Source organism: Duganella aceris (assembly GCF_011090165.1).
Taxonomy (GTDB): domain Bacteria; phylum Pseudomonadota; class Gammaproteobacteria; order Burkholderiales; family Burkholderiaceae_D; genus Rugamonas; species Rugamonas aceris.
This window is the reverse complement of sequence record NZ_JAADJT010000012.1, coordinates 1-113,172: the sequence shown is the minus strand read 5'-3', so window position 1 is coordinate 113,172 and position 113,172 is coordinate 1. Positions and strand designations below refer to the sequence as shown.

Genomic DNA, 113,172 nt, shown 5'->3' with positions numbered 1-113,172 from the left:
GCCAGGCCACGTACAGGACGTTGGGCTCGCGCGGATCGACGGTCTGCTTCTCGACCAGATCGCCACGCTGCAATAAGGTGGCCACCCGCTTGCGCGGCACCCAGCCCACGCCCAGTCCCAGACACTGCGCATGGATCTTGGCGCGCATGCCCGGCACCGCCAGCGTGCGCTGGCCATTCAGCATGCCGTATCCCCGCCCCTGCGTCTCGCGCGACGAATCGGCCACCACCACCGCGCGGTGCGCCTGGATCGCATCGCGCGCCAGCGGCCCCTGCACCCGCGCCAGCGCATGGCTGGGCGCGACCGCGAACACCCAGTCCATCCGCCCCAGCTCGAACCAGCGCAGGTCGGACATGCCGGGCGGCTCGTTGGTCGCGCCGATGATGACGCTGGCGCGGCCGTCGCGCAAGGCTTCCCAGTTCCCGCCCAGCACCTCGGTGGTGAAGCGCAGGTCGACGCCCGATTGCAGGCGGTCGAAATCGGCGATCAGCGGCGACAGCAGCTCGAAGTCGAAGATCTCGTCGCTGACGATCCACAAGCGCTCTTCCCAGCCGCTGGCGATCTGCTTGACCCGCTGCGTGATGCGGCACGCCTCCTGCCGCACCCGCGCCCCCTCGTCGGCCAGCAGGCAGCCGGCCGGCGTCAGCTCCAGCCGATAGCGGCGGCGGTCGAACAACAGCGCGTCGAAGCGCTCCTCCAGCTGGCGCGCGGCGTAGGAAATCGTCGACGGCGCCTTGCCCAGCTTGGCGGCGGCGCGCGACAGGCTGCCGCATTTGCGGATGGCGTCTATCAGTGCGAGCTCTTCTTCGGACAGCATGGCGGACCTTTCGACTAGGGCGACGGCTCATTGTAGCAAGCCGGCGCGGCGGCGACGGCCTTGAACAGACGCTCCAGCGACGCCTCGGTCTCGCGCCGCAGCTTGGCCTGGTCGACGCCGCGCAGCTTGCCGCCGCGCTTGCGCACCCGGCCGGCCACGATCACGGTATCGACGTCGCCGCGTTCGGCCGCGTGCAGCACCGCGCCAGCCGCGCTGTGCGCCCCCATCAGGTGCAGCCGTCCGGCGTTCAGCAGAATCAGGTCGGCCTGCTTGCCCGGCGTCAGGCTGCCGGTGCGCTGCGCCAGGCCGGCGCAACGGGCCCCGTCCAGCGTCGCCGAGCGCAGGACCTGGCGCACGTCCACCGGCGCCGGCGCATGCGATGCGCCCTGATGCCGCGCCGCCTGCGCCATCGCCCGCTGCACGAAGAAGGTGACCCGCATTTCGGTGAACATGTCGCCGCCGTACGCGGCCTCGGTGCCGGTGCCGAGGCCCGGCCTGAAGCCGTGCTCCAGCGCCGCCTGGTAGGCCGACACGCCGCCCTCCAGCGCGTACTGCGCATCCGCGCGCGACGCCGCCGTCACCCGCACGCCGGCCGCGCCCAGCATGCGCCATCCCGCTTCCGGAATGCTGGTGCAGTGGTTCATGATGTTGTCCGGCCCCAGCGGACAGGTCGCCTCCCAGCGCCGCATCATCGGCGCCATCACGCCCAGCAATTCGCTCAGGATCGGCAAGCCCAGCCGACGCGCCAGCGCCCAATTGGCCTGGTCGGGCTGCGAGTACATGCCCAGCGTCAGCAGCTGCCGCTCGCTGGCGAAGCGCACCGCCTTCAGGCGTTCCAGGTCGCGCGGCCATTGCTGCTGCCACGGCCCGGCCAGCGGCCGCCCCGGCATGAACAGCACGCGCAGGCCGGCAGCCTGATAGGCGTCGACGGCGGCGTCGGTGTGGGCCGCGCTGCGCGCGTTGTCGCACGGGTCGATGATGGTGGTGATGCCGGCGTCGAGACAGCTGACGGCGGTCAGATAGCAGCCCGCGTAGATGTCCTCCGGACGGCAGTGCGGCGCCAGCGAAAAGTGCACCGTGTTCAGGTACTCGTCCAGCGTCGCCACGTCCGGCATCAGCATCCGCAGCCCGCCTTGCCAGCCGGGCCGGTGCGCGTCCACCAGGCCCGGCATGGCGAGCATGCCGGTGGCGTCGATCCGCACCGCGTCCGCCACCTCCATGCCGGCGCCGACCGCGACGATCACTTCGCCGTCGATCAGGATGTCGCCGGCGTTCAGGTCGCCGATCGCCGGATCCTGGCTCAATACGGTCGCGCCCTTGATCAGGAGACGCCGGCGTGACGGTTGCAACGGCATGCCCACTCCTTTTCGCGCTGTGACTGGATGTCACTCACAGTAAGCAACTGGCCGGCGACGGGCGAGTGAATAAGTGTGAATTCCTGCGAATCGCGCGTTATACGCCGAGGATGCCGCGGTTGATCGCGATCATCACCGCGTGGGTGCGGTCGTTGGCCGAGAGCTTCGACAGGATGCTTTTCATGTGGCCCTTGATCGTATCCTCGGTCACGCCGAGCAGCAAGGCCGCGCGCCGGTTCGAGTTGCCGTTGGCGATCAGTCCCAGCACCTCGATCTCGCGCGCGCTGAGCGCGTCGCCCGGATGGTGGTGCGCCGCCAGTTGCAGCGCCACTTCCACCGCCATGTGGCGGCCGCCGCCGTGCACCGTGGCCAGGCAGTTGAACAATTCCGCGCGCGCGGTATTTTTCAGCAGGTAGGACACCGCGCCCAGCCGCAGCGCGCGCGCCACGTGCGCATCGCCGCCGTAGGTGGTCAGGGCGACGATGCGCGCCTGCCGATGAAACTCCAGGATGGCGGTGATGGCCTCGGTGCCGCTCATCACCGGCATCTGCAGGTCCATCAAGACGACGTCGGGCCGGTGCTGCTTGTAGAGCTCGACCGCCTCGCGGCCGTTCGCCGCCTCGGCGACCAGCGCCAGCCCCGGGTTGCAGGCGAATACGGCGGCCAGTCCCTCCCGCATCAACGGGTGGTCGTCGGCGATCAGCACGCGTATGGGCGACGCCAGGCATTCGGCCATCTCAGCTCCTCAATCGTTTGGTCCTAGGCGCGCTACTCTTTCGAGTATAGGCGTTCGCGCGGTGAAGAATTAGCCTTTGTACATGGAATCTCCGAATATATCCGCAACCAATCTCCCTCCGCAAGAGGCGCCGCTGGCGTTCGGCCCGTTTCAACTGTATGCGGCGCGCAAGCTGTTGTTAAACCAGGGTGAGCCGGTGCGCCTGGGCGGCCGCGCCATCGATCTGCTGCTGGCACTGGTCCGCCGGCCGGGACAACTGCTGAGCCAGCGCGAACTGGTGGCGCAGGTCTGGCCCAACACCATCGTCGAGGACAGCAGCCTGCGGGTGCATGTCGCCGCGCTGCGGCGCGCCCTGCGCGATGGCGCCGAAGGGCGCTGCTACATCAACAATGTGCCGGGACGCGGCTACAGTTTCGCGGCCTGCGTCGAGACGCGCGACCGGCCAGCGCCGCAGCCGGCAGCGGCGGGACGCCGGGTCCGGCTCAGCAGCGTCTTCGGCCAAGCGCACGATCTGGAATGCATCGCCGAGCGCCTGCGCGCGCAGCGCCTGGTCAGCATCGTCGGCCCCGGCGGCGTGGGCAAGACCACGCTCGCGGCGGCGGCGGCGACGCAGGCGCATGAGCATTTTGCGGGCGGCGTTTTCCATCTCGACCTCGGCGCCATCGCGCACGGCCAGCCGCTGGCGCAGGAGATCGCGCGCGTGATGCCGGACGGCGGCGTGACGCGCCCGGCCCTGCTCGTGCTCGACAATTGCGAACATTTGATCGCGCCCGCCGCCGCCGCCGCCGAGCGGCTGCTGTCCGCCATGCCCGGCCTGAGCATCCTGGCGACCAGCCGCGAGCCGTTGCTGGTCGACGGCGAATACGTGCGCCGCATCGCGCCGCTGGCGACGCCTCCCGCGCATGGCGCCGCGCCGTCGAATCCCAATGCGTTTCCGGCGCTGCAGCTGTTCCTCGACCGCGCCGGCAAAGCCGGCGACGCCTTCGAGCTTGACGGCCCCAACCTGCAACTGGCCGCCGACATCTGCCGCCGTCTGGACGGGCTGCCGCTGGCGTTGGAGATCGCGGCGGCCAGCGTCCCCGCGCTGGGCCTGAAAGGATTGTCGGACCAGCTCGGCCGCCAGCAGCTGTCGCTGGTCGCGGCGCGGCGCCACGGGCCCGCCAACCAGGCGACGCTGTTCGCCTGCCACGACTGGAGCTACGCGCTGCTGCCGGCCGACGAGCAACTGCTGTTCCGGCGTCTGGCCGCGTTCGCGCCCGGCTTTTCGCTGGACGCCGCGTGCGCGATCGCCAACGACATCGGCATGACCGCCGCGCAATTGACCCGAGCGTTGATGGCCCTGGTGTCGAAGTCGATGCTGATGGCGGACTTCCATGCCGCCGGCACCGTCTACCGGCTGTTGAACACGGCGCGCGCCTACGCGGTCGAACATCTTCACCACCACACAGCAAGACCATTATCTTTAGGAGAAACCCATGTCTTCCATGTATAACGCTTTCCGCCGCTTCGGCCTGCCCTGGGCCGCCGCCTCCCTGCTGACGCTGGCCGGCGCCGCGCAGGCCGCCGCGCCGATCGATGTCAAAGTCGACGGCTTCACCGACAAATACGCCCAGGTCAACGGCGTGCGGCTGCACTACAAGGTCGGCGGCAAAGGCACGCCGGTGGTGCTGCTGCACGGCTACGGCCAGACCGGCCACATGTGGATTCCGGCGATGCGCGAACTGGTCAAGAACCATACCGTGATCGTGCCGGACCTGCGCGGCGCCGGCGGTTCCGAGAAGGCCGCCAGCGGCTACGACAAGAAGACGCTGGCGGTCGATATCCACGAGCTGGTCAAGACCATCAGCAGCGAGCCGGCCGCCGTGGTCGGTCACGACATCGGCATGATGGTGGCCTACGGCTACGCCGCGCAGTTCCCGGCCGACACCAGCAAGCTGGTGGTGATGGACGCCTTCGTGCCCGGCGTCGGCGACTGGCGCAACGCCTTCCCGCGCGCCGCCGTGTGGCACTTCTACTTCTACGGCGAGACCCCGCTGGCATTGGTGAAGGGACGCGAGCGCATCTACTTCGAACACTTCTGGAATGACTTCTCCGCCGACCAGGGCAAGTCGATCAAGGAGGCCGACCGCAAGCTGTACACCGCGGCCTATGCGCAACCGGGCGGCATGCGCGCCGGCTTCGCCTACTTCAGCGATTTCGAGCGCGACGCCGCCGACTTCGGCCCGATGAGCCAGACCAAGCTGACCATGCCGGTGCTCAGCATCGCCGGCGAAAAATCCGCCGGCGCCTTCCTCGGCACCCAGGCGCAGATGTACGCCAGCAATGTGCAGAGCGTCATCATCAAGGGCTCGGGCCATTGGCTGATCGACGAAGCGCCGGAACAGGTGGTGCCAGCGCTGGTTGCCTTCATCAACTAGTCACAGCGCTGGATAAAGTCTGGCTTATACCTTTGTATAGCTATACGCGGCGGGCAAGGTTGACGAGAATGACTCATCACATCAACCGGGAGCCCGCTCATGAACACCGCCTCTGTCGTCATCGCCGACATTCATCCGCTGATCCGGGCCGGCATGGCCGCCCTGATCGAGGCCGACGACGGCTTCACCCTGCTCGGCCAGGCCAGCGACAGCGCGCAAACGCTGGAGCTGTGCCGCCGCCTGCGACCCGACCTGGTGCTGATGGACCTGAACCTGCCCGGCTGCGACGGCATCGAGGCGATCAACCGCATCCGCGCCCAGCAGCCGTCGGCCAAGGTGGTCATCCTCAGCGGCCACGACGGCGAGGACGAGGTCGACCGCAGCATGCGCGCCGGCGCCGACGCCTACATGCTCAAGAGCGCACCGCTCGATACGCTGATGGCCGGCCTGCATACTGTGATGTCGGGGAAGAAGTACATGATGCCGGAGCTGGCGGTCAAGCTCGCCACCCGCATCCAGGGCAACCAGCTGACGCCGCGCGAGCGCGACATCCTCGGCCACCTGGCCACCGGCATGAGCAACAAGGTGATCGCGCGCGCCGCCGGCATCGGCGTCGGCACGGTCAAGTTCCACGTCAAGAGCATCATGTCCAAGCTTAACGTCTGCACCCGCACCGAGGCGGCGATGGTGGCGGCGCGGCGCGGCCTGGTTCAAATGGCTTGAACAATCCGATCGATTATTTGATGACGGCCTTGGCCGCCTCGTCGGCGGACAGGTACTTGGCCAGGATGCGTTTCAAGCTGCCGTCGGCCTTCATGCCCTGCACCACCTCGGCCCAGCCCCTGACTTGCGCCGGCGTGAAGTTCTTGCGCGACATCGCCAGGCAGCGCGTCGGCGGCGGATCGTTGGGGAACCAGTCGACCAGGCGCACCTGGTCGCGCATGCCGAGATCGGCCAGTTCCTTTTCGTACTGCGCGGGCGCCGCGAACATCGCCGCGAAACGCTTCGACTTCAGCATGCGGAACAAGGTCGGCAAGGTGGCGCCCAGCTCCAGCCGGCGCTCGCTTTCCATCTTCGCGAACCACTCGTCGCGGCCGCCGCCGTAGGTGACGCCGCGCACCACGCCGAAGCGCAGGCCGGTATCGCCGCTGAACGCCGCCAGGTTCACCTTGTCGAGCGGCACATCGCGATGCATCACGGTCACGAAGCGTTGCTGCATGTACGGCACGAACACCGCGTACTGCTCGCGCTTCGGATTGTTCAGCGCCGCCATCACGATATCGGTCTCGCCCGACTCCAGCCACACATAGGCGCGCGCCCTCGGCGGCGCGCTGGTCTCGATGGCGCAGCCGGTGCGGCGCTGCAACTCGTCGGCCACCTCGCGGTCGATGCCCTTGCCGTCGAAGTAAAACAAGCCCGCCTCATAGAACGAAATCCGCACCGGCTGCGGCGGACACAAGCCCGCCGCGCGCGCCTGCGGCGCCGCCAGCGCCAGCAGCAATATGGACCACGCTATCCGCATCGCACACCTCCCTATCTTTAGACCCGTGCAAGGGGCAAATGCTTGCTCTACCATCCATGCACCACCGACGGCCACCAAGGATATACCATGAATTTACTTAAAAAACTACTACTGGTAGGTGTACTGGCGGCATCATCCGCGCATGCCGCCGCACCGTTCGCGCGTAGCCAGGCGCCCGGCTATTACCGCATGATGCTGGGCGACTTCGAGATCTCCGCGCTGTCGGACGGCACCCACGCCTTCCCCATCGATACCGTGATGACCAACGTCACGCCGGCGCAGATCGGCAAGGACCTGGCCGAAGCCGACCTGCAAGCGCCGGTGCAAGGCTCGATCAACGCCTTCCTGGTCAACACCGGCGCCAAGCTGATCCTGATCGACACCGGCGCCGGCGCGCTGTACGGCGATTGCTGCGGCAAGCTGGTGGCCAATCTGCGCGCCGCCGGCTACCAGCCGGAACAGGTGGACGAGATCCTCATCACCCATCTGCACAAGGACCACGCCGGCGGCGTCGGCGCTTTCCCCAACGCGGTGCTGCGGCTGTCGCAGGCCGAGGCCGACTACTGGCTGACGCCCGCCAACAAAGCCAAGGCGCCCGATTTCCTGGCCAGCTTCTTCGACGCCGCCCAGGCCGCCGTCGCGCCCTACCAGGCCGCCGGCCGCTTCCAGCCCTACAAGGTCTATGGCGCGCTGGAGCCGGGCATCGAGGCCACGCGCGCGCCCGGCCACACGCCCGGCCACGCCAACTACCTGGTGCAAAGCCGTGGCCAGAAGTTGCTGGTGTGGGGCGACATCGTCCACGTCGCCGCGATCCAGCTGCCGCACCCGGCCGCCACCGTCAAGTACGACAGCAGCGAAGCCGACGCCCAGGCCAGCCGCGCCGCGCTGCTGAAGCTGGCGGCGGACCAGCAGCTGACCATCGCCGCCGCGCATATCGCCTTCCCCGGCCTCGGCCACATCCGCCGCGCGCGCGGGCAATACGAATGGCTGCCGCTTAACTACGATGGGGCACCCGCGCCTAAGCCCTAAGTCAAGACTAGCCTTTTGGCCGGGGTATTCCTGGCGTGCGCTGCTTACACTGGACGTTCCCACATCAAGGAGCATTTCATGGCAAACAACAACCTCACGGTCGACAGCGTCACCACCGAAGACGGCACGCGCATCCATTTCAAGGATTGGGGCAGCGGCCCGGCCGTGGTCTTCAGCCACGGCTGGCCTTTGCAGGGCGATGCCTGGGAAGACCAGATGATTTTCCTGGCCAGCAACGGCTACCGCGTGATCGCCCACGACCGGCGCGGTCACGGCCTGTCGAGCCAGCCCTGGGGCGGCAACGACATGGACACCTACGCCGACGACCTGGCCACGCTGCTGAACGCGCTTGACATCAAGGACGCCACGCTGGTCGGCCATTCGACCGGCGGCGGCGAAGTGGCGCGCTACATCGGCCGCCACGGTACGCAGCGCGTCGCCAAGGCGGTGCTGGTCGGCGCCGTGCCGCCGCAGATGGTGGTTTCGGCCAGCAATCCGAACGGCCTGCCGATGTCGGTGTTCGACGGCATCCGCAGCGCGGTGCTGGCCGACCGCTCGCAATTCTTCAAGGACTTGACCTTGCCCTTCTACGGCTACAACCGCGAGGGCGCCAAGATCTCCGAAGGCGTGCGCGATACCTTCTGGGCGCAAGGCATGCAGTGCGGCATCAAGAACGCCTATGACTGCATCAAGCAATTCTCGGAAGTGGACTTCACCGAAGACCTGAAGAAAATCGATGTGCCGACGCTGTTCGTGCACGGCTCGGACGACCAGATCGTGCCGATCGACGCCGCCGCCAAGGCCGCCGTCAAGCTGGTGCCGAACGCCACGCTGAAGATCTATGAAGGCGCGCCGCACGGCCTGCCGACCACGCACAAGGACAAGCTCAACGCCGACCTGCTGGAATTCCTGAAGTCCTGACCCGCACTACGTGAGAGGGGTCGGACCCAAAGGGGTCCGACCCCGCGGCGGATCGCCGTGCGGGGTACTAACCCTATTTGGTTAGCCGCCTCCTACACTTCCCTGTCTACCGCCAAACCGGCACATGGTCCACCATACGGGCATGCTGAGCATAACCCCGTTAGGAACCACCACCATGGACGCCATCACCATCCTGATCGCCGACGATCACCCACTGATCGTGGCGGGACTGCACTCCCTCATCGACGCCACCCCGGACTTCGCGCTGGCCGGCCACGCCGCCACCGGCCCGGAGGCGATCGAACTGTACCAACGCCTGCGTCCCAGCGTCGTCATCATCGACCTGGGCGGCATCGACGCCATCGAACGCATGCGACGCTTCGATCCCGACGCCGCCATCGTCATCCTCACCAACCACACCAGCGAAGAAGACATCTGCCGTGGCCTGCAAGCCGGCGCCAAAGGCTATCTGCCGAAGGACTGCCGCTTCGAGCAGCTGACCGCCTGCATCCGCGCGGTGGCGCAAGGCAGGCAGTACCTGCCGCCCGAAGTGGCGCGCAAGTTCGCCGAACGCCAGCAGGCCGCCCGCCTGTCCAAGCGCGAGATGGAAATCCTGGTCCACCTCGCCACCGGCAAGAGCAACAAGCTGATCGCGCGCAGCGCCGACATCGAAGTCGGCACCGTCAAATTCCACGTCAATAACATCCTGTCCAAGCTCAACGTGGCAAGCCGCACCGAAGCCGCCACGGTGGCGGCCCGGCGCGGCTTGCTCGGCGCGTTTTAAGCGGCAGGCTTGGCCGAGGTCTTGGCGGGCACCGGCGCCAGCGTGTTGTGGCTGCTGGTGGTGCGCGGCGGCGCCTTGTGCACCATGGTATAGGCGTAATCCACGCCCATGCCGTAGGCGCCCGAATGCTCGCGCACCACGTTCATGACCGCGTCGTAGCTGTCGCGGCGCGCCCAGTCGCGCTGCCATTCCAGCAGCACTTGCTGCCAGGTCACCGGGATCACGCCGGCCTGGATCATGCGCTGCATCGCGTAGTCGTGGGCTTCCTTCGAGGTGCCGCCGGAGGCGTCGGCCACCATGTAGATTTCGTAGTCGCCTTCCAGCATCGCGCACAAGGCGAAGGTGGTGTTGCACACTTCGGTCCACAGGCCGGAGACGATGACTTTTTTCTTGCCGTTGGCGGCCAGCGCGTCGCGCACCTTCTGGTCGTCCCACGAATTCATCGAGGTGCGTTCCAGGATGTCCTTGCCCGGGAACACGTCCAGCAGTTCCGGATAGGTGTGGCCCGAGAACGACTGGGTCTCGACGGTGGTGATGATGGTCGGGATGTTGAACACCTTGGCGGCCTTGGCCAGACCGACGGTGTTGTTCTTCAGCACCTGGCGGTCCATCGACTGCACGCCGAAGGCCATTTGCGGCTGCTGGTCGATGAAGATCAGCTGGCAGTTATCGGGGGTCAGGACTTCTAATTTGGTATTGATCATGATGATGTCCAATGTGGGTAAGGGAACCCCCATCTTAGAGATGCGCGGCGGCCAGCACCACTATCTAAATGTAGGCTTCGCGCTAACCCTATCTCTGCTAAGCTGCGCTTATCCCGAGACCAATATGGAACCAGCATGACCACTCAAGACGACACCGCGCAACGCGCGCAACTGACCTCGCTGACGCGCGCGCTGCGCGACCTGCACAAGCAACTGATCCACGTCGAAACACAATATTTCGGCGGCCCGGTCGGCAGCCCGCTGGAGCATCTGCAACTGGTGACCAACCACCCGCATTTCGCCTGGCTGCAAAAGCTGTCCGGCCTGATGGTGCAGATCGACGAACGCCTCGACGAACCGGAACCGATCCAGGCCGCCGAGGCGCTGGCCTTCCGCCGCGCCATCGAGACGCTGATCGGCCCGTCCGAGGAAGCCGACGAAGCCTTCCGCGCCAAGTACAACGCGCTGCTGCACGATGCGCCGGAAATCGTCATGGCGCACGGCGCGGTGCGCAAGCAGCTGTCCGAGATCGGCGCGAAGTAAGCGGCAAAGCGTCGGCCGCCGGCGTCGCCGGCGCCTAACGCGGCCGACGCGGCCGACGCGGCCGGCGCAGCCAGCGCGGCATGTAGCGCTTCCAGCGCGCTTGCCCTGCATAGGCGCAGGCCGCCGGCACGCTCAGCAACACGCGCGCGCCGCCCCGCTCGCCGTTGCCGATATCCACCCGCCCGCCGATGCGGCCGGCGCGCTCGGCCAGCCCGCGCAAACCCCAGCGTCCGCCGCCGGTGCCGCCGTTGAGCAGCTCCGGCGCGATGCCCTTGCCGTCATCGGTCACCAGCAAGCTGAACTGCTCGACGCCATAATCCAGCTCGACCTGGATCGACGCCGCCTCGGCATGCCGAAACGCGTTCATCAACGCCTCCCGCCCGATGCTGTAGATCTCGCAGCCGGCCTGCTCGTCCAGCGCGCATGGCGTGCCGGCGATGCGCAGACTGAACACGCTGCCCAGGCTTTCCTGCAACACCTCGCCGACCAGCGCCAGCGAATTGGCCAGGTCGCCGTCGCGCATGGTGCCGGAGCGCAAATCCTGCACCTCGTTGCGTCCCTCCTCCATCACCTTGTCCGCCATCAGCAGCACCCGCTCCAGCTTTTGCCGTTCCGCCGAATCCTTGGGCAAGGCGCCCATCGCCGACTGGAAACTCAGCACCAGTCCGTGCACGCTCTGCAGGAAACTGTCGTGCAGCGCGCGGGCGATGCGCTCGCGCTCCGCCATGCGGGTGTTGATGCGCAAGGTCGCCTGCCGCAGCCACAGCAGGTACAGCAGATACAGCACGCCCGCCGCCGCGACCGCGCACAGCGCGTAGAACAGCGGCGTCTGGGTGAAGGTCGGCAGGATGCGCAGCGCCACCACCGCCTCGGGCGTGCTCCACTGTCCCAGGTCATTGACGGCGGCGACGCGGAAGCGGTACGCGCCCGGTCCCAGATTGGTGTACGACACCGCGCGGCGCGTGCCGGCCTCTTGCCAGCCGTCGTCGACGCCTTCCAGCTGATAACGGAATTGCAGCGACTCCGGCATCGCGTAGCTGAGCGCGGTGTATTCGATGCGGAACGAGGTCGTGCCCGGCGCCAGCTGCGGCGGCGTGCCGAAGTCCAGATAGCGCTTGCCCTGCGACACCAGCGTCTCGACCTTGGCCTGCGGCGGATGCGCCGCCGACCGCCGCTTGTTGCTGTCGAATTGGACGATGCCGCTGACGCCGGCGAACCACACGTGGCCGTCGATGTCCGCCATGGCGCTCGGCAAGCGGATCGCCGTCGATGCAAAGCCGGGGTAGCCGTCCAGCACGCCGTACAACACATATTTCAGCGGTGCTTGCGGCGCGGCCAGCGCGGCCTTCCAGTCGGCGGCGGTGACGTAGACCACACCCTTGGCGCCGTTGAACCAGCGGTCGCCGTTGGCCGCCAGCACCATGCCCGAGATCGACGACAACACTTCCGGATCGGCCGCGTGCAGGCGCCGGAAGCGGCCGTCCAGCAACACCGCCAATCCGGCGTTGCCGCCGGCCAGCACCTGCTCGCCGCCCTGCAGGAAGGACACCGCGCCGACTTCGTCGCCATCCTGCGGCGCATATTTGGTGACGCGGCCGTTATCGAACAGCAGCACCGCGCCGTCGGTATAGCCGAACCACATCGCGCCCGCGCGGCCGGGCGCCGCGAACACCAGCCCGGCCGGAATCTCGAGTTCGGCCTGCGGCGTCCACTTGCCCTCGTGCCAGCGGAAGCTGCCGCGCCGGGCGATGGTCACCCACAGCGCGCGGCCGTCGTCCATGACGCGCGTCACCCGCACCTCGCCGCGCTTGCCGTCCGGCTCGGCCGGATAATCGATGAACTCGACCTTGCCCGCGTGGCGCCGTTCGATCCGCTCATTGCCCGCCACCAGCAGCGCGCCATCGGCGCCGTTGCCGATCACGCCGAACAGGCCGGGCCGATAGCGCTGCAGCACCGACACCGCGCCGTCGCGCAACTGCCACAACTCGCCGGTCGGCCGCGCCATCGCCAGCACGTGGCCGGATTCATCGCGCGCGAAGCTGAACACGCGCTCGCCGCCGCTCAGCTTGACGGCGCCAAGCCGGTTGTCGCGGAAGCGCTCGACGCCCGCCTGCGTGCCGACCCAGATATTGCCGTCGCGGTCCTCGAACAGAATATTGCCGGTCAGGTTGCTGACCTGCCACGGCTGGTCCAGCCTGCTGCTGGGCGAGGCGTTCGGCGTCATCGTCGCGCTGGGCAGCGCGCCCAGGCCATCGCTGCGGCACACGCCGACCGGACAGGCCAGCGTCCAGTAATTGCCGTCGCGGTCGAACAAACCATTTTCCTGGCCGCGCGCCTGCGCCAGCCAGGCCGGACGCGGCTGCACCGGCCCTTGATGCTGCGGCGGCACCGGGATCAGCCGTTCATGCGTATCCAGCCACAGCCGGCCATCCGGCGAGGCGCCCAGATTGACGGTACGCACGCCGTCGAGCACCGGGCGGAAACGCTGGCCGCCTCGCTCCAGCATCATCAGGCGCTCGCCGGCGGCCAGCCACATCTGCGCGTACTGGTCGACGATCAGGTTGGAAACGCCGCCGGCCGGCAAGCCCATCTCGGCGCCGATCTTGTGCCAGGCGCCGTCCCGCATGCGCAGCAGCCCGCCGGAGGTGGCGGCCCACAGCACGCCGTCGTCGTCGGTCAGCGCGCTCAGCACCGGACCCACCACGCCTTTGCCTACATTGGCCGGCAACTGGCTGATATGGCCGTCGTGCACCAGACTCAGCCCGCCGTAGATATAGCCGATCAGCAAATCGCCGTTGCGCAGCGCCGTCAACGAGGTGATCGGGCGCTTCGGCGCCAGTTCGCCGGACAAGGCTTCGAAGCGGCGGAAGCGCACGCCGTCGAACCGGTACAGCCCGTTGCTGCCGCCGATCCACAACCAGCCGTCGGCGGTCTGCGCCATGCACGCCACCTCGCCCGGCGCGCCATCCTTGCCGGTCCAGATGTCGTGGTGATACTCGGCCAACGGCACTTTGCCCTCCAGCGCCAGCGCGGACGGCGCGCTGAAGGCCAGCGCCAGCAGTAACAAAATAAAGTTCATCGGCATTTCCCGTGGCGAGCGTTGTCCAAGACATAACCCGCCATGATAGGGGAATTGCCCATCACTGAACAGTGCAGCCGAACTTATCAAATGACCCTGTCGGAACTAATTGGCCGCCGGCAACGATGCCACCCATACTCGGGCCATCTCAAACCGCTGCCCAAGGATGGATATGAAAGCCCTGTCGTTTTCTCAGAAATTATGGATACCCTCGGTGCTGGCCCTGCTCTGCATGGCCGGCCTGTCCGGCTACGACGCCTGGCAGCAGCGCGACCTGCGCGTGGCCGAGCGCCGCGCCGACCTGAGCAATATCGTCGACGCCGCCCTGAGCATTGTCCAGGACTACAACGACCTGGCTGGCAAGGGGCAGCTGACGCAGGAACAAGCCCGCGCCCAAGCCTTGCAGCGGCTGAAGAACTTCCGGTATGGCAAGGACGGCTACCTGACCGTGACCGATTCGCGCGCGGTGGTGGTGATGCATCCCTTCCTGCAAGAGATGACCGGCAAGAGCATGGCCGACTACAAGGACGGCAACGGCGTCCACGTGTTCCAGCAGGTGGCCGACATCGGCAGCCGGGGCGGCGAAGGCTACGTCAGCTATTCCTACCCGCGTCCCGGCAGCAGCGCCGAGGAGCCCAAGCTGATGCGGGTGCGCCACTTCGGCCCATGGGACTGGAACGTCAGCACCGGGGTCTACGTCGACGACATCGAGCACGCCTTCCACCGCTCGCTGCTGCATGCGCTCGGCCTGCTGGCGGCGGTGTGCGCCGCGCTGGCGACGCTGGTGGTGGTCATCAATCGCGGCCTGTTGAAGGAACTCGGCGGCGAACCGGCCTACGCCGCCGCGATCGCCAACCGCATCGCCGCCGGCGACCTGGGCGTGGCGGTGCTGACCCGCGCCGGCGACAAGGACAGCATGCTGTACGCCATGCAGCGCATGCAGACCATGCTGGCCGACACGGTCGGCGTCATCCGCAGCGGATCCGACACCATCGCCAGCGCCACCGGCGAAATCGCCAGCGGCAACCTGGACCTGTCGGCCCGCACCGAGGAACAGGCCAGCTCGCTGGAACAGACCGCCGCCTCGATGGAACAGCTGACCGCGACCGTGCGCCAGACCAGCGACAACGCCGGCCAGGCCAACGACTACGCGGCCGCCGCCGCCGAGGTCGCCCGCAAGGGCGGCGAGGTGGTGGGCCGGGTGATCGACACCATGGACGCGATCGACGCCTCGGCGGCGCGCATCGCCGACATCATCGGCGTCATCGACGGCATCGCTTTCCAGACCAACATCCTGGCCTTGAACGCGGCGGTCGAGGCGGCCCGCGCCGGCGACCAGGGGCGCGGCTTCGCGGTGGTCGCGACCGAGGTGCGCAACCTGGCGCACCGCTCGGCGGCGGCGGCCAAACAGGTCAAGGACTTGATCGGCGCGTCCAGCGTCCAGGTCCGCACCGGCTCGGCGCTGGTGCGCGACGCCGGCGCCACCATGGACGAGATCGTCGCCAGCATCGCCAGCGTGCGCCGCAAGATGCAGGAAATCGCCGACGCCAGCGCCGAGCAAAGCATCGGCATCGAACAGGTCAACCAGGCGGTCGGGCAGATGGACCAGGTGACGCAGCAAAACGCCGCGCTGGTCGAGGAAGCGGCCGCGGCGGCGGCCTCGTTGCAGGAGCAGGCGGCGCAGCTGACGGCGGCGGTGGCGGTGTTCCGCCTCGACGCCGGCGGGGAAACGCCCTCGCGCCCGCCGCGCCGCCCTGCCGCGCCACACCCTCGCCCTACCTTTCGGCTGGGTGCGGCGACCACGCATTGATTTTTATTAGCGCATGTGCAACTATCCGCTCGATGAAGCCGCCACTCCGGCGGCCCGCCCCGACGAGGATGCGATGCGAGGTATCGAGTTACGCCAGCTGCGCTATTTCTCCATCCTGGCGCAGGAACTGCATTTCCGCAAAGCCGCCGACCTGGCCTTCATCACGCAGCCGGCGCTGAGCCAGCAAATCAGCAAGCTGGAGGAGACGGTCGGCGTCGCGCTGTTCCTGCGCGACGGCCGCAAGGTCGAGCTGACCGCCGCCGGCGTCATGCTGCAACAGGAACTCGACAAGATGTTCGATCAATTGCAACGGGCGCTGCGGCTGACGCGCGAGGCGGCCAGCGAGCGCGAATTCCGGCTCTCGATCGGCATGGTCGAATACACCAACCTGCCGTTCATCCCGCCGGCGCTGATGCGGATGCAGGCGGCCTACCCCGGCCTCAAGGTGCAGCGCCACGAAATGCACGCCGGCCTGCAGGCCGAAGCGCTGGGCAAGGACGTGATCGACGTCGGCATCGGCGTGCCGGTCGTCATGCCCGCCGGCGGCATCGGCGTCGACGCCCGCCCCATCCTGTCCGGGCCGTGGGTGGCGGTGCTGCGCGACGATCACCGGCTGGCGTCGCGCGAGCAGATCCAGGTCGAAGACCTGATGGGCGAACGGCTGATCTTCTTCGAGCGCCAGGTGGTGCCGCACTTGTACGACACGCTGGTCGGCGCCTGCCGGCGCGCCGGCTTCACGCCGAATTTCGTCTACGAGACGCAGCAGGCGCAAGTCGGGGTGGCGATGGTCGGCGAAGGCGTCGGCGTGATGCTCGGCGCGGCCTATATCTTCACCGCGCCGCCGTCGGGGGTGACCACCCGGCCGATCGCCGGCATGGAGCCGCTGCTGGTGCACATGTTCACCCGCAGCGGCGAGAGCGACGCGCTGGTGCAGGAGTTCATGGAGATGGTGGCCGAGGAGGCGCGCCGCACCCAGGTCGCGCTCGACGCCCGCTACTAGACAAACGCTATCAATCGAATAGATACAATATATTTTACCAATCGAGCGCCATCCCGTACTCTGGCAACAGTCCTTCAGCTTTCAGAGAGTATCGCCATGAACCTGCCATCCCGAATCCGCTCGCTCCCCCTGCCGCTCAGCGCCATCGCCATGTTGCTGGCGATCGCCTTGGGCACATTCGACTACAATAACGCTGGATGGCTGCTGTTCGGCCTGGGCGTGTTGGCGTGGATCAAGCTCGACGCCAAACAACTGCTGAGCTCGGATCGCTACGGTGTGCCGCCGGCGCTGGCCCTGCTGGCCTATCCGGCGCTGGCCGGCGCCCGGGCCGACACTTCGGTGACCTTCGGCCTGGCGCTTCATGCGCTGGTGGTGTTGCTGATCCTGCTGAGCCAGCATCTTGCGGAGGGCACTGTCGATGCTTTTTCTCACCAAAAAGGGGTAAGCCGCAGTATTTAAAGCGGTTTTTCCAGATATCCACATCAACTGTGGATAAGGTTGTGAATAAGTGCCACTTGACAGCGGAGAACGCCTTTACTGGCGCGGGTTTCAACAAAATGCCTAATCCACAGGCAGAATTTTTACCCAATAAAATCAATGAGTTACATGGTGGATAAAATCACCGGCAGAGATTTTTCCTGCCGCTTGAAAAATATATTTTTGTGCATAAGTATCAAGGGAAGGAATCCTTTGACAAAAGTGCTGGTGAGGAATAGTGTCACCATGAAGTTCGGCTTCTTTTACCTGGTGCGAGATTGATGCATGAATCAGAACGACGACGACACTGATTGGATGATAGAAGATGATGCGCCGGCGGCCAGCCAGACGCAGCCCGGCGGCGCCAGCGCCACGCCGGCGCCGCCGCCATGGCGCGTGCTGATCGTCGACGACGATGTGGACGTCCACGTGGTCACCAAGTTCTCGCTCAGCAATGCCTGCTTCCAGGGCCGCCGGCTCAGCTTCCTGCACGCCTACAGCGGCGAGGAAGCGCTCAACACCCTGCGCAACACGCCCGATATCGCGCTGGTGCTGCTGGATGTGATCATGGAGACCAGCGACGCCGGCCTGCATGTGGCGCGCCAGATCCGCGACAGCCTGCACAACAAGCTGGTGCGCATCGTGCTGCGCACCGGCCAGCCGGGACAGGCGCTGGAACACAGCATCATCCTCGACTACGACATCAATGATTTCTGGTGCAAGACCGACCTGACCACGCGCAAGCTGTTCACCACGGTGATCTCGTCGCTGCGCGCCTATGCCGGACTGGAGGAAGCGCACCGCCACACGGCCGCGCTGCAGAGCGAGCTGGACCAGGCGCGCGGGCTGTTGGCGGCGGTCGACCAGCACGCCGTCATGGCGACGCTGGACGACCACGCCCGCTTCACCTATGTGAACGACAAGTTCTGCCAGGTGTTCCAGTACAGCCGGGAGGAACTGCTGGGCGCCGATCCGCGTCTGCTGCATGCCGCGCCGTATCCGCGCGACCAGCTGGTCGACGCCTTGCAAGCGCTGAAGGACGGCGAAGCCTGGACCGACGTCGTCAGCGCATGGCGCCGCGACGGTCAGGAAGTCCGCCTGCGTGTCACCGCCACCGCCGACGCCACGCAGACCATCGTGGTCGGCAGCGTCCTGCAGGCGCTGAAAAAACCGTTGTAACTTGCGGATTGATAAGCGTTTTTACGGATATCCACAACTCTTGTGGATATCTATGTGGATAATCCCCCATTGACAAGGCATAGGCCCTGTAACGGCGCGGGTTGCTATAAACTGCCCATCCAAAAGGCAAAAACAAAACCCTTGCAAATCAACGACTTACATTATCACAAATTGTCACGGGAAACTTTTTCTAAAAATTTCTTGCCAACATGATTTGTGCATAACTAAACGCGTTAACCGCGCTTAGTGCTGGTCCTTGCGGCGCTGTTCCGGGTGCAGCAGCACCCGTTCTATAACCTGCGGATCGACGTTGTGCGACTTCATGTACTCGATCGCGCAAACGGTGTTGAAGCTGGTCTGAACCAGAATGCCCCGGTTGACCACCGAGCTGCATTCTTCATTGCGACGTTGCTGCATAACCGGAGCGTTCATCATTATCCCTGAGAAAGATTAAGGGCGGTGGCCCTATCGGTGAGGTGCACAAGGAGTATGGCCGACGTCTGATTAAAGTCAATGTCAGCTTCGTATCAGAGCAAAATTAAAATATTGCCCCAGTGAACTCGACGGGGAGATAATGACGGCATGATGACCGAGACGCCCCGCGCCAGCCCCTCCTCCCCGCTCGACCTGTTCTGGTCCTTCACCTTTCTGGCGCTGCAAGGCTTCGGCGGGGTGCTGGCCGTGGTGCAGCGCGAGATGGTCGAACGCAAGCGCTGGCTGACGCAGGAGGAGTTCGTCGAAGACTTCGCGGTCGCGCAGATCATGCCGGGCCCCAACGTGGTCAACCTGTCGCTGATGATCGGCGACCGCTACTTCGGCCTGCGCGGCGCGCTGGCGGCGCTGGCCGGGATGTTGAGCCTGCCGTTGCTGCTGGTGCTGGTGCTGGCCGTGCTGCACTCGCATTACTCGCACCATCCGGGCGTGGCCGGCGCGCTGCGCGGCATGGCGGCGGTGTCGGCCGGCATGCTGGCCGCCACCGGCATCAAGCTGGCGACCGCGCTGGTCAAGCATCCGCTGCCACTGTGGATGAGCGTGCCGCTGACCGTGCTGTGCGTGGTGTTCGTGGTGGTGCTGAAGCTGCCGCTGGCGTACACCTTGCTGATTTTGGGCAGCGCCGGCGTCGCGCTGACCTACCGTCAGCTGAAACGGATGCGGCCATGAACGATGCCCCGCTGCACATCGTGCTCGGCTTCGCCGACTGGCTCAGCCTGTTCGGCCACTATATGCTGTTGTCGCTGCTGTCGATCGGCGGTGCGATCTCGACCTCGTCCGAGATGCACCGCTACCTGGTGGAAGAGCATCACTGGCTGACACAATCGCAATTCAACGACGCCATCGCCATCGCCCAGGCCGCGCCAGGGCCGAACGTGCTGTTCGTCGCGCTGATGGGCTGGAACGTCGGGCTCAACGCCGGCAGCTATCTGGCGGCGATGGCCGGCGTCGCGGTGACCATGCTGGGCATCATGATCCCCAGCACCACGCTGACTTACCTGGCGGCGCGCTGGGGCCACCGCAACCGCGAACTGCTGGGCGTGCGCGCCTTCAAGCAAGGCATGGCGCCGATCGTCGTCGGGCTGATGGTCTCGGTCGGCCTGATCCTCGGCAGCGCCAACCACACCTGGGCTACCGACTGGCCCTTGTGGCTGATCTCGGTGGTCGCCGGCCTGCTGATCTGGCGCACACGCATCCACCTGCTGTGGCTGCTCGCCGCCGGCGCGTTGCTCGGCTGGTTCTTGCCAACGTAATTTTTGCCAAGAACGTAAAATCCTATCTTCCAGTTAGTCAATTAATCTTAGTGTCGTAATAAGTTACTCCTTACGCGCTACGTAGTTGATCTATGTCGGATGCGGAATTACATGATCGTGCTATATCTGATGTTTCAAAATGACGGTTTTTAAAAAAAATGAACTCAACAGATATTCCATTTTATGGCTGGAAAAAAAATCCTACTTCAGAAGAGTCCAGGAATCGTAGGTTAGTTCGTTTAGATGTAAGAATCCGAAATCAGTTCGATTTGATTAGCTCCCGAACCGGGTGGTTATTGACGTCGCACGCATTTTTGCTTACAGCGCTAGCCGCCACACTTAACGTTCCGGGAGGACATCCAACCGTGTCCCAGACATCGATGCGGGCCATGCTGCTTCTGCTTCTCCCTTGCCTCGGCGCGACTACGAGCTTCGTTGTCTGGAAGGCGGTTTGGGCCGCCTACTGCATCATTGCAGAACTAAAACAATCGCGTGACGCACTTTTGAAAATCATGTCCCAGGAGCACGAATACGAAATCACAACGTATAACCAAAAGCACGTAGCATGGGGCGATCGCCCTCCCAAAATACTGCCCTTAACTATGCTTGTTGTTTGGACGATATTACTTATACTAGCTGTCGCGGTCGTCATTCGATCGCCCGACTTTCAACTATGTTTATCTATGTTTTTCTAAGCAATACCTTTCAATGAAATTGCGAGTGTCTGCAACGGGGCACGGATCCAATTGGAGGTCGCAACACTCTAATCCGAGTAGTGTAGAATACATCGGATAATTTTTATTTACGTTGCAGCTCAATGTACAACTTGGGCGAGCCGGCTCCGACGGTGCCGGCTCGCCCGAGGGCCGTTATTTGTTCTGGTAGCCGCCGTAGTATTTGACGGGGCTCCAGTCCGGCTGCACTTCCGGCAGGGCCGGGGCGAATTGCTTGAACTCCGGCGCGGCGTACACCACCTTGCCGTTGACGATGGTCAGGCTGGCTTCCAGGTTCTTGATCTTCTCGACGTCCATCGCGAAGTAGTCCTGCGGCAGGATGACCACGTCGGCGTACTGCCCGACCGCCAAGGTGCCTTTCAGCTTTTCCTCGCCGCTCATCCAGGCGCTGCCCTGCGTCATCAGCTTCAAGGCTTGATAGCGGCTCAGCACGTCCTTCGGCTGCCACACGCTCAGGCCGCCCGCGGTCTTGCCGGTCACCGCCCAGTAGATCGACGGCCACGGGCCGTAGCTGCTGACCCGCGTGCCGTCCGTGCCCAGGCCGACCGGGATCTTCATCTCCAGCATCTTCTTAATCGGCGGCATCTGGCGCGTCTGCGCGCCGTACTGCTTCCAGTACAGCTCGCCCTGGAAGTACATGCGGTTCTGCACCGCGATACCGCCACCCAGCGCCTTGACCCGCGCCAGCTGCTTGTCGCTGATGGTCTCGGCGTGGTCGAAGAACCAGCGCAAGCCGTTCAGCGGCGTGTCCTTGTTGACCTTTTCGATCACCGCCAGGTCGCGGTCGATGCTCTCGTCATACGTCGCGTGGATGCGGAACGGCCAGCGGTTCTTGATCAGCAGACGCAGCACCGGCTCCAGCTCGCTCTCCATCTGCGCCGGCATCTCCGGACGCGGTTCCAGGAAGTTCTCGAAGTCGGCCGCGCTCCACACCAGGTTCTCGCCGCCGCCCTCGGTGTTGTAGCCGTTGGCGTAGAACAGGTGGTCGTTCTTGTCCGGCTTGGTCAGCGTCAGCCAGCGCTGGTAATCCTCCAGCTCCTTGCCCGGCTTCTGCGCGAACAGGTAGTAGGACGTGCGCACCGTCAGCTTGCCGCTCTTGGCCAGCTCCAGGCTGACCGCGTAATCGTCCGGATACGCCTGCCCGCCGCCGCCGGCGTCGATGGCGCTGGTCAGGCCGAGGCGATTGAGTTCGGTGTAATACTGCTGCGTCGAGTTGACCTGCTGCTCGCGCGGCAGCACGTTGGTCTTGGCCAGCGTGGTGTACAGGATCATCGCGTTCGGCTTGGCGATCAGCTTGCCGGTCGGCTTGCCGTCCGCGCCCAACTCGACCACGCCGTCCTTGAATTTGGTGTCGGCGTTGTAGCCCAGCGTGTCGATGCCTTTTTTATTTAGGAAGCCCAGGCCGTACAGGTACAGCAGGAACACCGGCTTGTCCGGCACCGCCTCGTTGATTTCCTCCAGCGTCGGCAGGCGCTTCTCTTCGAACTGGAATTCGTTCCAGCCGCCGACCACCTTGACCCAGGCGTCGTCCGGCGTGCGCGCGGCCTGCTCCTTGAGCATCTGCAGCGCCTTCTTCAGCGACGTCACGCCGTCCCAGCGCAGCTCGGCGTTGTAGTTCAAGCCTTCGCGGATGATGTGCAGGTGGGAGTCGTTGAGGCCGGGGATGACGGTCTTGCCGCCGGCGTCGATCACTTGGGTGTCGGCCGACTTGAGCTTGAGGATCTGGGCATTGCTGCCGACCGCCGCGATCTTGCCGTCCTTGATCGATAGCGCCTGGACGAAGGCGCCCTCCTTGGTCATCGTGGCGATCTTGCCGTTGGTGATGATCAGGTCCGATGCGGCGCGGGCCTGCCCTTGGGCGGCACAGGCCAGCGCCACGACTGCGGCGAGCTGTTTCAATTTCATTTCACTGCTCCTCAAAAAATAAAAAGCCGGCGCGGAAAATATTCCCGCGCCGGCCCACATCAGAGGCTAACGGAATTGAGACGGGCTCAATCCGCGATTAGTCCTTGATCGATTCGATAGCGAAGGTCAGAGTGACGTCGTCGCCTACGTATGGTGCATATTTACCGGCGTTGAATTCGGTGCGCTTGATGCTGGCGGTGGCGTTCGCGCCGCAAGCCAGTTTCTTCATCATCGGGTGGTCGGCGCAGTGGAACTGGGTCACGACCAGCTTGACTGGCTTGGTGACGCCTTTCAGGGTCAGGTTGCCGTCGATCGATGCCAGCTTGTCGCCGTCGAAGTTGAACTTGGTCGACTTGTAGGTGGCGGTGCCGAACTTGGCGGTGTCCAGGAAGTCTTCGCCCTGGATGTGCTGGTCGAACAGCTTCGAACCGGTATCGACCGATTTGGTGTCGATGGTGGCTTCAACCGAACCGGTCTTGGCGGCGCGGTCGATGGAGATCTTGGCCTTGGTGCTGTTGAAGCGGCTGGTCTGGTTCGAGTAGCCGAAGTGGCTGTAGCTGAAGCTGGAGAACGTATGGTTGTCGTCAGACGTGAAGTTTTCCGGTGCGGCGAAGGCGGACATCGAGATACCAGCGGCGATCAGCAGGGCAAAGATTTTTTTCATTTAGAACTCCAGGAGTTGGGAACAATGTGTTCGAGTGGGACCGATTATGCTCGCGACACTTAAAGTTGTAAAACGAAAAATTTACCGCCTTACTATCGATAAAATCGATCATAAAGCCAAGCACGCATCAACGCGATGTCGCAATGGTAGCGGAGTGGCAAGAAATGGGGGATCTGGCTAAAGACGGGTGGCCGACCTACCCGGCAGGGTGTGTCGGCCCGCAACGCGAGGGATTATGCGGCGGCGGCGATGGCCGGTGCCGGCGGATGATTCAGGATATGCCCCAACAGGCGCTGTTCCAGCGACGCGAACGCCACGCTGCCGCGCGCGCGGGGACGCGGCAGATCGACCTTCAGGTCCAGCGTGATGCGGCCGTCCTCGATCAGCACCACGCGGTCGGCCAGCGCGATGGCCTCCTGCACATCGTGCGTCACCAGCACGGCGGTGAAGCCGCGCGCCTGCCACAGCGATTCGATCAACTGCTGCATCTCGATCCGGGTCAGCGCATCAAGAGCGCCGAGCGGCTCGTCCAGCAGCAGCAGTTCCGGCTCGTGCAGCAAGGCGCGCGCCAATGCCACGCGCTGCCGCTGGCCGCCGGACAGTTCGGCCGGCCAGTCGTCGGCGCGATCGGCCAGGCCGACCGTCGCCAGCGTCGCCGCCGCCGCGTTCAACGAGCGCGGCATGCCGATCGCCACGTTGTCCAGCACCGATTTCCACGGCAGCAGGCGCGCCTCCTGGAACATGATGCGGACGCTGGCCGCGATCTTGCCCACGCCGCCGCCGATGGCGATGCTGCCCTGCTCCGCCGTCTCCAGCCCGGCGATGGCGCGCAGCAGCGTGCTCTTGCCGCATCCGCTGCGTCCGACCACGGCGACGAACTCGCCGGCGTTCAACTCCAGCTTCACGTCGTGCAGCACGGTGCGCGCGCCGAAGGATTTGGTCAGGCCTTCCAACGCCACGGAGACGCCCTGGCGCTTTGCCGGCGCCGTTCCTTTGGTCCAGGTGCCGCCCTCGCGCGGCAAGGCGCCGGCATCAAATAAAGTCGTCGATATATGCATCAGAGCTCCTTAACGGTAAGCGGGATTCCAGCGCAGGAAATGCTTCTCCATCCCGCGCGACAGCAGGTCGGCCAGTTTTCCCAGCAAGGCGTAGAGCAGGATCCCGACCAGCACCACGTCGGTCTGCAGGAACTCGCGCGCGTTCATCGTCATGTAACCAATGCCCGCCTGCGCCGAGATGGTCTCGGCCACGATCAGCAGCACCCATACCAGGCCGAGCGAAAAGCGCACACCGACCAGGATCGACGGCAACGCCGCCGGCAGGATCACGTCGCGGTACAGCGGCCAGCCGGACAGGCCGTAGCTGCGCGCCATCTCGATCAGGCCCTGGTCAGCGGAGCGGATGCCGTGGAAGGTGTTCAGGTAGACCGGGAAGAACACGCCCACCGCCAGCAGGAACAGTTTCGCCGTCTCGTCGATGCCGAACCACAGGATCACCAACGGTATCAGCGCCAGCGCCGGGATGTTGCGCACCATCTGCAAGGTGGTGTCGAGCAGCGTCTCGGCGCGGCGGAAGCTGCCGGTCAACAGGCCAAGCAGCAGGCCAAGGCCGGCGCCGATGGCGAAGCCGCTGATCGCGCGCCAAAGGCTGGTGCGCAGATGCACCCACAGCTCGCCCGACACGGCCAGCGTCCAGAAGGCCCTGGCCACGGCCCACGGCTCCGGCAGGATGCGGCTCGACAGCAAGCCCAGTTGCGAAGCCGCCTGCCAGCCGGCGATCAGCAGCACCGGCAGAATCCACGGCGTCCAGGCGCTGGGGCGCGCGTTGGCTTTGCTGCTCATGTCAGGCCGCCTTCTTCGGCAGGATGTCGCTGGCCATGATCTCGCCGAACGGACCGCTCAGCGACTGCTCGCCGTGATCCTTGCCCTTGCCCAGCAGCGGGAACACCAGCTCGGCGAAGCGATAAGATTCCTCCAGGTGCGGATAGCCGGAGAAGATGAAGGTCTCGATGCCCAGGTCCGCGTATTCCTTGATGCGTGCATACACCGTTTCCGCATCGCCGACCAGCGCCGTGCCCGCGCCGCCGCGCACCAGGCCCACGCCGGCCCACAGGTTGGGCGACACTTCCAGCTTGTCGCGATTACCGCCGTGCAGGGCGGCCATGCGCTGCTGGCCCACCGAATCCATCTTGGCGAAGGCCTTCTGCGCCTTGGCGATCACCTCGTCGTCCAGGTGCGAGATCAGTTCATCGGCGGCGCGCCATGCGGCTTCGTTGGTCTCGCGGACGATCACGTGCAGGCGGATGCCGAACTTCACCGTGCGGCCAAGCTTGGCGGCACGCGCGCGAATGTCGGCGATCTTTTCGGCGACGGCGGCCGGCGGCTCGCCCCAGGTCAGGTAGACGTCCATCTGCTCGGCCGCCAGCGAGTGCGCCGGCTCCGACGAGCCGCCGAAGTACAGCGGCGGATACGGCTTCTGCACCGGCGGGTACAGGGTCTTGGAGCCTTTGACCTGGATATGCTTGCCCTCGAAATCGAAACCGGCGTCGCCGCCCTCGCCCGCCAGCGACGCGCGCCAGATGCGGATGAATTCATCCGAAATCTCGTAGCGCTTGGCGTGGTCGGCGAACAGGCCGTCCGCCTCCAGCTCGCCCTGGTCGCCGCCGGTGACGACGTTGATCAGCAGGCGCCCGTTCGACAACCGGTCGAAGGTCGACGCCATGCGCACCGCCAGTCCAGGCGTGGTCAGGCCAGGGCGGATCGCCACCAGGAACTTCAGCTTCTGCGTCACGCTGATCAGCGACGAGGCCACCACCCACGCATCCTCGCAGGAGCGGCCGGTCGGCAGCAGCACGCCGTCGTAGCCCAGCGTGTCGGCTGCCACCGCGACCTGTTTCAGGTAGTCGGCATCGACCGGGCGTGCGCCCTTGGAGGTGCCGAGGTAACGGCTGTCGCCGTGGGTGGGAATAAACCAGAAAATATTCAACGACATGATGCTTCCTTTATTGCGCGGTCTTGACCACGATATTTTTCGGGATCAGTTTCAAACTGGAGAAGGCGTCCGCCACTTTCTGCTGCTGGTCCAGCACCTGCGCGGTGATCGGCTTGACGCCGTAGGAGTAGCGCGAAGCGGCCAGGGCCACCACGTCCACCTCAAGACCGGTTTGCGCCGACAAGATGCCGGCGACCTCTTTCGGATTCTTCTCGCCCCATTCATCGACCTTGGCGATTTCCTCCAGGACGATGTTGACGATCTCCCGGTTCTTCTCGGCGTAGGGACGCGCAGCCAGGTAGAACTGGTGGTTCGCCACCAGCCCTTTGCCGTCGGCCAGCACGCGCGCGCCCAGTTGCCTCTCGGCGGCGGCCAGGAAAGGATCCCAGATCGCCCACGCGTCGACGCTGCCGCGCTCGAAAGCGGCGCGGGCGTCGGCCGGCGGCAGGAAGATGGGCTGGATGTCAGCGTAGCTGATGCCCGCCTTCTCCAGCGCCTTGAGCAGCAGGTAGTGGACGTTGGAGCCTTTGTTCAGCGCCACGCGCTTGCCCTTCAGCTCCGCCAGGGTGCGGATGGCGGAGCTCTTCGGCACCACGATCGCCTCACTGGCCGGCGACGGCGGCTCGTTGCCGACGTAGACCAGGTTGGCGCCGGCGGCTTGCGCGAAGATCGGCGGCGCTTCGCCGACGGTGCCGAAGTCGATGCTGCCGACGTTCAGGCCTTCCAGCAGCTGCGGGCCGGCCGGGAATTCGGTCCATTTGACGCTGATGTTCCTGGCGGCCAGGCGCTGCTCCAGCGTGCCGCGTCCCTTCAGCAAAGTCAGCGTGCCGTATTTCTGATAGCCGATGCGCACCTCCTGCTTGACCTGCGCCGTAACCGGGGCGGACGCGGTGGCCGCCATCACGCCGGCGGCGAACAGGAATCCCAGGGTGTAACGGCGTGCCGCGCGTTTCTGATCGATGCTCATTTGTGTTCCCTTATCGAGCAAGGCGGACCGGCTGTGCCGGCGCAACGTAGGTCGCATCGTCGATGCGGTGGTTCAAGGCGTTCAGGCAGGTCGACAAGTCCTCGACGCCGGCCTGGACGCGCCAGCCGATGGCCGGGTCCAGGGTCAAGCCGGTGACGTCGTTCCAGATCAGCTGCTGCGAAGTGGCGTAGATACTGGTCAGCACCTGGCGCGCGTCGAGCGCGTGCAGCACCGGGCGCAGCGCATAGTCCAGCGCCAGCATGTGCGACTGGCTGCCGCCGGTGGCCAGCGGCAGCACCAGCTTGCCCGCCAGGCCGTCTTGCGGCAGCAGGTCGAGGAAGGCTTTCAGGATGCCGGTGTAGGAAGCCTTGTAGATGGGGGTGGCGATGACGATGGCTTCCGCTTCGGCCACGGCGCCCAGCGCGCGCTTGACCGCCAGGTCGGAGCAATCCCCGTGAAGCAGCGCCGTCGCAGGCAGGTCGCGCACTTGCAGCTTCCGGTGGTGGTGGCCAAGCGCCGACAGCTTGTCGCCGACATGGTCCAGCAAGCGTCCGGTGCTCGAAGTTGCTGCGGGACTGCCGCCTAGCAGAAGTATGGTCATGGTCGATCCCCTGTTTTATTGGTGGCGACCAGAATAAATCCGCACGGTTGAAATCAGAACGAATTGTTTTACGCTTTGATATGCGGATTCCTTAGCATGTGGTTTTCATATATGAATACGCGGATTTCTTCGTGTACGACGTTTGGGGCTGGATGCAATACTAAAAACACCGAACCTTATAACGGACATACCATGTCTACAGCTTTGCTTAAAACGGCGCGCAACAGCGCGCCCGATCCTCTTGTCGTCGCCGCCGAACTGGCGCGGCGGCTCGCCGCCACCGCCAATGAGCGCGACCAGGCCGGCGGCCACGCGGCGCGGGAACGCGAGTGGATCCGCGAATCCGGACTGCTCGCCTTGTCGATCCCCGAAGAATTCGGCGGCCAGGGCGCCGATTGGCCGACCGTGTATCAGGTCATCCGCACCTTAGCCCGCGCCGACAGCGCGCTGGCGCACGTCTTCGGCTTCCATCATTTGCAACTGGCGGGCATCCAGCTGTACGGCAGCCCGCAACAGCAGCGGCGCTTCCTGACGCAGACCGTCGAGCAGAATCTGTTCTGGGGCAACGCGCTCAATCCGCTGGACAAGCGCACCACCGCCACCGACGCCGACGATGGTTTCCAGCTCGACGGCGTCAAGAGTTTTTCATCCGGTTCGGTGGGCTCGGACTGGCTGACCATCTCGGCGTGGCATGCCGAAACGCAGAGCGCCTTGATCGGCGTGCTGCCGACGCGCCAGCACGGCGTGACGGTGCAGGCGGATTGGGACGCCTTCGGTCAGCGCCAGACCGACAGTGGCAATGTGCATTTCGACCAGGTCGCGCTGCCGTCGACGCAGGTGCTGCAAGCGCCAGGACACACGCCGACGGCGCAAGCGACGCTGCGCTCGCAGGTGGCGCAGCTGATCATGGCCAATCTCTACCTCGGCATCGGCGAAGGCGCGTTCGAGGCGGCGCGCGACTACATCGCCAATGAAGCGCGGCCGTGGTTCGCGTCCGGCGTGGCGTCGGCCGGAGCGGATCCGCTGGTGCAGCATCGCTTCGGCAAGCTGTGGCTCAAGCTGCGGCCGGCCGTGGTGCTGGCGGATCATGCGGCGCAGCAGCTGGAGCGCCTGTTCCGATTGGGCGCGGACGTCAGCGCGCGCCAACGCGGCGAGCTTGCCGTCGCCGTGGCCGAGGCCAAGGTGCTCGCGCACACGGCCGGCGTCGACATCAGCAATGAGATGTTCGAGTTGACCGGCGCGCGTTCGACCTCCGCAAAATTCGGCTACGACCGTTTCTGGCGCAACGTCCGCGTGCACACCTTGCACGATCCGGTGGACTACAAGATCCGCGACCTGGGGCGCTATGCGCTCGATGGCGCTTTGCCTGAACCTACGGCTTATTCCTGATGACGAACCCTTTGATCCAAATCGACCGCGCCAGCAAATCCTGGGGCGATTTCCACGCCGTGCGCGAGGTTTCGCTGCAAGTGAACCAGGGCGATATCTTCGGCCTGATCGGCAAGAGCGGCGCCGGCAAATCCACGTTGCTGCGGCTGATTAATCTGCTGGAGCGGCCGGACAGCGGCGAAGTCAGCGTCGACGGCAGTCAACTGACGTCGCTGTCCAAGAACGCCTTGCGCGACGCGCGGCGCCATATCGGCATGATCTTCCAGCAGTTTAATCTGCTGCAGAACGCCAGCGTGTTCGACAATGTCGCCTTCCCGCTGCGCATACATGGCGGTATGCACCCGCAGCAGATCGCCGCGCGCGTCACCGAATGCCTGGAGCTGGTGGAGTTGAACGGCAAGGCCGACAGCTACCCGGCGCAGCTGTCGGGCGGCCAGAAACAGCGTGTCGCCATCGCCCGCGCGCTGGCCAGCAGGCCGGCGGTGATGTTGTGCGACGAGCCGACATCGGCACTGGACGCCGAGACCACGCGCGCGCTGCTCGCCACGCTGCGCGATATCAACCGGCGGCTGGGCGTGACGATCGTGATCGTCAGCCATGAGCTGTCGGTGATCGGCGAGATCTGCAACCGCGTCGCCGTGATCGAAGACGGCGCCATCGCCGAACAATTCGCCCTCGACGACGACGCCAGCCTCGCCGCGCCACGCAAGACCGCGCTGGGCCGCGAACTGGCGCAGCATGGCGCGGCGGTACGCGGCATCGCCGCTCGCCCGGCCGACACCAACGCCAGCGCCGCCCCTGGCACCGGCCCGGCCGCCGCTCACGGCTCGCCCGACCACGCCGCGTCCGCGAACACGCCGGCTGCCCGCGTCGCGACCGCAGACGCCGGTGCCGATATCGCGGCCCCGGCCGCCGCCGCTGGCGTCACTAACGCCACCATCCTGGAGGCGATCCATGTCTGAACTCCTCTCCACGCTGGGCGCCTCGCTCAACAGCATCATCGCCATGCTGCCGGAGATGTGGGTCGCGCTCGGCCAGACGCTGACCATGCTCGGCATCGGCCTCTCGGCCGCAGTGCTGATCGGCGGCCCGCTCGGCATCGTGCTGTTCCTGGTCGCCGATGGCCAATCGCTGCAAAACCGCCCCGCCGCGCTGGTGCTGGGCTGGTTCGTCAACACCGTCCGCTCGTTCCCGTTCATCATCCTGCTGGTGGCGCTGGTGCCGTTCACCCGCATCATCGCCGGCACCTCGATCGGCCCGCTGGCCGCCGCCGTGCCGCTGTCGTTCGCCGCCATCCCCTACTTCGCCCGCATGGTCGAACAGAACTTGCGTGAAATACCGCGCGGCGTGATCGAAGCTGCCCACGCCATGGGCGCATCGGAATTGCAGATCGTCCTGCGTGTGCTACTGGTGGAAGCCCGCTCCGGCCTGGTGCTGGCGCTGACCGTGCTGTCGATCAGCTTCCTTTCCTACTCCGCCGTGGCCGGCGTGGTGGGCGGCGGCGGCATCGGCGACCTCGCCATCCGTTACGGCTACTACCGCTTCGAAACCGACATCATGGTCGCCACGGTCGCCATCCTGATCATCATGGTGCAACTGATCCAGTTCACCGGCAACCGCATCGCCAAACGCATCGACAAACGCTAACAAGGAAAACCATGAACGCACGCCGCAACCTGCTGCTCGCCGCACTCACCGTCGGCCTCGGCCTCGCCGCGCCGGCCCACGCCAAGGATCCGAAGGAACTGGTGATCGGCACCAGCGCCGGCCCCTACGCCGACCAGATCAAGCTGGGCATCAAGCCTATCCTGGAAAAACAGGGCTACAAGGTCAAGCTGGTCGAGTTCAACGACTACATCCAGCCCAACTTCGCGCTGGCCGAAGGCTCGCTGGACGCTAACGTGTTCCAGCACATCATCTATCTGAAGAAATTCTCGGCCGACCACAAGCTCGCGCTGACCGACCTGGTACAGATCCCGACCGCGCCGATCGCCATCTACAGCCAAAAGCACAAGACGCTGAACGACGCCAAGGAAGGCACCACCGTCGCGCTGCCGAACGACCCGACCAACCAGGCGCGCGCGCTGGTGCTGCTGGATCAACTGGGCTGGATCAAGTTGAAAGACAAGGTCGACCCGCTGCGCGCATCGGAAAAAGACATCGCCGCCAACATCAGGAAGATCAAGCTGATTCCGCTGGAAGCCGCGCAGTTGCCGCGCTCCTTGCAGGACACCGACTACTCCTTCGTCAACGGTAACTACGCGCTGGCCTCGGGTCTGAAACTGAAGGACTCGCTGCTGCGCGAGAAGATCTCGCCGAACTACGTCAACCTGGTGGCGGTGCGCACCGCCGACAAGGACAAGCAGTTCGCCAAGGACATCGCCGCAGCTTACCGCTCGCGCGAATTCCTCGACATCACCAACAAGCGCTTCGCCGACTACGCCAAGACCGACGACCAGCTCGCGCTGGAAGCCGGCGGCCCAGCCAAGACCGCAGCCAAGTAATGAGCAAGCAAATCCGCTTCAACGCCTTTCAAATGAACACGGTGAGCCACCAGTCGCCGGGATTGTGGACCCACCCGCGCGACACCGGCCACCGCTACACCGATCCCGATCACTGGACCGAACTGGCGCGGTTGCTGGAAGCCGGCCGCTTCGACGCCATCTTCCTCGCCGACGTGCTGGGCGCCTACGACGTCTACCAAGGCAGCGCCGACGCGGCGCTGAAGCACGCGGTGCAAGCGCCGCTGAACGACCCGCTGGCGGTGATCCCTATCATGTCGCAGGTCACCACGCATCTCGGCTTCGGCGTCACCTGCGCGCTGACCTACGAGCATCCGTACACCTTCGCGCGCCGCATCTCGACGCTGGATCACCTGACGCGCGGCCGCATCGGCTGGAACATCGTCACCGGCTATCTCGATAGCGCCGCGCGCAATCTTGGCCTGGACCGGCAGCTGAGCCACGACGAGCGCTACGATCTGGCCGACGAATACATGGAAGTGGTCTACAAGCTGTGGGAGCAGAGCTGGGAAGACGACGCCGTGGTCAATGACAAGGAGCGCGGCATCTACGCCGATCCGGCCAAGGTCCATCCGATCAACCACGAAGGCCGCTACTACAAGGTGCCCGGCTTCCACTTGTGCGAGCCCTCGCCGCAGCGCACGCCGGTGCTGTACCAGGCCGGCACCTCGCCGCGCGGCACGGCATTCGCCGCCAGGCATGCGGAATGTACTTTCGTCAGCGGGCCTAGCAAGAAGGTGGTGAAGAAGTACGTCGACGACCTGCGCGCGGTGGGCAGCGAGAGGCTGATCATCTACGCACAAGCCTTGATCATCACCGCGCCGACCGAGGCGGAGGCGCGCGCCAAGCATGAGGAGTACCGCCGCCACATCGACATCGAAGCCGCGCTGGCGTTGTTGTCTGGCTGGACCGGCGTCGACTTCAGCCAGTTCGCGCTGGACGCCACGATCGAATACATCGACTCCGACGCCGGCCGATCGGCGCTGGCGTCGTTCAGCCAGGCCGACCCGAATCGCAAGTGGACGGTGCGCGAGGCGGCTGAATTCATCGGTCTTGGTGGGCGCGGGCCGGTGCTGGTGGGCGATCCGGCGCAGGTGGCGGATCAGCTGGAGGCCTGGCAGGACGAAACCGGCATCGACGGTTTCAACCTGGCCTTCGCGGTGGCGCACGAAAGCATGCGCGACGTGGTGGAGCTGATCGTGCCCGAGCTACAACGGCGCGGCCGCTACCGCAAGGACTACACGGCCGGCACGCTGCGCGAAAAACTCTTCGGCCGCAGCCGCCGAACTTAGTCGCACGCCACCGGCAGCGATTCAAAACGCCAGCGCAGCATGCCGCCGGCCAGGTTCGCGACTTGCGGGAAGCCGGCCTTGGTCAGCAGCACGCTGGCCTGCGCCGAGCGCACGCCGGAACGGCATACAGCCACCACCGGCCGCTCGCGATCCAGTTCGCCGATGCGCTCCATCAGCTGCGACAGCGGCACCAGCATCGCACCCGGCAGATGCCCCAGGCCGTCGATGAATTCCGGCGCCTCGCGCACGTCCACGATCTGCACCTTGGCTGCATGCTCCAGCAACGCCATCGGTTCGATTTCCCACACGCCGCTGAAGCGCAAGGTCAGCGGCGCCCACGACGGCGCTTCGGGCGCCGGCGCGTCGCCCTCCGGACGGCCGCAGCGCAGGTTGGCCGGCACCGCCACCGCCATCAACTTCGGATGCGGCAGGTGCAGGTTGTTCATATGGCCGGTGAAGTCGCCTTCGTCCACGTCGCCGCCCAGGCGCGGGTTGAAGCGGCGCTCCTCGGCCACGCTGGTGACGGTGATGCCGCGATAGTCGTGCGCCGGATACAGCAGGCAGTCGTCGGGCAGCGTCAGGATCTGGCCGCGCACCGAGGCGAACAACTGCTGCGGACTGCCGCCCTGGAAGTCGGTGCGGCCGCAGCCGCGTATCAGCAGGCTGTCGCCGGTGAAGGCCATGCTCTCGTCGTCCAGCACATAGGTCAGGCATCCGCTGGTGTGGCCCGGCGTCGCGCGTACGCTCAAGTGACGCCCGCCGAAGTCGATCCGGTCGCCGTGCTTCAGCGGCCGGTCGGCCAGGTCGGCGCCCACCACTTCGGCCAGCGCGATGCGGCTGCCGCAGCTCTGCCGCAAGCGCCAGGCGCCGGTGACGTGGTCGGCATGCACGTGCGTGTCCAGCGTGGCGATCAGGCGCAGGCCCAGCTCCTGCAACAGCGCCATGTCGCGCGGTGCCTGTTCGTACACGGGGTCGATCAGCAACGCTTCGCCGCCGTCTCCCAGCAGGTAGGTGTAGGTGGACGAGGCGGCATCAAATAACTGGCGGAAAATCATGGCTAAGCAAACAGTCGTGGAATCCCCTTATGATACCAAACGAATATGCTTATGCGGAAATCACATAAGCCATCAGTCGTTGCGCATCTGCGCCTGCGACACGCTGCTGCCCGGTGGGACGCTTTGCGTCAGCCACACGTTGCCGCCGATGGTGGAGCCGGCGCCGATGGTGATCCGGCCCAATATCGTCGCGCCGGCGTAGATGACGACGTCGTCCTCCACCACCGGATGCCGTGGCACGCCCTTGATCAACGCGCCCTTTTCGTCGGCCGGGAAGCGTTTGGCGCCCAGGGTGACGTGCTGGTACAGCCGCACGCCCTGGCCGATGATCGCGGTCTCGCCGATCACCACGCCCGTGCCGTGGTCGATGAAGAAGCTGCCGCCGATCTGCGCGCCCGGGTGGATGTCGATTCCGGTCAGCGAGTGGCCGATGTCCGAGATCAGCCGCGCCAGGAACGGCGAGCCCAGTCGGTGCAGGCTGTGCGCCAGCCGGTAGTACAGGATGGCGATGGTGCCCGGGTAGCACAGCATGATCTCCGCCACCGACGTCGCCGCCGGATCGCCGGAAAACGCGGCCTGCACGTCCGACACCAGCAAGGCGCGGATCGCCGGAAGGCCGGCGGCGAATTCGCGCGTGATGCCGTGCGCCTGCTGCGTCAGGGCTTCTTCGTCAATGACCGCGCCCTCGGCCGAGAACTGCAGGCCGCGCCGCACCTGCTCGGTGAGCCGGTTCAGCGTGGTGTTCAGGGTGTCGCCGACGAAGAAGTCGATGCTTTCGTCGGTCAGGTTGGGCCGCCCGTAGTGGGTCGGGAACAGCACCGCCGACAGGCCGTTGACGATGATCGTCAGCGCCTCGCGCGATGGCAGTTCGCGCACTTTGCCGTGGTGGCGGATGTTGTGCGTCGCTTCGCGCGATACGCGCAGCTGCTCGATCACGCTGGCCAAATTCCAGTGCGACGGCTTGACGCCGGTTCCATCAAATGTATCTATCGTCATAGTGTCTCGAATAAAATCGCGGGCGCTTTCGCCCATGCTGGAGCTTAATCAGCCATCCCGTCAAAACGAAAGAATGATTTCAGCCTTCGATATGCAGCAAGCGCATATCGCGTAAAATGCCGGGTCCAACTAAGAACAATACGCCTTTCATGAATATTTTGCTGACACTGCTGCTGGCCGGCCTGTCGATGGTCGGTCCGCTGGCCATCGATACCTATCTGCCCTCCTTCCCGTCCATCGCCCTGACCTTCGATGCCAGCCCGCTGCTGATCCAGCAAACCCTGAGCATGTTCCTGTTCTGCTTCGCGTTCATGATGCTGTTCTACGGGACGCTGTCGGACTCCTTCGGCCGCCGCCCGGTGATCCTGGTGTCGCTGGTGCTGTACGTGGTGGCCTCGGTGGTGGCGGCGCTGGCGCCGTCGATCGGGGTGCTGCTGGCCTGCCGCATCGTGCAGGGCCTGGCCGCGGGCGCCGGCTCGGTGGTGGGCCGCGCGATCGTGCAGGACCGCTTCTCCGGCGCCGCCGCGCAGAAGATCCTGTCGCATATCATGATGGTGTTCGGCCTGGCGCCGGCGATCGCGCCGGTGCTGGGCGGCTGGCTGCAGGTCAGTTTCGGCTGGCGTTCGATCTTCTGGTTCCTCAGCGCCTTCGGCGTGCTGATGTTCGTCGCCGTGTACCGCGCGCTGCCGGAAAGCCTGGCGGTCAAGGACCGTCATCCCTTCCACCTTGGCGTGATCGCTAAAAATTATTGGAAGGTGCTGGGCCACCACCAGTTCCTGCTGCTGGCGATCGCGGTCGGCATGTGCTTCGCCGGCGTGGCGCTGTATATCGGCTCGGCCGCCTACTTCGTGATGAACATCCTGCACCTGCCGGAGACGGCGTTCGCGTGGATGTTCGTGCCGCTGATCAGCGGCATGGTGATCGGTTCGGCGCTGTCGGGCAAATTCGCCCACAAGTTCTCGCGCCCGGCGCAGGTGTGGACCGGCTTCGCGGTGATGATTTCGGCCGGCGTGATCAACGTCACCTACAACTTCTTCTTCGTGGCCGCCGTGCCGTGGGCGGTGATGCCGCTGTTTATCTACTCCTTCGGCCTGGCGCTGGCCATGACGCCGCTGACGCTGATCGCGCTGGAGTACTTCCCGAACAACAGCGGCCTGGCGGCGTCGATGCAGTCCTTTATCCAGATGCTGTTGTTCGCGCTGGTGTCGGGACTGGTGGCGCCGCTGCTGTTCGACAGCGCCTTGAACCTGGCCTGGGGCGTGCTGGCCAGCCTGGTGCTGAGCGTGATCGCCTGGCTGCTGGCGCAGACCGGCAAGCCGCGCGTTCACTAAGCCGGCACCAAGCCATCAAGGCCAGGGCGTCGGGTTCATGTTTTCGTACTGCGCCCCGCCCTGCTCCGGTTCCGGCTCGCCTTTCGCGTTCAAGGCCTTGCCGGGCGCTTGCGACGGATTGCGCAAGCCCAGTATCTCCTTGCGCGATTCGACGAAGTCGGCGCTCGACAGGGGATGTTCCTTGTCGGGCCAATTCTCCTCGGCCCAGGCTTGCAGCTGTTCGAAACGCTGCCATAAATCGCTGATGAACTGGCGGCGGGTATCTTCGTTATCCATAATTCCTCCATGATGAAGCCACATTCTGCGGCAAGACGGCTGCAAAGTCGGTACGCAACATAACATGTAGAATGGCGAATTAAATCGCTCTAAAGACCTACCTCATGCGCTTGACCTCATTTACCGATTACTCGCTGCGCACGCTGCTGTTCCTGGCGGCGAATCGGGATCGCCTGGTCACCATCCAGGATATCGCCGACATGCATGTGATTTCGAAGAACCACCTGATGAAGGTGGTCTACCAGCTCGGTTTGTCCGGCCTGGTGGAGACGGTGCGCGGCCGTAACGGCGGGCTGCGTCTGGCCAAGGAGCCCAAGGACATCAACATCGGCGCCTTGGTGCGCGCGACCGAGACCGATTTTTTCATGGCCGAGTGCTTCGACCGCGCCACCGACACCTGCCCGCTGACGGCCGACTGCCGCTTGAAACACACGCTCAACGACGCCACCGCCGCCTTCCTGGCGGTGCTGGACAATCAAACCCTGCAAGACATGCTGCCCGCCGAAGCCTCCTCGCTGAAGCCGATCCGCATCATGCGCAACGCGGCGAACCACTAGACTATCTCAAGGTCGCTACGCCGCATCCTGCGTCAGCTGCGGCAGCGACGCCATCAAGTCCGAGAAGCGCTGCCCCTGGATCATCACGTGCTCGCGCAGCAGGCGGCCGGCCAGTTCGCTGTCGCCGTTGACGATCGCTTGCACCACGCCGTCATGTTCGTTGTACGAATTGGCCAGGCGGTTGCGCACCCGCAGTTGCAGCCTGCGGTAGGGCCGCAGACGCCGGTACAGATTGCGCGTCTGCTCGATCAGGAATTGATTGTGGCTCCCTGCGTAGATCGCCTCGTGGAACACTTCGTTCTTGTAGTAGTACGCGTCCGGCTCCTGCGCGTCCAGCGCTTCCTGGCAGGCCTGGTGCGCCGCCAGTAAAGCCTTCTGCTCCTCCGCCGTCATGCGCCGCGCCGCCAGCCGGCCGCAGGTCGCTTCCAGTTCCGACATCACCTCGAACATCTCCACCAGCTGCTGCGGCCCCAGCTCGGCGACGATGGCGCCGCGACGCGGCCGGATCACCACCAAACCCATCGACGACAGCTGGATCAGCGTCTCGCGGATCGGCGTGCGCGAGACGCCGAAGCGCGTCGCCAGCTCGGTCTCGTCCAGATGCTGACCCGGCTTGAGCGTGCCGACGGCGATCATTTCTTCAATTTCTTCGCGCAGCGTGGCGGAGTGCGTGGTCATGGTGTTCGAGGCCTTGTGTCAGTCTGGCTCCATTATATTTCACTTGACAATGTATTCAAGGCGGATATTCTTGTATACACAAAAAAGATTATTGCATATCGAATGCAACAAAGATAATATTTCTGTACATCAACCCTTGGAGGACGTATGACCGCTACCACCCGCAGGTCCGTAGTTACCACCTTGGCCGCGCTGGCCGCCAGCCCGCTGTTGTCGTTGCCGGCGTGGGCGCAGACCACGACGCTGAAGATTTCCCACCAATTCCCCGGCGGCACCCTGACCGAAGGCGACTTCCGCGACCGCATGACGCGCATGTTCGCCGCCGAAGTGGAAAAACGCTCCAAGGGCTCGCTGAAGTTCGCGATCTACCCCGGTTCCTCGCTGATGAAGACCAACGCCCAGTTCTCATCGATGCGCAAGGGCGCGCTCGACATGTCGCTGGTGCCGCTGTCCTACGCCGGCGGCGAAGTCCCGGAAGTGAACATCGGCCTGATGCCCGGCCTGGTGACCTCCTACGAACAAGCCTACGGCTGGAAGAACGCCGAAGTGGGCAAGGAACTGAACCGCATCCTGCTTGAAAAAGGCATCGTGCTGGTGAGCTGGATCTGGCAGGCGGGCGGCGTCGCGTCGCGCACCAAGCCGGTGGTCGATCCGGACGACGCCAAGGGCATGAAGATCCGCGGCGGCTCGCGCGAAATGGACCTGATCCTCAAGGCCGCCGGCGCCGCCGTGGTGTCGCTGCCGTCGAATGAAATCTACGCCGCCATGCAGACCGGCGCGATGGAGGCGGCGCTGACCTCCTCCACATCGCTGATCTCGTTCCGCCTGGAGGAGGTGTCGAAGGCGCTGACCACCGGCCGCGCCGGCGCCTACTGGTTCATGTTCGAGCCGCTGATGATGTCCAAGGCGATTTTCGACAAACTGACCAAGGAACAGCAAGCCGCCATCATGACGGTCGGCGCCGAACTGGAAGCGTTCGCGCTGAAGTCCGCCAAGGAAGACGACCAGGCGGTCGCCAACGTCTACCAGAAGGCCAACGCCAAGGTGGTCGACCTGAATCCGGCCGCGTTGAAAAAATGGCAGGCCATCGCCCGCACCACGGCCTGGAAAGACTACGGCGAGAAAAACGCCAACTGCGCCAAGCTGCTGGCGTTGGCGGAGAAAACGCTGTGAGCCATGGCGTAGAATTGGGGCCGGTTCGCGGCCCCAGGCCGCCGGACAACGCCGCCATCGCGGCGGCGACCGCGATGCTGGACAAGGTCAATCGCGGCCTGCAATTGCTGTCGATGATCGCGCTGGTGCTGACCGCCTTCGTGCTGACCTACTCGGTGGTGTCGCGCTACTTCTTCCACGCGCCCACCGACTGGCAGGATGAGGCGTCGGTATTCATGCTGGTCGGCGTGACCTTCTTCAGCACCGCCTACGTCCAGTACCATCGCGGCCATATCGGCATCGAAGCGGTGGCGGGCCTGCTGCCGCGCCGCGTCAACGCCGTGCGGCTGTTCGTGGTGGACGTGGTCTCGGCCCTGTTCTGCGCCTTCTTCACCTGGAAGTCCTGGGCGCTGTTCCACGAGGCGTGGGTCGACGGTCAGACCACTTCGTCGACCTTCGCGCCGCCGCTGTGGATTCCGTACTCGATGATGGCCGCCGGCATGACCCTGCTGACGCTGCAAATCGTGCTGCAAACGCTGGCGCGCATGACCAACAAACCTGAATCGGAGCACGCGGCATGACCGACCTGACTCTTGGCGCCCTGTATGGCGCCGTCACCCTGGTGGTGATGTTCTCCGGGATGCCGATCGCCTTCGCGCTCGGCGTCGTGGCCACCGGCTTCATGTACTTCTTCATGCCATCGTCCTCGCTCGACACGATCACCCAGAACGTGTACGAGGAGATGGCGTCGATCACGCTGCTGTCGATCCCGCTGTTCATCCTGAAGGGCGCGGCCATCGGCAAATCCCCGGCCGGCAAGGACTTGTACTCCGCGATCCACACCTGGATGCACAAGGTCCCCGGCGGCCTCGGTATCGCCAACGTGTTCGCCTGCGCGCTGTTCGCCGCGATGGCCGGCTCCTCGCCTGCCACCTGCTCCGCCATCGGCTCGGCCGGCATTCCGGAGATGCGCCGTCGCGGCTACTCGCCCGGCTTCGCGGCCGGCATCATCGCCGCCGGCGGTACGCTGGGCATCCTGCTGCCGCCGTCGATCACCATGATCCTGTACGCGGTCGCCGCCGAGCAGTCGCTGGGCCGCTTGTTCCTGGCCGGGATCGGACCGGGCGTGCTGCTGGTGGTGCTGTTCGCCGGCTATGCCGTCTATCGCGCCCACAAGGAATACAAGATGGCGCTCGACATCTACCAGAAGGGGGGCGAGAAATCCGCGTATCTGGTGGATGAGCACTTTACCCTGAAGCAGAAGGTGGAGATGCTGCCGCGCGTGCTGCCTTTCATCGTGTTGCTGATCGGTGTGATGGTGGCGCTGTACGGCGGCTTCGCCACGCCGTCGGAAACGGCCGGCCTGGGCGCCTTGCTCGCGCTGGTGCTGCTGGCGGTGATCTACGGCGTGTGGAAGCCGAAGGACCTGTCGCCCATCCTCGCCTCATCGATCAAGGAATCGACGATGCTGTTGCTGATCATCGGCATGTCGCTGCTGTATTCCTATGTGATGAGCTACCTGCACATCAGCCAGTCCGCCGCCGCGTGGGTGGTCAGCCTGCACCTGTCGAAATGGCTGCTGCTGACGGTGATCCTGCTGATGGTGGTGGTGTTCGGCTTCTTCCTGCCGCCGGTCTCGATCATCCTGATGACCGCGCCGATCATCCTGCCGCCGTTGAAGGACGCCGGCTTTGACCTGATCTGGTTCGGCATCGTGATGACGGTGGTGATGGAAATGGGCTTGATCCATCCGCCGGTCGGCCTGAATATATTCGTGATAAAGAACATCGCACCGGACATCCCGCTCAAGGATGTGATCTGGGGCGTGTTCCCCTTCCTGGTGCTGATGTTCGTCGCGGTGGTGCTGTTGTGCTTCATCCCGTCCATCGCCACCGGCCTGCCCGACATGATCATGGGAGTCAAATAAAATGTCCTGGAACACCTTGCAGCAAAATCGCGATGCGCGATTGCAGCGCGCCCGAGCGGCGCTGGGCAATGAGCTGGACGGCAAAAGCCTGCCGGCGGCGCGCATCGCCGATCTGCTGCACGCGGCCATCGAATGCGGCGACCGCGTTTGCCTCGAAGGCAACAACCAGAAGCAGGCCGATTTCCTCGGCCATGCGCTGGCCAACCTGAATCCGGAGCTGGTCAACGATCTGCACATGCTGCAATCGGTGCTGGCGCTGCCGGAGCATCTGGACGTCTTCGAGCGCGGCGTCGCTTCGCGGCTGGACTTTTCGTTCTCCGGCCCGCAGGCGGCGCGGGTGGCGCGGCTGGCTTCCGCCGGCAAGCTGAATATCGGCGCCATCCACACCTACCTGGAACTGTTCAGCCGCTACTTCATCGACCTGCCGCCGCGCGTTTGCCTGATCGCGGCGGAATCGGCCGACCGTCACGGCAACCTGTACACCGGGCCGAATACCGAGGACACACCGGCCATCGTCGAAGCCACCGCCTTCAAGCAGGGCATCGTCATCGTGCAGGTCAACCAGATCGTCGACAAGGTGCCGCGCGTCGACGTGCCGGGCGACTGGGTCGATTTCGTGGTGCAGTCGCCGCGTCCGTACTACATCGAGCCGCTGTTCACGCGCGATCCGGCGCAGATTTCGGAAATCCAGGTGCTGATGGCGATGATGGCCATCAAGGGCATCTACGCCGAATACGGCGTGCAGCGCCTGAACCACGGCATCGGCTTCGACACCGCCGCCATCGAGCTGCTGCTGCCGACTTACGCCGAGTCGCTTGGACTGAAGGGCAAGATCGGCAAGCACTGGGCGCTCAACCCACATCCGGCGCTGATTCCGGCGATCGAGGCGGGCTTCGTGCAGTCGGTGCACTCCTTCGGATCGGAGCTGGGCATGGAGGACTACATCCATGCGCGGCCGGACGTCTTCGCCATCGGCCCGGACGGCACCATGCGCAGCAACCGCGCCATGTGCCAGGCCGCCGGCCACTATGCCTGCGACATGTTCATCGGCTCGACCTTGCAGATCGACTTGCAGGGCAACTCGTCGACCGCGACGGCGGGACGCATCGCCGGTTTCGGCGGCGCCTCCAACATGGGCGCCGATGCGCGCGGCCGGCGTCACGCCAGTCCGGCGTGGCTGAAAGCCGGCCAGCAGGCGCGCGAGGGCCGCAACACCATCCCGCGCGGCCAGAAGCTGGTGGTGCAGATCGTCGAGACCTTCCGCGAGCATATGCAGCCCGCCTTCGTCGAGAGGCTGGATGCATGGGAGCTGATGGAGCAGGCCAAGATGGCGATTCCGCCGGTGATGATCTACGGCGACGACGTGACCCACATACTGACCGAGGAAGGCATCGCCAACCTGCTGATGTGCCGCACCGACGAGGAACGCGAGCAGGCGATACGCGGCGTGGCGGGCTATACGCCGGTCGGGCTGGGGCGCGATGCGAAAATGGTGGAGAATCTGCGCGACCGGGGCATCATCCAGCGCGCCGAGGATCTGGGCATCGACAAGCGTCTGGCCACGCGCGATCTGCTGGCCGCCCGCAACATGAAAGACCTGGTGCGCGCATCGGGCGGCTTATACCAGCCGCCCAAGCGTTTCCGCAACTGGTAAAGGAGCACGAAGATGGAAACCCTGAACTATCGATTTGAACAAGGCACCCGCCGCCTGACCGCGCCACCGGAAGTGGTGGGAGTGGTCGGCTCCGGCAATCTGGAAGTATTGATCGAGCCGGCGGCGCTGGACGGCGCCTGCACCATCGAGATCAACACCGCCGCAGTCGGCTTCGGCCCGATCTGGGCGGCGGTGATGCACGACTTCCACCAGCGCTGGCTGCTGGCCGACACTCGCATCTCGATCAACGACATGGGCGCCACGCCCGCCGTGGTCAGCCTGCGCCTGGACCAGGCGGTGCAAACCATGCTGGGAGACGCATGATGAAGCGCCAGGTCAGCTATCAGGAAGCCAGCGCGCGCGAGCGCCTGCACCAGCTGTTCGATGCGGGCAGCTTCGAGGAATTCATACCGCCGTCGGCCCGCGTCATCAGCCCGCACCTGGCGCAGCTGAACGCGCCGGTGGCGTTCGACGACGGCGTCGCCATCGGCCGCGCCTTGCTCGGCGGCGTCGCGGTGTATGCGGCGGCGCAGGAAGGCGGCTTCATGGGCGGCGCGGTGGGCGAGGTGCATGGCGCCAAGCTGGTCGGCCTGCTGCGCCGCGCCGTTACCGACAAGGTCGCGGCGGTGGTGCTGCTGGTGGAATCGGGCGGCGTGCGGCTGCATGAGGCCAACGCCGGCCTGATCGCGGTGTCCGAAGTGATGCGCGCCCTGCTCGACGCGCGCGCCGCCGGCGTGCCGGTGGTCGTGCTGGTGGGCGGCTCCAACGGCGCTTTCGGCGGCATGGGCATCGTCACCCGCTGCGCCAATGTGGTGGTGATGTCGGAGGAAGGCCGGCTGGCGATGTCCGGCCCGGAAGTGATCGAGACCGCCAACGGCGTCGAGGAATTCGACTCGCGCGACCGCGCACTGGTCTGGCGCAGCACCGGCGGCAAGCACCGTTACCTGATGGGCGACTGCCAGCGCATCGTCGCCGACGACATGGAGGCGTTCCGCGCCGCCGCGCAGGAAGCCGTCGCCGCGTTCGCGGGCCAGTCGTCCGCGCTGACGCTCGAAGCATTGGAAGCCGAGCAGCGGATGCTGGACGATCGCCTGACGCGCTTCGGCGCGCTGCCCGATCCGGTCGATATCTGGAGCGCGATGCAGATGCCGCAGGCGGCCAATATTCCGATGCTGGACGTGGACAGTTTTATCGCGGCGGCGGCAAACCGTCGCCAGGGAGTTTGAGATGGACTGGAAAAAACTGGCGGATCAGCTGTTTCCCGAATGGCATGCGATCGTCGAGCAGGATGACTTTTTGTGCGGCAGCGCGCAGGTCGGAGGCGCGGCGGTGGCCGTGATCGGCACCACTGGCCACACGCCGATAGGCGTCGAGATCGCGCTGGCGCAGGCCAAGGCAATCCTGCGCACGGTGCGCGAGTATCCGGGCATGCCTATCCTGATGCTGATCGATACGCAGGGACAGCGTCTGCGTCATCGCGACGAAATGTTGGGCATCAATAGCTATATGGCTCACTTGGGCAAATGCGTCGATCTGGCGCGGCGCAACGGTCATAAGATTATCGGTCTGGTGTACGACCAGGCGCTGTCGGGCGGTTTCATCACCAGCGGTCTGATGGCGGACGCCTGCTACGCGCTGCCCGATGCGACCATTCGCGTGATGGGGCTTCCGGCGATGGCGCGCATCACCAAGGTGCCTGAGGAAGTGTTGACCGAACTGGCGAAGGCCAATCCGGTGTTCGCGCCGGGGCCGGAGAACTATCTGCGCATGGGCGGGCTGGAGGCGATCTGGGAAGGCGACCTGGCGGCGCAGTTGCAGGCGGCGCTGGTGCAATCGACCGATGGCGACCGGCGCAGCGCGTTGGGATTGCAGCGCGGCGGTCGGCGGCTGGCGCAGCCTGTGATCGATGCCGTCATGACGGACGGCCATGTACGTTCCGCATAATTCCGGCTTTGAGCGCCACATGCTGATCTGGCTTGAGGAAGCCGGCTGGCGTACGGTACAAGGCGCGGCGCGGCCGGAGCACAAGGCGGCGTTGAAGCTGTGGGAAGGTCAGGACTGGCCGGCGGTGGTGCGGCGCATGGATATCGGTGTCGGTGACGATGAGGTCTGTCTGGGCCTGCCGTTGCCGCCGGACGAGGATACCGGCGAGAAGCTGCGTATTTCGTTGCGGGCGCAGGTGCGGCATATCGGCAGGGCCGCGCCGGCGGTGGATCTGCGTGCGGCGTTGCGGTCTTCGGGGCCTTGGCGCGAGCGCTTGACGGCGCTGGAGCGCGATGCGGCGGGCTTGGGTTTGCGGGTGTATGGTTCGCTGGCGATGCAGGCGTTGACTGGCTTGTTGTATGTGTCGGCGACTTCGGATGTGGATGTGCTGTTTTCCCCGTCCAGCCGCTCGCAGTTGGATGCGGGGGTGGCGCTGTTGTCGCGGCATGCGGCGTTGTTGCCGTTGGATGGCGAGATCGTGTTCCCCGGTGGGCAGGCGGTGTCGTGGAAGGAGTGGCGTATGGCGATGGCGCATCCGGCCAAGGTGATCGTCAAGGAGTTGCAGTCGGTGCGCTTGGCGGATACCGCGTCGCTGCTGGCGACATTGGAGGACTTGTGATGCGCGCGGCCTATGTCGCGGCCAGGACGCGGGCTGTCAAGCTTGGGGCGCAGCCTGTCGATCGGCCTGTCGATCGGCTTGCGCGGTTTGCGTATTCGCGGGAGGTGGCGCGTTTGGCCGTGCGCAGTCTGTATCAGGAGCTTTGCTTGTATCCCAAGCCTGGGTTGGTGTCGTTGGTGGACAGCGGCAGTCATGAGGATATGGATGCGGTGACGTTCATGCGGAGTTTGTTCTCGCTGCGTCACTATTTTAAGAACATCTGTTTGGCAGGATGGGATGATGCGCCGTTCGCGCGTTTGAAGCAGTTGGGGATTGCGGCGGAGGCGTCGATGCTGAAGGCGACGCGCGGTATCAACACGCATCGTGGCGCGATCTTCAGTCTCGGCATGCTGTGCGCCACCGCCGGCCGCGCCCGCGCCCAAGGCACCCCGATGACGCCCGCCGCCCTGCGCGCCGCGATGCTGATCCGCTGGGGCGAAGAACTCGCGATGCACGCCGCGCCAATCGCCCCGGCCACGTTAGCCACGTCGCGCACATCGGTCGCGCCGGCCGCCCCGACGCCTTTGGCCGCGCCGGGCGCATCGGCCGCGCCGACCTCGCCGGCCGCGCCGACGCCTTTGGCCGCGCCGGGCGCATCGGCCGTGCTGACCTCGCCGGCCGCGCTGACGCGTTTGGCCGCGCCAAGCGCATCGGCCGCGCTGACCTCGCCGGCCGCGCTGACGCCTTTGGCCGCGCCAGGCGCATCGGCCGCGCCGACCTCGCCGGCCGCGCTGACGCCTTTGGTCGCGACGGGCGCATCGGCCGCGCCGAACTCTCCGGCCGTGCTGACGCCTTTGGCCGCGCCAGGCGCATCGGCCGCGCTGGCCGCGCCGACGCCTCGGGCCGCCCCAGGCGCATCGGCCGCGCTGACCTCGCCGGCCGCGCTGACGCCTTTGGCCGCGCCGGGCGCATCGGCCGAGCCGACCTCGCTGGCTGCGCCGACGGCTTTGGCCGCGTCGGGAGCTTCGGTCGCGCGGATTGGGCAGGTCGCCCCGGCTGCGCTGGCCGCGTCGCCGGCGTCGGACCGCGCGTTGATGAGCAATGGCCTGCGCGTCGCGGCGCGGTATGCGGTTAGTGGCGCGCGTGAGGAAGGTGCTCTTGGACTGCCCTCGGTGTTTGAAATCGGCGTCCCCGCGCTGCAAGCCTCCCGCGCACGCGGCGCCAGCATGTCCCACGCGCGCATCGACACCCTGTTCGCCCTGATGGCCCACATCAGCGATAGCAACGTCTATCACCGCGCCGGCCCGCAAGGCGCGCAGACCGTTCGGGAACATGCGCGGCGCTTCATCGACGCCGGCGGTACCGCCAACGCCGACTGGCAAACCGGCGCGCTGGAAAGCCATCGCATCTTCGTCGAACAACGCCTGTCACCGGGCGGCGCCGCCGATTTGCTGGCCGCCAGCTGCCTGGTGCTCGCCATCGCCACACTCAAATGAGCCGCGCGCGACTACTCCTGCTGTGCCCCGGCCAAGGCGGCCAGCACCCCGCCATGTTCGACCTGGCCCGCACCAGCCCCGCCGCCAGCGCCCTGCTCGACCGCCTGCCGCTGCCGCCCGCCGGCAGCGCCGCGATCAGCCACCCGCCGACGTTCATCGACGCCCCCGCGCCCATCGGCAGCCTGCCGCCGCCCGCCGCTGCCAACGCAATGCTCAGCCATCCGTCAACGCCCACCGCCGCCCGAGCCCCCGGCACCGATGCCGACGACATCTACGCCAACCGCCGCGCCCAGCCGTTGATCGTGGCGGCCACGCTCGCCATGTGGGAAGCCATCCGCCACTTCACGCCTCCGCCCGCGCTGCTGGCCGGCTACAGCATCGGCGAACTGGCGGCCTACGGCGTCGCCGGAGCGCTGACGCCCGAAAACGCCGTCACCCTCGCCACCCGCCGCGCGCAACTGATGGACGACAGCCTCGCCCTGCACCCCGGCCAAGCCCTGGTCAGCATCGGCGGCCTGACGCTGCAAGCCGCAGCCGCGCTGGCCGCAAGCCACGACTACGCGATCAGCATCGAAACCGGCGAAGACAGCTGCATCACCGGCGGCCCCGCCGCAAGCGCCCACGCGCTGGAACAAGCGGTGACGGCAGCCGGCGGCCGCGCCAACCGCCTGCCGGTGGAAGTCGCATCGCACACGCACTACATGGAAAGCGCCGTCGCCCCATTCGCCGAAGCGCTGCGCCAAACGAACTTCGGCCCGATGACCGCGCCGGTCCTGGCCGGCATCAACGGCGCCAGCGTCGGCAACAAGACACAGGCCGTAGACCTGCTCTCCCGCCAACTGGCCGAAAAAATCCACTGGCTGACCTGCATGGACGCCGCCGCCGAAGCCGGCATCAGCTACGCACTGGAACTCGGCCCCGGCAACGCGCTCACGCGCATGCTGCAAAACCGCCACCCGCACATCAACAGCCGCTCGGTGGCCGACTTCCGCACGCTGGACGGCATCGGCAAATGGCTGAACCGCGCCGCCGAAGACTGATCAGCGATTGTTCTGCGTCGCCCAAGCGATGATATTGCTGGCGTCCATCGCCCCCGGCTGACGCGCCACCTCGCGGCCGCCCTTGAACAACGCCAGCGTCGGAATGCTGCGGATCGCAAAGCGCGCACCGATATCCTGCGACGCCTCGGTATCCACCTTGACCACGCGGAACCGCGGTTCCAGCCGCTGCGTCGCTTGCGCATAGAACGGCGCCATGGTCCGGCAAGGCCCGCACCACGGCGCCCAAAAATCGACCAGCACCGGAATATCGCTGCGCTCGATATGCTTGAGGAAGCGCGCACTCGACAGATCCACCGGCTGGCCGGTGAACAGCGCCTTCTGGCACTTGCCGCACACAGGATCCGCCGCCAGTTTGGCGGCCGGCACGCGATTGACCGCATCGCAATGCGGACAGACTATATGCAGCGACTCAGGCTGCGCGGTGGTGGAATTCGTCATCTTCATCTCCAGACAGCAACAAGCCGATCATGATAAAGCATGAGCAAAAAAAATGCCGCGCACACGACGAGAAATCGCATGCGCGGCCTAATTCAACGTCGGCTACTCTGGCCGATCAGATCAAGTTTCTTTGCGGGCGCCTTGTTGCTTGCTGCTTTGTGCGGCTTGCGCGGCCTGGGCTTGGGGAGGCTGTCCGCCTTGCATATTGCCGCCCTCACGACCATCGCCGTTCTGGCCGCTCTGCAGCGATTGGCCGGGGCTGCGCATTTCGTTGCCGCGCGACTGACGCGAGCCGTCATGGGCGAAGAAGGGATCGGTGAATTTGTCCACCGCTTCCTTCTGGTTGCGCAGGCTCTTTTCGGTTTCTTCCGACGTCACGCGCGCCACCTCTTCGGCCAAGGCCTTGGCGGTGCGGCTGGTTTCCTGCACATGCTCTTGCGTCACGTTGGACAGGTCGACCTGCGTGTCGGCGGCGATGCGCGACAGGTGCTGTTGATAGGAACGCAGTTTTTCCGCCGTCGGCTGGGCATGCTGGGCGACGGCGGCGATCGCCTCGGTGGCCCGATGCGACGTGATGACGTGTTGCCCCGCCGACGTGGATTCTTCCAGCAGGGTCTGCGCCAGTTGGATGTTCAGATCGCTGTACTGTTGATAGGTACGGAACAACGACTTCGACACGTCGTTAAAGAACGACAGTTGCGCTTCAAGATGGTTCTTGGCGGCTGGGGTAACGCTTTGGGCAAATGGATACATGGAGTTCCTCTAAAAAGTGAATGGGCCTGGAGAATGTCGAACCGGTTTCGACGACGCGCCTGCAGCGCGAATGCCAAGGCTACGTTAGCGAGATGTGACACGTTTGATCTACGTCAAACGTGCGGCCAACCAGTCCATGGAACTTTTTAAACCGGATTATTCCTAATCGATTCCTTCTTCAATTCCTCGCGGCCCGCCACCGCTCATGCCAGAGCCCAGCGGCGAGCAGCAGCGCGCCGATGATTAGCTCCGTCAACACCGATTGCGCGGTGGCCACGCCGTTGAATCCCACGACATCCAACGCCGGCACCTTGACCGCCTGCGTCGCCACATACATCGCGAACAGGAACAGCGCAAGGAAGGCGCGCGATGTGCGGGACAACTTGCCCAGCAAGCTCGCGGCGGCCGCCAGCATCAGCACGCCGCTGAACAACGCGGCGCCCCGGACCGCGTCGCTCGACAGCCAGCGCAGCAGCACCGGCGCGGTGAACAGCAGCGCCAGCAGGCACGATGCCAACAGCTGCGCCGCGAAGCGCCGTTCGCCGCCGCCCGGTACGGCCGCGCTCATCGCGTCCACATCATGCTGCCGGTCGCGCACGCTGAGATCGCTGACCAGGATGCCCCACAGCGCGATCGCGCCGATCGTCAGACCGCCAAGCGCCGCGCCAGGAAGCACGCAGCCCGCCACAAATAATCCCAGCGCCGCCGCGATGGCGAGCGGGTTCGACGCCAGCGTCAGCGCCAGCACGGCCAGCGCGTAACCGGCCACGCCGGGCGTGCGCGCGGACAGCGCAAACACCGGCCGCGTCAGCCGCGTCAAGGGACGCAGCCAGCGGTTGAGCAGCGCCAGCGGCGACCAGCGCCCGGCGCCGCCCGCGCGCACCTTGACCCGTTCCGGATCAAAGCGGTGGAACAGCCAAATGGCCGGCAACAGCGGCAGCATGGCGACCAGCGCCGAGCCAAGCCGCGTGATGCTCATCCGCGTGGTCCACAGCCACTGCGGCAGCACCAGCACGATCAGCGCCGGATCGAATTCGCCGCCGCCGAGCACCAGACTGTCCGTGTGCACTTCCGCGCGCAGCGACATCACGATCGAGCCCAGGCCGGAAAAATCCAGCAGCAGCAACGGCGACCAGCCGCTCCCCTGCGCGGTGACGGCGATCGGCGCCGCCATCTGCGTCACATAGAAAACGAAATACAGCACGTCGCCGCGCTTGCCCGCCAGCGGCGCCCACGCGTCGCACAGCAGCGCCATCGCGGCGGTGAAGCACACCAGCGGCAACAAGGTCAGCGAGAAGGTTTGCAGATAAACGAAGAGTTGGATCGGCCCGTCGCCGCGCAGCACGTGCAGCACCAGCATGGTCAACAGAAAAATGCAGAGCAGCCCGCACAGATAGGCGACCGCGCCGAGCCAGCGGCCGAACAGGAACACCGCGTTGCCCACCTGCGTGGCGGCCAGCACCGAGCCGGCGCCGCTGCGCACATCTTCACTCATGCGTCCGCGCACCAGGTAGAATCCGGCCAGGCCCATGAACAGGCCGCCCAGGCCCGCGCTGCCCAAGGCCAGGCAGCTGCTGGTGTAGGCCACGCGCGCGTTCTCCACCACGATCATCGCCTGCCCCTTGTCCGGATCGCCGACCATCAGCCATGTGACGACGATCAGCGCCAGCACCGCCACCAGCGTGCCGGTGCGGCGCATGCGTAGCCGCACCTCGGTCAACAGCAGCATCTTCAGCGCCAGCGCGTTCATGCGGCTTGTACCTGCGCGCCTTGTTGCGCGCCTTCCTGCACTGCATAACGCTGCGTCATCAGCGCCTCTTCCAGCGTCGGCTCGGCCGGCAGCGCGCCGTCGCACGGCGACGATGGATGCGCGATGCGCAGATGGATGCCATGCGCGTTGCGCTGCGCCTGCAACACGCGCACCTGCGCGCGCAGTCTGTCGTAATGCTGCGGATCCACCGTCGCCGACCACATCTGGCTGCGCGCCTCGCGCACGAAACTGTCCGGCGTATCGTAGCCGACCAGCTTTCCCTTGTTCATGATGGCCAGGTGGCCGGCCATGTTCTCGATGTCGGACACGATATGCGTCGATACGATCACCAGCTTGCGGAAGCCGATCTCCGACAGCAGATGGCGGAAACGCAGTCGCTCCTCCGGATCGAGTCCTGCGGTCGGCTCGTCGACGATCAGCACATCCGGATCGTTGAGCAGCGCCTGCGCGATGCCGAGCCGGCGCCGCATGCCGCCCGAGAAGCCCGCCGCCTGGCGGTCCGCGTGCTCGTGCAGGTTGACCATCTCCAGCAGGCGCCGCAAACGCGCCGGATCGCGCACGCCTTTCAAGGCCGCGAAATACTGCAGGAACTCCAGCGCCGTCAGGTTGGGGTACACGCCGAAATCCTGCGGCAGAAAGCCCAGCCGCGCGCGTATCGCCTCCGGCCTGGCGACGATATCGACGCCGTCGAACAGGATCTGCCCGCTGGTCGGCCGGGTCAGCGTCGCGATCATCTGCATCAACGAGGTTTTGCCGGCGCCGTTATGGCCGATCAAGCCGACCACGCCGGCCTGTAGATTCAAACTGACGTCGTCGACCGCCCTGACGTTCTTCGCGTAGGTTTTGACGACATTGCGTATCTCAAGCATGTGCGGGCGATTCCTTAGTAAAAAAAACAGCGGTCAGGGATGGCGCTTCAGGTCATCGATCGAGAGCCACAGTTCCTTGCGCGACAGCGGCGTCTCCGGCGTCAGCAGCGGATTGGGCAGCTCGATGAGGACACGCTGGTCCAAGCGCGCCTTGCGGATCAGCGGGCCGTAGTGCAGATGGAACAGGCGTTCGAAGCTGCCGTCCGCCAGCGCCGCCTCCAGGCCGCGTCGGATCTCCTCGGCCAGCGCCGGCTTGGCGCGGCTGACGAAAAAATAATCGGCGGTGGGATAACGCAGCGCCACATAGGGATCGATGACCAGCTCCGGATGCCGTTCCGCCTCCGCCCAGATCTCGTTGACCGAGCGCGGCACCCAATCGACGCGGCCGGCGCCGAGCAGTCCGAACAAATCCCTGTAAACCGTCACCGGCGACACCTTCAGGCCGCTGTGGCGCAGGATGGCGATGTCCGGCCAGTCGTGGCCCTGCCCGGCGGTATAGGACTTCAGGTCATCCAGGTCGCGCACCTCGCGCAACAGATCCAGGTGGTCCGAACGCAGCAGGCCGATGCGCCAGCCGATCAACCCGCGCGTCATCGGAATGCGTATCGGCAGCAGCGCCGCCTCGCGTTCGGCCGAGGTCATCGTCCCGACCACATCGATCTTCCCCATCCGCGCTTGCAGCTCGACGATGGCGCGGTTCTGCTGCATCGGCGCCGGCGACAGCTCGACTTTGTAATGGCCGCCGGCCTTCGCCAGCGCCAGCTCCAGCAGGGCCAGGCCATACTCGCCGTGCCCGCCGTCGACGCTGGCGGTGCGCGGATAATGAATGGTGATCGGCGCCGCCATCGCCAGACCACTCCACAGCAGGCAGAAAAACAGCAGACGGCGCAGCACGCACATGGCGGGAACTTCCGAAAAGATAGGTTCGAGCATGCTGCACCCGCCACCCACCCTTGTCAAGCTATCAACGATTCCTGCAACACTGGGTGCTGAAACTTTAATCAGCCGCGTGCATTCCCGCCGACATGCGTGTACACTACGATCTATTGCCGAAGGGAAATTAACATGGCCATCGCCGTACTGAGCTCAGGAGTAACCGGACTCAACGCCGCAGAACGCGCGTTGGGCAACAGCGCGCACGCGATCGCCAACATCGGCACGCAGGGCTTCCAGCCGGCTTCGGCCAATTTCGCCGAAAGCAGCCCGGCCGGCACCGGCGTCACGATTTCCTTCCGGGGCCAGGAATTGCTGCAAACGGAAGCGCCCAGCGCCACCAACCTCGCGGTCGAGACCACCAATTCGCTGGTCTATAAAGCGCAGTTCGACCTGTCCGCGAAAGTGATCCAGGCCGCCGACCAGAATCTCGGCACGCTGATCGACATCAAGGCCTGAGAGTCCCGCCGCCAGGATCGTGCCGACGACGATCCGAACCCTCAGCGGCGGATACGGTCCGAAAAATCTACCGCCTGGTCCGCCGCGCGGGCCTTGGCGGTGATGTGGGCGGCCTCGCGCCGCGCCGCGAAGTCGCCCTGCCCGGCAAGCGCGCCGATGTCGTACAGGTAGCGGTCCAGGTAGCCGGACGCCAGCAAGCGCCAATCCAGCGGCAAGCCCGGCGCGATATGCCGGGCCATCTCGAAAATGATGGTGGTGCAATTGCCGGTCAGCGTGTTGTAGAACAGCGGCGCGCGCTTCAAGGCCTCGCCTTCCCCTAGATACGCCATGAACAGGGACCGCATCGTCTCCGGCTTCATCTTCAAGCGGTACAGCCACATGTCCTCGCCGCGCGCGTTGGTCCGCACGCGCAGGATGTCGCGTTCGTCGGCGGCGATCAGTACCGTTTCGTATTTCTTGAAGAAGCCCGCCAGACCATCGAAGCTCTCGCCCTTCTCCTTGCGGATCTCGATCGAGAACGTCAGATAACGCCCGTCCGCAAAGCCGAACGACACCAGCGTATGCGCGATGGCGGGCCCCATCCAGTACGACATCGCCACATCGACCGAACGCAGTTGATCCAGGTCGTAGCGGCGCGCCTCCCAGCGCACGGTGTAATCCTGGTCGCTGCGCCAGTCGAAGTTGCGCACCTGGTCCAAGGTGACGATGCCGCCGTCCACCTTGCCGGTGACCATGCGCGCGACATCGTCGGCCCACACGCGGTCGTGCGAGGGCTTGATCGTGCTCCACCATCCCATGATGACGAGCAGCGCCAGCAACCACGGCGCCATCAACAGCAGATGCCGCTGCCACCACCACAGCGCCAGCGTACCGACGCAGAACACGATCCACGCGGCCACCGCCGCCTTGCGCGCCAGCGCCCCAACCGGCAGCTGAAACCACAACGCGAAGCCGCCCCACACCGCGAACATGGCGAAGACGATGGAGCCGAGCAGCATGCCGGCGACGAGAAGGTAGCGTTTTGTCATGCCCCGATTATGGGGGCTAATCGTGCTTCTCGTCGATTCCGTTCGCGCAACCTATCTGGACGCAGATCACTTTTACTGCAATACTCAGCACCACGCCGACGATACCGATCAGTTCCAACATGGCTGATTCCGTTAATGAAGAAGAGACGCTTCACTTTAACCGCGCCGCCGCTGACGATCCAATATCAAATACGGCGGCCATCTATCTCGAAACGGCATAACGGTGATTTCCCTTAAACAGTTTAGATACTTTGTCGAAATCGTGGAGGCCGGAAGTTATTCCCGCGCCGCCGAAAAATTGTACATCGCGCAGTCGGCGCTGAGCCGCCAGATCAAGGAGCTGGAGGACGAGCTGCGGACCCAGTTGCTGACCCGCGATGCCCGCCAGTTCGAACTGACGCCGGCCGGCCACCTGTTCTTCGAGCGCGCCAAGCGCATCCTCGAAGAGATCGACGACACCGTGGTGCAGGCACGCCACGTCGGCCAGGGCGCGCAGGGCGTGATCCGCTTGCAGCATTCCAGCTCGGTGATCCTGACGCCGCAGATCACCGCTGCCCTCGCCCTGCTGCTCGGCGAATTCCCCGGCGTGACGCTGGATGTTTCCATGCTGCCATCCGAAAACCAGACGCTGGAGATCGAGGAAGGCCGCGCCGACATCGGTCTGCTGCGTCTGCCCACGCTGCGTCGCCATCCGCACATCCACGTGCGGCAGGTCACGACCGAGCGGCTGATGGTGGCGGTGTCGCGGGATTCGCCGCTGGCCGCGCTGGACAACGTCGAGCTGGCGCAGCTGAGCGACCAGGCGTTCATCTCGATCCCGCACAAGGACCGTGGCGGCTTGAGCTACCTGGTGGCCAATCTGTGCCTGGAACAGGGCTTCTTTCCCAAGCCGGCGCGCGCCTTGTCGCGCAAGTCGTCGCAACTGAATCTGATCGAGGCCGGCCTCGGCATCGCCATCGTGCCGGAGTGCATGCGGCTGACGGCGCCGGCAGGCGTGCGCTTCATCACGCTGGCGCAAGGTAGCCTGACGACCAGCGTCGGGCTGGCCTGCCGGCGCGAGGCCGATCCGCTGGTGGCCGCGTTCGCAGACCGGCTGGTGCACACCCTTACGGAGGCCATCCCTTGAACGCTCTCACCCAAGCATGGCGCACGCGCCGGATCGGCAAGCGGCAATTCGCCGGACTGGCGTTCGTGTTCATCTGGTTTTTCGTCGGCGGCATCGCGCATTTCGTCGCGACCGACACCGAGGCCAGCATCGTGCCGCCCTACATTCCGTGGCCGGTGGCGGCGGTGCTGGTCAGCGGCGTGTTCGAGCTACTGGGCGCCTTCGGCATCCTGACGCCCCGCACGCGCAAGGCCGCCGGCATCGGCCTGATGCTCCTGACGCTGGCGGTCACGCCGTGCCATATCTACATGCTGCAGCACCCCGAACTGTTCCCGGTGCCGCTGTGGGCACTGTGGCTGCGCCTGCCGATCCAGGCGTTGTTGCTGTTGCTAATCTATTGGAGTACCTCAGGCGGGGTCAGTTCCGGCATCGTGCCACGGGCTCAACCGTAGCTGCGCTACGGTTGAGCCCGTGGCACGATGCCGGAACTGACCCCGCCTATCAAGTTGTGTACGGCAACGAACAAACATCCCGATCGGCGGCGGCTATGCTGTTAATACCGACACAGGGAGGCGTTATGGCAGACTGGATTATTGATCGCAACGGCACCGCGGTGCTGATACTGGATGAACACTGCTTCCGCTCGCCCAAGGGGGACGTGACGTCCTGGCTGGTCGGCAACGGTGTCTACGCCCTCAACGGCGACCACATCGGCTGGTTCGAAATCAGCACCTTGTACGACCTGCACAACCAGATCGTCGGCATGCTGCAACACGCTTGCACGCCGCAGCTGGCCGAGCGGGTCCCGGCGCAAATGCCGGCTTTTTCGCGCCGTCCGCACATCCCGCTGCTGAAGGGTCGCCACCAGCGCGCGCCGATTTCGCCGCTGCCGCTGCCGTTGCCGCCACCGCGGCCGCCGGCGTCGCGTTACGCCGGTGTGATCGCCATGCACGCCAACTGACCGGGAGCGTGAATTGGCAAAACTCGTCGCCGACGTCATCATCGAAACGCTCCAGCAGGCCGGAGCGAAGCACTGCTGGGGCGTCCCCGGCGATACACTGAATTACATCACCGACGCGATCCGCCGCAGCGAGATCGAATGGGTCCACGTGCGCCACGAGGAAGTCGGCGGTTTCGCCGCCGGCGCCGAGGCCACGCTGGCCAAGCGTCTGACGCTGTGCGCCGGTTCATGCGGACCGGGCAGCCTGCACTTCGTCAACGGCCTGTTCGAGGCGCACCGCAACCGCTCGCCGGTAGTGCTGATCGCGAGCCAGATCACCAGCGAGGAACTCGGCTTCGACTTCCCGCAGGAAGTCGACTACAAACCGATCTACGACCAGTGCAGTGTGTTTTGCCAGGAGATCCGTTCGCCGGCCCAGGCCAAGCGCATCGCCGCCATGGCAGCGCAGGCCGCGTTGAGCAAGGGCGGCGTCGCCGTCATCATCCTGCCGGTCGACGTCTCCAAGGCGCCGGCCGCCGACGAACCCGATTTCGCGGTGCACCTGGCGCGCCCGGACATCACGCCGTCGGCGAGTGAGCTGGATCGCATCGCCGCCATCCTCAACGAGGGCAAGAAGATCGCCATCTACGGCGGCTCCGGCTGCGAAGGCGCGCACGATGAAGTGGTCGCACTGGCCGAACGCTTGCAGGCGCCGTTCGCGCACACCTCGCGCGCCAAGGATTTCGTCGAATACGACAATCCCTACAACGTCGGCATGACCGGCATCTTCGGCATCGACTCCGGCTACCATGCGGTCTCCGAATGCGACACCCTGCTGCTGCTTGGCTGCGACTTCGCCTGGCGCCAGTTCTACCCGAGCCACGCGCGCATCATCCAGATCGACATCGACTCGTCGCATTTGGGACGCCGCCATCCGGTCGAAGTGGGCGTGGTCGGGGACATCCGCAATTCTCTGGCCGCCCTGCTGCCTCGCCTGACCGCGCGCAGCGAACGCGCCTTCCTCGACGACTGTCTGGAGCGCCACCGCAAAGTCACCGCGCACCTGAATGAACGCGCCACCGCCGGCGACGGCGACTTGATACGCCCGCAATTCCTGACCGCGATGATCGACCGCCACGCGGCCGACGACGCCATTTTCACCGCCGACGGCGGCGGCCCGATGGTCTGGGCGCTGCGTCACACGCGCGCCACCGGCAAACGGCGCACCATCATCAGCCTGACCCACGGCACCATGGCCAACGCCATGCCGCAGGCGCTCGGCGCCAAGAAGGCTTTCCCGGATCGCCAGGTGATCGCGCTGTGCGGCGACGGCGGGCTGACCATGCTGCTGGGCGACTTGATCACGGCGGTGCAGGAAAATATCCCTATCAAGATCGCCGTCTACAACAACGGCTCGCTGGGTTTCGTGGAACTGGAGCAGAAGGTGGAAGGCCTGCTGGACGCCTACACCAATCTGCAAAATCCGGATTTCGCGCGGGTGGCGGAGGCGATCGGCATCCATGGCATCCGCGTCGAGAAGCCGGCGCAACTGGAGGCTGCGGTGCTGGCCTGGCTGGCCCATCCCGGTCCGGCGCTGCTGGACGTCACCACCGACCGGCTGGAGCTGGTGATGCCGCCGGTGCTGGAGGCCAAGCAGATCTTCGGCACCGCGCTGTATTCGGCCAAGGCCATCTTCGACGGGCGCGGCGGCGATGTGGTCGACCTGATCAAGGATAACTTCATCAAGTCTTGAACTCGGCGCGATGAATGCGCTGCATGATGATCTTGAATAATCGTCGCTTCCGCAGCGGCTGAACGCGTGGCATTCTGCCGGCAATCTTTCATTGCCGGAGACATGCCGTGCCGCGTCACATCCTCAATACCGTCGCCGCCACTCTGCTGGCCATGAACCTCGCCGTCTGGTGCGGCCTTCCCGCGCCGCAGATCGCGATGGCGTGCGTGTTTATCGTGATGCAGCCGCAGCCCGAACAGGTGTACGCCAAGGGCGGCTATCGGCTGGCGGGGACGGTCGCCGGCGTGCTTGCCGCCTGGGCTATCTCCTCGTTGTTTTCCGCGTCGCCGGCCAGGCTGTTGGCGGCCATCGGCGGGTGGGTGACGCTGTTCACCGTTATCGCGGCGTTTCACGACAAACTGCGGGCTTACAGCATCGTCCTGACCGGATACACGCCGGTGGTGGTCGGTATTCCGTTGGCTTTCGAAGCGTCGCATATCGGTGCCGGCGCCGGCAACCGGCTGGCGGAAGTCGCCATCGGCGTGGCGTGCGCCGGCGCCGTGGCCTTCCTCAATGGCGGCCGCCGGCAGGACGGCATCCCGGCCCATGCCGCCACCTCCACAGCACCGCGCGCTTCGTCGCCATCGGCATCGCCTCAACGGCAGCTACCGGCGCCAGGCGCACCGCCGCCGAGACGCTGGCCACGGCTTCCGCCGGCCCCGCCCCGGGCGGGCTTGGCGACGTTGGCTGGCCCATCGCGAGCGCCGGGGCCGGCGCCAGCTTCGCCTGCCAGGCCTGCTGCGGCGACGGCCTCGCTGGCCGGCCTGCATCCGGCCATCGCGATCGCGTTGATGGCCACGTTGTGGCTGGCGACCTCCTGGCGCGGCGGTCCGATGGCGACCCTGAACGCCACCGTCGATTGCGCGCTGGTGGCGCTGTCGGCGCGGCCCGTGCGCATGGCCTTGCAGATGTCGGCCGGCACGCTGCTCGCCGTCGCCATTGGCCTGGCGCTGCAATGGTGCTACCCGCTGCTGCCGGCATCGCCCTGGCTGCTGTTCGCGCCGGCGCTGGCCGCCGGCGCCTGGATGACCGGCAAGCCCGAATCGCTGGGCCAGGGCCTGGGCTACAGCATCACACTCTGCATGCTCGCCTACCCGGCCGGCGCCGGCCACCAATACCTGCACGACGCCGCCGGCCTGACCCTCTCCGTGTTCGTGCTGACCGCGATCTGTGCGATATTATCGCCACTACGTCCAAGCCCGATACCGCCATGAATGTCGACCGCATAGACCTCAACCTGCTCCGCGTCTTCAACTGCGTTTTCGAGGAGCGCAACCTGCAACGCGCCGCGCAGCGGCTCAATCTGAGCCAGTCCGCGATCAGCCACGCGCTGGCGCGCCTGCGCGAAGCGCTGGGCGACGAATTGTTCGTGCGCACCGCAAGCGGCATGCAACCGACCGCCCGCGCCCGCGCGATGGCGGCGCCGCTGCGCGACGCGCTGCAGCAGATCGGCGGCGCACTGGGCAATGCTGCCTTCACGCCGGCCACCACCCGCCGCGAGTTCGTCATCGCCGCCAGCGACTACGTCACCCTGCTGCTGCTGGAACGCTTCAGCCGCAAGCTGCAAGACCTGGCGCCGCTGGTGAACCTGGTGATCCGGCCGGCGACCCGCATCGACCTGGCCGGCCAGTTGGACCTGGGCCGCATCGACCTGGCGATCGGCGTGTTCGCCGAAATCCCGCCGCGCTTCAACGCCATGCCGCTGTGGACCCAGACCGATACGCTGGCGATGCGCCCCAACCACCCGCTGGCCGGCCGCACGATCACGTCCGACGACCTCGCGCTGTATCCACTGATCGCGGTGTCCCTCGGCGGCGCCGAGGAAGGCGCGGTGGATGGTTATCTGTCCGAACGCGGACTGGCGCGCGAGTCCGAGATGTTCGACCGCGCCGCCTTGCCCGAGACCGCGCGGCTGCGCATCCTGCTGCCGCACGCGCTTGCCGTGCCATCGCTGCTGCAAGCCAGCGACATGCTGGCGGTGCTGCCCTCGTCGCTCGCGCAATTGCTCGCGGACCGCGACGGCCTGCTGGTCGCGCCCCCGCCCTATGCCGTGCGCAGCCGCGTGATGCAAGCCATCTGGCACGGACGCAATGACGACGACCCGGCGCAAAGCTGGCTACGCGCCCAGCTGACCTGAGCGGACGATAAAACGGCGGCCCAGGGCCGCCGTCCACGCTATGCCGACCGCTTGCGATCAGCGGTCATTCTTGTGGCTTTGACGCCCGGCCTCGGCGTGCTGCTCCGGCGTGCCGCCCTGGGTGCCGCCGGTCGAACCGCTCTTGCTGCGGCCGCCGGTATCGCTCTGCTGGCTCTTGCCGCCCTGTTTGCCTTGATTGCCTTGGCCGCCCTGCTTGCCGCCCTGGGTGTCTTTGTCGTCCTGATTCGAAGTCGCCATGATGTGTCTCCAGTGATGAGAAAGTCCCGCCACGTCGGCGCGGCGGGGAGTGGCTATCGTATGTCGCGCTGCCGGCGGCGCGTAGAGCGGTGTGGCCGCGTCGGCGTAGGACATTCCCTGCGTCTTGCGAATCGCGGTTACCTGCTGCCGAGACTGACGGTTGCCCTGCAAAAGCCCCTACAACCGGACGGGCATCCTTCCTACAGTCGCTTTCGATAACTCATCTATGATGACTTTCATGGCAAGGCGCTTGCCATTCCCTAAAGCGCCATCCAACGACGGAGCAGACCATGAGCAAACCTACCCAAGGCGGCAAAAACGGCGGCAACAGCAGCGTGCAGGAAGCGAAAGGCGCCAAGTCCTCCGCCGCCGGCAACGGCGGCAGCGACAAGGGCAACAGCCAGTCGGCGTCGGCCGGCAACAAGTCCACCGCCAAGAAGCCTGCGGCAAGCAAATCGAAGTAAGACCAGACGGGCGCGCAAGCGCCCGTCGACATGTTGCGGCAAAGCTCTAAGCGGGCGACTCAAGAACGGCACCTGTGTCACACTATGCGCAAGGCAAACAGACAGGAGCGCGCATGAGCGAAGGACCGGACGGCAGCAAACCACCGCAGGACAATCCGCACCGCCGCGCCAGCGACCACGATCGCCGCGCCACACCCCAGGACAACGGCACGCCACGCTATCTCGATCCCGGCGACACCGTGTTCAGCCTGTGGGGCCGGGTCATCATGGCGCGCTACCGGCGCATCGCTGCGGCGGCCACCCGCCACATCATCCAGCGCCCGCTGCACATCGGCGTCTCGGCGCGGATCTTCCACCCCGAACCCGGCGCCACCGGCCTGCGCAGCAAGAACCTGCAATACCTTGAGGAATCGATCGCCCAGTGGGTGATGTCGCGCGACGTGCTGGTGTTCATGATCCCGACCGTCAACACCGAAGGCCTGCTGCACCCCTCCAATATCCGCCTGCGCGACTACGCCAAGCACCTGGACGGCCTAGTGCTGCAAGGCGGCGCCGACGTCTCGCCGCAAAGTTACTCGGAAACGCCGACCCGGCCCGAATGGGGCGGAGACCGCGCGCGCGACATGTACGAACTGGAACTGCTGCATGAATTCGTCGAGGCCGGCAAGCCGGTGCTGGGCATCTGCCGTGGCTGCCAGTTGATCAATGTCGCCTTCGGCGGCTCGCTGTACCAGGACATCGCCTCCGACGTGCCCGATTCGCTGGCCCACGTCAACGACGAGTACGACCGCAACCGCCATGAGATCAGCTTCCCGGCCGGCTCCTCGCTGGCACGCATGTTCAAGGGGCAGACGCGCGGGATGGTCAATTCCATCCACCACCAGGCGGTCAAGACGCTGGGGCGGGATATGACGGTGGAGGCGCTGTCGGTGCCGGACAATATGGTCGAGGCAATCCGCTACCGCAAGGCACCGTTCGTGATGGGCCTGCAATGGCACCCGGAATTCCACCGCGCCGGCGGGGTCGAGCTGATGGACTGCACCGGCATCCTGGATAATTTTCTGCGCGTCGCACGCGAGACGCGCTTCTAAAACTCGTTGGCGAACCGGCTTGGCCCGGTATAAACTGTGGCATCTTTTACAAAAGGTGTTCCATGATGCCGTTGCGCCGCGCCGCCCTGATAGCCGCAGCTTGCCTGTTCGCCACGCCGGCCGTGGCGGACGACGACGCCATCACCGTCACCTACAGCGAACGCCCGCCGTACATGATGGCGCATGCCGACGGTCCGCCCAGCGGCCTCACCGCCACGCCGGCGGTGCAGGCGTTCCAGACCGCCGGCGTTCGCACGGTCTGGCGCAACCTGCCGACCAATCGTCAGCTGATGATGATCAAGGATCCGAAGCAGCGCGCCTGCGCCGTCGGCTGGTTCCGGGTCGAGGAGCGCGAGGGCTACGCCAAATACACCAAGCCGATTTATCGCGACAAGGAGTGGCTGGTGCTGGCCAACACCGCGCTGGCGGCGCGCAGCGACGCGACGCTGGACGCGCTGCTGCGGCACGCCGAGACGCGGGTGCTGGTCAAGGACAACTACTCCTACGGGGCGGAGCTGGACAAGCTGCTGCGCGAGCTGCACCCGACCATCGCCATCTCCACCTCGCCAACCAGCAAAATGGTGCAGTCGATCAGCAAAGGCATGGTGGACATGATGTTCGTATCTGAAGAGGAAGGCAACTACATCATGGCGCACCATGACGGCGAGCAGACGCGCAACCTGCGCCTGCTGCGCTTCAAGGACATGCCGCACGGCACCGAGCGCTACATCATGTGCGGCAAAGGCGTCCCCGACGACGTAATCGCCCGCCTCAACAAGGCGATCACGTTCAAATAGCCGCCGAAGCGGAGGCGTCGCGCGCCACCGCTCCGGATCACCCCCGGCGAAAACGCTGGATCGCCGCGTCGACCATGCCTTCGGCGCTGCCGCTGCGATCGAACTGCTGGCGCAGGTAGTGCGCGTCGCTGCCCTCGTGCGTGACCTGCATCAGATGCTGCAATCCGGCCGTCGCGCCCAACGCCGCGCCGTGCGGCTCCATCTTGCGCAGCGTGGTCAGGATATCCTCGCGCAGCGACAGGCTTTCGTAGGTCTTTGGATGCACCACCGTGCCGTCCAGGCCGAAACGGCAGGCCTGGAAACGGTTGTAGTTGTAGACCAGGTAGTCGTCCTCCACCGGCGGTTCCTCCTTGCGCTCCAGCAGATAGCGGCACAAGCACTGCAGGTACACCGCCAGCGCCGCCGCCCGGTCCACCGTCAGCGGCGTGTCGCACACGCGTAGCTCGATGGTGCCGAATTCCGGCTTCGGACGGATATCCCAGTAAAAGTCCTTCATGCTCTTGATAACGCCGGTGTGCTCCATCTTGGCGAAGTACTCGTTCTCGAACGTCGACCACGATTGCGTGAACGGCGCGCGGCCGCTCATCGGGAAGGCGAACACCGAATTCAGTCGCGCCGAATTGAACAGCGTGTCGTTCCCCTGCACATACGGCGACGACGATGACAGCGCGATAAAATGCGGCACGTAGCGGCTCAGCGAATGCAGCAGGAACAGCGCGTCGTCGCCCGACTCGCAGCCGATGTGCACGTGCTGACCGAAAATCGTAAACTGTTTAGCCAGATAGCCGTACAGCTCCGACACCTCCTTGAAGCGCGGCTTGGAGAAGATGCGCCGCTCCGACCACTTCTGGAACGGATGCGTGCCGCCGCCGCAGATGCCGATGTTGAGCTGCTCGCCGGCCTGCACCAGCACATCGCGGGTCAGCTGCAGTTGCGCCAGCAGTTCGGCGTGGTTGGTGTGCACGTCGCTGTTAATCTCGATCATGCTCTCGGTGATTTCCGGCGTCACGTTGCCCGGAAACGGTTTGCGGTTCAGCAGGTGCAGCAGATCCGGGCTGGAGGCGGTCAGGTCGTAATCCGACAGGCTGACCAGTTGCAGCTCCAGTTCCACGCCCATGGTGAGCGGCTTCGATGATTTGAATTCTTCCAACGCCATTAGCGTTCCTCCTTGTTCGGGGTTTCGTTCGCCCATACCAGCGCGCGTTGCGTGATGATCGGGCCGAACACTTCCAGCACCAGCGTCATGGCGGCCAGCGCGGCCAGCTCGTCGACCAGCACGATCCCCATGTATTTGGTTTGTTCCAGCAGCAGCGTGACGAACACCGACATCGGCGCCAACGCAATGCCGGTCAGCAGCCCCTTGCGCCACGAGATGCCGCCGACGTGCGCGAAGGCGCCCACCGCCAGCGCCTTGACCAGAAAGCGCGCCAGCAACAGCAGCATGCCGAGGCCCAGGCCGTCGACCACGCGCTCCCAGTCCAGCGTCGACACGGCGAACACGAACAGCAGCACGGTGATCAATTCACCGATGCCGCCGAAGTTGCGCTCGGTGCGACTGAACGCGACGCGGCTGTGACGCGCGGCCAGGCCGAAGGTCAGCGTCGCCAGCACCGGCGAAACGTCGAACGCGCGCGCCATCGCCACCAGCAGGATCACGCCCAGCGCGAAGGCGATGGTGCCGTCCTGCGCCAGCTTGCCCATGCGGCGCAACACCGCCGGCACCAGCATGCCCAGCACCGCGCCCATCGCCGCCGATACCGCCAGCTCGATCAGGCTGTGCGAGATCGCCTGCGTCAGGCTGCCGGAGGTCTGGAACACCCAGAAGCCGACCACCACCTTGAAGGTGAACACCGCCAGTACGCAGTTGATCGCGACCAGGTGCAGCACCCGTTCGGTGACCTGGCCGGAGCTGTCTTCCTCGTTAATCACGCGCAGCACGCCGGCCGGCGAGGTGGACATGGCCAGCGACGCCAACAGCAGCGACGTCAGCGACGGCATGCCGGTCAGATGCGCGATCAGATAGACCACGCCGAAAGTGGCGGCCGATTCGGCCAGCCCGCTGACGGCGATCCAGGGATTGATGCGCAACCAGCGCAGATTGATGCGGTAACCGAATTCGAAAAGAATCAGTCCAAAAGCCAGATTGGCCAGCACGGTGACCGTGCTTGAGGGACCGCTGCTGAGGGCGTCGGGAAATGCCTGCGCCAACAGGAAACCAACTACACCATAGACGCTGATGCGCGGCAGGCGCGTCCAGCGATGCATGAATTCACCCGACAACCAAGCCAATGCAACGGCTAGAGGCCAGCCTAGTTCGGTCAATACGACCTGAATATCCGGCATGTACTTCTCCTTTTTAAAGATACTTGTACAATTCTGAACAATTACGGGCACTCTCACTGTGCGCTAGGGAACATAAGGAAGCCATATGCTTGAATTAATCAGCGAACACGCCTGTTTTGGCGGTATGCAACGCTTTTATCGTCATGAGTCACGCGAGATCGGTCTGCCGATGCGGTTTTCCGTGTTTATTCCGCCGGCGGCGGAACAAGGCAAGGTGCCGGCGCTGTTCTACCTCGCCGGCCTGACCTGCAATGAAGAGACTTTCATGACCAAGGCCGGCGCCCAGCGCGCGGCCGCCGAGGCCGGCCTGATGCTGATCGCGCCCGACACCAGCCCGCGCGGCGCCGGCGTCGACGGCGAGACCGACAGCTGGGACTTCGGCGTCGGCGCCGGCTTCTACCTCGACGCGACCGAAGGTGAATGGGCCAAGCACTATCGCATGGAAAGCTACATCCACGAACTGCGCGAACTGGTGACGCGGGAGCTGCCGGTCGATGCGCAACGCATCGGCATCTTCGGCCACTCGATGGGCGGCCACGGCGCGCTGACCTTGGCGCTGCGGCGGCCGGACGCGTTCAAGTCGGTGTCGGCATTCGCGCCGATCGCCGCGCCGTCGCAATGCCCGTGGGGCAAAAAGGCCTTCACCGGCTATCTCGGCCAGGATCAAAGCGCCTGGGCGGCGCACGACGCCAGCCTGCTGATGGCGGGCATGCAAACGCCCTTCCCGGCCGGCATCCTGATCGACCAGGGACTGGGCGATAAATTCCTCGCCGAACAGCTGTATCCGGAAGCGTTTGAAGCCGCGTGCGCGAGCGCCGCGCAGCCGCTCGAACTGCGGCGGCATGCGCGCTACGATCACGGCTACTACTTCATCGCCACCTTCATGGAAGACCACATCCGCTTCCACGCGCAGCGGCTGGCTACAGTTTAATTTCCGTGCCCAGGCGCTGAAGGAACTGCCCCAGCCACGCCGGATGCGCCGGCCAGGCCGGGGCGGTGATGAAGTTGCCGTCGGTGACCGCCTGGTCGACCGCGATGTCGGCGTAGTTACCGCCGGCCAGTTTCACTTCCGGTGCGCACGCCGGATACGCGGAGATGGTCTTGCCGCGGATGACATCGGCCGCCGCCAGCAGCTGCGCGCCGTGGCAAACGGCGGCGATCGGCTTGGCCGCCGCCGCGAACTGCTGCACGATCTCGATCACACGCGGATTCAGGCGCAGGTATTCCGGCGCGCGGCCGCCGGCGATCATCAGCGCATCGTACTGCGCCACATCCACGGTGGCGAAATCCGCGTTCAATGCGAACAGATGGCCCGGTTTCTCGGTGTAGGTCTGGTCGCCCTCGAAATCGTGAATGGCGGTCTTGATGGTGTCGCCGGCCTGCTTGTTCGGGCAGACCGCGTGCACCGTATGGCCGACCATTTGCAGCGCCTGGAACGGCACCATGGTCTCGTAATCTTCCGCAAAGTCGCCGGTCAGGAATAGAATTTTCTTGGCTGCCACGGTGTATCCTTTCGAAAAAGTAAAAAGGACCGCGACGTCTCCGTCACGGTCCTTCGATACTACCGCGATCCGCGCGAACGCGCCGTGCGCTTGCTATGCGGCTTTGCTCAACACGCTGCGGATGGTGCCGGCCAGATCCTCGGCCGAGAACTTGGCCACATACGCATCGGCGCCCACGCCTTTGACGTGGTCTTCGTTGGTCTTGCCCGACAACGAAGAATGGATCACCACCGGAATCTTGCTGAAGCGCGCGTCCTGCTTGATCAGGCGGGTCAGCGTGAAGCCGTCCATCTCCGGCATCTCCAGGTCGGTCAGCACCATGGCGACGCGGTCGCTGATCGGCACACCCTCGGCCTTGGCGCCGTCGGCGATATGCTGCAGGCGCTCCCACGCCTCCTTGCCCGACTTGGTCATGATGAAGTGCACGCCCATCGCGTCCAGACCTTTTTCGATCAGGTTGCGCGCGACGACGGAATCGTCGGCGGCCAGGATCACCGCGCCGGCCTTCAGCAGCACTTTCGGGCCGATGGTTTCCGGGTCGATGTCGTCGCGTTCCGGCGGCACCAGCTCGCGCAGAATGGTTTCCACGTCCAGCACTTGCGCCAGGCGGGTGTTCTGCACATCGCCGTCGACGCGGGCGATACTGGTGACCTTGCCGCCGGCCGTGCCTTCGGCGGTCAGCACCTGGCTCCAGTCCAGGCGGACGATTTCGTCCACCGACTCGACCGCGAACGCTTGCGTGGTGCGCGCGAATTCAGTGACCAACATGATATTCAGACCGGTTTTTGGGGTCACACCGACGATGCCTGGCAAATCCAGCACCGTGATGATTTGTCCGCGCAGATTGACGACGCCCAGCATGTGTGGCGGGGATCCGGCCACAGCGGTTACTTCGGGCATCGCGACGATCTCGCGGATTTTGAAGACGTTAATACCGAACAACTCGGAATGTTCGCCCTTGGCGTCGCCGCCCAGGCGGAACAACAGCAGTTCGAATTTATTGGAGTTGGTTAAATTACTGCGCTCATCAACTTCCTGCTGAACTGATTTCATGGATTTCGTCTCCCTCGGTGGTCCGCAGCCAGTATAACGTTAGCAACAGCAAGGAAGTTGTTTTCGAGAACGATAAACAACGAAATGGCATAAAAAAAAGAAGCCCGGAGGCTTCTCTTTTAATATTCTGGAGCGGGAGAAGAGTCTCGAACTCTCGACCTCAACCTTGGCAAGGTTGCGCTCTACCAACTGAGCTACTCCCGCAGAAGCCAAGATTATGACAGAAAGATTTCTGTTTCGCCAGTGCCCCACGCCAAGTTTTTGTCAAAACGTCGATAGTGTATTCTTGTCATAGATAACTTAAAGGACAGGAATGGATTCAATCGAAGTCGTGCTGGTCATGCTGCTTGCCGTGGTGGCCAGCGCCTACATCATGCGTCTGCTGCCGCGCGCGATACCGCTGCCGCTGGTGCAGATCGCATTGGGCGCGCTGATCGCCGCCAAGTCCTCGCACGGCGTGGACCTGGAGCCGGACCTGTTCTTCCTGGTGTTCCTGCCGCCGCTGTTGTTCCTCGACGGCTGGCGCATCCCCAAGAGCGGCCTGCTGCGCGACAAGGGCACGATCCTGGAGCTGGCGCTGGGCCTGGTGATCTTCACCGTGGTCGGCGCCGGCTTCCTGATCCACTGGCTGATTCCGGCGATGCCGCTGCCGGTGGCGTTCGCGCTGGCCGCCATCATCTCGCCGACCGATCCAATCGCGGTCAGCTCGATCGCCGCCAACGCGCCGATTCCGAAGCGGCTGATGCACATCCTCGAAGGCGAATCGCTGCTCAACGACGCCAGCGGCCTGGTATGTTTCCGCTTCGCGGTGGCGGCGGCGCTGACCGGCACCTTCTCGCTGCAAACCGCCGCCCTCACCTTTGTCTGGCTGGTGGTGGCCGGCATCGGCGCCGGCGTCGGCGTGACCATGCTGGTGACCGTGGTGCAGCGCTGGCTGACGCGCCACTTCGGCGAACCGGCCGGCTCGCCGATCCTGGTCAACCTGCTGCTGCCGTTCGGCGCGTATCTGGTGGCGGAACGCCTGCACGCCTCCGGCATCCTGGCGGCGGTGGCGGCCGGCGTCACCATGAGCTACGTGGAACTGAGCGGCCACGCACACGCCAGCACCCGCATCCAGCGCTCCGCGGTCTGGGACACGGTGCAGTTCGCGCTCAACGGCGTGATGTTCGTGCTGCTCGGCGAACAGCTGCCCGACATCTATCGCGGCGCCAGCATCTCGCTGGAGGAAAGCGGCCATCTGAACCCGTGGTGGCTGGTGGTGTATGCCTTCGCCATCACCGCCGGGCTGCTGGTGCTGCGCCTGTTCTGGGTCTGGGCCTCGCTGCGGCTGACCATCTTCAAGCAGACCATCCGCCATCTGCCGCGCCGCAAGATCAATCCGCGCCTGCTGCTGGCGACCACGCTGGCCGGCGCGCGCGGCACCATCACGCTGGCCGGCGTGTTGACGCTGCCGCTGGTGCTGCCGGACGGCTCGCCCTTCCCGGCGCGTGCGCTGACGATCTTCCTCGCCTGCTCGGTGATCCTGATCTCGCTGCTGACGGCCAGCATCGTCCTGCCCCGGCTGCTGGCCGGCATGACCTTCCCGGCCGAGCCGGAGGAGCAGCAGGAGGAAGACCTGGCGCGGCGCGCGGCGGCCAACGCGGCCATCGACGCCATCGAGAAGACGCAGATCGCGCTGATGGAGTCCGAAGCCTGCGTCGATCCGGACGTGTACCCGCAGGCGGCGGCGCGGGTGATCTCGTTCTACGAGCATAAGCTGAAGGAGATCGATCCGGAGAGCGAGCATGCGTGGCGCAAGACCGACTATGCGGAGAAGGAGCTGCGGCTGGCGGCGCTGGATGCGGAGCGCCGCACCGTGTTCGACCTGGCGCGGCATGAACAGATCTCCGACGCCATCTCGCGCAAGCTGGTGCGCGAGATCGACCTGATGGAAGCGCGCTACCGCTGACGCCATGCTGCCAAAACGAACTCAGATCACCATCGCCGTCGCCTGGGCCTTATTCTGGCTGCTGATGAACGTCACCGCCGTGCAGGAGTACCTGCGCGAGAGTCATCACGATGTGTGGAAGCCCATCCTGTGGGAGTCGTCGTCGGCGCTGACCGGCACGGTGCTGCTGCTGTTGCAGCGGCGCTTCACGCGCAAGTACGACCATCTGCTTGGATCGCCGGCTCGCTGGTTCGCGCGGCAGCTGGTGTGGCTGCCGGTGTACTGGGTGGGCTTCGTGCCGATGGCGTTCGGCCTGCGGCATGCGATCTATGGCTTGGCCGGGCAGGTCTATACGCATACGCCGTGGCCCGAGACTTTTCTGTACGAAGACATCAAGATGACGGTGTACTTCAGCATCTTCACCACCATCATGTTCGGTGTGCTGTCGTATCACGCGATGCAGAACGAGAAGTTGCGCGTGGAGCGGGCCAATGCGGCGATGCGCGAGGCGCAGCTGCTGACGCTGACGCAGCAGATGCAGCCGCACTTTTTGTTCAATGCGCTCAATACGATTTCGTCGCTGATGCACAGCGATGTGGCGCGCGCGGATGCGATGCTGATTCAGCTGGCGGATGTGTTGCGGGTGACGCTGGATGTCAGCGGCCAGCATAGCGTGTCGCTGGAGGTGGAGCTGCGCTTGTTGCGCGGTTACGCGGCGTTGATGAGCGAGCGGTTCTCGGATCGGGTGCGGATCGATTGGCGCGTGGACGAGGCGCTGCTCGCGACGCGAGTGCCGGTGATGAGCATGCAGCCGTTGTTGGAGAATATCTTCAAGCACACCGTCGAAAAGCGCCGCCAGGCCACCGCGATCACCATCGCCGTGCAACGCGAAGGCGACGACGTCGTGCTGCGGCTGGAGGACGACGGCGGCACGCTCGCCACAACGACGGCGGCCGGCCAGCCCGGCAAAGCCGCGCGCGCCGGCGCGTCGGACACGGCGCCAGCCGCGGATGCGACGGCGAAAGGCGGCGGCATCGGCGTGCGTAATTTGCGGGAGCGCCTGTCGTCGCTGTACGGCGAACGGGCTTCGTTCGAGCTGATTCAATTGTCGCCCGCCGGTGTGCGGGCAGAAATGCGGCTGCCATGCGTGTCCTGATCGTCGACGACGAGCGCCCGGCGCGCGACAAACTGCGCCGCCTGCTGGAGCAGGAGCCGGACATCACCGCCATCGAAGAAGCCCGCGACGGCATCGACGCGCTGGAGCGCCTGCCCGCGTTCGTCCCCGATCTGCTGCTGCTGGACATCCAGATGCCCGAGATCACCGGGCTGGACGTGGCGGCCTCGCTGCCGTCGCCGGCGCCGCTGGTGGTGTTCGTCACCGCCTACGACGAATACGCGATCCAGGCCTTCGACGCCAACGCCATCGACTACCTGCTCAAACCCTACGACCAGGCCCGCCTGCAACGCGCGCTGCAACGCGTGCGCGACCGCCTGACGCCACGCCTAGCGCCGGCACGGCAAGACGCACCGGCCGCGAACGCCGCGCCGGCACCCGCCCTGGCGATGCCCGACGTCCACCAGTTGCTGATCCCCGACCGCAACGGCATGCGCATCATCAAAGTCGAGCAAATCCAGTGGATCGAAACCGCCGACAACTACGTCGTCCTGCACACCGCCGACGGCCAGCCCCTGATGCGCCAAACCCTGGCCGGCCTGCTGGAAAAACTCGGCCCGCGCTTCCAGCGCTGCCACCGCCGCGCAGCTGTGCAGCTGGACTGGATCGCCGGCGTCCAAACCCTGGACAAGGGCGACGGCGAACTGATACTGCGCGGCGGTGCCCGCGTCCCATGCAGCCGCCAATACCGCGCCGACGTGATGGCGCGACTCGAATAACCCGGCGTCCGCGCGCCGCCGCCCGGCTCGCCCCACGCCAAGCCCAATTCGCCCCACGACGCTGGACGCCGCCCGGCCGCCTCCGTAATCTGGCTCCATCAACCAAGGAGCCAACAATGAACAACAACCGCCTCTACTTCCTCGACTGGATCCGCATCTTCGCCTTCTTCGTGCTGATCTTCTATCACACCGGCATGTACTACGTGAGCTGGGACTGGCACGTCAAGAGCCCGTACGCCAGCACCGCCATCGAACCGCTGATGATCCTGTCGTCGCCATGGCGCCTTGGCCTGCTGTTCATGATTTCCGGCGTCGCCACCGCCTTCATGCTGAAAAAGATGCGCGTCGGCGCGCTGCTCAAGCAACGCAGCTGGCGCCTGCTGGTGCCGCTGGTGTTCGGCATGCTGGTGATCGTGCCACCGCAAGCGTATTTCGAAGTGGTGGAAAAAGTCGCCTACCAAGGCGGTTACGGCGAATTCATGCGCCTCTACGTCAGCGGCTACCACGGCTTCTGCCGGGGCGACGACTGCCTCAGCATGCCGACCTGGAACCACCTGTGGTTTGTCATCTACCTGTGGGCATACACGATGATCATCGGCGGCGTCGCCTGGGCGATGGGCGGCGCGCTCCTCCAGGCCTGCGCCGACGCGCTGGGCCGCCAGCTGACCGGCTGGAAAATCATCGTGCTGCCGACGATCGTGCTGGCCATCGCCCGCTTCGCGCTGGCCGACAGCTTCCCCTCCACCCACAACCTGACCCGCGACTGGTACAACCACGCACAATACTTCTCGCTGTTCGTGCTGGGCGTGATGCTGGCGACGCAGAACGGCTTCTGGGCCAAAGTGGACGGCCTGCGCTGGACCAGCCTTGGCTTGTGGCTCGCCAGCTGGGCGATGGTCGTGATCTACTGGTCGATCCCGGAAACGATGCTGACGACCGACGTGGCGCAATGGAAGCCGCTGCTGCGCATGGTCTACTGCCTGGGCCAATGGGCGCCGATCCTGGCCATCTGCGGTTTCGGCCATCGCCACCTGGCCTTCGACAGCGCCAAGCGCCGCTACCTGACCGAAGCCGTGTTCCCGGTCTACATCCTGCACCAGACGCTGATCGTGTCGATGGCGCACTGGCTCAAGCCGCTGAAGCTGGCGCCCGGCACCGAAGGCGCGCTGCTGATCGTGCTGACCTTCAGCATCAGCTTCGGCGTGTTCGAAGTCGTGCGCCGCGTCGCGGTGCTGCGACCACTGTTCGGCCTGGGCCGGATTACTTCACAAACGTCAGCGTATGTTGCGCAGGCCCCGGCAGCAGCGGCGACTCCCGCCCTGTAAGCCAATCGGTGCGGCCGTCCATGAACCACGGCGACAAGGGGTGGCCGCTCTGCCCCGCCGGCATGTTGAAGATGCCCTGCTCCTCCTTGCCCGGCGAGACCGTCAGCCGCTCCGACTGGCCGAAGGTCGGTCCCGCCACGCGCGGCATGTGCTGGTCGCCGGCCAGCATATCCGGCGCCACCTTCAGGTATTTGCCCAACAGCGGCACGGCGGACGCCATCGGATGCGCGCTGGCCGCCGTATTGCGCTGGCCCCAGGTCGCCGCCACCAGCGGCTTGCCATCCTTGGTCAAGTCATCCACCACGCGGTCCAGCGCGGCCAGTTGCAAGGCCTGCCAGCTGGCGTACTGCGGCGGCAGCCACGCGACAGGCTGCTGATCCAGCAAGCGCGCGATCACCACCGGCCAGCGCGACGACACCGCCGACATGCTGGCCTTCGGATCGAGCTTGGCCAGCTCCTCGTTGGCGCCGTCGTACAGGATGTCGTACAGCGCGTACATGTAGGCGCGCGTGATACGGTAGCCGACCGAGTCCACGCTGGCGTGGCCGGTCCAGCCCTCCTTCAGCATCTTCAGCGCCTCGGCGCGTTTCGACTGGTTCTTGATGGCGCCTTCGTCCAGCGTGAGGATGGCGCGTTCGCGCCAGGCTGCGAGGAACACGGCGCGGTCGTCCAGGCCGATCGCGTACACCTTCTTCACATCGGTCTTGTCGCCCAGCGCGGCCAGATTGTCGCGCACCTGGTGAGTGCGCGCGCCGAGATCGTAGCCGCCGTCGCCGATCAGATCGGCGCCGCTGCCGGCAAGCTGGCGGCTGTTGGCGGTGGCCAGGTGGCCGCTGACGGGATTGACCACCTTCGGATATTCCTCCGGCGTCAGCCAACCGTTCCACACGCCGGCCTGGTCGTCCACGCTCAAGGGATAGGTGCTCGCCATCCCTTGCTGCGCGCGGCGCGGCAGCGGGCCGGCGATGGTCCAGCCGATATTGCCCTTGTCGTCGCCGCCGACGAAGTTTTGCGCCGGTATGCCCAGCGTCGGCGCGATCGCCAGCGCCTGGTCCAGCGTGTCGGCGAATTCCAGCTTGCGCGCGTTGACGTTGACGGCGGCCGGCGTGTGCGCGGTCCAGTGGATGGCGTAGCTGCGGCCTGCCGACTCGCGGATCGGACCGAGCGAGGTTTCGCGCACGGCGAACTTCTCCGCCGCCGCGCCTTTGACCAGGATGGTCTCTTCGTGCAGCACCGGCGTTTCCCAGCCGGCCTGCGTGCGCACCTGGCCCGGCTTGGCGGCATCGGTGTCGAGCGCGATCAGGTCGAGGTAATCGCCGTAGCTGTTGGTGAAGCCCCAAGCCACGTGGCCGTTGCTGCCGACCACCACCACCGGCGCGCCGGGCAGCGTGACGCCGACCACGCGGCGCTGGCCGCCCTTCGCGTCCGGGAATTGCAGCGCGGCGCGATACCAGATGGCCGGCAGGTTGATCCCGAGGTGCATGTCGTCGGCGACGATGGCGGCGCCGGTGTCGCTGCGGCTGCCGGCCACCGCCCAGTTGTTGCTGCCCACGGTGTTGAGGAATTCGGCCGCCGCCATGCGCGGCGCGGACGTGTTTTGCGCGGCGCGCGGCTTGCCCCACCAGGCCGGCGGCGCTGCCGGGATCACGACGTCTGCTGCGGGCACCGATTGCGCATCCAGCGGCGCGTCCCACGGCGTGGATTCCGGCGACAGGAAGGCGCGCTGTTCTTCGCTCGCGTGGTCCTTGAACCAGCCGCGCGACAGTTCGCGCGATTCCTGGTTGCCTTGCAGGTCGAAGTACATGGCCCAGATCACCAGCAGCGAATCCGACGCCGACCATGCGCGTGGCGACATGCCGACCAGCGCGTATTCGAACGGCTTGGCGCTCAGGGCGTTCAGACCCGCGTTGACGCCGGCGGCGTAGCGGTCGAGCAGCGCGCGGTCCTCGGCCGGCAGCGCCTTCAATGCCAGCTCGGCGCGGGCGCGGAAGCGATGCAGGCGATGCGATTTATCGACGCCCACCGCGCGTGGGCCGAACAGCTCCGACAACTCGCCGGCCGAGACGCGGCGCAGCAGGTCCATCTGGAAGAAGCGCTCCTGCGCGTGCACGAAGCCGGTGGCGTAAGCCACGTCGAGCCGGCTGCCGCCGCTGATCAGCGGCACGCCGTGCGCGTCGCGGGCGACGGTGGCGGTGGTCTCCAGGCCGGGCGCCTGCTGCGTCCCTTCCAGCTTGGCCAGGCTGCCGCGCAGGTAAAGCCACCCCGCCACGACGAGCAGCACCAGCAAAGCCAGCGCCGTCAATAAAATCCGCTTGGACCACACCGCGACTTTGCTCGTCCGCATACATTCCCCGAAATTTTGATGAGAGTTGCGAATAGTGCCAGAGAATCGCGCGGTGAGGCAATCGTATGGTTTACGTTACAGATCCAGCTCCCAGGTTTCATTGACCATGTCCTGGCCGAAGGCGTGCACCGGCTCCTCGGCTATCAAAACGTAACCCTTGCCGCGATAGATCTGGCGCGCCTCCTTCTGCTGGTCCGTGGTCCATAAGCGCATCTTGCGATAGCCCGCCGCGCGCGCGAACGCGTGGCATTCCTCCACCAGCCGCGAACCGAGGCCGTAACCGCGCGCCTCCGCCTCCACCAGCAGCAGCCGCAATTTGCCGACGCCGTCCTCGCCGCTGCGCGCCAACGCGATCGAGCCGACCTGCCGGCCGCCCATCTCCGCGATCCAGCAATGCTCCAGCACCGGATCGAAATTGCGCTCGAAGTCCGCACAGATCTCGCCGACCAGCGCGCCGAAGCTGCCGTCCCAGCCCTGCTCCGCCGTGTACAGCTCACCGTGACGACGCGTGATCCACGCCATGTCGCCGGCGCGGTGCGCGCGCAGCACGAAGGGCTGCGCATACTTCATGCCGCTGCCCGCGTCGAGCAGTTCGCGGATGGTGCGCATCGCGTCGAGCATGCGCAGCTGGTCGGGTTCCTCGAAGCGCATCAGCAAATCGCCGACCTCCTCGCGCGAGCGGCGGTCCAGCGGCTCGTAGACGGCGCGTCCCCGCTCGGTCAGATGCAGCAGCTTGGAACGGCCGTCGGTCGCCGACGGCACCTTGGCCACCATGCCGGCGCCCTCGAACTTGGCCAGGATGCGGCTCAGGTAACCGCGATCCAGTCCAAGGTCGCGGCCCAGCGCGGCGGCGGGCTGGTCGCCCTGGTGCGCCAGCTCGTACAGCACCCGCATCTCGGTCAGCGTGTAATCGCTGTGCAGCAGGCCCTCGCGCAGCACGCCGATCTGGCGCGTGAAGAATCGGTTGAACGAACGGACCGCAGCAACACGGTCGTCAAAAGCTGACATGGAAAAACTCCAACATGGTTGACTGAGTCAACATTATATCGTGTTCTTGCAGGCATGTGGCTCAGGTGTTAGAGTCCGGATAACATCACTACACGGCCCCGCCATGCTAGCTGCCCCGATTCCCGACAATGACAAAGAACGGCTGGCGGCGCTGCGCGCGTTGCTGATTCTCGACACTCCGCCGGAGGAACGCTTCGACAAGATCGTGCAGTTCGCGGCCAGCGAATTCGACATGCCGATCGCGCTGCTATCGCTGATCGACGAGAACCGCCAGTGGTTCAAGGCCAACGTCGGCCTGGACGCCTGCGAGACCGCGCGCGACATCTCCTTCTGCGGCCACGCCATCCTGCAACCCGACATCTTCGTCATCCCCGACGCGCGCGCCGACGAACGCTTCGCCGACAACCCCATCGTCACCGGCGAGCCGTACGTGATCTTTTACGCCGGCGCGCCGTTGAAGCTGGCGTCGGGATTCGCGGTCGGCACGCTGTGCCTGATCGACCACAAGCCGCGCCAGCTGGACGCCACCGAGATGGCGATCCTGACCACGCTGCGCGACCTGCTGCTGGAAGAGATGGAGGCCAAACATGCCTGAACACCTGAACATGCTGCTGGTGGAAGAGCAAACGCTATTGCGCAAGACGGTCTCGCTGACGGCGCGTTCGCTGGGGCTGGGAACGATCCACGAAGCGGCCACGATGCAGGCGGCCGAGCGCATGCTGCGCGAGCGCTCCTTCAACGGCGCGGTGATTTCGCTGGATTGCGGCACCGGCGAAGGCTGCGGATACAACCTGTCCCTGCTGGACAAGGTCCGCAACGGCGGCTCGGCCAGCATGCCGACGATACCCATCGCCGTCATGGTGGACCACGCCACCACCGATCTGCTGAAGGAACTGCGCGAACGCCGCGTCACCCGCGTGATCCTCAAACCCTTCCGCGCCAAGGTGCTGCTGGACGCCTTCGCCACCTTCAACCCGAATACGCCGCGCCAGTACTAGTAAAGCTCCTTGGCCACCTCGCGCACCGCCTTGAGCAGCAGCTCGGCGCCGGGCGACAGGATGTGACCGTCGACGGTGATGATGCCGTAGGCGTCCATGCGGCACGGCAGCTCGATCGGCAGGATATTCAGCACACCCTGCGATTCGTAATAGCGCGCCACCGCGATCGGCATCACGTTCAGCGCGTCGGTCTGCTGCAGCAGCGGTTTGATCAGCAGCACCGCCGTGGTGTCGACCACGTTGACCGGCACCTCCAGCCCGGCGCGACGGAACATCAGCTCGCAGCGCGCGCGCAGGATGCTGCCCTGCGGCGGCAGGATCCACGGCTGGTTGTAGATGTCGCGCAGTTGCAGGTTCCTGGACTTGAGCAGCGGATGGCCGGGCCGCACCACCGCGCAGGCCGGCTCGTCGCCCAGTTCCTCGTAGCTCAGGCCCGCCGCGCTTTCGCGCTCCGGAATGCGGCCGATCATGAAGTCCAGCCGCCCGCGCTGCAACTGCTCCAGCAGGATGTTGGACTGCTCCATCTCGACGCCGATGCGCAGCTTCGGCGCCTGCTGCTTGGTGCGCGTGATCGCCTGCGGCAGCAGCGCGATCCCCGGCGTCATGATGGTGCCGATGTCGACCTGCCCGCTCAAGCCGGCCTTGATGGCGACGATGTCCTCGTGCGCGAGCGAGAGGCTGGTCAGCGCCATGCGGGCGTGACGGATCATCGTCTCGCCGTAGATGGTGGGCTCCATGCCGCGCGGCAGCCGGTCGAACAGCTGCACGCCCAGCATCTCCTCCAGGTCCTTGAGCTGCTTCGACGCCGCCGGCTGCGTCATGTGCAGCTCCTCGGAGGCGCGATGGATGTTGCGTTGTTCGTCGAGCGCGATCAGCAGCAACAGCTGCCGTGTCTTGAGGCGCGCGCGCAAGAACCAGTTAGGGTTAGTATCCATGGAAAAATGATATCACAATCGATATTGATGGTTACGCAATATCGACTGTTCGGATATCACTTGCACGCCGGTCCAGGATTGGCTGCAGGGCCTTCCCTGGTCTGCTTGATGAACGGGATGGTGCCGTCGGCGTTGTACGCGAACTCCTCCACCGCGACCGAACGCCGGAACTCGCCGCCACCGGGCAGCTTGGCGTTATGGTAGAAGATGTAGCTCTTGCCGTTGAAATCGATGATGGCCTGGTGGATGGTCTTGACCTTGGCGTTCTTCGCCATGATCACGCCGCGATAATGCCATGGGCCGGTCGGACTCGGCCCGGTCATGTACGCGGTCTCCTCGGGGAAGTCGCGCGAGTACGACAGGTAGTAGGTGCCGTTGTGCTTGTGCAGGTAAGGCGCTTCGGTGAAGCGGTCCATGCCGACGGTGACGATGGGACCGTCGAATTCGGTCATGTTGGCTTTGAGCTTGGCGTACTTCAGCACCGTGTTGCCCCAGTAGAGATAGGCCTGGCCGTTATCGTCGGTGAACACGCCGGGGTCGATGTCGTCCCAGGCGATCGGCGCTTCCAGCGTCATGTCGTTGCTGACCAGCGCCGAGCCGCGCGCATCGACGAACGGACCTTCCGGCTTGTCGGAGACGGCGACGCCGATGGCGCGGCCGGGGATGCTGGCGTGATCGACCGTCGCGTAGAAGTAGTATTTGCCATCGCGCTTGGTGATGTCGGCGGCCCAGGCGTCGACTTTGCCGATGGCCCATTTGAACGCGGACGGCTGGATCGGCGAGCCGCGGTCGGTCCAGTTCTTCATGTCGCAGCTGCTGTACAGGCGCCATTCCTTCATCACGTAGTCCTTGCCGGCCGGCTCCGCGCTGTCATGGCCGACGTACAGATAGACCATGCCGTTGTCGACCAGCGCCGCCGGATCGGCGGTGTACAGTTTGGGCAGCAGCGGATTGGCCGCTTGCGCGACGCCCGCCAGCATGCCCGCCGCTGCGATGGCGGCGAGTTTCGATGCATTGTTTTTCAAAGCGCTCTCCAGTTTGTGACGTTATTATTTTTTCGCGGCGCCGATGGCCATCAGGCGTTGCACCACGCAGAAGATGAACAGCAGGCCGCCGATCACGATCTTGGTCCACCAGGAGCTGAGCGTGCCGTCGAAGGCGATCAGCGTCTGGATCGCGCCCAGCACCAGCACGCCGGACAGCGCGCCGGCCACATAGCCGTAGCCGCCGCTGAGCAGCGTGCCGCCGATGACGACGGCGGCGATCGCGTCCAGCTCGGTGCCCTGCGCGTGCAGGCCGTAGCCGGACAACATGTAGAACGAGAACAGCACTCCGGCCAGCGCGGCGCAGAAGCCGCTGAAGGCGTAGATCAGCACCTTGGTGCGCCCCACCCTCAGCCCCATCATCAGCGCCGATTGCTCGTTGCCGCCGACCGCGTAGATGGCACGGCCGAACGGCGTGCAGTGGGCGACGTAGATCGCGACCGCCAGCGTGATCAGCGCGATCAGCGCGCCCGGCGAGATGAAGCCGCCCAGCACCGGCAGCTGCGCTTGCGAGACCGCGACGAAGGTCGGGTCGTCGATGGTGATCGAATTGATGCTGATCAGGTAGCACAGGCCGCGCGCCAGGAACATGCCGGCCAGCGTGACGATGAACGGTTGCAGCTTGAAGTAGTGGATCAGCGCGCCCATCGCGGCGCCGAAGCCGGCGCCGATCGCCAGCGAGATGGCGATCACCACCAGCGGCGGCCAGTGCCAGGTTTGCAGCAGCCAGGCGGAGATCATCGTGGTCAGCGCCAGCACCGAGCCGACCGACAGGTCGATGCCGCCGGAGATGATGACGAAGCTCATACCGACCGCGATCACCAGCAGGAAGGCGTTGTCGATCAGGAGGTTGAACAGTACCTGCTCCGACAGGAAGCCGGGATACGCCCAGCCGCCCGCGCCCAGCAGCACCAGCAGCAATGCCACCGTGACCAGCGAGGTGAAATACGGCGACGACGTCAGCGAACGTGTGTTGGTCATGCGTTACCTTTCACGCGAGCCGGGAAAGCACGGCGCCACATGGTTTTGAATTCGGCCGATTGCGACAGGCAGACCAGGAACACCACCACCGACTTGACCACCATGTTCACTTCCGGCGGCAGGCCGATCGAGTAGATGGTATAGGTCAGCGTCTGGATGATCAGGGCGCCGATCACGCTGCCGGCCAGGCTGAATTTGCCGCCGGCCAGCGAGGTGCCGCCCAGCGTCACGGCCAGGATGGCGTCCAGTTCCAGCAGCAGGCCGGCGTTGTTGGCGTCGGCGCTCTTGATGTTGGAGGTGATCATCAGCCCGGCCACGCCGGCACAGGCGCTGCAGAAAACGTAGACGAAGAAGATCAGCACGGCCGTCTTCAGTCCCGCCAGCCGCGCGGCGACCGGGTTGATGCCGACCGACTGGATGAACAAACCGAGCGCGGTCTTGCGCATCAACAGCGCAGTGACCAGGAATACGGCGGCGACGATGTAGATCGAGAACGGCAGTCCAAACAGGTAGCCGCTGCCGAGGAAGAAGAACGGCTTGTAGTAGACGGTGACGATCTGGCCGTCGGTCAGCAGTTGCGCCAGGCCGCGTCCGGCCACCATCAGGATCAGGGTGGCGACGATGGGTTGCAGGCCGAGGCCTGCGACCAGTATGCCGTTCCACGCGCCGCACAGCAGGGCCGCGCCCATTGCGGCGCACAGCGCCCAGACCATCGGAGTGTTGGCGACATATTCGGGAACGCCGTTCTGCATCACCATGGTGCCGCCGATCAGCATCGCGGCCACCGTGCCGCTGATGGCGACCGTGGCGCCGACCGAGATGTCGATGCCGCGCGTAGCGATCACCAGCGTCATGCCGAGGGCGGCCAGGATCAGCGGCGCGGCGCGATTGGCGATGTCGATCAAGCTGCCGTACAGGTGGCCGTCCTTGATCTCCAGGTGGAAGAAACCGGGGATCATGATCAAGTCGATCAGCAGCAGGATCGCCAGCGCGGCCAGCGGCCGGAAAAGTGGGTGACGCACGAACATGGATACTCTGGAAGGGTTGACAGGCGCGCGCGCGGCTGGCGCGGCGGCCGCACTGGAGGCGTCGGCGAGGCCGGCGGAGACGTCGGCGGGCTTATTCATGATCGGCTCCCGCCGCGATCACGTGCAGCACGGAGGTTTCGTCCAGCGCGCCGCGCGGATACTCGCCGCCGGCCTTGCGGTCGCGCATGACGACGATGCGGTCGCTGACGCGCAGCACCTCCGGCAGCTCGGACGAAATAAACAGTATCGACATGCCCTTGCGGCACAGCGCCGATACGTAATCCATGATCTCCTGCTTGGCGCGCACGTCGATGCCGCGCGTCGGCTCGTCGAGGATCAGCAGGCGAGGTTCGGTGACCAGCCAGCGCGCCAGCAGCACCTTCTGCTGGTTGCCGCCGGAGAGCGAGCCGATAGGCGTCTCGATGCTGGCGGTCTTGATGCCCAAGGCCTTCACATACTCCTCCGCCAGCTGCTGCTGACGCTTGAGCGGAATCGCCCGCATGATGCCGGCGCGCGCCTGCAAAGCCAGGATCAAATTCTCCCGCACCGACAACTCAAGGATCGCACCTTCGTGCTTGCGGTCCTCAGAGCAAAAGCCGATGCCGGCGGCGATGGCGTCGCGCGGCGAAGCGAAGCTGCGCTCCTTGTCGTCGATGGTGATGGCGCCGCTGTCCGCCTTGTCCGCGCCGAACAGCAAACGCGCCGCCTCGGTGCGGCCGGAGCCCAGCAGGCCGGCAAGGCCCAGCATCTCGCCCTGCCGAAGCTCAATATCCATCGGCATCAGCGCACCTTTGCGGCCCAGTCCCACGGCGCGCAGCAAGGTCGCCAGCTTCGACGACGCAGCCACCGGCGCGGCGGCACCCAGGCCAGCCGCCGGCGCGCTCCCTGCCGCCACGCTGCCAGCCGGCGCACCAACCATCTTGTTGACCAACTCCAGCCGCGACAAATCGCTGCAAGCATACTCGCCCTCCCGCTCACCATTGCGCATCACGGTGATGCGATCCGAAATCGCATAGGTCTGATCGAGGAAGTGCGTTACAAACAAAATCGCCATCCCCTGCTCGCGCAATCCGCGCAAGACACTGAACAGCAGCTCCACTTCCTTCTCATCCAGACTGGAAGTCGGCTCATCGAGAATCAGCACCTTGGCCGACACCAGCAGCGCGCGTGAAATCGCCACCATCTGCTGGATCGCCAACGGATAATGCGCCAACGGCAGCGACACATCGATCCGCACCTGCATCCGCTCCAGCAGCTCCGTCGCCTGCCGCTGCATGCCCCGCCAATCGATGCCGGCCAGCTTGCGCGGATACCGCCCAATGAAGATATTCTCCGCCACCGAAAGATTCGGGCAGAGATTCACCTCCTGATAAACCGTACTGATACCGAGGTTCTGCGCATCCAGCGTCGAAGAGGGATGAACCGCCCGCCCATCGAGCAGGATCTGCCCCTGGTCCGGCGCATACACCCCGGTCAGCACCTTGATCAAGGTGGACTTGCCGGCGCCGTTCTGCCCCATCAGCGTATGCACCTCGCCCGGATACAGCTTGAGCGAAACCCCGCTTAAAGCCTGCACGCCGGTAAAAGCCTTGCTGATGCCACGCAGCTCCAGCACCGGAACGGGCGCGGAAGTGAGAGTGCTCATAAATTAGTATTTACGGTTCGGGAATTCCTTGGCCGCCACTTCAGCCGGGAACACACCCTCTTGCGTCGTAAAGCGCTTAGGTACAGGCTTGTTGGCCACCACATCGCGCGCGATCTGCATCAGCTGAGGGCCGAGCAGCGGACTGCATTCCACCGTCACGTTCAGCTTCCCGGCGATCATCGCCTCGAACGCGCCTTTGACGCCGTCGATCGAAATCACGATGATGTCCTTGCCCGGCTTCAGCCCTGCCTCCTCGATCGCCTGGATGGCGCCGATCGCCATGTCGTCGTTGTGCGCGTACAGCACATTGATCTTCTTGCCCTCTGCCTTGAGGAAGGCTTCCATCACTTCCTTGCCCTTGGCGCGGGTGAAGTCGCCGGTCTGCGAGCGGATCACCTTCAGCTTCGGATTGCCGGCGATGATCTCTTCGAAGCCCTTCTTGCGGTCCAGCGCCGGCGCCGAGCCGACGGTGCCTTGTAGTTCAACGATATTCAAAACGGTATCGGGCGTCTTCTTCGCGCGCTCGACCAGCCAGCGCGCCGCGCGGCGGCCCTCTTCGACGAAATCGGAGCCGATGAAGGTCACGTAGAGCGATGGATCGCTGACGTTGACGGCACGGTCGGTAAGGATGACCGGTATCTTGGCCGCCTTGGCTTCGCGCAGGACCGTGTCCCAGCCCGATTCCACCACCGGCGAAAACGCGATCACATCGACCCGCTGGGCGATGAAGGAGCGGATCGCCTTGACCTGGTTTTCCTGCTTTTGCTGGGCGTCGGCGAACTTGAGGGTGATGCCCTCCTTCTTGGCCGCGTCCTTGATCGATACGGTGTTCGCGGTGCGCCATTCGCTTTCGGCGCCGACCTGCGAGAAGCCGATCACCAGCGGCTTGGCGGCGAAGGCCGAAGTATTCAATGTAAAGGCCGCGACCAATGCGGCGGCCAGTACGGTTCTGCGATTGCATGTCATAGCAAAGTCTCCAGATGGATTTTTATGTATTTTCTGTGTCACATACTATGAGAAATAGAAATATCTATCCAATGATATTTTCAACTACATTGATATCGATTCGGATATGTCAACGCAGCAGCCGCAAGCCATACAATCCGCCCGCGATCGAGCCGCCACGGGCGACGAATTTGACCACCAGCTTCTGGCCCAGCCCTGCGGGCAGCGGATAGTCGCGGGTGTACAGCTCCTGCGGCGCGGTCGCGTCCAGCTTGACCTCGGCGATCAGCCTGTCGTTGACCAGGATGTCGAAGCGGCGGCCGGCATCCAGGGTCGAATAGGTCAGCCGCAGCAGGCGCCCTTCGCCCTTGCGGTCGCTCAGCTCGTAACTGAACCAGTTGCTGGCATGACGCCAGTGGCGGCCCTTGTTGATCCCGGCGTCCGCGCCGTCGGCCTTGAAAAAGTGATCGGACTCCGGCTGCTGCTCGCCCGGCGCCACCTGGTCGATGGTGCGCGCGTCCAGCGCCAGGCGCTCCGCCTCGTCCTCGGCGGCCTTGGCGCGTTTGGACTTCAGGTCGCCCGGCGTCGAATACGGCCAATAGACGACGTAGCGCGCATCGTGCACACGGAAGAACGGCACGAACGTGGTGGCGCCGGCCGGCTTGCCCTGCACCAGGCCAGGCGCGACGAAGGTCAGCGGGCGGCCCGGCACCGCGCGGAAGCGGCCGGCGAAGGCCGCCGTGTCACTGACCAGCACCGGCGCCGCTTCCAGTGGGGATATCGGCCCGCTGGCGATGTGGCCCATGCGCGAGTCGTCAGCCAGGAAGTTCAGCTTCTCGTTCGGGAAGGGATCGGTCTTCGCCGCCAGCACGACGGGACCGTGCAGCACCGCGTAGTAACTGGACTTGTCGGGCATTTGCTCCAGCCGCGTTTTCATCGGCAGCTTGATCTCGACCTTGTCGCCGTCGCGCCACTGGCGCCGCACGCTGACGTAGCGGTCCGCGCCGATGCTGGCCTCGACCTGCTTGCCGTTGACGGCGATGCGCAGCGCATCCCGTTCGACCCAACCCGGATGGCGGATCTTCAGCGTGAAGGTCTTGTTGCCCTTGACGGTGATGGTGCTGCTGTCCTGGTCCGGGAAGCGGTTGGCCTGGCGCAGCGTCACGCCCTGCTCGCGCCAGTCCAGCGTCGATGGAATGAACAGGTTGACGTACAGCTGGTCGCCGCGATGGGCGTAGATGAATTCTCCATACTTGGCGTGGTTTTCCAGGCCGGAGCCGACGCAGCACCACATCGCCTGCTGCGGCTGCGAGTAGACGCGGTAGTGGTTCGGCCGCATCGGCGTGAAGTAGACGAAGCCGCCGCTGTGCGGGCGCTGCGACGACAGGATATGGTTGTACAGCGCGCGCTCGTAGTAGTCGGCGTACGCGCCGTCGCCGTCACCGGTGAACAGCAACGCGGTGAGCTTCAGCATATTGTAGGTGTTGCAGGTTTCCGGGCCTTCCACTTCCTCGATCATCGAAGAGAAGTCCTTCTCGCTGTGGAAGTGCTCCTTGACGCTGTTGCCGCCGATGGCGACGGTACGGTGGTCGTGCACGGTCTGCCAGAAGAACCGCGCCGCGTTCTGCCATTCGCGGCGGCCGGTGAGGTCGCCGATGCGCTTGAAGCCGATCACTTTCGGAATTTGCGTGTTGGCGTGCAGGCCGGTGAGTTGGTCCTTGCCGTCCTCCAGCGGTCGCAGGATGGCCTGGTGCGAGAAGCGGATCGCCAGGTCCATGTATTTCTGTTGGCCGGTCATCTGCGAGATGTCGGCCAGGACTTCGTTCATGCCGCCATGTTCGCTGCGCAGCATGGATTGCATCTGCTCTTCGTTCAGGTGCGAGGTCAGGTCGAGCGTCCAGTCGCACAGGGCGATCAGCATGGTGCGGGCGTCGTTGTTGCCGCCGTAGGTGTAGGCGTCGCGCAGGCCGGCGTAGAGTTTGTGCAGGTTGTACCAGGGAACCCATTTGCCGTTGACTGAGAAGTTATCCGCTTGTAGCTTGCCTTGGGCGATATCGCGCCAAGCGCTGGCGCCGCCGGGGATGCCGCCGAGGTAGCCGTCACCATTGGCTTGCTGGCAGCGCTTCAGCTCCGCCACGCAGTAGTTCAGGCGATCGAGGACTTTGGTGTCGCCGGTGGCGGCGTACATCATCGCCAGCGCGGACAGGTAGTGGCCGCCCATGTGGCCATCCAGGCCGCTCGATTCCCAGTTGCCGTAGGTCGGCTGCTTCAACGGCAGGCCGGCTTCGCGCAGGAATGGGGCGAGCAGGCGGTCCGCGTCCAGCGCCATGATGTAGCGGAGATCGGTCTGTTGGGATTCCAGGAAAGGGCTGGCGCCTAGCCGCACGGCCGACAGCGGGAACAGCGCGACCGGGCCGTTGGCGAGCGCGTCGCCGTCAGGATGGCCATTGTCGGCCGGCGCGGCTTCGACCGGAAAGGCGTCGGGGCGCGGCACGGCATCGGCGTCGCTGGAAGCTCGGCCGCCGCTGCCGGGGGACACGGGCTTGCCGGCACGCGCAGTCAGCGCCTCAGCGGCTTGGGCGACGCCTGGCGGCGACGCAACGGCGGCGACCGCGACGGCCGCCGCTTGCAAGGCGCGGCGTCGCGCAGGCTTGTCCGGGGCGGCGGCCATTATCTAGCCGGCAGCTGATTGCTGCGGTATTTGTTCAAATCCGCCTGATCGACTGTCGGCCAGCCGCTGGCGTCCCACTTCATTTCCATGATCTTGAGCTTCTGCAGATAGTTATCGGCGGTTTCGTACGCGTGCAGCACCAGGTAATCCTTGCCGTCCATGGTGTAGGCGCTGTTGTGGCCAAGGCCTTTCCAGTCCTTGTCGCCGGCGATCAGCAGCGAGCCGCCGCCCTTCAGCATGTCGACACCCTCCTTGTCCACATAAGGCCCGGTGACCTCCCGCGACCGGCCGACCACCAGATGATAAGTGCTGTCGCCCTTCCTGCAACACAAGCCGAAGGACGCGAACAGGTAATAGTAATCACCCTTCCTGAAAATGAACGGCGCCTCGATCTCGTCCACCCCCGCCTCGGCAGTGGCGACCGACTTGCCGCGCGAACGGCTGGCGATGGCGTGCCACTCCTGCGGCTCGGCCAAACCGGTCAGCTGCGCATTCAGCTTGACCAGTTTCAGCCCGCTCCAGAAGGATCCGAAAGACATCCAGGCATTGCCCTTGCCATCCTCGATGACGTTTGGATCGATCGCATTCCAGTCGTCGCGCAAGGGCACCGACTGCAACACCATGCCCTGGTCCTCCCAACGATAGTCCGGCGAACGCGGATTCAGCGTCTTGTTGACGGTCACGCCGATGCCCGATGTGTTCTTGCCGAAGCCGGAAACGGAATAATATAAATAGTATTTTCCGTTATGGAAATGCACATCCGGTGCCCAGATATGATCGTCGAACGTCGGCGCAGCCTTCTTTGCCCAAGCCGGCTGCCCCTTGAAGACCCGCCCTTCCGGCGTCCAATCCCGCATATTGGTCGAGCTATAGAAGGTGATACCCGGCCCCGTGCTGAACACGTAATAGGTATCGCCCTCCTTCGCCATCACCGGATCGTGCACGCTGACCTCCTTGGCGTCGCAGGCCGAAAGGCCCGCCATGCCCAGCGCGAACACCAGCGTCGATAAGACAGACTTCATGCCGGCCTCTTTACTCAACCGCGACCACGATCACGGCCTTGGCCGGAACCTTGACGGTCAGTTTGCCATCCGCACCGGCGGCGGCGCTGAACGGCGCCGGCTTGATCGCTTGCGGCGTCGTGAACGAATTATGCGCGTCCATCGCCTCGGCGGTCAGCACCCGGCCCTTGACCGCCTTGATCGTCTGGCCGGGAATATTCAGCGCCACATCGGCCGCCTGGCCCGGATTGGTGTTGACCAGCGCCAGATACAGCTTGCCGTCCGCGCCGCGCGCCGCCGAAGCGCTAATCTCCGGAATGCTCTTGCCGTCCAACGTGTACTTCGGATTGTTCTGCAAGGTCAGCGGCAGCGAGGTCGCGCCCTGGAACGGTACATACATCTCGTAGGCGTGATAGGTCGGCGTCAGCACCATCTTGTCCTTGTCGGTGATGATCATCGATTGCAGCACGTTGACCATCTGCGCGATATTGGTCATGCGAACCCGGTCGGCGTGGGCGTGGAAGATGTTGAAGTTGAGCGCCGCCACCACCGCATCGCGCAAGGTGTTCTGCTGGAACAGGAAGCCGGCGTTGGTGCCCTTCTCCACGTCGTACCAGGTGCCCCATTCATCGACCATGAAGCCGATCTTCTTCTCCGGATCGTTCTTGTCCAGCACCGCGACGTTGCGGGCGATGTGATCGTCCATGCGCAGCGTGTTGGACAGCGTGGAGAACCACTCGTTTTCCTTGAAGCCGGTGGCCGCGCCCTTGCCTTCCCATTTGTCGGTCGGGATGGTGTAGTAGTGGAAGCTGATGCCGGCCGTCTTGTCCTTCAGGCGGCGGCTCAGGGTCTCGGTCCACGTGGTGTCGTTGTCGTTGCCGCCGCTGGCCAGCATCTTCGGACGGTACTGCTTCGGTGCGCGCAGGAAGGTCTCGGTGTTGCGGTACAGGTCAGCGTAGTAGTCCGGCGACATATTGCCGCCGCAGCCCCACGCCTCATTGCCGACGGCGAAGTACGCCACCTTGAACGGCTTGTCGCGGCCATTCTTGCGGCGCAGGTTGGCGAGCGTGGATTTGCTGTCGGACGTCATGTACTCGATCCATTCCGACATCTCCTGCGCGTTACCGGTACCGAGATTGCCGTTGACGTAGGCGTCCGCGCCCAGGATCTCGACCAGGTCGAAGAACTCGTGGGTGCCGACGGCGTTGGACTCCTCCACGCCGCCCCAGTTGGTGTTGACCTTGACCGCACGCTTCTCGCGCGCGCCGATGCCGTCCTTCCAGTGGTATTCATCGGCGAAGCAGCCGCCCGGCCAGCGCACCAGCGGCACGTGCATCGCCTTCAGCGCGCCGACCACGTCGTTGCGCCAGCCCTTGGTGTTCGGGATCTTCGACTTCGGTCCGACCCAGATACCTTCATAGATGCCGGTGCCGAGGTGCTCGGCGAACTGGCCGTAGATATCCTTGTTGATGACGGCGCCCGGCTTGGCGGTGTCGATGGTCAGGCTGACTGCGTCGGCGGCGAAGGCGCCGCCGGAAGCCAGCAGGCACAGAGCGAGCACGCCACGTTTGATGTGATTCATTTTATCTCCTGATTTATTGTTTTATTACGAAGCCGCCGTGCGGCTTCATCGTCACTGCTACTTTTTTACCTGCGGCGATGCCGCGCTGGCTGAACTCGCGCTGTCCGGCGCCGTCTTCGATGATGACGCCCTGCTTGCCGCCGACGAAGGACAGGTCCAGCGTCAGCGCTTTATCCGCGTCGGTGGCGTTGATGCCGGCGATGTACCAGGTGTCGCCGGCGCGGCGCGCGATCACGGCGTACTTGCCGGGATAGCCGTCCACCAGGCGGCTGTCGTCCCAGCTGCGCGGCAGCTCGCGCAGGAAGTTCTTCACGTAGTCCGGCACGGTGGCCATGCCGGCCGGCGTCTCGGCGAAGTGCTGGATGCCGGACAGGTACAGCACCGACGTCGCCAGCTCGAAGCCGTTGCGGCTGGCGCGCTTGATGTTGGGGATGTCGCCAAATACCATCGGCGTGAAGTCCATCGGATCGAACAGGTTGCGCGCGAACGGCAGCATGGCGGCGTGCGACGGCATCTTGTCCTGGTCGGCCTGCTCGAAGGTGGTGAACTCGAAGCCCTTCACCGCTTCCACCGTCATCAGGTTGGGGAAGGTGCGGCTCCAGCCGCGCGGCAGCGTGGCGCCGTGGAAGTTGACCAGCAGGCCGGCGTCCGCCGCGTCGCGCAGGATCGCGACGTAATAGGCGATCATCGACTGGCCGTCGCCGGCGAAGAAGTCGATCTTGACGCCCTTGACGCCGATCTCGCGCAGGCGCTTGAATTCCTTGACGCGTTGTTCATGCGTCAGCAGCTGGCTTTTCGGCGAATACTCGGTCTTGTTCCATGGCCCGGACGAGTTGTACCAGACCAGGATGCCGACGCCTTTGCCTGCGGCGTAGGTGGCAAGCTCCTTGACCCTGTCGTAGCCGATCTTGCGGTCCCAGTCGGCGTCGATCAGCGTGTAGTCCCAGTGCATGTCGGCGGCGTAGTCGATGAACTGCTTCTGCACCTCGTAGACGGTGCCGTCGTCCTTCAGGATCGCCCAGCTCCACGAGGCGTGGCCGGGTTTGATCAGTTGCTTGTCGAAGGCGATGGCCGGCGCGGCCAGGTCGGTGCCCAGCGTGGAATTGGTGACGGTGGCCAGCGATCCCAGCGCGATCAGGCGCCAAGGGGTGGTCAGCGTGCCTTCCACTTCGGCCAGCAGGCCGCCGTTGGTGTAGACCTCCGCCGCCATCGGCGTGCCGATGCTGTATTTGCCGCCGGTGGAATCGGCCGCCAGGCGCGAGGCCTGGTAGCTGCCGTCCATGCTGGCTTCCGAGATCGCCAGCCAGGTAGCGCTCGTGCCGGCGCCGGTGCGGAACAAGGCCGGGAACACCCAGCCGGCTTGCGTCGGCGACCTGGTGCCGACCGGGATCTCCATCTGGTAGTGCTCTTCATACGATGGATTGGTGTTGCTCCAGCCGGTCTGGGCGACCGACATCGGCTGCAGCCAGGCCTTGGCGGCGGTGGGCAGCGCGAAGCTGGTGCGCTCGCCGACCAGCTTTTTCAGCGGCAGCGAGGGCTCGGCGACGATGTAGCGGAACGCCACGCCATCGTTCGACACGCGGAAGACGATGTCCATCTTCTGCTGCCTGGCGTTTTGCACCGAAAAGGTCTGTTCGTTGGCGCGGTAGCTGATGTCGCGCTTTTTGCCGACGGCCATCTGGTAGTCGTCGGCGATCGGCCGGGGCCTGGCGCTGGCCACGACCGTCAATCCGGAGGCGAGATCCGCGCCGGCCAGTTGCAGGCCCAGGTCGGAGGCCAGCAGTACCGGCTTGCCGTCGCGCGCGATCGTGTACGTCAACGCGCCGTCGGCGGCGTTCAGCGTGACGCGAATATGATTGTCGGGGCTCGCCAGCGCTGGCAGCGATTGCGCGGTGGCGGCGCTTGCGATGCCTGCGGCGGCGGCCACCGCAGCGGATACGAATGTCTTCACCATTGTTCTACCATTTTTTAGGGTGATAACCCCGACGCCTCATGCTGGGCGTTGTCTCCGGGGGCGAACGGTGCTGCTGCCGGCTTTATACCCAGCCGGCGTCTACGATAAATTCCTGCGCGGTGCACATGGCGCCGTCGTCGGCGGCCAGGAACAGCACCATCGACGCGACATGCTGCGGCATCAGCTTGGTCGGCATGCACTGATTGCGCTTGATGTCCTGCTCCCCCGCATCGTCCAGCCACAGGTCGATCTGGCGCTGGGTCATGACCCAGCCCGGCGTGACCGTGTTGACGCGGATGCCGTGGGCGCCGAACTCGCGCGCCAGGCCGCGCGTCAGGCCGTGCACCGCCGCCTTCGACGTGGCGTACACCGGATACCCGGCGTTCTTGACGTGCCAGGAGATCGAGCCGACGTTGATGATCGAGCCGGCGCCCTTGCTCTTCATGCCTTGCAGGACCGCCTGGCAGGTGAAGAACATCGGGCGCTGGTTGATGGCGATACGCTCGTTCCAGTAATCGACGGTGACTTCGGCGGTGTCGTGGCGCTGGTCGTTGGCGGCGTTGTTGACCAGGATGTCGAAGTCGCCGACGGCGCCCGACAGCTCGGCCATCGTCGCCTGCAAAGCGGGGATGTCGGTGATGTCGCACTGGCGGAACAGCGGCTCGGGATAGCCGGCTTCCTTGACGCGGCGGATCAGCGCCAGGCTGGCTTCCTGCGCGATGTCGACGAAGGCGACCTGCGCGCCCTGCTCGGCGAAGGAGATCACCATCGCCTCGCCGATGCCGGTGCCGCCGCCGGTGATGAATACGCGCTTGCCGCGTAAACTGCCGAACTTGGCCAGTTGAGTCATGCGATCTCCATTATTGTCCGTTGCGCGTCAACTCGCCTTCGCGGCGCAGCCAGGTGGCCGTACCGTTATCGCGCAATACCTCGGGCAGCAAGGCTTGCGGCAGGTTCTGGTACGACACCGGACGCAGGAAGCGCGTGATCGCGCCAGTGCCCACCGAAGTGCTGCGGCCGTCGGAGGTCGACGGGAACGGTCCGCCGTGCACCATCGCGCTGGCCACTTCCACACCGGTCGGGAAGCCGTTGGCCAGGATGCGGCCGACTTTACGCTCCAGCACCGGCAGCAGCTCGCGCGCCGCCTCCAGATCCGCGTCGTCCACTTGCAGCGTGGCGGTCAGCTGGCCTTCCATGCCGGCCGCGATCCGGCGCATCTCCGCCATGTCCTTACAGGCGACGACCAGCGACGCCGGTCCGAAAATCTCTTCCGACAGGGCGTGCTGCGCCAGGAAGGCCGCGCCGCTGGTGACGAACAGCGCCGGAGCGCCCTTGCCTTCCGCCTGCGGCGCCAGGGCCAGCGTCTTGACGTCGGCATGTTCGGACAGTTGCGTGATGCCGCGCTTGAAATTGCCGGCGATCCCCGGCGACAGCATGGCGCAAGCCGCGCCACCGGCCAGCGCTTGCGCGGCGGCGTTGGCGAAGCGGTCCAGCTCCGGTCCGGCCAAGCCGACCACCAGGCCAGGGTTGGTGCACAACTGCCCCACGCCCATCACCAGCGAGCCGGCGAAACCGGCGGCGATTTCCTCGGCGCGCGCGGCCAACGCATGCTGCATCAGGAAAAGCGGATTGATCGAACTCATTTCGGCATACACCGGAATCGGCTCCGGACGCGCCGCAGCGACCGCCATCAGCGCCAGGCCGCCGAATCGCGAACCGGTGAAGCCGACCGCCTTGATGGCCGGATGACGCACCAGCTCCTGGCCGATGGCGTTGCCGCTGCCGTTAATCAGCGCGAACACGCCGGCCGGCAGGCCGCAGAGCTCGAGCGCCTTGACGATGGCGCGGCCGACCAGCTCCGAGGTGCCGGGATGGGACGGATGCGCCTTCAACACCACCGGGCAACCGGCGGCCAGCGCCGACGCGGTATCGCCGCCGGCGACGGAAAAAGCCAACGGGAAGTTGCTGGCGGCGAAAACAGCCACGGGTCCGAGGCCGATCATGCGCAGCCGCAGGTCGGGACGCGGCGGCGTCCGATCAGGCAGCGCTTTGTCGATGCGCACGTCGTTCCACGAGCCTTCGCGCAGCAGGTTGGCAAACAGTTTGAGCTGGCCGACGGTGCGGCCGCGCTCTCCTTCGATGCGTGGACGCGGCAGGCCGGATTCGGCCATCACGCGTTCGACCAGCAGGTCGCCCAGCGCCATGATCTGCTCGGCGATGGTCTCCAGGAACACCGCGCGCTTCTCGTCGCTCAGCGCGCGGAAGGTGTCGAAGGCTTCGTCGGCCAGGCGGCAAGCCTGGTCGATCTGCGCGAAATCGACGGTGAAGAACTCCGGCTCCATCAGCTCTTGCCGCGTCGGATTGTAGGCGCGGATCGCGGCGCCGGTTCCCTTGACGGACTGGCCGCCGATCAGCGCATCGCCGGTGATGATCATAAGGTGGTCACTTTCGCGGTGTCGGTTTTGTACACGGACAGCTTGTTGCGCAGCGCCGGGCCGAATTGCGGCGCGTCGATTTCGAAGATCTCGCCGGGCTGCACCACGATGTTGTCGGCCACGCTCAGGGTCGCGGTGCCGAAGAAGTGAATGTGCACGTCGCCCGGACGCTTGAACAGCGGGTACTTGAAGTGGTGGTGCTCCAGGTTGGCGATGGTGTGGGACATATTCTGCTCGCCGCTGAAGAACGCCTTTTCCCAGCGCACCTTGCCGTCGGTGCCGTAGATGCGCGAGGTGCCCTGGATGTGCGCAGGCGCTTCGCCGACCAGCAGCGCCGGGCCGACGCCGCAGGCGCGCAGCTTGGAATGGGCGAGGTACAGATAGTTTTTACGTTCGGTGACGTGGTCGGAGAACTCGTTGCCGATGGCGTAGCCGACGCGGTATGGCTGGCCATCGTCGCCGATCACGTACAGGCCGGCCACTTCGGGTTCTTCGCCGCCGTCCAGCGAGAAGTCGGGCATGCTCAAGTCCTGGCCGCTGGCGGCGACGATCGAGCCGTCGCCCTTGTAGAACCACTCCGGCTGCACACCCACTTCGCCTGCGGCGGGCTTGCCGCCTTCGACGCCCAGGCGGAACATCTTCATGGAGTCGCTCAGCGCTTCGACGTCGCCGCCGATTTTCTTGTGCATGGAGTCGCGGGTGTCGGCGCTGCCCAGGTGGGTCAGGCCGGTGCCGGTGACGTAGGTGTGGGCGTCGTCGCTGTGGTCCAGCGGCGGCAGCAGGCGGCCGGCCGCGGCGACCGCGTCGAACGATGCGGTGGCGGAACCGACCGATTTGTCGGCCAGATCGGCAAGGCCGACCGATTTGCGGATCGCGTCCTGCGCCAGCGCGTAGGTGCTGGCGTAGCCTTCGATGATGCGGATGGTGTTCTGTTCCAGCACGCCGACCTGGCGCGCGCCTTGTTCGTCTTTGAATTGTATGAGCAGCATGGGTGTCTCCGTGATTAGTGCGAGTGACGTGGAACGGCCGAACCGCGATTCCCGACCAGGAAATCGAAGTCGCAACCTTCATCGGCCTGCAGCACGTGTTCGATGTAGAGTTTCTGGTAACCGGTCTTCGGACCCGGCGCGCTGCCCGGCACGCGGACCGCCTGGCGCTCGGCCATCTCGGCGTCCGAGATCTCCAGGTTCAGCAAACCGCCGGCGCAATCGAGCGTGATCCAGTCGCCGTCCTTGACGATGCCCAGCGGACCGCCGGCCATCGCTTCCGGCGCCACGTGCAGCACTACGGTGCCGTAGGCGGTACCGCTCATGCGCGCGTCCGAGATGCGGACCATGTCCTTGACGCCGGCCGCCAGCAATTTGGGCGGCAGGCCCATATTACCCACTTCCGCCATGCCCGGATAACCTTTCGGGCCGCAGTTCTTCATCACCAGCACCGAATCCGCATCGACATCCAGCTCCGGATCGACGATGCGCGACTTGTAATGCTCGAAGTCCTCGAACACCACGGCGCGGCCGCGATGCTGCATCAGTGCCGGCGTCGCCGCCGACGGCTTCAACACCGCGCCGCGCGGCGCCAGGTTGCCGCGCAGGATGCAGATGCCGCCGTCCTTCAGCAGCGGCTTCTCCAGCGGTCGAATCACTTCGTCATCGTAGATCGGCGCATCCTTGCAGTTCTCCCACAGCGACTTGCCGTTGACGGTCAACGCGTCCGGATGCGGCACCAGATTACCCTCGCCCATGCGGCGGATCGCGCCAGGCAGGCCGCCGGCGTAGTAGAACTCCTCCATCAGGAAGCGGCCCGACGGCAGCAGGTCGACGATGGTCGGGGTGCCGCGACCGACGCGGGTCCAGTCTTCCAGTTCCAGATCGACGCCGATACGGCCGGCGATGGCTTTCAGGTGGATCACGGCGTTGGTCGAACCGCCGATGGCGGCATTGACGCGGATCGCGTTCTCGAAGTTCTCGCGCTTGAGGATCTTCGACAGGTTCAGGCCTTCCTTGACCATCTCGACGGCGCGGATGCCGGACATGTGGGCCAGGATGTAGCGGCGCGAATCGACCGCCGGAATAGCGGCGTTGTGCGGCAGCGTGGTGCCCAGCGCCTCGGCCATGCAGGCCATCGTCGACGCGGTGCCCATGGTGTTGCAGGTGCCTGCGGAACGGGAGTGGCCCGATTCCGCCGACATGAATTCGTGCATGGTGATTTCGCCGGCCTTGACCTGCTCGTGCAGCTGCCACACGGCGGTGCCGGAGCCGATGTTCTTGCCGTTGAGTTTACCGTTCAGCATAGGGCCGCCGCTGACGACAATGGTCGGAATGTCGACCGAGGCGGCGCCCATCAGCAGCGCCGGGGTGGTCTTGTCGCAACCGACCAGCAGCACCACGCCGTCCATCGGATTGCCGCGAATGGATTCTTCGACGTCCATGCTGGCCAGGTTACGGGTCAGCATGGCGGTGGGACGCAGATTGGATTCGCCGTTGGAGAAGACCGGGAATTCGACCGGGAAGCCGCCCGCTTCGAGGATGCCGCGCTTGACGTGTTCCGCCAGTTTGCGGAAGTGCGCGTTGCAGGGGGTTAGTTCCGACCAGGTGTTGCAGATACCGATGATGGGCTTGCCCTGGAATTCGTGGTCGGGAATGCCCTGGTTCTTCATCCAGCTGCGATACATGAAGCCGTTTTTGTCTTGCGTACCAAACCATTCGGCGGAGCGCAGCTTCACCTTTTTGTCGTTCTCGGACATGCAAATCTCCTCAATATGTTCCTGTGCGGAGGCGTGGATGTCATGCCCCTGCATCGATAAAGCATACTAAGTTGTACTGAGATATCTTTCCAATAAATTATTATTCGATATCGATACCGAAATCAGTATCACTGCGCAATTGAGAAACGGTAAGCCATCACCGAGGTGTATTCCTCGCCCGGCCGCAGGATCGTCGACGGGAAGCCGGGGCGATTCGGCGAGTCCGGGTAATGCTGCGGTTCGAGGCAGAAGCCGCTGCGATGGCCGTAGATCCGGCCTTTTCCGGTGGTCTGGTCATTGAGGAAGTTCCCGCTGTAGAACTGCACGCCCGGCTCCTGCGACAGCACTTCCAGCACGCGGCCGGACACCGGATCGACCACGCGCGCGGCCACTTCCAGCGCGCCGGGCTGAGATTTGTTCAGCACGAAGTTGTGGTCGTAGCCGGAGCCCAGGCGCAATTGCTCATCTTCTTGATCGATACGCGCGCCGATCGCATGCGGCGCGCGGAAGTCGAACGGCGTGCCCGCGACCGGCTGCGGCGCGCCGAGAGGAATCAGGCCGGCGCCGACCGGCGTGTACGCATCGGCGTTGACGGTCAGTTCGTGGCCGAGGATATCGCCCGCGCCGGCGAGGTTGAAGTAGGCGTGGTTGGTCAGGTTGACCGGCGTGGCCTTGTCGGTGATGGCGTGGAAGGCGATGCGCAGCTCGTTGTCGTTGCGCAGTTCATAGATCGCGGTGACTTCCAGGTTGCCGGGGTAGCCCTGCTCGCCGTCCGGGCTGACGTAGCTGAGGATCAGGCCCGCCGATTTCGGCGTGGCGAAGGTTTCAGCCTCCCACAGCTTGCGGTGGAAGCCTTCCGCGCCGCCGTGCAGGTGATTGGCGCCGTCGTTGAGGTCCAGGTTGTGGATCTCGCCGTCCAGCGTGAAGCTGGCGTTGGCGATGCGGTTGCCGTAGCGGCCGATCAGCGCGCCGAAATAGTTCGAGTCGCCCATGTACGGCGCGACGTCGTCGTAGCCGAGGCAGACGTCGGCCAACACGCCGTCGCGGTCCGGCACGTGGAGTTCGGTGATCACGCCGCCAAGGTCGCTGATCCTGGCGACCATGCCGTTGGCGTTGGTCAGCGTGTACAGCGTGGCCGCGCGGCCGTCCGGCAGTTGGCCAAAGGGCGATTCGGTGATGGTTGGTTGCGACATTGTTGGCTCTCTAATAGCAAGGCGGCCGAGCGGAGTTACCCTGCTCGGCCGCCGGAATATGATGCGTTCGCGCTTAAGCGATCGACGGCTTTCCGAAAACTGGCATGCCCTGCTCGTCCCACTTCAGCGGTTTGACGTAGGTGTGGCGGTCCGGATTCCACAGCGGGTCGCCGATAATCTCGGTGTAGGTGCGTGCATGATAAACCAACATGACGGTTTCGCCATCATCGCCGACGGTAAACGAGTTGTGCCCCGGTCCATAGACGCCATGTTCGAAGCAGGTTTGCAGCACCGGCTGCGGCGACTTGGTCCACGACGCCGGATCCAGCACGTCGGCGTTTTCGTCGGCCCACAACAGGCCCATGGCGTAGTTTTCGTCGGTGGCGCTGGCCGAGTAGCTGATGAAGATCTTGCCGTTCTTTTTCAGAACCGATGGCCCCTCGTTGACCCAGAAGCCGCGGATCTCCCAGTCGAACTCCGGCTTGCTCAGCATGACCGGCGCGCCGCCCAATTGCCACGGCGTCTTCATCGGCGCGATGTAGATGTTGGAATTGCCCTCGATCGCCACGTCCTTTTGCGCCCAGACGTAGTACAGCTGGTCCTTGTGCTTGAAGGTAGTCGCGTCCAGGCAGAAGGTGTCGATGGCGGTGTCGATCTGGCCCATGAACTCCCACTTCCCCTCCAGCGGATTGGCGCCGGTATTGCGGATGCAGTACATGCGGTGCTGGAACAGCTTGTATTTGATCTCGCGGCTCGGCGCGGCGGCGAAGTAGACATACCAGGCGCCGTCGTTGAAGTGCAGCTCGGGCGCCCAAACCAGCTCGCTGTAAGCGCCGCTGTCCGGCTTGTGCCATACGTCGACCTTCTCCGCGTTCACCAGGCCGGCGATGGTGGTCGCGCGGCGCAGTTCGATGCGGTCGTACTGCGGCACCGACGCGGTAAAGTAATAATAGCCGTCGGTGTGACGGTAGATGTGCGGATCGGCGCGCTGCTCGATCAGCGGCTTGAGGATATCGTTTGCCATTACGTCGTTTTCCAAAAAAATTAGACTGCCATCTGCGCCTTGACCTCGGTGTAGTACGCGTCGTCGATACGGTACTTGAACATCAGCAGTCCCATCACGGTGTGGAAGAAGCCCGGGATCAAGGTCAGCATCAGCACAATGCCGTGCAGCGCGAACGCGGTCTGCTCGTGGTTCGGCTGGTATTCAAAATAGGTCAGCAACACGCCGACCAGCGCGCCAGCCACGCCCATGCCGGCCTTCTGGCACACGGAGATGCCGCCGAAGGCGAAGCCGGAAACGCGCTTGCCGGTCTTGACGGTGCCGTAGTCGATGGCTTCGGCGATGGCCGACCAGAACACCGGCGCGTGCAGGTCCACCACGAAGGACAGCAGGAAGTACAGCCCGAAGGCCAGCATGGTGTCGCCCGGCTTCACCAAAAAGTACATCGCGGCGCTGATCACGCCGACCGCGATCTGCGACCAGCGGAACAGTTTGACCTTGCTATAGAACTTGGTGATCCAGGTCGAGGCGATCATCGACAGGATCGCGGCCGCCACGCCGGTCGACAGGAAGGCCGACACGGTGGCCGCATCGGCGCCCAGGTAGTATTTGGCGTAGTAGATGGCGACCGAGCCGCGCACCACATAGCCGACGGTGCCGGTGACGCAGACCGCGCACAGGATCAGCCACTGGTCGTTCAGCATCAGCACCTTGATCTGCTCCGACAGCGACTGGCGCTGCACCTTGTGCACCACGCGCTCGGTGGTGGTGAAGAAGCAGAACAGGAACAGGATCACGCCCATGACGGCCATCAGCGCCATCGCCGCCTGGTAGCCGGTGGCCGCGTTACCGCCGCCCCAGCGCTCCGACAGCAGCGGCACGATCACGGTCACCATGAAGGCGCCGACCTTGGCGAAGAACAGGCGGTAGCCGTTGGCCGACAGCGTCTGCTGCGGGTCGTTGGACAGTGCGCTCGGCAGCGAAATGTACGAGACGCCCACGCCGGACGTCATGATGGTCATGATGATGTAGGTCGAATAGGCCCATACCAGCTTGGCGCTGTAGCCCCAGTCCGGCGTGGTGAAGACGAAGAACACGCTGAGGCCATACGGCACCGCGAGGAACAGCAGCCAGGGACGATAGCGTCCCCAGCGCGTCAGCACGCGGTCGGTGATCTGCCCCATCACCAGATCGCTGATGGCGCCGACGAACTTCACCAGCACGAACAGCAGCGCCAGGTCGGTGGTCTTCAGGCCGTAGATGTCGGTGTAGAAGAAGGTGATGATCAACATCATCGACGAGATCACCACGTTCAGCGCCATGTCGCCGGCGCCGAAACCGACTTTCTCCACCACCGACATTTTTGTGTTCGACATTTAGATCTTCCAGTTCAAGAACAGTCCTACAGAGCGATCATAGCGCCGGGTGTCGCGCGGGTACAAGGCCTTGTCCTTCCAGTAGTCGGTGTACTTGAAGTTGAGCAGGTTGGCGCCGGTCAGCGTGATCGACGTGTTGTCGTTGATCTTGTAGCCCAGCGATCCGTCCAGCGACGATATCGGCGCCGCGATCAGGTCCAGGCCCGGACCGCCGTCATTGTAAAGCTGGACGAACTTCGAGCGCCAGTTGTAGGCCAGGCGGCCCGAAATGCCGAACTTCTCGTACAGCGCGACCACGTTGTACGACCATTTCGACATGCCGGCGAACGGCTTGCCGCTCATGCTGTTGTCGCCCGAGGTGGTGGTCTCGCCTTCGGTGTAGGTCGCATTCGCTTCCAGGCCGAAGCCGCCCAGCCAACCCGGCAGCTGGTCGTAGAACTGGCGGTACGCGACTTCCGCGCCTTGCAGGTAGCCGTCGTCGGTGTTGAACGGACGGGTGACGTCGTACACCTGGCCGTTGTAAGTCTCCTTGGTGATCCTGGTCTGGATGTAGCCCTTGAAATCGTGACGGAACAAGGCGGCGCTGACCATGCCGGTCGGTGCGAAATACCATTCCAGCGAACCGTCGAGGTTACGCGCGGTGAACGGCTTCAGGTCCGGATTGCCGCCCGACGCGGTGGCCTGCACCGTGGCGCCGGAGGCGATGTAGGCGGTGCCCGGATTCAGCTGCGCGAAGTCGGGACGGGTCAGCGTCTTCGACAGCGACAGGCGGCCGACCACGTCGTCACGCAGTTGTAGCTTGAAGTTCGCGCTCGGCAGATAGGCGGTGTTGCTGCTGCTCTTGGCGGTCGGAACGTAGACGCCGTTGAGCAGCGAATTGCCCAGCAGGTCGGCGTCGGTCTTGGTCACGCGCATGCCCAGCACGCCGTCGATCGGAATGCCGCCGGTTTCCCAGCCGATGTGCGCCTTGCCGTAGAAGGCGTAGTTCTTTTCCTCGTCGGCGAAGTACGAACCAGGATCCAGATCCTTGCCGGCCGCGCTGCCGGTCACCGCCTTGCGGATGTCGGCGGTGTTGGAGATCAGGTAGCTGGCGCAAGGCGTGTACCACGAGGTGGTGCCCCAGTTGTTGTTCATCTCCGAGGTGCAGTTCAGGCCAGGCAGGCTGGCGGCGGACACGGTGCCGGTCGCGGCGACCGAACCTTCGAACGACTTGATCGACGCGGCGGTGCGCTTGGCGGCGCGTACGCCGAAACCGAAGTCCTTGAAGAAGCCGTCGTCGGCCGGCGTGTAGGTGCCGTCGGCGCGCCAGTCGGTCGAGGCGCCGCTGTCATGGCCGTAGCGGTCGAACAGCTGGTCGAGGCGGTAGTTCTTCGGATCCGTGATGTCCTGGCCGCTGTACGACACGTTGGCGCTGCCGCCGATGTTGGTGTTCACCACCGACGTCGGCATGACGGTCAGCGTATCGAGGATCGGGTTCTGCCAATCGAAGTCCGACAGCGTGCGGGCGATCTCGGTGCTCAGCTTCAGGCCCGGCGCGGCGCTCCAGCGGCCGCCGATGGCGTGCTGCTGGGTGACGTTGTCGGCGCGGTTGGCCTGGGTCGACATGATGGTGTTGACGTTGTGCGACGTCAGCGACTGCAACTGGTTGGTGTTCGGGATCTTGGTGCCGCTCATGGTGTCGCCGGGCCCCCACCACGGCAGCGCGACCAGGAAGTCGGTCTCGAAGTTGTTCAGGTAGTGGGTGCCGAGGCCTTCGGCGTACAGCTCGACATCCTTGTTCGGCTTCCATTGCAGCGCGTAGTTGGCGGCGGCGCGGCGGCGGTCGCCCTTGACGTTCTGCAGGCCCATCAAATCCGGCGCGGTCAGATTCGGCAGCAGGAAGCTCTTGTCGATCGGCTTGGTGTTGAACGCGCGCTCTTCCGAATAGTGGTTGCGCACATACGATACGCCGAACAAGGCGCCGACTTCGCCCATCGGCGTCTTCCAGCGGTTGGAGATCATGCCGCTCAGATTAGGATCGGTGCGGTCGGCCTGCGAATTGTTGGTGCCGCCGCCGTTGATCGCTGCGGTGAAGCCCTTGAAGTCGAACGGACGGTTGGTGCGCACGTCGATCACGCCGGCGATGCCGCCGTCGAGCAGGTCGGCGCTCTGCGATTTATACACGTCCACGCGCTGCAGCATGGTCGATGGGATGTCGGCCAGCTGGATGTAGCGGCCGGTGGTGGTGAACAGTTCGCGGCCGTTCAACACGGTGGCGATGCCGGGCAAGCCGCGGATCAGCACCGTGTTGGCCTCGCCGCCGTCGCGACGCACCTGCACGCCGGTGACGCGGGCGATGGTCGAGGCCACGTTCGTGTCCGGGAATTTGCCGATATCGTCGGCGACGATGGAATCGATAACGTTTTCGGCATCCTGTTTGATTTTTTGCGCGCTTTGCGCGGCCCTGCGCACGCCGGTCACGGTGACGACGGCTTCCGGCACGGCGGCGGGATCGGCGGCCGGGGTTTCTTGTGCGAGGACTGGGAAGGCGCTCAGCAGACCCGCCGCTGCGAGGACGGCGACGCCGGTTTTCAGGACAAGGCGATGCTTCGCCTGGGACTCGAAAGTCCCGGATGCTCGTTGATTCATAAGTCTCCAGTTTGTTATCTGTTTTATAGAGAGCTGCGTGGTGTTCAGCTGTCTGCCTTAAATCTTAGGGGCTGGAGGGAAAACAAACCAATCAATTTTTTGGGGTTTTCGATATCGAAAAGGGTATCGGCGCCCGCTATGAACGTAAAAAAAGCCCGCTTCATGCGGGCTTGCGGGCGGATGGGGAAGTTTATTGGAACGCCACCTCGGTAAAACTGCGCAGCTTGCGGCTGTGCAGTTTGTCCACGCCCAGCGCGCGCAGCAGCTCCATGGCGCGGATGCCGATGCGTAAATGCTGGTCGACCCGGTCGCGATAAAACTGGTTGGCCATGCCCGGCAACTTGATCTCGCCATGCATCGGCTTATCGCTGACACACAACAAGGTCCCATACGGCACCCGGAAACGGAAGCCATTGGCGGCGATCGTCGCGCTTTCCATGTCCAGCGCGATCGCCCTGCTCTGGCTGAAACGCCGCTCCGGCGTCCGCTGCGGCAGCAACTCCCAGTTACGGTTGTCGGTGCTGGCGACCGTCCCGGTGCGCATCACGCGCTTCAGATCATGGCCGGTCAGCTGCGTTACCTCGGCCACGGCCGCCTCGATCGCCACCTGCACCTCGGCCAGCGGCGGGATCGGCACCCACAGCGGCAGATCCTCATCGAGCACATGATCCTCGCGCACATAGCCGTGGGCCAGCACGTAATCGCCCAGCTCCTGCGTGTTGCGCAGACCGGCGCAGTGACCCAGCATCAGCCAGGCGTGCGGCCGCAGCACCGCGATATGGTCGGTGATGGTCTTGGCGTTGGCCGGCCCGACACCGATATTCACCATCGTGATGCCGGTGCCGTCGGCGCGGATCAGGTGATAACCCGGCATCTGCGGCATGCGCGGCGGCGCGGCGCCCAACGCATCGCCGGGCTGCACTTCCTGCCCGACGCGCCGCGTGACGATATTCCCCGGCTCGACAAACGCGATGTAGCCGTTGTCGCCCTGCTCCGTCGTCGCGCTCATCAGCTCATGACCGAGCTTGATGAATTCATCGATGTAGAACTGATAATTGGTGAACAGGACAAACTTCTGGAAATGCTCGCACGAGGTGCCGGTGTAGTGGCGCAAGCGCAGCAGCGAGTAGTCGACGCGCGGCGCGGTGAACAGCGCCAGCGGCTGCGCCTCGCCCGGCGGCGGCTCGTGGGTGCCGTTGGCGATGCCGTCGTCCATCGCCGCCAGGTTGGGCAAATCGAAGACATCGCGCATCAGCAGCCGGCGTCCGGCGCTCATCGTGCCTTCGATGTGCTCATGCTCGGCGAACGAGAAATGGATAGGGATCGGCATCGCGCTGGTGCCGACTTCGATCTGCACCTGCTGCCTGCTGCCATGGTTTTGCAACAACAGCTTGAATTGCTGCTGGTAGTAGCGGGCGAACAAATCCGGCCGCGTCAGCGTGGTTTCGTAGGTGCCCGGACCGGCGACGAAGCCGAAGGCCAACCGCGAATCGGCGCGGGCCACGGTGTCGGTGTGCACGCGGACGAAGGGATAGCAGCCGCGCACATGCTCGCCGACGTCCTCGCCGGCGACGAAGCGTTTCATGGCGTCGCGCAAATGAGCGATATTGGAGTCGTAAATGGCCTGGACTTGCTCGAAGGCGGCAATCGGGTCGTCAAACTGCGTGGGCGCGATAAAGGGACGGTGCGTGGACATGCGTTTCCTTCTCAGAGTGCTCTTATTTCCTATTGTAAAGGCTGTAAGCAGAACTTGCATTCATACTCTATGTGAACGCATGAGCGTACCGTACAATGACACCCCGTCACCACATAAAGTTTCAGCATGAACGACGCAGTAACTCAGCACATTCCGCAATCGCATCCGGACATTTTGTATGGGGCGCCGCAGGAGATCCTGCTGCGCGAGGAAATCCTGGCCGATCTGCTGGAGGCGACCGCCGCGCGCAGCCCCGACCAGGCGGCGCTGATTTTCGGCGAGCGCACGCTGAGTTACCGCGAACTGAACGCGCAGGCCGACCTGGCCGCGTCGCGCCTGATCGACGCCGGCGTGCGGCCGGGCCAGATCGTCGGCCTGTGGCTGCCGCGCGGGATCGAGCTGCTGGTGCTGCAAGCGGCCATCGCCAAGGCCGGCGCGGCCTGGTTGCCGGTCGACGAGGATACGCCGGTCGAGCGCTTGCAGATTTGCCTCGACGACGCCGACGGCGCCGGCGTGCTGACCTGCGCCGCCTTCGCGCCGCGCCTCGAAGCCCTGGCCGACTTCACGCGGCCGGTGTGGACCGCCGAAGCGATGCTGGCCGCGCCGCCCGCCGGCACCGTGTTGTCGCGCCGTGGCGCCGTGTCGCCCGACGAACCGGCCTATGTCATCTACACCTCCGGCTCGACCGGCAAGCCGAAAGGCATCCTGATCACCCAGCGCAGCATCTGCCACTTTCTGCGCAGCGAGAACGCGGTGTTGGGCGTGACCGCCGCCGACAAGGTGTATCAAGGCTTCTCGGTCGCTTTCGACATGTCGTTCGAAGAGATCTGGATCGCCTATCTGGTCGGCGCGACCTTGTGGATCGGCCCGAAGGAAATCAGCGGCGATCCGGAAACGCTGCCGCGCATGCTGGAGCAGAACCGCGTGACGGTGCTGCACGCCGTGCCCACCCTGCTCGCGCTGTTCAACCAGGAAGTCGCCAGCCTGCGTCTGATTAACCTCGGCGGCGAGATGTGCCCGGAATCGCTGGTCGAACGCTGGTCGCGCGACGGCCGGCAGATGTTCAACACCTACGGCCCGACCGAAGCCACCGTCTCCGCCAGCCTGGCGCGTTTGCAGCCCGGCCACCCGGTCACCATCGGCACGCCGCTGCCCAACTATGGCCTGCTGGTCATCGACACCAACAGCGACGAAGCCATCGCCGCAGCAGCGGTCGCCGACGGCCCGACCGCGCCGGCGGGCTCGGACCCGGACAATCCGCAGGCCGAAGCGGGCATGGCGCCGGCCGGTCCGTCGCTGCGGCTGCTGCCGCGCGGCGAGATCGGCGAGTTGTGCATCACTGGTCCCGGGCTGGCGGCGGGCTACCTGGGCCGGCCGGATCTGACGGCCGAGAAGTTCCTGCTCAATCCCTGGTCCAGCGGCGTGCATGACGCGCGGCTGTACCGCACCGGCGACCTGGCCCGCATCGCCGCCGATGGCGAAGTGGTGTGCCTGGGCCGCGCCGACGACCAGGTCAAGATGCGCGGCTTCCGCGTCGAGCTGGGCGAGATCGAAGCGCTGCTGGCGCAGCAGGCGGGCGTCGGCACGGTCGCGGTCCTGCTGCGCAAGGACGACGGCATCGACCAGCTGGTGGCCTACCTGGTCGCCGAAGCCGGGCTTACCCTGGATCCGCGCGCGCTGCGCGCAGCCCTCGCCGAGAAGCTGCCCCCGTACATGGTCCCGGGCCGCTACGAGATGATGGACGCCATGCCGCGCCTGACCTCCGGAAAAATCGACCGCAAGACGCTGAAGGCGACGCCGCTCAGCGCCCCGCCGGCCGGCGGCAGCGAAGATTCCGACCTGCCCGAAACGCCGGCCGAGGTGGCGCTGTTCGCCGCGCTGGCCGCGCTGTTCCCCGGCCAGCCGATCGTGCGCCAGGCCGACTTCTTCACCGACCTTGGCGGCCACTCCTTCTTCGCCGCGCGTCTGGCCTCGGCCCTGCGCGCCGATCCGCGTTTCGCCCACATCACCGTACGCGACATCTATCAGCAGCGCCGGATCGGCAAGATCGCGGAAGTGCTGGCCGACGCGCCCACCGCCGGCGCCGAAGAACAGCAATGGACGCCGCCCTCCACGCTCAAACGCTGGACCTGCGGACTGGCGCAGGCGGTGGCGATGCCGGGACTGGTCGCGCTGCGCATGGCGCAGTGGCTGGCGCCGTTCTTCACCTATCACTTCTTCACCGGCGATCCGGGCGACTCGGTGCCGCGCGCGATCGCCGCCTCGGTCGGCGTGTTCCTGCTGGCGACCGTGATGGAATTCGCCATCGCCATCGCCGGCAAGTGGCTGATCGCCGGCCGACTGAAAGCGGGCGTGTATCCGTTGTGGGGCGTGACCTACTACCGCTGGTGGCTGGCCGATCGGCTGGTCGAATCCGCGCCGGCGTATCTGCTCAGCGGCTCCTCGCTGAATAACTGGTGGCTGCGCGCGCTGGGAGCGCAGGTCGGCAAGGACGTCATCATCGGCTCGATGACCTTGCGCGCGCCGGATTTGCTGTACATCGGCGACAACGTCAGCATCGGCAACGCCGTCAACTTCGAAAACGCCCGCGTCCAGCGCGGCTTCCTGCACCTGGGCGGCATCACGCTCGGCGACGACGCCTGCGTCAGCTCCTTCGCCATCATGGAAGGCAATACGCGGGTCGAGGCGCGCGGTCACCTTGAAGGCCAGTCGGCATTGAGCGACGGCGGCGTGGTGCCGCTCGGCCGCATCTGGGCCGGCTCGCCGGCGCGCGACGCCGGCGCGTTCGACAGCAACCGGTTGCCACCGCGTCCGCAGGTCGGCGCCGCGAGGCGTTTCGGCGAGGGCGTCTTCTTCGTCTTCGGCATCCTGCTGATCGTCACGCTGTTCTTCATGCCGGTATTCCCGAGCTTCATCCTGATCGACCTGTTCGACGAAGCCGGATGGCTGCCGTGGATGCCGGGCGACGACATGGGCACCCGCCTGCTGCGCTACTTCCTGCTCGCCTTCCCGGCCAGCACGGTGCTGATCGTGCTGACCGCGCTGCTGTCGGCAGGCATACGCTGGACCGTGCTGCCGCGCTTGAAGCCGGGCCGCTTCGCGGTGCACAGCAATACCTATTGCGCCAAATGGCTGGTCAGCCAGATCCAGGAATCGAGCCTCAACGTTTTGCACGGCATTTACGCGACGGTATTCGCGCCGTACTGGTATCGCCTGCTGGGCGCCAAGGTCGGCAAGGACGCGGAGATCTCCACCGCGCTGGGCGTGGTGCCGGACATGCTGACGCTCGGCGACGAGACCTTCATCGCCGACGCGGTCATGCTGGGCGACGAGGAAATCGACGGCGGCTGGATGACCATGCAGCCGACGGTGATCTCCAACCGCAGCTTCATCGGCAACGGCGCCTACATCCCGGACGGCACGGTGCTGCCGGAGCAGGTGCTGATCGGCGTACATTCGCGCGCGCCGCACAACGCGCAGCTCAATAGCGGCGACACCTGGCTCGGTTCACCGCCGATCAACCTGCCGGCGCGCGAGCAGACCAGCGGCTATCCGGAATCGCTGACTTTCCACCCATCGCCGCTGCGGCGTTTGGGCCGGGGCTTGATCGAGGCGTTCCGCATCGTCGCGCCGCATGCGCTGGTGATCGCGGTGGGCTATACGCTGGTGCTGGAGGTGATGCCGGCCGCCGGCGCCGGTCGCTGGGCGGAGGTGATCTGGGATCTGACCCTGGCGGGGATGGTTTACGGCATCGGCAATTATGTGTTCGTGGTGGTGCTGAAATGGCTGCTGATCGGACGTTATCGCAAGCAATCGGAGCCGATGTGGACGCCGTTCGTGTGGTTGTCGGAGGGCGTGACCAATCTGTATGAGGGCATCGCGGTGCCGAACTTCATGCGTTATCTGCGCGGGACGCCTTGGCTGCCGCTGGCGTTCAATCTGCTGGGATCGCGCATCGGCAAAGGCGTTTATCTCGACACCACCGATATCACCGAGTTCGATTGCGTGCAAATCGGGGACAACAGCGAATTGAATGCCCTCACCTGCCCGCAGACGCACTTGTTCGAGGACCGGGTGATGAAGATCGATCAGGTCACCATCGGCGCGCGGGTTTATATGGGACCGCGCGCGTCGGTGCTGTACAGCGCTGTGGTAGGCGACAACGCCCGCCTCGGCCCGCTGACGCTGGTGATGAAGGGCGAGCATATTCCGGCCAATAGCAATTGGGCCGGCTGCCCGGCGGCGCCGGCACGCGCATGAAAACGCTGGCCGTCCAGCAGTGGCCCGGCCCCGCGCCGGCGCCGCAGGACGGCCTGTTCGCCATTCTGATCCGCATCGGCGCGCCCGCCCATGCCGCCATAGGCGCAGCATCCGCCGCCGGCACGCAGCGCGACGCCGCCCGGCGCCAGATCCGCAGCGCCGCACGCGAGGCGTTGGCCGCCGTGCTGGGCATCCCCGCCGACGACATCGACATCGACTCGACGCGCGGCACCGCGCCACAAGTTCTGCTGTCCGGCATGCCGTGCCCGATCGGCTGCTCGTTCGCCTACGAAGACGGCCACGCGCTGGCCGCCGTCAACCTGCGCGGCGCCATCGGCGCGGACCTGATGCGGGTGCAGGACATCCCCGATTGGCAAGCCGTCGCGCGCGACTACCTCGGCCCGGCCGTCAGCGCCACGCTGCTCGCCACGGCCGCCGACGAGCGCCCGCACGCCTTGGCCCAAGCGTGGACGCGGCGCGAAGCCGCACTCAAATGCGCCGGCCAGGCGCTCGCCGAATGGCGGGCGGAACTCGACGGCCAGGCGACCACCCCAGTCCTGCTGGCCATGCCGCTGCCCGACCTGGTCGGCCATATCCACGTGGGCGCACCAACGCGGGCCTAGCCGAAGCAAGCCTTCCCGCCCCTCACTTCGGCAAAAAGCCACATCTTGTGTTAATGTGACTTGTTTTTGCCATGACACATCCAGGACCAATTATGAAGTGGGGCTTTTTCGGTCTTTATCTCTTATCAATCGCGCATATACACCTGCGCGGCAAGGTGCGGCTTCCACTGCTGCGCCAGATGTTCGACCACTCTTCGTTCATGGCGCCCATCAACGCGTTCATGCATTTCTTCTCGCGCGTGCCGTCGACGCCCTACCTGCCGCTCTCCGAGTTCAAGGAACTGGCGCCGTTGCAGGAAAACTGGGCCGTGATCCGCGAGGAAGGCCGGAATCTGCTGCAAGCGCAAAAGATCAAAGCCTCCGACAAGAACGACGACGCCGGATTCAATTCTTTTTTCAAGGTCGGCTGGAAGCGCTTCTACCTCAAGTGGTACAACGCCAGCCATCCATCCGCCGCCGTGCTGTGCCCGAAGACGCACGCGCTGCTGCAGAGTATCCCGACGATCAAGGCCGCGCTGTTCGCCGAACTGCCGCCGCAAGGCAAGCTGAATCCGCACCGCGACCCCTACGGCGGCTCGCTGCGCTACCACCTCGGCCTGATCACGCCAAACAGCGACCAGTGCTTCATCGAAGTTGACGGCCAGCGCTACAGCTGGCGCGACGGCGAAGCGGTGATGTTCGACGAAACCTACATCCACTGGGCGTTGAACGACTCCGATACCGACCGCCTGATCCTGTTCTGCGACGTGGAACGGCCGATGCGCTACCGCTGGGCGCAGGCGGTCAACCACTTTCTCGGCAGGACCCTGATGTCGGCCGCCGCCTCGCCCAACGAGTCCGGCGACCAGGTGGGCGTCGTCTCGAAACTGTTCCGCGTCTCCTACTACATGGGCATCTACCGCCGCCGCCTGAAGGCATGGAACAAAACGGTTTATACGATTACCAAGGTCGCCTTGATCGTGGGCGCGGCCGCGCTGATCTACTACATCTGACGCCAACGTTTATTGCGACGCGGCGCGCAAGGCCTTGACGATCTCCTCACCCACGCCGCCGCCGGACGCCGGATTTTGTCCGGTGATCAGGCGGCCGTCGACCACCACCTTCGGCTGCCACGGCTCCACCGAGGAGTACTCGGCGCCTTCACTCCGCAACGCATCCTCCAGCATGAACGGCACGTCGGCCTTGGCGTAGCCGTCCTCCTCCTTGTTCGAGAAGGAGGTCAGCTTGCGCCCCTTGATCAGCGACGAGCCGTCCTTCAGCTTGACGCCCAACAGCGCGCACGGCCCGTGGCACACCGCCGAGACGATCCGCCCTCCATCCCAGGCGCTGGAGACCGCGCGTTTGACATCGGCGTCGGTGGCCAAATCGGCCATCGGCCCCAGGCCGCCCGGGATGAAAATCGCATCGTAATCCAGCAGGTCCAGCTCGGACAGCTTGCGGCTGTGCGCCAGACGGCGGATCGACTTGCTGTTGCGGAAGGCGACCTGGATCGGATCCTTCTCGTCGTAGCCGTCATCGGTCGGCGCGCCGCCCAGCGGGGACGCGTATTCGACCGCGATGCCGGCCTTCTCCAGCACCTCGTGCGGATGGGCGATTTCGGGGAAGAAGTATCCCGTCTTGCGCTTGTTCGGGCCGATCTCGTGGGTATTGGTCACGATGAATAGAACGTGTTTCATGCTCATGGCATTCTCCGTCAAAATTCCTGGGCGGTCGGCCGCAGGACGATTTCATTGATGTCGACATCGGCCGGCTGTTCGATGGCGAAAGCGATCGCCCGCGCCACCGAATTCGCCGGGATGGCGGATTTGTAGAAGTCCAGCACCGTGGACTGCGCCGTGCCCGTGGTGGAGTACTTCAGATCACTGTCAACCGCGCCAGGCTCTATCGATGTGACGCGCACCTTGCTGCCGACCTCGTGGCGCAACCCTTCCGAGATCGCATGGACCGCGAACTTGGTCCCCGAATACACCGTGCCGCCCGGAGAAAACACCTTGATGCCGGCGACCGAGCTGATATTGATGATATGGCCGCCCTTGTCGAGGAACATCGGCAGCACCGCCGCGATGCCGTACAACACGCCCTTGAGGTTGATGTCGATCATCGCATCCCATTCCTCGGTGTTCACCTCGGCCATCGGACGGATCGGCATCAGGCCCGCGTTGTTGATCAACACATCGAGCTTGCCGAAATCCCTGACCACGGCGTTGACCACTTCCCGCACCTGGTCCTTGCGCACCACGTCGAGCTGGTAGGCGCCGGCGCGGCCGCCTTTGCCGGCGATCTGCGCCACCACCTCCTCCAGCTTGTCCTTGCGCCGCCCGGCCACGGCGACCAGCGCGCCTTTGGCCGCCAGATGCCGCGCCGTTTCCGCACCGAGGCCGGTGCCGCTGCCGGTGATCAGCACCACCTTGCCCTCAATTCCTTCGCTCATGATCGTTCTCCTGAATGTCGGGATGACTGGTCAGCCGTTGGCGACCGCCACCATCTCCGCGTGACGCGCTGGAATTCAGTGTAGGTGGCGTCATCCCGGCAGTCGGGTTAACTAAGGTTAAGGTTCGTAAAGCTGCGCTAAAATGCGGCGAGCCGAGAATAAAAAAGGAGACGGTCTATGAAGCGGGTCCAAGCACTGGTGATAGGTGCGTTGGCGTGGAGCGCAGGCGCCGCGACGGCGGCCGGATGCGGTCCGGGCGCGCTGGGCACCGAACGCACCATCACGCTCAAGCGGGAAGGCGCCTTGTACGGCGCACAGCAGCACACCGCGCTGCCGCTGGAACAAGGCGAAGTGGTGCTGACCTTCGACGACGGTCCATCGGTGCGGAACACGCCGCTGGTGCTGAAGGCGCTGGCCGATCAATGCGCGAAGGCGACGTTCTTCATGGAAGGACGGCATCTGCGCGAATCGCCGGATCTGGCGCGACGCGTGGTCGGCGAAGGCCACTCGGCCGGCATCCACAGCGATACGCATCCGCACATGATGGCACTGAGCGCGGCGCAGCAACTCGATGACCTCAAGCTCAGTCGCGCCGCCTATCGCACGGTGTTCGGCGTCGACACGCCGGCCTACCGCTTCCCCTTCCTCGAAGAGACGCCGACCTTGCTGGAGGCGCTGCGCTCAGCCGACATCACCGTCGCCTCGATCGATCTTGGCATCAACGACTGGATCCCCGAAGACACCACCGAAGTGCTGGCGCAACGCTTGCGCGCAAGTCTGGACAAAGCCGGCCGCGGCATCATCTTGATGCACGACGCCAACGGCCCGACCGCCAAAGCGATGCCGACGCTGCTAGAGGTGCTGAAGGAAAAGGGTTACAAGGTGGTCCATCTGGAGTGGGAAAAATGAATCCCAAAGTCGATACCTTTCTCGGCAAGGCCAAGAAGTGGCAGGACGAGTTCACGCAACTGCGGGCGATCATCCTCGACTGCGATCTGGACGAGGACTTCAAGTGGGGGCAGCCCTGCTACACGCTGGATGGGCAGAACGTCGTGCTGATGCACGGCTTCAAAGAGTACTGCGCGCTGTTGTTCTTCAAAGGCGCGCTGCTCAAGGATCCCAAGGGCATCCTGATCCAGCAGACCGAGAACGTGCAAGCCGCGCGCCAGATCCGCTTCACCGACGCGCAGCAAATCACGAAGTTGGAAAAAGTCTTGAAGACCTACATCCGCAACGCCATCGAGCTTGAAAAGTCGGGCGCCAAGGTGGAATTCAAGAAGACCACGGAATTCTCCTGGCCGGAAGAATTTGAACGCAAAGTGGACGATATGCCGGCCCTGCGTACCGCCTTCGAAGCGCTGACGCCGGGCAGGCAAAGAGCCTACCTGCTGCACTTCTCCTCAGCCAAGCAGACAAAGACGCGCGAGTCACGCATCGAGAAATATACGCCGCACATCCTCAACGGCAAGGGCTTGGACGATTGATGTCGTAAACTCAACACTATCATTAGTCGGGTAGTGCGAGACGGCCAAGCCTAAGCCGAGCTTAGCCACTTGCTGTAAGAACGAGAGAGGAAAGAAGCTAGTTTGCTTTAAAAATCCTAATCGTGTCGAAACTGAAAAATCTAACGTCGCCTCCTCAACACCAGAAAACGATGCGAGCTTTATAATTTCTTCAGAATTCTCTCTCAGATAGGCTTTGATCTTGCCCCCGTATAACCGGACACGTCCTATCGCTTAGTTAGCGCCGCTTTCTTGAGCCCGGCGCGCCAGCTCCCTCCTGAACATGCGAGGAGATTTCAACTTCAACGACGAATGCGGA

At 65.0% G+C, this 113,172-nt stretch carries 103 protein-coding genes, 1 tRNA gene and 2 pseudogenes (1 of these 106 only partly in view); 53 read left to right on the top strand and 53 right to left on the bottom strand.

Features of this window, described 5'->3' with window-relative positions; translation table 11 throughout:
* The 3 genes from GW587_RS24140 to GW587_RS24130 form a co-directional block, all read right to left on the bottom strand.
* Positions 1-817 carry the 5' portion of a LysR family transcriptional regulator gene (locus GW587_RS24140; RefSeq protein WP_166107406.1) on the bottom strand. Its footprint begins 107 nt before the window's first position, so the window shows 817 of its 924 coding nt (coding positions 1-817); it begins with the start codon at positions 815-817; its stop codon lies beyond the left edge, outside the window.
* Positions 818-831: 14 nt separating this feature from the next.
* The gene (locus tag GW587_RS24135; protein WP_166107404.1) at positions 832-2,172 is read right to left on the bottom strand and encodes an amidohydrolase family protein; all 1,341 of its coding nucleotides are present in this window, start codon (positions 2,170-2,172) and stop codon (positions 832-834) included.
* 97 nt (positions 2,173-2,269) lie between these two features.
* Positions 2,270-2,908: a response regulator transcription factor gene (locus tag GW587_RS24130; protein ID WP_166107402.1), complete on the bottom strand. Its 639-nt coding sequence runs from the start codon at positions 2,906-2,908 to the stop codon at positions 2,270-2,272.
* A gap of 82 nt (positions 2,909-2,990) precedes the next feature.
* On the opposite strand from GW587_RS24130, the gene GW587_RS24125 reads away from it, so the two are divergent.
* The 3 genes from GW587_RS24125 to GW587_RS24115 all read left to right on the top strand — a co-directional run bounded on the left by GW587_RS24125 (position 2,991) and on the right by GW587_RS24115 (position 6,048).
* Positions 2,991-4,400: an ATP-binding protein gene (locus tag GW587_RS24125; protein ID WP_166107400.1), complete on the top strand. Its 1,410-nt coding sequence runs from the start codon at positions 2,991-2,993 to the stop codon at positions 4,398-4,400.
* The gene (locus tag GW587_RS24120; RefSeq protein ID WP_166107398.1) at positions 4,384-5,325 is read left to right on the top strand and encodes an alpha/beta fold hydrolase; all 942 of its coding nucleotides are present in this window, start codon (positions 4,384-4,386) and stop codon (positions 5,323-5,325) included. The genes GW587_RS24125 and GW587_RS24120 overlap by 17 nt, the downstream gene beginning before the upstream one ends.
* A gap of 99 nt (positions 5,326-5,424) precedes the next feature.
* Positions 5,425-6,048, top strand: a complete 624-nt coding sequence (locus GW587_RS24115) for a response regulator (RefSeq protein ID WP_166107397.1) — start codon at positions 5,425-5,427, stop codon at positions 6,046-6,048.
* Between the two features lie 13 nt (positions 6,049-6,061).
* On the opposite strand, the gene GW587_RS24110 is transcribed toward GW587_RS24115, so the two are convergent.
* Positions 6,062-6,847 carry a substrate-binding periplasmic protein gene (locus tag GW587_RS24110; protein WP_166107395.1) on the bottom strand — a complete coding sequence of 262 codons (786 nt, stop codon included), beginning with the start codon at positions 6,845-6,847 and terminating at the stop codon, positions 6,062-6,064.
* Positions 6,848-6,934: 87 nt separating this feature from the next.
* On the opposite strand from GW587_RS24110, the gene GW587_RS24105 reads away from it, so the two are divergent.
* The 3 genes from GW587_RS24105 (at position 6,935) to GW587_RS24095 (ending at position 9,581) form a co-directional block, all read left to right on the top strand.
* Positions 6,935-7,876: an MBL fold metallo-hydrolase gene (locus GW587_RS24105; RefSeq protein WP_166107393.1), complete on the top strand. Its 942-nt coding sequence runs from the start codon at positions 6,935-6,937 to the stop codon at positions 7,874-7,876.
* Between the two features lie 78 nt (positions 7,877-7,954).
* Positions 7,955-8,797: an alpha/beta fold hydrolase gene (locus tag GW587_RS24100; protein WP_166107392.1), complete on the top strand. Its 843-nt coding sequence runs from the start codon at positions 7,955-7,957 to the stop codon at positions 8,795-8,797.
* Between the two features lie 175 nt (positions 8,798-8,972).
* Positions 8,973-9,581: a response regulator gene (locus GW587_RS24095; RefSeq protein ID WP_166107391.1), complete on the top strand. Its 609-nt coding sequence runs from the start codon at positions 8,973-8,975 to the stop codon at positions 9,579-9,581.
* On the opposite strand, the gene GW587_RS24090 is transcribed toward GW587_RS24095, so the two are convergent.
* Positions 9,578-10,285 (bottom strand): hydrolase, encoded by a 708-nt coding sequence (locus tag GW587_RS24090; protein ID WP_166107389.1) that lies wholly within the window; start codon positions 10,283-10,285, stop codon positions 9,578-9,580. The genes GW587_RS24095 and GW587_RS24090 overlap by 4 nt on opposite strands.
* Before the next feature lie 135 nt (positions 10,286-10,420).
* Between GW587_RS24090 and GW587_RS24085 the strand changes: the two genes are divergently transcribed.
* Entirely contained in the window at positions 10,421-10,828 is a 408-nt protein-coding gene (locus GW587_RS24085) for a hypothetical protein (protein ID WP_166107387.1), read from the top strand.
* 34 nt (positions 10,829-10,862) lie between these two features.
* Here the strand turns inward: GW587_RS24085 and GW587_RS24080 are convergent, their stop codons facing one another.
* Positions 10,863-13,907 (bottom strand): sensor histidine kinase, encoded by a 3,045-nt coding sequence (locus tag GW587_RS24080; protein ID WP_166107385.1) that lies wholly within the window; start codon positions 13,905-13,907, stop codon positions 10,863-10,865.
* Positions 13,908-14,079: 172 nt separating this feature from the next.
* On the opposite strand from GW587_RS24080, the gene GW587_RS24075 reads away from it, so the two are divergent.
* From GW587_RS24075 to GW587_RS24060, 4 genes are all read left to right on the top strand, one after another.
* Positions 14,080-15,717, top strand: coding sequence for a methyl-accepting chemotaxis protein (locus GW587_RS24075; protein WP_166107384.1), 1,638 nt, complete (start codon positions 14,080-14,082; stop codon positions 15,715-15,717).
* A 13-nt stretch (positions 15,718-15,730) separates the two neighbouring features.
* Positions 15,731-16,717: a LysR family transcriptional regulator gene (locus GW587_RS24070; protein WP_229259627.1), complete on the top strand. Its 987-nt coding sequence runs from the start codon at positions 15,731-15,733 to the stop codon at positions 16,715-16,717.
* A 96-nt stretch (positions 16,718-16,813) separates the two neighbouring features.
* Positions 16,814-17,176 (top strand): hypothetical protein, encoded by a 363-nt coding sequence (locus GW587_RS24065; RefSeq protein ID WP_166107382.1) that lies wholly within the window; start codon positions 16,814-16,816, stop codon positions 17,174-17,176.
* A gap of 303 nt (positions 17,177-17,479) precedes the next feature.
* A complete protein-coding gene (locus GW587_RS24060; RefSeq protein WP_166107380.1) occupies positions 17,480-18,373 on the top strand; it encodes a PAS domain-containing protein in 894 nt (297 codons plus the stop codon).
* Positions 18,374-18,616: 243 nt separating this feature from the next.
* Here the strand turns inward: GW587_RS24060 and GW587_RS24055 are convergent, their stop codons facing one another.
* Positions 18,617-18,790, bottom strand: coding sequence for a hypothetical protein (locus GW587_RS24055; RefSeq protein WP_229259626.1), 174 nt, complete (start codon positions 18,788-18,790; stop codon positions 18,617-18,619).
* A gap of 165 nt (positions 18,791-18,955) precedes the next feature.
* Here GW587_RS24055 and GW587_RS24050 point away from each other — a divergent pair, with 165 nt between their 5' ends.
* Both GW587_RS24050 and GW587_RS24045 read left to right on the top strand, forming a co-directional pair.
* Complete coding sequence (locus GW587_RS24050) at positions 18,956-19,534, top strand: chromate transporter (RefSeq protein WP_166107378.1); 579 nt, start codon at positions 18,956-18,958, stop codon at positions 19,532-19,534.
* Positions 19,531-20,118 (top strand): chromate transporter, encoded by a 588-nt coding sequence (locus GW587_RS24045; RefSeq protein WP_166107376.1) that lies wholly within the window; start codon positions 19,531-19,533, stop codon positions 20,116-20,118. Before GW587_RS24050 ends, GW587_RS24045 begins: the two co-directional genes overlap by 4 nt.
* 869 nt (positions 20,119-20,987) lie before the next feature.
* Here GW587_RS24045 and GW587_RS24040 read toward each other — a convergent pair.
* The 7 genes from GW587_RS24040 to ssuE form a co-directional block, all read right to left on the bottom strand.
* The gene (locus tag GW587_RS24040; RefSeq protein WP_166107375.1) at positions 20,988-22,757 is read right to left on the bottom strand and encodes an amidohydrolase; all 1,770 of its coding nucleotides are present in this window, start codon (positions 22,755-22,757) and stop codon (positions 20,988-20,990) included.
* Between the two features lie 97 nt (positions 22,758-22,854).
* A complete protein-coding gene (locus tag GW587_RS24035; protein ID WP_166107373.1) occupies positions 22,855-23,421 on the bottom strand; it encodes a YceI family protein in 567 nt (188 codons plus the stop codon).
* Positions 23,422-23,654: 233 nt separating this feature from the next.
* Positions 23,655-24,479, bottom strand: a complete 825-nt coding sequence (locus tag GW587_RS24030; RefSeq protein WP_166107371.1) for an ATP-binding cassette domain-containing protein — start codon at positions 24,477-24,479, stop codon at positions 23,655-23,657.
* 9 nt (positions 24,480-24,488) lie between these two features.
* Positions 24,489-25,262 (bottom strand): aliphatic sulfonate ABC transporter permease SsuC, encoded by a 774-nt coding sequence (gene ssuC, locus GW587_RS24025; protein ID WP_166107370.1) that lies wholly within the window; start codon positions 25,260-25,262, stop codon positions 24,489-24,491.
* Position 25,263: 1 nt separating this feature from the next.
* A complete protein-coding gene (ssuD, locus tag GW587_RS24020; RefSeq protein ID WP_166107368.1) occupies positions 25,264-26,412 on the bottom strand; it encodes an FMNH2-dependent alkanesulfonate monooxygenase in 1,149 nt (382 codons plus the stop codon).
* A 10-nt stretch (positions 26,413-26,422) separates the two neighbouring features.
* Positions 26,423-27,379, bottom strand: a complete 957-nt coding sequence (locus GW587_RS24015) for a sulfonate ABC transporter substrate-binding protein (RefSeq protein WP_166107367.1) — start codon at positions 27,377-27,379, stop codon at positions 26,423-26,425.
* A 10-nt stretch (positions 27,380-27,389) separates the two neighbouring features.
* A complete protein-coding gene (ssuE, locus tag GW587_RS24010; protein WP_166107366.1) occupies positions 27,390-27,980 on the bottom strand; it encodes an NADPH-dependent FMN reductase in 591 nt (196 codons plus the stop codon).
* A gap of 192 nt (positions 27,981-28,172) precedes the next feature.
* On the opposite strand from ssuE, the gene GW587_RS24005 reads away from it, so the two are divergent.
* The 5 genes and pseudogenes from GW587_RS24005 to GW587_RS23985 all read left to right on the top strand — a co-directional run bounded on the left by GW587_RS24005 (position 28,173) and on the right by GW587_RS23985 (position 33,183).
* A complete protein-coding gene (locus tag GW587_RS24005) occupies positions 28,173-29,369 on the top strand; it encodes an acyl-CoA dehydrogenase family protein (RefSeq protein WP_166107365.1) in 1,197 nt (398 codons plus the stop codon).
* Positions 29,369-30,112 (top strand): annotated as a pseudogene (locus GW587_RS24000) (methionine ABC transporter ATP-binding protein); the annotation flags it as partial. The gene GW587_RS24005 and the pseudogene GW587_RS24000, both read left to right, overlap by 1 nt.
* Positions 30,113-30,323: 211 nt before the next feature.
* Entirely contained in the window at positions 30,324-31,016 is a 693-nt protein-coding gene (locus GW587_RS23995) for a methionine ABC transporter permease (protein WP_166107364.1), read from the top strand.
* A gap of 11 nt (positions 31,017-31,027) precedes the next feature.
* Positions 31,028-31,873, top strand: a complete 846-nt coding sequence (locus GW587_RS23990) for a MetQ/NlpA family ABC transporter substrate-binding protein (protein WP_166107362.1) — start codon at positions 31,028-31,030, stop codon at positions 31,871-31,873.
* On the top strand, positions 31,873-33,183 hold the full coding sequence (locus tag GW587_RS23985) for an LLM class flavin-dependent oxidoreductase (protein ID WP_166107360.1): 1,311 nt from the start codon (positions 31,873-31,875) through the stop codon (positions 33,181-33,183). Before GW587_RS23990 ends, GW587_RS23985 begins: the two co-directional genes overlap by 1 nt.
* Here GW587_RS23985 and GW587_RS23980 read toward each other — a convergent pair.
* On the bottom strand, positions 33,180-34,238 hold the full coding sequence (locus GW587_RS23980; RefSeq protein ID WP_166107358.1) for an MBL fold metallo-hydrolase: 1,059 nt from the start codon (positions 34,236-34,238) through the stop codon (positions 33,180-33,182). The two genes, GW587_RS23985 and GW587_RS23980, sit on opposite strands and share 4 nt — an antisense overlap.
* Positions 34,239-34,310: 72 nt before the next feature.
* Entirely contained in the window at positions 34,311-35,234 is a 924-nt protein-coding gene (epsC, locus tag GW587_RS23975) for a serine O-acetyltransferase EpsC (protein ID WP_166107356.1), read from the bottom strand.
* Between the two features lie 149 nt (positions 35,235-35,383).
* On the opposite strand from epsC, the gene GW587_RS23970 reads away from it, so the two are divergent.
* Positions 35,384-36,565 carry a multidrug effflux MFS transporter gene (locus GW587_RS23970; protein ID WP_166107355.1) on the top strand — a complete coding sequence of 394 codons (1,182 nt, stop codon included), beginning with the start codon at positions 35,384-35,386 and terminating at the stop codon, positions 36,563-36,565.
* Positions 36,566-36,580: 15 nt separating this feature from the next.
* Here the strand turns inward: GW587_RS23970 and GW587_RS23965 are convergent, their stop codons facing one another.
* Positions 36,581-36,841, bottom strand: a complete 261-nt coding sequence (locus tag GW587_RS23965; protein ID WP_166107353.1) for a hypothetical protein — start codon at positions 36,839-36,841, stop codon at positions 36,581-36,583.
* A gap of 104 nt (positions 36,842-36,945) precedes the next feature.
* Between GW587_RS23965 and GW587_RS23960 the strand changes: the two genes are divergently transcribed.
* Complete coding sequence (locus GW587_RS23960; protein ID WP_166107351.1) at positions 36,946-37,398, top strand: RrF2 family transcriptional regulator; 453 nt, start codon at positions 36,946-36,948, stop codon at positions 37,396-37,398.
* Between the two features lie 15 nt (positions 37,399-37,413).
* Here GW587_RS23960 and GW587_RS23955 read toward each other — a convergent pair whose 3' ends face one another.
* Positions 37,414-38,076, bottom strand: a complete 663-nt coding sequence (locus GW587_RS23955; RefSeq protein ID WP_166107349.1) for a GntR family transcriptional regulator — start codon at positions 38,074-38,076, stop codon at positions 37,414-37,416.
* A gap of 147 nt (positions 38,077-38,223) precedes the next feature.
* On the opposite strand from GW587_RS23955, the gene GW587_RS23950 reads away from it, so the two are divergent.
* The 11 genes and pseudogenes from GW587_RS23950 to GW587_RS23900 all read left to right on the top strand — a co-directional run bounded on the left by GW587_RS23950 (position 38,224) and on the right by GW587_RS23900 (position 47,926).
* Positions 38,224-39,249: a TRAP transporter substrate-binding protein gene (locus tag GW587_RS23950; RefSeq protein WP_166107347.1), complete on the top strand. Its 1,026-nt coding sequence runs from the start codon at positions 38,224-38,226 to the stop codon at positions 39,247-39,249.
* Positions 39,246-39,809 (top strand): TRAP transporter small permease, encoded by a 564-nt coding sequence (locus GW587_RS23945; protein ID WP_371875647.1) that lies wholly within the window; start codon positions 39,246-39,248, stop codon positions 39,807-39,809. Before GW587_RS23950 ends, GW587_RS23945 begins: the two co-directional genes overlap by 4 nt.
* Positions 39,806-41,155, top strand: coding sequence for a TRAP transporter large permease (locus tag GW587_RS23940; RefSeq protein ID WP_166107345.1), 1,350 nt, complete (start codon positions 39,806-39,808; stop codon positions 41,153-41,155). Before GW587_RS23945 ends, GW587_RS23940 begins: the two co-directional genes overlap by 4 nt.
* Before the next feature lies 1 nt (position 41,156).
* Positions 41,157-42,809: a malonate decarboxylase subunit alpha gene (mdcA, locus tag GW587_RS23935; RefSeq protein ID WP_166107344.1), complete on the top strand. Its 1,653-nt coding sequence runs from the start codon at positions 41,157-41,159 to the stop codon at positions 42,807-42,809.
* Between the two features lie 12 nt (positions 42,810-42,821).
* Positions 42,822-43,133, top strand: coding sequence for a malonate decarboxylase acyl carrier protein (gene mdcC / locus GW587_RS23930; RefSeq protein ID WP_166107342.1), 312 nt, complete (start codon positions 42,822-42,824; stop codon positions 43,131-43,133).
* Positions 43,133-44,035, top strand: a complete 903-nt coding sequence (locus GW587_RS23925) for a biotin-independent malonate decarboxylase subunit beta (RefSeq protein ID WP_166107563.1) — start codon at positions 43,133-43,135, stop codon at positions 44,033-44,035. Before mdcC ends, GW587_RS23925 begins: the two co-directional genes overlap by 1 nt.
* Position 44,036: 1 nt before the next feature.
* Complete coding sequence (gene mdcE, locus GW587_RS23920) at positions 44,037-44,753, top strand: biotin-independent malonate decarboxylase subunit gamma (RefSeq protein ID WP_166107341.1); 717 nt, start codon at positions 44,037-44,039, stop codon at positions 44,751-44,753.
* 19 nt (positions 44,754-44,772) lie between these two features.
* Positions 44,773-45,411 (top strand): malonate decarboxylase holo-[acyl-carrier-protein] synthase, encoded by a 639-nt coding sequence (gene mdcG, locus GW587_RS23915; protein WP_166107340.1) that lies wholly within the window; start codon positions 44,773-44,775, stop codon positions 45,409-45,411.
* Positions 45,411-45,914: pseudogene (locus tag GW587_RS31910) on the top strand (triphosphoribosyl-dephospho-CoA synthase); the annotation flags it as partial. The gene mdcG and the pseudogene GW587_RS31910, both read left to right, overlap by 1 nt.
* On the top strand, positions 45,900-46,886 hold the full coding sequence (locus GW587_RS31790) for a triphosphoribosyl-dephospho-CoA synthase (RefSeq protein WP_308495403.1): 987 nt from the start codon (positions 45,900-45,902) through the stop codon (positions 46,884-46,886). The pseudogene GW587_RS31910 and the gene GW587_RS31790, both read left to right, overlap by 15 nt.
* Positions 46,883-47,926 carry an ACP S-malonyltransferase gene (locus tag GW587_RS23900; protein ID WP_166107338.1) on the top strand — a complete coding sequence of 348 codons (1,044 nt, stop codon included), beginning with the start codon at positions 46,883-46,885 and terminating at the stop codon, positions 47,924-47,926. The genes GW587_RS31790 and GW587_RS23900 overlap by 4 nt, the downstream gene beginning before the upstream one ends.
* On the opposite strand, the gene trxC is transcribed toward GW587_RS23900, so the two are convergent.
* The 5 genes from trxC to GW587_RS23875 all read right to left on the bottom strand — a co-directional run bounded on the left by trxC (position 47,927) and on the right by GW587_RS23875 (position 52,711).
* Positions 47,927-48,385, bottom strand: a complete 459-nt coding sequence (trxC, locus tag GW587_RS23895; RefSeq protein WP_166107336.1) for a thioredoxin TrxC — start codon at positions 48,383-48,385, stop codon at positions 47,927-47,929. It abuts the gene before it with no gap.
* 120 nt (positions 48,386-48,505) lie between these two features.
* Positions 48,506-49,138 carry a TIGR01841 family phasin gene (phaP, locus tag GW587_RS23890; protein ID WP_166107334.1) on the bottom strand — a complete coding sequence of 211 codons (633 nt, stop codon included), beginning with the start codon at positions 49,136-49,138 and terminating at the stop codon, positions 48,506-48,508.
* 178 nt (positions 49,139-49,316) lie between these two features.
* Complete coding sequence (locus GW587_RS23885) at positions 49,317-50,888, bottom strand: ABC transporter permease (protein WP_166107332.1); 1,572 nt, start codon at positions 50,886-50,888, stop codon at positions 49,317-49,319.
* The gene (locus tag GW587_RS23880; RefSeq protein WP_166107331.1) at positions 50,885-51,778 is read right to left on the bottom strand and encodes an ABC transporter ATP-binding protein; all 894 of its coding nucleotides are present in this window, start codon (positions 51,776-51,778) and stop codon (positions 50,885-50,887) included. Before GW587_RS23880 ends, GW587_RS23885 begins: the two co-directional genes overlap by 4 nt.
* A 33-nt stretch (positions 51,779-51,811) precedes the next feature.
* On the bottom strand, positions 51,812-52,711 hold the full coding sequence (locus tag GW587_RS23875) for a substrate-binding periplasmic protein (protein ID WP_229259624.1): 900 nt from the start codon (positions 52,709-52,711) through the stop codon (positions 51,812-51,814).
* Positions 52,712-52,843: 132 nt separating this feature from the next.
* On the opposite strand from GW587_RS23875, the gene GW587_RS23870 reads away from it, so the two are divergent.
* Positions 52,844-53,170 carry a flagellar basal body rod C-terminal domain-containing protein gene (locus GW587_RS23870; RefSeq protein ID WP_166107329.1) on the top strand — a complete coding sequence of 109 codons (327 nt, stop codon included), beginning with the start codon at positions 52,844-52,846 and terminating at the stop codon, positions 53,168-53,170.
* Between the two features lie 41 nt (positions 53,171-53,211).
* On the opposite strand, the gene GW587_RS23865 is transcribed toward GW587_RS23870, so the two are convergent.
* Entirely contained in the window at positions 53,212-54,198 is a 987-nt protein-coding gene (locus GW587_RS23865) for an Lnb N-terminal periplasmic domain-containing protein (RefSeq protein ID WP_166107327.1), read from the bottom strand.
* A 223-nt stretch (positions 54,199-54,421) separates the two neighbouring features.
* On the opposite strand from GW587_RS23865, the gene GW587_RS23860 reads away from it, so the two are divergent.
* From GW587_RS23860 to GW587_RS23835, 6 genes are all read left to right on the top strand, one after another.
* Positions 54,422-55,324, top strand: coding sequence for a LysR family transcriptional regulator (locus GW587_RS23860; RefSeq protein WP_166107325.1), 903 nt, complete (start codon positions 54,422-54,424; stop codon positions 55,322-55,324).
* Complete coding sequence (locus GW587_RS23855; RefSeq protein ID WP_207393623.1) at positions 55,321-55,755, top strand: DoxX family protein; 435 nt, start codon at positions 55,321-55,323, stop codon at positions 55,753-55,755. Before GW587_RS23860 ends, GW587_RS23855 begins: the two co-directional genes overlap by 4 nt.
* Positions 55,756-55,880: 125 nt before the next feature.
* Entirely contained in the window at positions 55,881-56,264 is a 384-nt protein-coding gene (locus tag GW587_RS23850; protein WP_166107324.1) for a 4-fold beta flower protein, read from the top strand.
* A 13-nt stretch (positions 56,265-56,277) separates the two neighbouring features.
* Positions 56,278-57,996 (top strand): thiamine pyrophosphate-dependent enzyme, encoded by a 1,719-nt coding sequence (locus GW587_RS23845; RefSeq protein WP_166107323.1) that lies wholly within the window; start codon positions 56,278-56,280, stop codon positions 57,994-57,996.
* A 107-nt stretch (positions 57,997-58,103) separates the two neighbouring features.
* Positions 58,104-59,249, top strand: coding sequence for an FUSC family protein (locus tag GW587_RS23840; RefSeq protein ID WP_166107322.1), 1,146 nt, complete (start codon positions 58,104-58,106; stop codon positions 59,247-59,249).
* Positions 59,246-60,172, top strand: a complete 927-nt coding sequence (locus tag GW587_RS23835) for a LysR family transcriptional regulator (RefSeq protein ID WP_166107321.1) — start codon at positions 59,246-59,248, stop codon at positions 60,170-60,172. The genes GW587_RS23840 and GW587_RS23835 overlap by 4 nt, the downstream gene beginning before the upstream one ends.
* Before the next feature lie 57 nt (positions 60,173-60,229).
* Here the strand turns inward: GW587_RS23835 and GW587_RS23830 are convergent, their stop codons facing one another.
* On the bottom strand, positions 60,230-60,430 hold the full coding sequence (locus tag GW587_RS23830; RefSeq protein WP_166107320.1) for a hypothetical protein: 201 nt from the start codon (positions 60,428-60,430) through the stop codon (positions 60,230-60,232).
* Between the two features lie 290 nt (positions 60,431-60,720).
* Here GW587_RS23830 and GW587_RS23825 point away from each other — a divergent pair, with 290 nt between their 5' ends.
* The 3 genes from GW587_RS23825 (at position 60,721) to GW587_RS23815 (ending at position 62,782) form a co-directional block, all read left to right on the top strand.
* A complete protein-coding gene (locus GW587_RS23825; RefSeq protein ID WP_166107319.1) occupies positions 60,721-60,894 on the top strand; it encodes a hypothetical protein in 174 nt (57 codons plus the stop codon).
* Positions 60,895-61,007: 113 nt separating this feature from the next.
* On the top strand, positions 61,008-61,985 hold the full coding sequence (locus tag GW587_RS23820) for a gamma-glutamyl-gamma-aminobutyrate hydrolase family protein (RefSeq protein WP_166107318.1): 978 nt from the start codon (positions 61,008-61,010) through the stop codon (positions 61,983-61,985).
* Positions 61,986-62,047: 62 nt separating this feature from the next.
* The gene (locus tag GW587_RS23815; RefSeq protein WP_166107317.1) at positions 62,048-62,782 is read left to right on the top strand and encodes a transporter substrate-binding domain-containing protein; all 735 of its coding nucleotides are present in this window, start codon (positions 62,048-62,050) and stop codon (positions 62,780-62,782) included.
* Between the two features lie 37 nt (positions 62,783-62,819).
* On the opposite strand, the gene GW587_RS23810 is transcribed toward GW587_RS23815, so the two are convergent.
* Together GW587_RS23810 and GW587_RS23805 are read right to left on the bottom strand one after the other, a co-directional pair.
* Entirely contained in the window at positions 62,820-63,938 is a 1,119-nt protein-coding gene (locus GW587_RS23810; RefSeq protein WP_166107316.1) for a YbdK family carboxylate-amine ligase, read from the bottom strand.
* Positions 63,938-65,125 carry a cation:proton antiporter gene (locus tag GW587_RS23805; RefSeq protein ID WP_166107314.1) on the bottom strand — a complete coding sequence of 396 codons (1,188 nt, stop codon included), beginning with the start codon at positions 65,123-65,125 and terminating at the stop codon, positions 63,938-63,940. The genes GW587_RS23810 and GW587_RS23805 overlap by 1 nt, the downstream gene beginning before the upstream one ends.
* 85 nt (positions 65,126-65,210) lie before the next feature.
* Between GW587_RS23805 and fghA the strand changes: the two genes are divergently transcribed.
* Positions 65,211-66,056 (top strand): S-formylglutathione hydrolase, encoded by an 846-nt coding sequence (fghA, locus tag GW587_RS23800; RefSeq protein ID WP_166107312.1) that lies wholly within the window; start codon positions 65,211-65,213, stop codon positions 66,054-66,056.
* On the opposite strand, the gene GW587_RS23795 is transcribed toward fghA, so the two are convergent.
* The 3 genes from GW587_RS23795 to GW587_RS23785 all read right to left on the bottom strand — a co-directional run bounded on the left by GW587_RS23795 (position 66,046) and on the right by GW587_RS23785 (position 67,884).
* Positions 66,046-66,627 (bottom strand): DJ-1/PfpI family protein, encoded by a 582-nt coding sequence (locus GW587_RS23795; protein WP_166107310.1) that lies wholly within the window; start codon positions 66,625-66,627, stop codon positions 66,046-66,048. The genes fghA and GW587_RS23795 overlap by 11 nt on opposite strands.
* A gap of 93 nt (positions 66,628-66,720) precedes the next feature.
* The gene (locus GW587_RS23790; protein WP_166107308.1) at positions 66,721-67,680 is read right to left on the bottom strand and encodes a chemotaxis protein; all 960 of its coding nucleotides are present in this window, start codon (positions 67,678-67,680) and stop codon (positions 66,721-66,723) included.
* Between the two features lie 128 nt (positions 67,681-67,808).
* Positions 67,809-67,884 (bottom strand) — tRNA-Gly (locus GW587_RS23785).
* Between the two features lie 109 nt (positions 67,885-67,993).
* Between GW587_RS23785 and GW587_RS23780 the strand changes: the two genes are divergently transcribed.
* From GW587_RS23780 to GW587_RS23765, 4 genes are all read left to right on the top strand, one after another.
* Positions 67,994-69,628 carry a Na+/H+ antiporter gene (locus tag GW587_RS23780; RefSeq protein WP_166107306.1) on the top strand — a complete coding sequence of 545 codons (1,635 nt, stop codon included), beginning with the start codon at positions 67,994-67,996 and terminating at the stop codon, positions 69,626-69,628.
* 4 nt (positions 69,629-69,632) lie between these two features.
* Positions 69,633-70,763 (top strand): sensor histidine kinase, encoded by a 1,131-nt coding sequence (locus GW587_RS23775; RefSeq protein ID WP_166107304.1) that lies wholly within the window; start codon positions 69,633-69,635, stop codon positions 70,761-70,763.
* Entirely contained in the window at positions 70,751-71,500 is a 750-nt protein-coding gene (locus GW587_RS23770; protein WP_166107302.1) for a LytR/AlgR family response regulator transcription factor, read from the top strand. The genes GW587_RS23775 and GW587_RS23770 overlap by 13 nt, the downstream gene beginning before the upstream one ends.
* Positions 71,501-71,616: 116 nt before the next feature.
* Entirely contained in the window at positions 71,617-72,825 is a 1,209-nt protein-coding gene (locus GW587_RS23765; protein WP_166107300.1) for an acyltransferase family protein, read from the top strand.
* Here the strand turns inward: GW587_RS23765 and GW587_RS23760 are convergent.
* Together GW587_RS23760 and GW587_RS23755 are read right to left on the bottom strand one after the other, a co-directional pair.
* Positions 72,761-75,169: a penicillin acylase family protein gene (locus tag GW587_RS23760; RefSeq protein WP_166107299.1), complete on the bottom strand. Its 2,409-nt coding sequence runs from the start codon at positions 75,167-75,169 to the stop codon at positions 72,761-72,763. The two genes, GW587_RS23765 and GW587_RS23760, sit on opposite strands and share 65 nt — an antisense overlap.
* Positions 75,170-75,244: 75 nt before the next feature.
* Positions 75,245-76,177, bottom strand: a complete 933-nt coding sequence (locus GW587_RS23755) for a bifunctional helix-turn-helix transcriptional regulator/GNAT family N-acetyltransferase (protein ID WP_166107297.1) — start codon at positions 76,175-76,177, stop codon at positions 75,245-75,247.
* 103 nt (positions 76,178-76,280) lie between these two features.
* Here GW587_RS23755 and GW587_RS23750 point away from each other — a divergent pair, with 103 nt between their 5' ends.
* Together GW587_RS23750 and GW587_RS23745 are read left to right on the top strand one after the other, a co-directional pair.
* Positions 76,281-76,772 (top strand): GAF domain-containing protein, encoded by a 492-nt coding sequence (locus GW587_RS23750; protein WP_166107295.1) that lies wholly within the window; start codon positions 76,281-76,283, stop codon positions 76,770-76,772.
* A complete protein-coding gene (locus GW587_RS23745) occupies positions 76,765-77,175 on the top strand; it encodes a response regulator (protein ID WP_166107293.1) in 411 nt (136 codons plus the stop codon). Before GW587_RS23750 ends, GW587_RS23745 begins: the two co-directional genes overlap by 8 nt.
* On the opposite strand, the gene GW587_RS23740 is transcribed toward GW587_RS23745, so the two are convergent.
* The 19 genes from GW587_RS23740 to GW587_RS23650 form a co-directional block, all read right to left on the bottom strand.
* Positions 77,172-78,110, bottom strand: coding sequence for a LysR family transcriptional regulator (locus GW587_RS23740; RefSeq protein ID WP_166107291.1), 939 nt, complete (start codon positions 78,108-78,110; stop codon positions 77,172-77,174). The genes GW587_RS23745 and GW587_RS23740 overlap by 4 nt on opposite strands.
* Positions 78,111-78,166: 56 nt before the next feature.
* The gene (locus GW587_RS23735; RefSeq protein ID WP_166107560.1) at positions 78,167-79,090 is read right to left on the bottom strand and encodes a glycoside hydrolase family 43 protein; all 924 of its coding nucleotides are present in this window, start codon (positions 79,088-79,090) and stop codon (positions 78,167-78,169) included.
* A gap of 69 nt (positions 79,091-79,159) precedes the next feature.
* Positions 79,160-80,134 carry a galactofuranose ABC transporter, permease protein YjfF gene (yjfF, locus tag GW587_RS23730; RefSeq protein WP_166107290.1) on the bottom strand — a complete coding sequence of 325 codons (975 nt, stop codon included), beginning with the start codon at positions 80,132-80,134 and terminating at the stop codon, positions 79,160-79,162.
* Entirely contained in the window at positions 80,131-81,162 is a 1,032-nt protein-coding gene (locus GW587_RS23725) for an ABC transporter permease (RefSeq protein ID WP_166107559.1), read from the bottom strand. Before GW587_RS23725 ends, yjfF begins: the two co-directional genes overlap by 4 nt.
* Positions 81,163-81,253: 91 nt before the next feature.
* Positions 81,254-82,807, bottom strand: coding sequence for a sugar ABC transporter ATP-binding protein (locus tag GW587_RS23720; protein ID WP_166107288.1), 1,554 nt, complete (start codon positions 82,805-82,807; stop codon positions 81,254-81,256).
* Between the two features lie 3 nt (positions 82,808-82,810).
* The gene (locus GW587_RS23715) at positions 82,811-83,773 is read right to left on the bottom strand and encodes an ABC transporter substrate-binding protein (RefSeq protein ID WP_166107286.1); all 963 of its coding nucleotides are present in this window, start codon (positions 83,771-83,773) and stop codon (positions 82,811-82,813) included.
* 109 nt (positions 83,774-83,882) lie between these two features.
* Entirely contained in the window at positions 83,883-86,423 is a 2,541-nt protein-coding gene (locus GW587_RS23710) for a glycoside hydrolase family 127 protein (protein ID WP_166107285.1), read from the bottom strand.
* On the bottom strand, positions 86,423-87,445 hold the full coding sequence (locus GW587_RS23705; RefSeq protein WP_166107284.1) for an arabinan endo-1,5-alpha-L-arabinosidase: 1,023 nt from the start codon (positions 87,443-87,445) through the stop codon (positions 86,423-86,425). Before GW587_RS23705 ends, GW587_RS23710 begins: the two co-directional genes overlap by 1 nt.
* 10 nt (positions 87,446-87,455) lie before the next feature.
* Positions 87,456-89,006, bottom strand: a complete 1,551-nt coding sequence (locus GW587_RS23700; protein WP_166107282.1) for an alpha-N-arabinofuranosidase — start codon at positions 89,004-89,006, stop codon at positions 87,456-87,458.
* Positions 89,007-89,019: 13 nt separating this feature from the next.
* Positions 89,020-90,960, bottom strand: coding sequence for a glycoside hydrolase family 97 protein (locus GW587_RS23695; protein ID WP_166107280.1), 1,941 nt, complete (start codon positions 90,958-90,960; stop codon positions 89,020-89,022).
* A gap of 82 nt (positions 90,961-91,042) precedes the next feature.
* Positions 91,043-91,810, bottom strand: a complete 768-nt coding sequence (locus GW587_RS23690; RefSeq protein WP_166107278.1) for an SDR family NAD(P)-dependent oxidoreductase — start codon at positions 91,808-91,810, stop codon at positions 91,043-91,045.
* 10 nt (positions 91,811-91,820) lie between these two features.
* Positions 91,821-93,395 carry an aldehyde dehydrogenase (NADP(+)) gene (locus tag GW587_RS23685; RefSeq protein ID WP_166107276.1) on the bottom strand — a complete coding sequence of 525 codons (1,575 nt, stop codon included), beginning with the start codon at positions 93,393-93,395 and terminating at the stop codon, positions 91,821-91,823.
* Positions 93,392-94,384, bottom strand: a complete 993-nt coding sequence (gene araD1, locus GW587_RS23680; protein WP_166107274.1) for an AraD1 family protein — start codon at positions 94,382-94,384, stop codon at positions 93,392-93,394. Before araD1 ends, GW587_RS23685 begins: the two co-directional genes overlap by 4 nt.
* Before the next feature lie 14 nt (positions 94,385-94,398).
* On the bottom strand, positions 94,399-96,141 hold the full coding sequence (locus GW587_RS23675; RefSeq protein WP_166107272.1) for an IlvD/Edd family dehydratase: 1,743 nt from the start codon (positions 96,139-96,141) through the stop codon (positions 94,399-94,401).
* A 128-nt stretch (positions 96,142-96,269) separates the two neighbouring features.
* The gene (locus GW587_RS23670) at positions 96,270-97,334 is read right to left on the bottom strand and encodes an aldose epimerase family protein (protein ID WP_166107271.1); all 1,065 of its coding nucleotides are present in this window, start codon (positions 97,332-97,334) and stop codon (positions 96,270-96,272) included.
* A 73-nt stretch (positions 97,335-97,407) separates the two neighbouring features.
* A complete protein-coding gene (locus tag GW587_RS23665) occupies positions 97,408-98,358 on the bottom strand; it encodes a glycoside hydrolase family 43 protein (RefSeq protein ID WP_166107269.1) in 951 nt (316 codons plus the stop codon).
* Positions 98,359-98,378: 20 nt separating this feature from the next.
* Positions 98,379-99,713 (bottom strand): MFS transporter, encoded by a 1,335-nt coding sequence (locus GW587_RS23660; RefSeq protein ID WP_166107267.1) that lies wholly within the window; start codon positions 99,711-99,713, stop codon positions 98,379-98,381.
* A complete protein-coding gene (locus tag GW587_RS23655; protein ID WP_166107265.1) occupies positions 99,714-102,341 on the bottom strand; it encodes a TonB-dependent receptor in 2,628 nt (875 codons plus the stop codon).
* A 190-nt stretch (positions 102,342-102,531) separates the two neighbouring features.
* Positions 102,532-104,037 carry an AMP nucleosidase gene (locus GW587_RS23650; protein WP_166107263.1) on the bottom strand — a complete coding sequence of 502 codons (1,506 nt, stop codon included), beginning with the start codon at positions 104,035-104,037 and terminating at the stop codon, positions 102,532-102,534.
* Positions 104,038-104,163: 126 nt separating this feature from the next.
* On the opposite strand from GW587_RS23650, the gene GW587_RS23645 reads away from it, so the two are divergent.
* The 3 genes from GW587_RS23645 (at position 104,164) to lpxO (ending at position 109,912) form a co-directional block, all read left to right on the top strand.
* Positions 104,164-108,297: a Pls/PosA family non-ribosomal peptide synthetase gene (locus tag GW587_RS23645; RefSeq protein ID WP_166107261.1), complete on the top strand. Its 4,134-nt coding sequence runs from the start codon at positions 104,164-104,166 to the stop codon at positions 108,295-108,297.
* Positions 108,294-108,920: a 4'-phosphopantetheinyl transferase family protein gene (locus GW587_RS23640; protein WP_166107260.1), complete on the top strand. Its 627-nt coding sequence runs from the start codon at positions 108,294-108,296 to the stop codon at positions 108,918-108,920. Before GW587_RS23645 ends, GW587_RS23640 begins: the two co-directional genes overlap by 4 nt.
* Positions 108,921-109,012: 92 nt before the next feature.
* Positions 109,013-109,912 (top strand): lipid A hydroxylase LpxO, encoded by a 900-nt coding sequence (gene lpxO / locus GW587_RS23635; protein ID WP_166107258.1) that lies wholly within the window; start codon positions 109,013-109,015, stop codon positions 109,910-109,912.
* Between the two features lie 9 nt (positions 109,913-109,921).
* On the opposite strand, the gene GW587_RS23630 is transcribed toward lpxO, so the two are convergent.
* On the bottom strand, positions 109,922-110,602 hold the full coding sequence (locus tag GW587_RS23630) for a type 1 glutamine amidotransferase domain-containing protein (protein ID WP_166107250.1): 681 nt from the start codon (positions 110,600-110,602) through the stop codon (positions 109,922-109,924).
* Between the two features lie 11 nt (positions 110,603-110,613).
* Entirely contained in the window at positions 110,614-111,351 is a 738-nt protein-coding gene (locus GW587_RS23625; protein WP_166107249.1) for an SDR family oxidoreductase, read from the bottom strand.
* 177 nt (positions 111,352-111,528) lie between these two features.
* Here GW587_RS23625 and GW587_RS23620 point away from each other — a divergent pair, with 177 nt between their 5' ends.
* Both GW587_RS23620 and GW587_RS23615 read left to right on the top strand, forming a co-directional pair.
* Positions 111,529-112,260 (top strand): polysaccharide deacetylase family protein, encoded by a 732-nt coding sequence (locus GW587_RS23620; protein ID WP_166107247.1) that lies wholly within the window; start codon positions 111,529-111,531, stop codon positions 112,258-112,260.
* Complete coding sequence (locus GW587_RS23615) at positions 112,257-112,835, top strand: YdeI/OmpD-associated family protein (RefSeq protein ID WP_166107245.1); 579 nt, start codon at positions 112,257-112,259, stop codon at positions 112,833-112,835. Before GW587_RS23620 ends, GW587_RS23615 begins: the two co-directional genes overlap by 4 nt.
* Positions 112,836-113,172: the final 337 nt, after the last annotated feature.

What these genes read in the sequence shown, in the direction of transcription:
- GW587_RS23950 (WP_166107347.1), top strand. Translation starts at nt 38,224, where the DNA reads ATGACCGCTACCACCCGCAGGTCCGTAGTTACCACCTTGGCCGCGCTG.
- GW587_RS23925 (WP_166107563.1), top strand. Translation starts at nt 43,133, where the DNA reads ATGAAGCGCCAGGTCAGCTATCAGGAAGCCAGCGCGCGCGAGCGCCTG.
- GW587_RS24030 (WP_166107371.1), bottom strand. Translation starts at nt 24,479, where the DNA reads ATGCATATATCGACGACTTTATTTGATGCCGGCGCCTTGCCGCGCGAG.
- GW587_RS24135 (WP_166107404.1), bottom strand. Translation starts at nt 2,172, where the DNA reads ATGCCGTTGCAACCGTCACGCCGGCGTCTCCTGATCAAGGGCGCGACC.
- GW587_RS23740 (WP_166107291.1), bottom strand. Translation starts at nt 78,110, where the DNA reads ATGGATACTAACCCTAACTGGTTCTTGCGCGCGCGCCTCAAGACACGG.
- GW587_RS23715 (WP_166107286.1), bottom strand. Translation starts at nt 83,773, where the DNA reads ATGACATGCAATCGCAGAACCGTACTGGCCGCCGCATTGGTCGCGGCC.
- GW587_RS23640 (WP_166107260.1), top strand. Translation starts at nt 108,294, where the DNA reads ATGAAAACGCTGGCCGTCCAGCAGTGGCCCGGCCCCGCGCCGGCGCCG.
- GW587_RS24105 (WP_166107393.1), top strand. Translation starts at nt 6,935, where the DNA reads ATGAATTTACTTAAAAAACTACTACTGGTAGGTGTACTGGCGGCATCA.
- GW587_RS23745 (WP_166107293.1), top strand. Translation starts at nt 76,765, where the DNA reads ATGCCTGAACACCTGAACATGCTGCTGGTGGAAGAGCAAACGCTATTG.
- GW587_RS23665 (WP_166107269.1), bottom strand. Translation starts at nt 98,358, where the DNA reads ATGGCAAACGATATCCTCAAGCCGCTGATCGAGCAGCGCGCCGATCCG.
- GW587_RS23830 (WP_166107320.1), bottom strand. Translation starts at nt 60,430, where the DNA reads ATGGCGACTTCGAATCAGGACGACAAAGACACCCAGGGCGGCAAGCAG.
- GW587_RS23805 (WP_166107314.1), bottom strand. Translation starts at nt 65,125, where the DNA reads ATGCCGGATATTCAGGTCGTATTGACCGAACTAGGCTGGCCTCTAGCC.
- GW587_RS23880 (WP_166107331.1), bottom strand. Translation starts at nt 51,778, where the DNA reads ATGCTTGAGATACGCAATGTCGTCAAAACCTACGCGAAGAACGTCAGG.
- GW587_RS23995 (WP_166107364.1), top strand. Translation starts at nt 30,324, where the DNA reads ATGTCTGAACTCCTCTCCACGCTGGGCGCCTCGCTCAACAGCATCATC.
- GW587_RS23660 (WP_166107267.1), bottom strand. Translation starts at nt 99,713, where the DNA reads ATGTCGAACACAAAAATGTCGGTGGTGGAGAAAGTCGGTTTCGGCGCC.
- GW587_RS24070 (WP_229259627.1), top strand. Translation starts at nt 15,731, where the DNA reads ATGTGCAACTATCCGCTCGATGAAGCCGCCACTCCGGCGGCCCGCCCC.
- GW587_RS24065 (WP_166107382.1), top strand. Translation starts at nt 16,814, where the DNA reads ATGAACCTGCCATCCCGAATCCGCTCGCTCCCCCTGCCGCTCAGCGCC.
- GW587_RS23625 (WP_166107249.1), bottom strand. Translation starts at nt 111,351, where the DNA reads ATGAGCGAAGGAATTGAGGGCAAGGTGGTGCTGATCACCGGCAGCGGC.
- GW587_RS23700 (WP_166107282.1), bottom strand. Translation starts at nt 89,006, where the DNA reads ATGAATCACATCAAACGTGGCGTGCTCGCTCTGTGCCTGCTGGCTTCC.
- epsC (WP_166107356.1), bottom strand. Translation starts at nt 35,234, where the DNA reads ATGACGATAGATACATTTGATGGAACCGGCGTCAAGCCGTCGCACTGG.
- GW587_RS24095 (WP_166107391.1), top strand. Translation starts at nt 8,973, where the DNA reads ATGGACGCCATCACCATCCTGATCGCCGACGATCACCCACTGATCGTG.
- GW587_RS24090 (WP_166107389.1), bottom strand. Translation starts at nt 10,285, where the DNA reads ATGATCAATACCAAATTAGAAGTCCTGACCCCCGATAACTGCCAGCTG.
- mdcC (WP_166107342.1), top strand. Translation starts at nt 42,822, where the DNA reads ATGGAAACCCTGAACTATCGATTTGAACAAGGCACCCGCCGCCTGACC.
- GW587_RS23650 (WP_166107263.1), bottom strand. Translation starts at nt 104,037, where the DNA reads ATGTCCACGCACCGTCCCTTTATCGCGCCCACGCAGTTTGACGACCCG.
- ssuD (WP_166107368.1), bottom strand. Translation starts at nt 26,412, where the DNA reads ATGTCGTTGAATATTTTCTGGTTTATTCCCACCCACGGCGACAGCCGT.
- GW587_RS23695 (WP_166107280.1), bottom strand. Translation starts at nt 90,960, where the DNA reads ATGGTGAAGACATTCGTATCCGCTGCGGTGGCCGCCGCCGCAGGCATC.
- GW587_RS23815 (WP_166107317.1), top strand. Translation starts at nt 62,048, where the DNA reads ATGATGCCGTTGCGCCGCGCCGCCCTGATAGCCGCAGCTTGCCTGTTC.
- GW587_RS23775 (WP_166107304.1), top strand. Translation starts at nt 69,633, where the DNA reads ATGCTGCCAAAACGAACTCAGATCACCATCGCCGTCGCCTGGGCCTTA.
- GW587_RS24035 (WP_166107373.1), bottom strand. Translation starts at nt 23,421, where the DNA reads ATGAAAAAAATCTTTGCCCTGCTGATCGCCGCTGGTATCTCGATGTCC.
- ssuC (WP_166107370.1), bottom strand. Translation starts at nt 25,262, where the DNA reads ATGAGCAGCAAAGCCAACGCGCGCCCCAGCGCCTGGACGCCGTGGATT.
- GW587_RS23875 (WP_229259624.1), bottom strand. Translation starts at nt 52,711, where the DNA reads ATGCTCGAACCTATCTTTTCGGAAGTTCCCGCCATGTGCGTGCTGCGC.
- GW587_RS23710 (WP_166107285.1), bottom strand. Translation starts at nt 86,423, where the DNA reads ATGGCCGCCGCCCCGGACAAGCCTGCGCGACGCCGCGCCTTGCAAGCG.
- trxC (WP_166107336.1), bottom strand. Translation starts at nt 48,385, where the DNA reads ATGACGAATTCCACCACCGCGCAGCCTGAGTCGCTGCATATAGTCTGT.
- GW587_RS23685 (WP_166107276.1), bottom strand. Translation starts at nt 93,395, where the DNA reads ATGATCATCACCGGCGATGCGCTGATCGGCGGCCAGTCCGTCAAGGGA.
- GW587_RS23965 (WP_166107353.1), bottom strand. Translation starts at nt 36,841, where the DNA reads ATGGATAACGAAGATACCCGCCGCCAGTTCATCAGCGATTTATGGCAG.
- GW587_RS23825 (WP_166107319.1), top strand. Translation starts at nt 60,721, where the DNA reads ATGAGCAAACCTACCCAAGGCGGCAAAAACGGCGGCAACAGCAGCGTG.
- GW587_RS23755 (WP_166107297.1), bottom strand. Translation starts at nt 76,177, where the DNA reads ATGTCAGCTTTTGACGACCGTGTTGCTGCGGTCCGTTCGTTCAACCGA.
- GW587_RS24130 (WP_166107402.1), bottom strand. Translation starts at nt 2,908, where the DNA reads ATGGCCGAATGCCTGGCGTCGCCCATACGCGTGCTGATCGCCGACGAC.
- GW587_RS24060 (WP_166107380.1), top strand. Translation starts at nt 17,480, where the DNA reads ATGAATCAGAACGACGACGACACTGATTGGATGATAGAAGATGATGCG.
- GW587_RS23790 (WP_166107308.1), bottom strand. Translation starts at nt 67,680, where the DNA reads ATGAAATCAGTTCAGCAGGAAGTTGATGAGCGCAGTAATTTAACCAAC.
- GW587_RS23705 (WP_166107284.1), bottom strand. Translation starts at nt 87,445, where the DNA reads ATGAAGTCTGTCTTATCGACGCTGGTGTTCGCGCTGGGCATGGCGGGC.
- GW587_RS24055 (WP_229259626.1), bottom strand. Translation starts at nt 18,790, where the DNA reads ATGCAGCAACGTCGCAATGAAGAATGCAGCTCGGTGGTCAACCGGGGC.
- GW587_RS23885 (WP_166107332.1), bottom strand. Translation starts at nt 50,888, where the DNA reads ATGAACGCGCTGGCGCTGAAGATGCTGCTGTTGACCGAGGTGCGGCTA.
- GW587_RS23765 (WP_166107300.1), top strand. Translation starts at nt 71,617, where the DNA reads ATGAACAACAACCGCCTCTACTTCCTCGACTGGATCCGCATCTTCGCC.
- GW587_RS23990 (WP_166107362.1), top strand. Translation starts at nt 31,028, where the DNA reads ATGAACGCACGCCGCAACCTGCTGCTCGCCGCACTCACCGTCGGCCTC.
- GW587_RS23675 (WP_166107272.1), bottom strand. Translation starts at nt 96,141, where the DNA reads ATGTCCGAGAACGACAAAAAGGTGAAGCTGCGCTCCGCCGAATGGTTT.
- GW587_RS23615 (WP_166107245.1), top strand. Translation starts at nt 112,257, where the DNA reads ATGAATCCCAAAGTCGATACCTTTCTCGGCAAGGCCAAGAAGTGGCAG.
- phaP (WP_166107334.1), bottom strand. Translation starts at nt 49,138, where the DNA reads ATGTATCCATTTGCCCAAAGCGTTACCCCAGCCGCCAAGAACCATCTT.
- mdcA (WP_166107344.1), top strand. Translation starts at nt 41,157, where the DNA reads ATGTCCTGGAACACCTTGCAGCAAAATCGCGATGCGCGATTGCAGCGC.
- yjfF (WP_166107290.1), bottom strand. Translation starts at nt 80,134, where the DNA reads ATGACCAACACACGTTCGCTGACGTCGTCGCCGTATTTCACCTCGCTG.
- GW587_RS23770 (WP_166107302.1), top strand. Translation starts at nt 70,751, where the DNA reads ATGCGTGTCCTGATCGTCGACGACGAGCGCCCGGCGCGCGACAAACTG.
- GW587_RS24005 (WP_166107365.1), top strand. Translation starts at nt 28,173, where the DNA reads ATGTCTACAGCTTTGCTTAAAACGGCGCGCAACAGCGCGCCCGATCCT.
- GW587_RS23940 (WP_166107345.1), top strand. Translation starts at nt 39,806, where the DNA reads ATGACCGACCTGACTCTTGGCGCCCTGTATGGCGCCGTCACCCTGGTG.
- ssuE (WP_166107366.1), bottom strand. Translation starts at nt 27,980, where the DNA reads ATGACCATACTTCTGCTAGGCGGCAGTCCCGCAGCAACTTCGAGCACC.
- GW587_RS23850 (WP_166107324.1), top strand. Translation starts at nt 55,881, where the DNA reads ATGGCAGACTGGATTATTGATCGCAACGGCACCGCGGTGCTGATACTG.
- GW587_RS23720 (WP_166107288.1), bottom strand. Translation starts at nt 82,807, where the DNA reads ATGAGCACTCTCACTTCCGCGCCCGTTCCGGTGCTGGAGCTGCGTGGC.
- GW587_RS23750 (WP_166107295.1), top strand. Translation starts at nt 76,281, where the DNA reads ATGCTAGCTGCCCCGATTCCCGACAATGACAAAGAACGGCTGGCGGCG.
- GW587_RS23645 (WP_166107261.1), top strand. Translation starts at nt 104,164, where the DNA reads ATGAACGACGCAGTAACTCAGCACATTCCGCAATCGCATCCGGACATT.
- GW587_RS24115 (WP_166107397.1), top strand. Translation starts at nt 5,425, where the DNA reads ATGAACACCGCCTCTGTCGTCATCGCCGACATTCATCCGCTGATCCGG.
- GW587_RS23955 (WP_166107349.1), bottom strand. Translation starts at nt 38,076, where the DNA reads ATGACCACGCACTCCGCCACGCTGCGCGAAGAAATTGAAGAAATGATC.
- GW587_RS24120 (WP_166107398.1), top strand. Translation starts at nt 4,384, where the DNA reads ATGTCTTCCATGTATAACGCTTTCCGCCGCTTCGGCCTGCCCTGGGCC.
- mdcG (WP_166107340.1), top strand. Translation starts at nt 44,773, where the DNA reads ATGCTGATCTGGCTTGAGGAAGCCGGCTGGCGTACGGTACAAGGCGCG.
- lpxO (WP_166107258.1), top strand. Translation starts at nt 109,013, where the DNA reads ATGAAGTGGGGCTTTTTCGGTCTTTATCTCTTATCAATCGCGCATATA.
- GW587_RS24080 (WP_166107385.1), bottom strand. Translation starts at nt 13,907, where the DNA reads ATGAACTTTATTTTGTTACTGCTGGCGCTGGCCTTCAGCGCGCCGTCC.
- GW587_RS23970 (WP_166107355.1), top strand. Translation starts at nt 35,384, where the DNA reads ATGAATATTTTGCTGACACTGCTGCTGGCCGGCCTGTCGATGGTCGGT.
- GW587_RS23620 (WP_166107247.1), top strand. Translation starts at nt 111,529, where the DNA reads ATGAAGCGGGTCCAAGCACTGGTGATAGGTGCGTTGGCGTGGAGCGCA.
- GW587_RS23865 (WP_166107327.1), bottom strand. Translation starts at nt 54,198, where the DNA reads ATGACAAAACGCTACCTTCTCGTCGCCGGCATGCTGCTCGGCTCCATC.
- GW587_RS23690 (WP_166107278.1), bottom strand. Translation starts at nt 91,810, where the DNA reads ATGACTCAACTGGCCAAGTTCGGCAGTTTACGCGGCAAGCGCGTATTC.
- GW587_RS23820 (WP_166107318.1), top strand. Translation starts at nt 61,008, where the DNA reads ATGAGCGAAGGACCGGACGGCAGCAAACCACCGCAGGACAATCCGCAC.
- GW587_RS23985 (WP_166107360.1), top strand. Translation starts at nt 31,873, where the DNA reads ATGAGCAAGCAAATCCGCTTCAACGCCTTTCAAATGAACACGGTGAGC.
- GW587_RS31790 (WP_308495403.1), top strand. Translation starts at nt 45,900, where the DNA reads ATGCACGCCGCGCCAATCGCCCCGGCCACGTTAGCCACGTCGCGCACA.
- GW587_RS24075 (WP_166107384.1), top strand. Translation starts at nt 14,080, where the DNA reads ATGAAAGCCCTGTCGTTTTCTCAGAAATTATGGATACCCTCGGTGCTG.
- GW587_RS24015 (WP_166107367.1), bottom strand. Translation starts at nt 27,379, where the DNA reads ATGAGCATCGATCAGAAACGCGCGGCACGCCGTTACACCCTGGGATTC.
- GW587_RS24125 (WP_166107400.1), top strand. Translation starts at nt 2,991, where the DNA reads ATGGAATCTCCGAATATATCCGCAACCAATCTCCCTCCGCAAGAGGCG.
- GW587_RS23900 (WP_166107338.1), top strand. Translation starts at nt 46,883, where the DNA reads ATGAGCCGCGCGCGACTACTCCTGCTGTGCCCCGGCCAAGGCGGCCAG.
- GW587_RS24110 (WP_166107395.1), bottom strand. Translation starts at nt 6,847, where the DNA reads ATGCGGATAGCGTGGTCCATATTGCTGCTGGCGCTGGCGGCGCCGCAG.
- fghA (WP_166107312.1), top strand. Translation starts at nt 65,211, where the DNA reads ATGCTTGAATTAATCAGCGAACACGCCTGTTTTGGCGGTATGCAACGC.
- GW587_RS23760 (WP_166107299.1), bottom strand. Translation starts at nt 75,169, where the DNA reads ATGCGGACGAGCAAAGTCGCGGTGTGGTCCAAGCGGATTTTATTGACG.
- GW587_RS23980 (WP_166107358.1), bottom strand. Translation starts at nt 34,238, where the DNA reads ATGATTTTCCGCCAGTTATTTGATGCCGCCTCGTCCACCTACACCTAC.
- GW587_RS23670 (WP_166107271.1), bottom strand. Translation starts at nt 97,334, where the DNA reads ATGTCGCAACCAACCATCACCGAATCGCCCTTTGGCCAACTGCCGGAC.
- GW587_RS23870 (WP_166107329.1), top strand. Translation starts at nt 52,844, where the DNA reads ATGGCCATCGCCGTACTGAGCTCAGGAGTAACCGGACTCAACGCCGCA.
- araD1 (WP_166107274.1), bottom strand. Translation starts at nt 94,384, where the DNA reads ATGCTGCTCATACAATTCAAAGACGAACAAGGCGCGCGCCAGGTCGGC.
- GW587_RS24040 (WP_166107375.1), bottom strand. Translation starts at nt 22,757, where the DNA reads ATGAAATTGAAACAGCTCGCCGCAGTCGTGGCGCTGGCCTGTGCCGCC.
- GW587_RS23960 (WP_166107351.1), top strand. Translation starts at nt 36,946, where the DNA reads ATGCGCTTGACCTCATTTACCGATTACTCGCTGCGCACGCTGCTGTTC.
- GW587_RS24050 (WP_166107378.1), top strand. Translation starts at nt 18,956, where the DNA reads ATGATGACCGAGACGCCCCGCGCCAGCCCCTCCTCCCCGCTCGACCTG.
- GW587_RS23835 (WP_166107321.1), top strand. Translation starts at nt 59,246, where the DNA reads ATGAATGTCGACCGCATAGACCTCAACCTGCTCCGCGTCTTCAACTGC.
- GW587_RS24045 (WP_166107376.1), top strand. Translation starts at nt 19,531, where the DNA reads ATGAACGATGCCCCGCTGCACATCGTGCTCGGCTTCGCCGACTGGCTC.
- GW587_RS23630 (WP_166107250.1), bottom strand. Translation starts at nt 110,602, where the DNA reads ATGAGCATGAAACACGTTCTATTCATCGTGACCAATACCCACGAGATC.
- GW587_RS23810 (WP_166107316.1), bottom strand. Translation starts at nt 63,938, where the DNA reads ATGGCGTTGGAAGAATTCAAATCATCGAAGCCGCTCACCATGGGCGTG.
- GW587_RS24100 (WP_166107392.1), top strand. Translation starts at nt 7,955, where the DNA reads ATGGCAAACAACAACCTCACGGTCGACAGCGTCACCACCGAAGACGGC.
- GW587_RS23735 (WP_166107560.1), bottom strand. Translation starts at nt 79,090, where the DNA reads ATGCTGGCGGGCGTCGCGCAAGCGGCCAATCCGCTGCTGCCCAAACTG.
- GW587_RS23655 (WP_166107265.1), bottom strand. Translation starts at nt 102,341, where the DNA reads ATGAATCAACGAGCATCCGGGACTTTCGAGTCCCAGGCGAAGCATCGC.
- GW587_RS24085 (WP_166107387.1), top strand. Translation starts at nt 10,421, where the DNA reads ATGACCACTCAAGACGACACCGCGCAACGCGCGCAACTGACCTCGCTG.
- mdcE (WP_166107341.1), top strand. Translation starts at nt 44,037, where the DNA reads ATGGACTGGAAAAAACTGGCGGATCAGCTGTTTCCCGAATGGCATGCG.
- GW587_RS23725 (WP_166107559.1), bottom strand. Translation starts at nt 81,162, where the DNA reads ATGTTCGTGCGTCACCCACTTTTCCGGCCGCTGGCCGCGCTGGCGATC.
- GW587_RS23780 (WP_166107306.1), top strand. Translation starts at nt 67,994, where the DNA reads ATGGATTCAATCGAAGTCGTGCTGGTCATGCTGCTTGCCGTGGTGGCC.